The sequence below is a fragment of the Streptosporangium sp. NPDC000509 genome (genome assembly GCF_042898365.1).
GTDB lineage: Bacteria > Actinomycetota > Actinomycetes > Streptosporangiales > Streptosporangiaceae > Streptosporangium.
The window spans coordinates 1-115,343 of the sequence record NZ_JBIAYX010000010.1; the positions used below are offsets into that span (position 1 = coordinate 1).

A 115,343-nucleotide genomic window follows, 5' to 3' on the forward strand; every position below is an offset into this window, starting at 1 on the left:
CCTCTTTATGGGGCGGCCCACCCCCCCCCCCCCCCCCGGGGGGGGCCCGCCCCCCCCGCCCCCCCCGCGGCCCCCCCGGCCGGGGGGGGGGGGGGGGGGCCCGCCCCCCCCCCCCCCGCCACCGTACGGCCAGGGAGAAACTACGCGAACTCGGCCGCGACCAACTCGGCGATCTCCGCCGCGTTCAGGGCGGCGCCCTTGCGGAGGTTGTCGCCGCAGACGAACAGGTCGAGCGTGTTGGGGAAGTCGAGCGCCTGGCGGATCCGGCCCACGTAGGTCGGGTCGGTGCCGACGACCTCCGCGGGGGTCGGGAAGACGCCATTGGCCGGGTCGTCCATGACGACCACGGTCGGGGCGGCCTCAAGGATCCGGTGGGCGTCGGCGACGGTGATCTCACGCTCGAACGTCGCGTGCACGGCGAGCGAGTGGGTGGTGATCACCGGGACGCGGACGCAGGTCGCGGAGACCTTCAGGTCGTCGATCCCGAGGATCTTCCGTGACTCGTTGCGGAGCTTGATCTCCTCGGAGGCCCAGCCGCCGTCCTTGAGCGAACCCGCCCACGGCACGACGTTGAACGCCACCGGCGCCGGGAACGGCGACTCCTCGTCCCCGAGCTTGTTCTGCAGCGCCTTGCGCACGTCACCGGCGGTCTGCCCGATCGTACGGTCACCCGCGAGGGCCTCGACCTCGTCGTAGAGGCGGGCCGAACCCGCCACGCCCGCACCGGAGACCGCCTGGTAGGAGGCGACCACCAGCGCCCGCAGGCCGTACTCCTCGTGGAGGGCGCCCATCGCGGCCATCATCGACAGGGTCGTGCAGTTGGGGGTGGAGATGATCCCCAGCGGCCGCTCCCGCGCGGCCTCGGGGTTGACCTCCGGCACGACCAGCGGGACCTCGGGGTTCATCCGGAAGGTGCCCGACTTGTCGATGACGACGGCCCCGCGCTCGGCGGCGATCGGCACCCAGGTCGCGGAGACCTCGTCCGGCACGTCGAAGATCGCGATGTCGACGCCGTCGAACACCTCGGGGGCCAGCTCCTGGACGACGAGGTCCTCGTCACGGACCCGCAGGACCTTGCCGGCCGAGCGGGCGGACGCGACGAGCTTGATCTCGCCGTAGACGTCCTCGCGGCCGGAGATGATGTCACGCATGACGGTGCCGACGGCACCGGTCGCCCCGATCAGGGCGAGAGTGGGCTTGCGGCTCATCGCCCGCTACCTCCGTAGATCACGGCTTCAACCTGGTCCACATCGAGATCGAACGCGCGGTGCGCGGCGCTGACCGCCGTGTCCACCTCGTCCTGCCCGACGATCACCGAGATACGGATCTCCGAGGTGGAGATCATCTCGATGTTCACCCCCGCGTCGGCGAGGGCCGCGAAGAACGTCGCGGTGACGCCGGGATGCGAGCGCATCCCCGCCCCGATCAGCGAGATCTTGCCGATCTGGTCGTCGAAGAGCAGCGACTCGAAGCCGATGCGCTCCTGGATCTTCTTCAGCGCGGTGAGCGCGGCCGAGGCGTCACTCGTGGGCAGCGTGAAGGAGATGTCCGTCCGGCCGGTCGTCGCCGCCGACACGTTCTGCACGATCATGTCGATGTTGATCTCGGCGTCGGCGAGCGTTTTGAAGATCGTCGCAGCCTCACCGACCTTGTCGGGCACCCCGACAACCGTGATCTTGGCCTCGCTCCGGTCGTGCGCGACGCCGGAGATGATCGGCTGCTCCATCTCTGTTCCTTCGCTGTCGGGGTCGGAGACGACCCACGTGCCTTCCTTGGTGCTGAACGAACTTCTGACGTGGATCGGCAGGCTGAAGCGGCGAGCGTACTCGACACAGCGCAGGTGCAGGATCTTCGCACCGCACGCCGCCATCTCCATCATCTCGTCGTAGGAGATCTTGGGGATCTTGCGGGCGGCGGAGACGATGCGGGGGTCGGCGGTGAAGACACCGTCCACGTCGGTGTAGATCTCGCACACGTCGGCGTTCAGAGCGGCGGCGAGCGCGACCGCCGTGGTGTCGGAACCGCCCCTGCCGAGCGTGGTGATGTCCTTGGTGTCCTGCGAGACGCCCTGGAAACCGGCCACGATCGCGATCTGGCCGTTGTCGAGCGCCTCGCGGATCCGGCCGGGCGTCACGTCGATGATGCGCGCGCGACCGTGCGAGGAGTCGGTGATCACCCCGGCCTGGGACCCGGTGAACGAGCGCGCCTCCTGACCCAGGTTGGCGATCGCCATCGCCAGCAGCGCCATCGAGATGCGCTCACCCGAGGTGAGCAACATGTCGAGCTCGCGGCCCGGCGGAAGCGGCGAGACCTGCTGGGCGAGGTCGAGCAGCTCGTCCGTCGTGTCGCCCATCGCCGAAACGATCACCACGACGTCGTTGCCGGCTTTTTTCGTCGCGACGATCCGCTGCGCGACCCGCTTGATGCAGGACGCGTCGGCGACGGACGAACCACCATACTTCTGAACAACGAGCGCCACGAGATGTCTCCGAAGCAATCTAGGGCTGTGGAGCTCACAGTCTACTGGCGCCCTCGCTGAGACCCTCGGGTCAACCCAGCATGTGGACGATCACACCGTTGTGCGCTCCTCCGCGACATCGAGCCGCGTGTGGGCGACAAGCGCCTGAAGTGCTCGCATCGCCGCTCCGGCGTGGTTGCCCCAGGTGTTGAAATAGGAGTACTGCCACCACCAGAGCGCCTCAAGAGGACGCCCCGCCCTGTGATGCCGCAACCCGTGCAGGAGGTCGGCGGCCACCGCCGTCAGGTCGTCCGACAGGCGGTACGGGGTGACCACGGTGTCCTTGTAGGGGTCGAAGACCTCGGCGTAGTCGTCCACTGGCTTCAGCCTCTCGGCGAGGGCGGTACGGACGACGTCGACGTCCGGGTCCTCACCCAGATGCGGCTCCCAGTTGCCCGACAGGATCACGTCCTGGCTCGCGCCGAGCTGCGCGCCGGCCGAGCTGACCTGCGCGACCTCCACCAGCAGCAGCGGCAGGATGGCGTCGCCGCCCTCTCCGCCCGCCAGACGGGTCAGGCCGTCGATGTAGTTCTTCGCGTGCTCCGCGATCCGTTCCGCGAGAGCGCTCCACGCATCGTCAGACATCAAGGAGCCTTCTTCCTTCGAACGCGCGGCCCAAGGTGACCTCGTCCGCGTACTCAAGGTCACCGCCTACCGGCAGACCGCTGGCCAGTCGTGTCACTTTCAATCCCATCGGCTTGACCAGACGGGCGAGATAGGTCGCCGTCGCCTCCCCCTCAAGGTTGGGGTCGGTGGCGAGGATCAGCTCGGTGACCTGGCCGTCCGCCAGGCGGGCCATGAGCTCCCTGATGTTCAGATCGTCGGGGCCGACGCCGTCGATCGGGCTGATCGCCCCGCCGAGCACGTGGTAGCGACCCCGGAACTCGCGGGTCTTCTCGATGGCCACGACGTCCTTCGACTCCTCGACGACGCAGATCACGTGAAGATCGCGCCTGGTGTCGCGGCAGATCCGGCACTCCTCCTCCGCGGCCACGTTGCCGCAGACCCGGCAGAAGCGGACCCTCTCCTTGACCTCGAGCAGGGCGTGGGCGAGCCGCTTCACGTCGGCCGGCTCCGCGGCCAGCAGGTGGAACGCGATGCGCTGCGCGCTCTTGGGACCGACCCCTGGAAGCATGCCCAGCTCGTCGATCAGATTCTGGACGACCCCTTCGTACATGCCTAGAACCCGGGAAGCTGGCCGAGCCCGCCCCCGCCGCCCAGCCCCTGGGCGAGGGGACCGAGCTTCTCCTGCTGCAGGTCGGCGGCGGCGCGCACGGCGTCCCGAATGGCCGCGATGACCAGGTCGGCGATGGTGTCGGCCGTCTCCTGGGGATCGTCGGGATCCACGGCCTCAGGACTGATCTTGAGTTCGAGCAGCTCGCCCCCGCCGTTGACCGTGGCCACGACAAGTCCGCCGCCCGCGGAGCCCTCGACTTCCGCGTCGTTCAGCTCCTGCTGGGCGCTCACAAGCTGCTGCTGCATGAGCTGTGCCTGCTCCAGCAGCTGCTGCAGGTTGACATCCCCTGGGTTCACCGTCGTTGTGCTCCTCGTCCGTGACATCGGTCGTCACGAGCCTACGGGGTCCGGGCCGGGTGTTGTGTACTCGACCGAGCACGCGTTCCCCCTGGATGGGGATTAAACCCCCCGTCGGGCCTCGGTCCCCCCTCCAGACGTCCGAGACCCGACGCGACACGCGCCGGAGCGGCCGCACACGGCGTCGTGTGCTCGGAAGGTAACCCTCCGAAGGTTGCACACACGTTGCGGTCGTTCACTCACTCTTCGCACACCCTCTTTGGCCGAACGGGTTGCGAGCGCAGGCCCGACCGCCGATGCTTCGGCCATCGGCTCTATTCCGGGGGGATATGTGCGCGACGGCCACCGTGGAGCCGTCCAGACGGCCGACCTCGCCTCCTACTCGTCACGGCTGCGACGTCTGCACGAGACCTTGATCAGGGGCGAGCGGCCGACGGGCGAGGGACCCAGAAGCGTGATCTCCGCCTCATGGCGGCGATCGCTGGACGCCGGTGTCGACCCCGACACCGGGTCGGCCCCCATCGCCTTCGAGGGCGAGGACATCCACGAGGTCCGCTCGGCGCACCCGATGAGCGGGCTTCTGCCGGTCATCACCGGGACCCTTCTGGAGGCCGTCGACGCGGACGACCAGATCCTGCTCGTCACCGACGCCCTCGGCAGGGTGCTCTGGCGCGACGGCAACCGCCGGACGATGGACAGCGCCGACGAGGTGGGACTGGCCGACGGCTTCGACTGGAGCGAGGGCGCGATCGGGACCAACGGCCTGGGCACCGCGCTCGCCACCCGGAGACCCCTGCACGTCTTCTCCGCCGAGCACCTGGTCAGGGCGCTCCACTTCTGGTCGTGCTCCGCCGCGCCGATCGTCGACCCCGACAGCGGCGACCTGCTGGGCTGCGTCGACGTCAGCGGCACGACTCGCGTCATGCACCCGGCGAGCGTCGCCCTCGTCGAGGCCGCGGCGCGACTGGCCGAGAACCACCTCACCCTGCGCATGCTCGAACGCGACGAGCGGCTCAGACGCCGTCACGAGCGGCACCTGAGCACGCTGCGCGGCGAACCGGGCGCCCTGGTCACCGCGACCGGGCGGATCATCGCCGGTGACGACGCGCGCCAGTGGGGTGCCCGCGTACGCCTGCCGGAGACGGGCGACCGGGTGATCCTGCCCGACGGACGGAGCGCCTTCCTGGAGGGACTCGGCGGCGACGGCTTCCTGCTCCGCCTCTCCGGCCCGGCCAGGGGCCCCGTGCTCACCCTGTCCTTCCTCGGTGCGGAACACCCGACGGCGCACCTCGAAGGGGCCCGCCTGTCGCTCTCCCTGCGCCACGCCGAGATCCTCACGATGCTCGCCCTCAACCCCCGGGGCATGACCGCCGCCCAGCTCTCCTTCCACCTGTACGGCGACGCGGGCAACCCGGTGACCGTCCGCGCCGAGATCCACCGGCTCCGCGCCCAGCTCGGCCGTACGATCGCCGCCAAGCCGTACCGCCTCACCTGCGTGGTGGAGGCCGACTTCCTGGAGCTCAAGCGGCTGCTCGCGGCCGACGAGGCCGCCCCGGTCGCCCGCGCCTACCGCGGCCCCCTGCTGCCCCGCTCCGAGGCACCCGCCCTGCGCCTCGAACGGGAGGAGTTGGAGGGGCAGGTACGAGCCCGCCTGCTGCGGCGGGGAGGCCCCGAGGACCTGTGGGCCTACGCGGAGACCGAGCACGGCAGGAACGACATCCAGATTCTCGAACGCCTCGTCGTCGCGCTGCCCCGCCATGACCACCGCGCGGTGGCCGCCCGGATCCGTCTCGGCGGCGTCGGCCTGCCCTGAGCCCGCCGTGTCCGGTGATCCGATTAGCCCCGGAACCCGCCGGCACGGCCGATCTCGCTCCGCACAGGGTCCGGTTCCGCACAGGGGCCGGGGGCGTGATCCCGCTTCTCCGAGGGGTCGGGAGACTGACTCGCTTCCCGGCCTGAGGGCCGGAGCACTGCGGAGCGCCATGGAGCACTGCGGACAACTTCGGTGGCGACAGCGGCCGGGCAGCGGGCCGGCAGCGGACTGGCAAGGCATCGCCGGTGACGCCCCGTGCGACGGGATCCCTTCCGGTGGTGCCGGTTCCGTGGTGCCGGCGCCGTCAGGTGTGGTCGATCTCGCCGATCACCTGGCCCCCCAGCTCACGCTGGAGGAGGGCCATGCCACTGAGCGCGTCGACGTCGGCGTCCGCGTCGTTGAGCGGGTCGACCTCGTCGGCGTCGGGTGCGGTGCCGCGATCGCCTCGGGGAGGCACCGCGTCAGGCCAGGCCGCCGCCTTGGCGCCGGTCTTGGCCCTTGGGCCGGCCTGGGCCGCCGCCTTCGCCGCGGAACGGGCCGCGGCCAGACCGGGGCTCGACATGGAGTTGGGCGGGGGAGGTGAGCCGGGGTCCTCCGGCATGGGGGCGTCCGGCCAGGACTCGTCCGTCGCGGATGGGGCCTGTCCTGACGGAGCCTCTCGCGAGACCGCCGGTGACGGCCCGGAGGCGGGCGCCTGGCGTGCGGGCGCCTGCTGCGACCGTGCTGCCTGGTTCTGGGGGGCCTGGTTCTGGGAGGTCTGGTCGGCCTGGGGTGCGGGGTGCTGGGGGGCCGGGGGGTGCCTCGGGGCCGGAGGACGGCTCCCGCCGGAGGGAGGGGGCCCGTTGCCGACGACGGCCTCGACCTTCCAGGTTCCGCCCAGCACCTCCTGCAGCACCGCCGCGACGACCGCGTCCTTACCGCCACCGGTGAAGTTCTTCATCGCACCGACCTGGGCGAACCCGAGGGTGACGATCTTCCCTTCGACCCCGACGACCTGGGCGTTGGTGTTGACGTTGGCCCACACGACGATGCTGCGCCGCTTGAGCGCCGCGAGCACCTGCGGCCAGGCCTGCTGTACCGCTCCGGTTCCGGCTCCCGCCTCCGAGGCGGACGCCGTCGCCCGGTCGGCCGGCACGAAGGCGCCCGCGGCCTCGGGAGCCTGCTGGACGGGCGCCTGAGCCTGTCCCTGCCGCCCCTGCTGTCCCTGGCCCGGCGCGCCGGGCCTGGCCGCCGCGGGCCAGTCGTCGCCCTGTCCAGCGGACCCGGCGGGGGGCGCACCGGCGGGCGTCGCCGTCCGCGAAGGGGGCGCCGGGTTGACCACCGGTGCGGGATCTCGCTGCGGGAGGGCGACCGGAGCGGGAGCCGGGACGACTCCTCCCTTCTCCAGCCGCTCCAGGCGGGTGAGCAGCGCGGCCTCACCCTGGGCCGCGCCGGGGAGGAGGATTCTCGCGCACATGAGTTCGAGCAACAGTCGTGGCGAGGCCGCCCCGCGCATCTCGATCAGGCCCGCGTTGAGGATCTCCGCCGCGCGGGTCAGCTCCGCCGGCCCCATGGAGGCCGCCTGGGCCTGGAGCCGTTCCAGCTCGTCGCCCGGCCGGTCGAGCAGCCCGCTGGTGGCCGCCTCCGGCACATTCGCGAGAATCACCAGGTCCCGGAAGCGCTCCAGCAGGTCCATCGCGAACCGCCGGGGGTCGTGGCCGCCCTCGATCACCCGGTTCACCGCCTGGAACACCTGCGCGCCGTCACGACCGGCGAAGGCCGCGACCACGTCGTCGAGCAGGTCGCCGTCGGTGTAGCCGAGGAGGGAGACCGCGCGGGCGTACGTGATGCCCGCCTCGTCCGACCCGGCGAACAGCTGGTCGAGGATCGAGAGCGAGTCTCGGGCCGAGCCCGCACCGGCCCGCACCACCAGCGGGAGCGCGGCGGGCTCGAACGGAACCTTCTCCGAGGTGAGGATCTCCTCCATGAGCGCGCGCAGCGCGGCCGGCGGGATCAGCCGGAACGGGTAGTGGTGGGTCCGGGATTTGATCGTCCCGATGACCTTCTCCGGCTCGGTGGTCGCGAAGACGAACTTCAGGTGCGGGGGAGGCTCCTCGACGAGCTTGAGCAGCGCGTTGAAACCCTCGCGGGTCACCATGTGCGCCTCGTCGATGATGTAGATCTTGAAGCGCGAGGACACCGGCGCGAAGAAGGCCCGCTCGCGCAGGTCGCGGGCGTCGTCCACACCACCGTGCGAGGCGGCGTCGATCTCGATGACATCGAGGTGGCCGGGGCCGGTGGGCGCCAGCGCCACGCAGGACTCGCACTCCCCGCACGGGTCGGGGGTCGGGCCCTTCTCACAGTTCAGGGAGCGGGCCAGGATGCGCGCGCTGGACGTCTTGCCGCATCCCCTGGGCCCGCTGAACAGGTAGGCGTGGTTGATGCGCCCGCTGCGCAGTGCCTGACGCAACGGGTCGGTGACGTGCTCCTGCCCCTTGACCTCGGCGAAGGTCCCGGGCCGGTACTTGCGGTACAGCGCAAGACTCATGCGACGATCCCACCTGCGAGGGGTCTCAACGAAGAGACCCCTCGCACACCCGCCAGAGCCCGCTTATCCTTGCTGCCTTCCGGCCCTGGGGAGGTTCACAGGATGACGCCGCGCGAGGGGTCGACCCTCAGTCTAGCCTCAGATCCGAGTGGTCGGTGTCGGAAAACAGTGGTCCGCGCCACTCGGAAAGTTCGGTAAGCTTCACCACGGAGGATTCGCCTAGTTGGCCTAGGGCGCACGCTTGGAAAGCGTGTTGGGGGCAACCCCTCAGGAGTTCGAATCTCCTATCCTCCGCCATTGCTTTAAGCAGGCGATACGTTGAAGGGCCCCACCGTTCACGGTGGGGCCCTTCGGCGTTGACGGTTGCGGTTCTGGTTTCGGTTGTCCCTGTGGTGACAGCCTTTGATTCCGGAAGGGCTCGTCGCGACCTCGATGTGACCCACCCCGTACGGGGAAGACAGCAGGCACTCCGGACTCGGCGTGATGATAGTCGTCGCAGTCAGCCGTGCTGACCGGCGTGTGACGCGAGGTGCGGTGGCTTCAGTGCCGGACGCCGGTTCGGGCGGCCCGTTCCACTCGGGCGATCAGGCGGCTGTTGTGAGCGGCGTGCTGGAACCCCGGGGTGTGATGGGTTCCGTTCGTGATGTCGCGAGCCAGGCCGGCGTAGACCTCGCCCACGTTGATGGACGCGCCCGTCCAGATTTCGGCGGCGGTGGGACCGGTGCCGGTGGCGACGGGGCTGTCCGGCGCCGGGAAGTCCACGCTCGACGAGAGTGCGAGGTCGCCGACCTGGACACCGGCCGGGTGATCGCCGATCAGTTTCAGCCAGCCGTCCGATCCGCGGACCTCCAAGCTGAAGTGGGCATCGGGGGCGGGCACACCCGCCAGGATCTGTACTCCCACCGGGGCGCCGGATGAGGTCTTGACGATGGCGTCGAGATGGTCCGGGACCTCCCGGACGGATATCTCTCCGGTGTCGACCAGCTTCACCTGGGGCCAGAGGAGTTCTGTGCGGGCGTCGATCTCGGTGATGTCACCGAGAACCGCCTCGACCACATCCAGAACGTGGCCCGCGGCGATGGTGAGGAAGCCGGCTCCCGCCGCTGCCTTGTCGAAGTACTCGTACGCGCTCACCGACTCCGGACCGTTTCCGAAGGTCGTCGCGGCGACTCGCGCCGAGAGCAGCCGACCGAGCCGGCCCTGGGCGATGATTTCGGCCGCGCGGCGTACCGAGGGGTTCTGTCGGCCCTGGAGGCCGATCGCCGTGTGCAACGAACCCGCCGCGGCGGCCATCTCCTCTGTCTGCGCCAGGGTCGCGCCGAGCGGAGATTCGGAGTACACGGCCTTCTTGGCTGCGAGAGCCGCGAGCACGAGCTCACGGTGGGCCGGGACCTTGACCGCGACGGTGACGAGATCGATCGAAGAGTCGTGGATGAGTGCGAGCGGATCGGCGAACCAACGCTCCGCACCGAAGGCCTCGGCAGCGCGACGGGCGCTGTCCTCGTGCCGGGTCGCCACGGCCGCCAAGGTGAACTGCGGCTGTGCCGCCAGCGCGGGGATGTGCGATGCCCCTGCCCAGCTGGCCCGGGTGTCGGCACCGATGACACCGACGCGAATCACGCTGCTTGTCATGTTGTACTGCTCCGTTCAACGACCTGCGATCGCGGCACGACCGTTTCCGTACCGCCCAGCACAGAGTTCAGGTGGGGAATGCCCGGGTCCGCCCGAGCCGTTCTCAGCGGTCGATGGCGGCCATGTCGGCCTCGGCGTGGCGATCACCTGACGCCGGCGTCAGGTTGTTCAGCCGCGTGATCTGATCGGCGGTGAGCCGGATGGCGTCAGCGGCGCTGTTTTCCTCAAGTCGGTCGATGCGCTTGGTACCCGGAATGGGGGCGATGCCGTCCCCTTGAGCGAGCAGCCAGGCCAGGGCGACCTGCCCGGGCGTTGCCCCTGCCTCGTCGGCGATCTCGCGTACCTCGTCGACGATACGCAGGTTCCGAGTGAAGTTGTCGCCGGTGAAGCGGGGGTTGGTACGGCGCCAGTCGTCGGCGTCCAGTCCGTCGAGCGAGCGGAGGTCGCCCGTGAGGAAGCCGTGCCCGAGGGGTGAATAGGGAACAAAGCCGATCCCCAGTTCTCTCAGCGTGGGCAGGATGTGGGCCTCGGGATCCCGGGTCCACAGTGAGTACTCGCTTTGGACGGCGGCCAGCGGATGAATCGCATGAGCCCGGCGGATCGTTCCCGCGGCCGCCTCGGACAGTCCGATGTGGAGCACCTTGCCCGCGGCCACCAGCTCGCTCAGTGCTCCCACCGTCTCCTCGATCGGCGTACCGGGGTCCACCCGGTGCTGGTAGTAGAGGTCGATGCGGTCGGTTCCGAGCCGCCGCAGGGAGCCCTCGACAGCCGTGCGGATATTGGCGGGGGTGCTGTCCGGGCCCGGTCGACCGGTGTGGGAGACGAGACCGAACTTGGTGGCGAGAACAACCTCGTCCCGGCGGGTTTTGACGGCGCGACCCACCAGCTCCTCATTCGCGTAGGGTCCGTACACCTCGGCGGTGTCCAGATGTGTGACACCGAGGTCCAAGGCGCGATGGATGGTACGTACCGCTTCGCCCATGTCACGACCCGCGCCTGTGTAGAACGCCGACATTCCCATCACTCCCAGGCCGATGCGCGGCACCTCAAGCCTGCCCAGGCGCGTGATCTGCATCCTGTGGCACCTCCTTGGATCGACTACCTTCGCCGCACTCCCTCGCGAGGAACTCCGGGGAGATACGAACTTGATGCGTCAACATCGAAGCATGCCGAACTTGATGCGTCAACAAGTGACGGTAGAGTGGCCCGCATGGCCAAGACCACAGCACGGGCGACGGAACCGAATGCCGACACCGACGCCTCCGCGACGACAACGTCCGAAGCGGCGGAGTCCGCCGACCCGGCCGCCGCGACGCGCTGGCTGAGTCGCGACGAGCTGGCGGCGTGGCTGGCGAACTCCGCGATCATGATCAGCCTGCCGGCCGCCCTGGACGCACGCATGCAGCGCGAAGCGCAACTGACGTTCTTCGAGTACATGGTGCTGTCGGTGCTGTCCGAGGAGCCGGAACGCACCCTGCGGATGAGCGATCTGGCCACCCGGACGTCAGCATCGCTGTCACGGCTCTCGCACGTCGTCGGACGGCTGGAGAAGCGTGAGCTGCTTGAGCGAGCCCGGATTCCGGGCTCCGGCAGGCGTACTGTCGCGACGCTGACCGAGACCGGCTACCAGGTGGTCGTAGCGGCGGCACCAGGGCATGTCAAAGCGGTCCGCGAGTATCTGATAGACGAGCTCGAGCCCCATGACCTGGCAGCGTTGCGCCGCATCGGCACTGCGGTGGACGCGGCCATCAACCGTGCGATCCGACGGAGGTAGCGGTCCGTTGGCGCCTGGCCCTTGCGGCTTTCCCGTCCGAATTTGCTTAGTTAAAAGGGATATACGGACATATAGCGCAATAAGCCATCACCTTCCCCGCAGCCACCGGCATGTCGAGGTACTCCCAGGGCAGGGGAAGCGCCCCAAGCGGATCGAAGGGACATCGGGCGATGGATTTCAAGGATGACGCCCAGCTGGACAGCTCTCAGGTCGAGAGCCGTGGCGGCGGGGGGAGGATCCCCGGGGGTGGTATCGCGATCGGCGGCGGCGCGGCGGGAATCATCGCGCTCATCGTGGCCCTGATCTTCGGGATAAACCCCGGTGACATCACCGGTGGCTCCTCCCAACCGGCCCCGGTGGGCACGGGCTCCGACCTCACCGCCCAGTGCAGGACCGGGCAGGACGCCGACCAGAACGAGGAGTGCCGGGTGGTCGGCGTGGTCAACAGCATCCAGGACTACTGGCCGAAGGCGGTCCAGGGGTACGAGCCGGCCAAGACCGTCATGTTCTCCGGCCAGGTCGACACGGCCTGCGGCGCCGCCGACTCCTCCGTCGGCCCGTTCTACTGCCCGGCCGACCGCCAGGTCTACCTGGACCTCAGCTTCTTCAAGGAACTGGAGAGCAAGTTCGGCGCCAAGGGCGGCCCCTTCGCCCAGGCGTACGTCATCGGTCACGAGTACGGTCACCACGTCCAGAACCTCCTCGGCACCAACACCAAGGCCCAGCGGGGCCCGCAGCAGGGGCCGGAGAGCGGCTCGGTCCGGCTGGAGTTGCAGGCCGACTGCTACTCGGGCGCCTGGGCCAAGAACGCGTACGAGACCGGCCTGTTCGAGAAGCCGTTCACGAAGACGGACATCGAGGAGGCGCTCAGCGCGGCCTCGGCCGTGGGTGACGACAGCATCCAGGAGCGGACCCAGGGGCGGGTCAACCCCGAGGGCTTCACCCACGGGACATCAGCGCAGCGTGTCAAATGGTTCACCACCGGTTACGAGAGCGGCGACCCGGCCAGGTGCGACACCTTCGCCGGCAGCATCTAAAAAGGCCTGTGAGCTGCGACGATGGGAACCCGCCCGGCGGAGGGCGGGATTCTCTCCTAAACTACGTACTGTGATCTTCAAGTTGGTCGGCGACGAACGGCCCTATCCAGAACACGGCCTCTCGCATCGCGAGTGGGCGCAGATACCGCCGCGGCAGGTCCGGCTCGACACCCTGATCACCACGAAAGCGGTGCTCGACCTCCACTCCCTGCTCGCCAAGGACTCCACGTTCTACGGCGATCTGTTCCCGCACGTGGTCCAGTGGCGCGGCGACCTCTATCTGGAGGACGGCCTGCACCGGGCGCTGCGTTCCGCCCTGCACCAGCGCTCGGTCCTGCACGCCCGGGTCCTGGACCTGCCCGCCGAGAGCTGACGGGACATACGAAAAGCCCTCGGGGCGCTCACGCGCCCCGAGGGCTTTTTCTGTGGCGGTGGAGGTGGGATTTGAACCCACGGATAGGTTGCCCCATCACACGCTTTCGAGGCGTGCGCCCTCGGCCACTAGGCGACTCCACCGCGGAGCAGCTTACCGGATAACCGCTATTGCTCGCGCATCCGGCGAGCGGTGAAGAACTCGGTGAGAACCGCCGCGCATTCGTCGGCCAGAATCCCGCCGAGCACCTCCGGCCGGTGGTTCAGGCGGCGGTCCCTGAGCACGTCCCAGAGCGACCCCGCGGCGCCGCCCTTGGGGTCCGCGGCGCCGTAGACGACCCGATCGACCCGGGCGAGCACGGCGGCCCCCGCGCACATGGTGCAGGGTTCCAGGGTGACCACCAGCGTGCAGCCGCTCAGCCGCCACTGGCCGCGGGCCTTCGCCGCCTGCCGCAGGGCGAGCATCTCGGCGTGCGCGGTGGGGTCGACCGAGAACTCCCTGTCGTTTCCCGCGCGTGCCAGCACGGAGCCGTCAGGGCCGAGGACGACCGCGCCGACCGGCACGTCTCCGCGGGCTCCGGCCTCGGTCGCCTCCGCCAGCGCGAGCCTCATCTCCGGGACGTAGCCCACCGGTGTCAGGCCGGTCATCACACGTCCCCCGGCGCCGAATCGGCGCGTACGCCCACCGGCGCCCGACCGGTCGTCGCACGCCCGTGCCAGGCCGGTGTCCCCGAAGCCGTGCCCGTGAGGCGCGGATCCGCAGCGGTCACAGCGCGCTCGTCGGCACCGGGCCGGGCACGGCGCCCCGTCACCGCAGCCGGTCGAGCTCGTCGCCGAACGCCAGCCGTTCGGCGATCACCGAGAGTGTGTCCGCGGGCAGCGCGCCCTCCTCCATGCTGAGCTCGACGAGCTCCTCGGAGCTCAGCCCGAGGTCTTCCAGCAGCTCGAAGTCACCCGCGGGCCGCACGCCCAGGTCGGGGGTGTCCTTGTCCACCGCCACCCCGGCGAGCTCGGTGAAGAGCTCTCCCAAGTCGTCGGAGAGACCCGCATGAGCGTCGGACAGGAAGGTGCGCGGCTCCAGGTCGCCCTGGTATCGAACGATCGCGAACCACTCGTCCTCCACCTCCACGCACAGCAGGGCGAGCTCGTCACCGGTGAGTCCCAGGTGCTCCTGGACGGCGTCGCCGAGATCGTCGACGATCTCCGCCTCGCCGAGGTCGATCTCCGCACCGTTCCAACCGTCCGCCGTACGGACGAAGGCGGCGGAGAACACACTGCTGGATGGTCTGGAGGGCATGGCCGATCTCCCGAGGTCAGCCGAACACAGAGTCGATGGCGCGTTCGAACGGCTCGGAGAACCCCAGCCGCGCGGCGATGCTCGACAGGACGTCCTCGGGGAGGAGGTCGATATCCCCTGACAGGATGCCGAGCTCCATCTCGTCGAGGCCCAGGTCCGCGAAGATGGAGAGGTCTCCCGCGGGGAGCGCCGTCTCCTCGTCCTGGAGGATCGCGTCGAGCTCGTCCTCGTCGGGAACCGGCACGTCCAGGTATTCCAGCGCCTGCTGCGCGAGCGGGAAGTCCCAGGACGCGGCGATGTCGGAGAGGAAAACCTCGACTCTCTCACCGAACACCCGTAGCGCCACGAAGAACTCATCCCCAACGGCGACAAGGCCAATCGTGCCGTTCGTGCTCGGCTGCTGGCGCAGGGCGTGGATGAGGCCCTCAAGGTCGGAGGTGAGCGCCACCGGGAGCATCTCCGCCTCCCAGCGATCGTCCTCGCGGTAGATCACGATGGCAAAGTCCAGTGAGTCTTCGTCTGACATGGCCATCCCCACCGAATGCTTTCTCTACGGAGGTCAATGCTTTCAGAAGCGAAGCACCGACGTGGGCCTCTCCGACCAAATTGTGATCAAATCCGAAGTGAGGGGGCGATGTCCGACGAGTGGCCCGTCGTCCCCCGGCTCATCGTCGCCCGCCGGTCCAGGATACCTTTGACCACCATGGAAACCCTGGTCGTCGACCATCCCCTGGTGGCTCACAAGCTGACCGCGCTGCGGGATGTGAACACCGACTCTCCCACCTTCCGGCGTCTCGCCGACGAACTGGTGACCCTGCTGGCCTACGAGGCGACCAGGCAGGTCCGCGTCACCGAGTGGTCGGTGGAAACCCCCGTGGCCCCCGCCGAAGGTGTGCGGCTCGCGCACCCGTACCCGCTGGTGGTGCCGATCCTGCGCGCGGGGCTGGGCATGCTGGAGGGGATGACCCGGTTGCTGCCGACGGCCGAGGTGGGTTTCCTCGGGATGATCCGCAACGAGTCCACGCTGGAGGCGGAGACCTACGCCACCCGCCTGCCCGACGACCTCTCGGGCCGTCAGGTCTACGTGGTCGACCCGATGCTGGCCACCGGTGGCACCCTCGCCGCCGCGATCAAGTTCCTCTTCGACCGCGGTGCCGACGACGTGACCGCGCTGTGCCTGCTCGCCGCGCCCGAGGGGATCGCTCATCTCGACGAGGTCTTCGCCGGCACCGGCAGACCGATTCGCCTGGTGACGGCGGCTCTGGACGAGCGGCTGAACGAGCACGGCTACATCGTGCCCGGCCTGGGCGACGCGGGAGACCGTCTCTACGGCGTCGTCTGAGACACCCCGCCCGCCACTCCCCGTACGGCGCCCGCCGGAACGCTCCGGGAACCGCCCCGGCAATTCCAGCACCATCCTTTTCCCTTAAAGGATGGTTCTTCTACTCACCGGCCGTTACATAATGCGGTTGTCCGGGTACGAAGCGTGGCGAAGATATCTCTTCTGTGTCCCCGGTCCGCCGAGGCCGCGGGCGCACACCAGGGAGAACCATGAGCGAGCGAATCATCCCGGACACCGAGCCGGACCCGTACGCGGACTTCAGTGCCGCGCTCAGGGACGAGTTCTCGGAGATCCATCCGGCGGCCACGGTGACCCGCTGCATAGAGGCGGCCCACTACGGAGCGCTGGAGGTCGTCGGTCACGCCCATCCGGCGCTGGTCGAACGGATCGCCCGCAAGCACCTTGAGGTCCTCGCGCTGGTCGCGAGTGAGCGCGGGTGACGCGGGCGACAGGGGATGGCGGGTGCGTCGGACGGTAGGTGCTCCGCGAGGACCTTCGAGGGGTTCCTCGCGACGCTTACAAGACCGCATCGATCGATATCGGCCGATGCGCTTTACCTCGGCATGGCCCTGGGTAATGTATATGCGGGTGCAGTGGGTGAGCGGTAGTAGGAGGCCAAGGTGCAGGTCAAGAAGGTCCTAACGTACGGTTCCATTGGATTTGTGGCGTTTTACCTGTTCACACGACCAGGTGACGCGGCCAGTGCGGTGAAGGGTGCCATGGACACGGTTTACACGGCGGCCGATTCTCTGGCCCAATTCGTCTCACATCTGTCATGAGGCTCGTGACCCACGGGGATTCCGCCCCCTCGTCGGTCAACCGCTACTTACTCCCCCACGAACACCAGGTCATCATGGTGCGGCGCCACCCGGCCGTGCTGCTTCGCGCGGTCGCCGAGGTCTTCGGCGGCCTGATCCTCGCGGGACTGCTGAGCAAGTGGTTCGGTGACCAGGGCGGGGGCGGCGTGCTCGTCGTCGTCTGGTGGGCCTGGCTGCTGCTGCTGATCCGCTTCGTCTGGAAGGTCGCCGAGTGGTCCGTCGACTACTTCGTCGTCACCTCCAAGCGGATGCTGCTCACCACCGGGCTGATCACCCGCAAGGTCGACATGATGCCGCTCGGCAAGGTCACCGACATGAGTTTCCAGCGCTCGATTCTCGGCCGAATGCTGGGATACGGCGAGTTCGTCCTGGAATCGGCCGGTCAGGACCAGGCGCTGTCGAGAGTCAACTACATCCCCTACCCGGAGACCCTCTATCTGGAGGTCTGCCAGATGCTCTTCCCCGGAGGGAACGACTCGGACGACTGACGTCCATGTCAAGGGCGCAGGAGCCGTTGACACTTTCCGGTGAGGATTTTTCACTCGGGGTTACCTGATTCGGCAGCTTCATGCAATCATGGCGAGGAACATTGACCATCCTTCGCCCTGAGAGATCAGATGCCGAGTCAGGGAACCATCGGTGACCGCGTCCGCGGACTTCGCCTGAGCAGGCGCATGTCCCAGGCCCAGCTCGCAGGGCCGGACCTTTCCGACAGTTATGTCTCCCTCATCGAGTCCGGCAAGCGGACGCCGACCCCCGTGGTCGCCCGTCTGCTCGCCGAGCGACTGGGATGCACCACCGAGTTCCTGCTGCACGGGATCGAGCCGCGGCAACGCATCGACACCGAACTCGGCCTGCGCCACGCGGAGCTGGAGCTCCTCCACGGCGACCCATCCGTCGCGGCTGACCGCTTCGGCGAGATCGTGAAGGTCGCCGGCGAGGAGAACGTCATGCTGGCCGCGCACGCGCGGTTCGGCCGCGCACGCGCGCTGGAGGTCCAGGGCGAGATCGGCCCGGCGGTGAAGGCGTTCGAGCGGCTCCGGCACGAGGCGGCCGCCCACCCCGAGCGTCTGGCCGACCTGCCGCTGGCGGTCGCGCTGAGCCGCTGCTACTTCCTCGCCGGAGACACCCTTCGCGCCCGCGACCTCGCCGCCCACGCGCTCGGCGAGGTCAACCGGCTGCCCCTGTCGCAGGGAGAGATCGCCGTCGAGCTGGCCGTCTCCCTGATGGAGATCACCGGCACTCGAGGGGCCGACTCGCCGAGCATGTCCTACGTTCGGAACATCCTCTCGGTCAACGGTGTCCCCGCCGCGGTCAACCGCACCGCGGAGATCCACGCCCTCTGGCGGGCGAGCGTCACCGCCGCCGACGGTGAGGACTCGGCGCTCGCCGTCCGTCTCGCCGACGACGCGATCGCGACCGGACGCCCGGCGCGGATGGCCTCGCAGCTCGCCCTCGTCGCGATGGGCTGGGCGCGTCTCGCCGCCTCCACCGGTGACGAGCCGCTCGACGAGGCCCGCGAGCTCGCGACCGCCGCGAGTGAGGTCTTCGCCGTATTCCCCGAGCACGCCCAGGAACACGCCAGGAGCCTTGTCGTACGCGCCCACGTCCAGCTGGGGGTCGACGACGCCCAGGGTGCGGTCACCCTGGCCAGAACCGCTCTCGACATGCTGGACGGCCAGGCGGGTCCCATCGGGGCGACCGCGCAGCTGGTTCTCGCCCGCGCCGCGCTCTCCCGGGGGCACGACGTCGAGGCCACGATGGCCCTGGACACCGCGAAGCTGTCGCTGAGCGACGTCCGGCACGAGTTCTCCTTTACCGGCCGGGAGGCCGCCCGGGTCTGGCGTGACCTCGGAGACCTGTACGGTCAGGCCGGTGTGGTCGAAGAGCAGACCGGTGCGTATCGTAAGGCTCTTGAGGCTGCCGGAGTGCGCGATGCGATGGTGGGCGTGACGGTCGATTCGGCGCTGGTCCGTTAAGACATTCCCGCTCCTGGAGTTCCAGATTTGTTTTTGCGCCTCCGGAATAACTAGGGTCTACCAGTCATTGATTCGTAGGATGATTGGTTTCTCCGGAGGAGGCGGACGGTGAGTCTGCGTACGGCGCAGCGAGCATCCCTCGTCGACCAAGTGATCGATCAACTCAAGGAGCAGATCACTTCTAACTCCTGGCAGATGCACGCGAAGATTCCTACCGAGACCGTGCTCGCCGAGCAACTGGGGGTCGGGCGCAACACCGTGCGTGAGGCGGTGCGCGCCCTCACCCACGCCGGCCTGCTGGAGTGCCGTCAGGGCGACGGGACGTACGTCCGTGCCACCAGCGAGCTCTCCGGGGCCATGCTGCGGCGGCTGCGCACCGCCGAGCAGCTCGAAATCCTGGAGGTGCGACGCGCGCTGGAGGTGGAGGCCGCCAGACTGGCCGCCACCAGGCGCACCGACGCCGACATCGCCGCTATCGAGGCGGCGCTGGCCGAGCGGGAGCGAGCCTGGGAGCTGGGAGAGCCCGACGCGTTCGTCGAGGCCGACCTCGCCTTCCACATGGCGGTCGTCCGAGCCACCCACAACCTGGTGCTGATCGATCTCTACGAGGATTTCTCGGCGGCGCTGCGTGCCAGCATCACCGCCGCGGGAACCTCGCTGAACAGCACCCTGAACAGCACGTACATCCCGCACGAGGCGATCGCCCGCGCCATCGCCGTCGGTGACGCCGCCGCCGCCGAGCGCGCGGGCCACGCGTGCATGGAGCACATCCTGATCGCCCTGACGGAGGAGCAGGAGCTCCCTCTCTGACCCCCGTCGCTTCCTCTCATGTCGCGGGGGGGCCCCCCCCCCGGGGGGGGGGGCCCCGCCCCCCCGGGGCCGCCCCCCCCGGGGGGGGCCCCCCCCGGGGGGGGCGGGGGGCCGCCCCCCCCCCACCCCCCCCCCCCCGGCCCCCCCCCCGGCGGGGGCCCCCCCCCCCCGGGGGGGGGGCCCCCCCGCGACATGAGAGCGCCTGACATGCGAGAGGGCACCCGGCAGGAGAGGCCGGTATGGGTTCGGGACGGACGCGGAGAGCGCTCGTATCGAGCACTCGTCTCGAAACGGCGCGGCCAGCGGCAGGGTCCGATCAGGTGAGGCGCAGGGACATCACGAGGTAGCGGAAAGCGGGGTCGGCATCGCCGGGAACCTCCGTGATGAGGGCCGGTCGGCTCGGTGACTCCATGTTGAGCCTGACGAGCTCGGTCTCGACCCCGTGCAGGCCGTCGAGCAGGAACTGGGACTGGAAGGCGATCTGGATGTCGCCACCGGAGATCTCCGCGTCGACGACCTCGGTGCCCCGGCCGATGTCACCACCGCCCGCCTGGATGAGGACCTGCCCCTGGGCGAAGGAGAGCCGGACCGCGGTGTTGCGCTCGGCGACCAGCGCGACCCGTTTGATCGCGTCGATGAACGGCGTCACCGGCAGGTCGGCCCTGATCGACCAGTCGTCGGTGAGCCGCGAGCGATAGTCGATGAACTGCTCGTCGAGCAGGCGGACCGTGGTGGCCCGGCCGATGCTCTCGAAACCTGCCACGCCGTCGCCCAGCGCGACCGACACCTCGCCGCCGCGCAGCGACCTGGCCACATCGACGAGCACCCGCGCGGGCACCATCGCGGCGGCCGTGGTTCCGGCCGTCTCCGGGCGCCAGTCGAACTCCCTGGCCGCGATGCGATAGCGGTCGGTGGCGGCCATGGTCACGTCGTCACCGGAGATGTCGACCCGGATGCCGGTCAGCATGGGGAGGCTCTCGTCGCGGCTCGCCGCCGGGGCCACCTGATTGACCGCGCTCGCGAAGACCACACCGCCGACCGCGCCGATCTTCGGCGGCATCTCGGGCAGGGAGGGGAAGTCCTCGACCGGCATGGTCAGCAGGCCGAACTCCGCGCTTCCGCAGGTCAGAACCGCTTCGGAGCCGCTGGTGAGGACCTCCACCACCTCGCCGGGCAGGCTGCGGGTGATCTCCGCGAGGATCCGGCCCGGGATCAGCACCCGGCCCGGCTCCGCCACGACGGCCTCGATCGAGACGCGGGCGGAGACGTCGTAGTCGAAGGCCGACAGCACGAGGTCGCCGTCGTCGGCCTCCAGGAGCAGGCCGGACAGGACGGGGATCGCCGGTCGGTTCGGCAGCACCCGGGCCACCCAGGCCACGGCGTCGGCCAGGACATCACGGTTAACCTGGAACTTCACCTGATCATCCCTTCGTCCCGAACGGCACACCGGGCGCGGAAGCCGTACTTCAACAGCACGCTATCCGCTGAGACCGACAGAACCGGTACCCGGCCGAAGAAAAGCGGATCGTCCGCGCGGGCGCCGAGATGAGCCGGCTCGTCGGTGCGCGACGTGCTCGCCGGGAACGGGCTCGGCAGGTCGACCGCGCGGACGTCAGGGGAGATCGCGTCGAGGCGAGTCAGCCGCGGGCGGCGTTGAGGTAGGTCAGGACGGCGAGCACGCGACGGTTGTCGTCGTCGGAGGGTGCGAGGTCGAGCTTGGCGAAGATGCTGGCCGTGTGCTTGCCGACCGCGCTCTCGCTGAGGAACAGCCGCTGGGAGATCGCCGCGTTGGAGCGGCCCTCGGCCATCAGCTCCAGCACCTCGCGCTCGCGCGGGGTGAGCGCGCCGAGTGGCTGGTGCCTGGCGGTGCTCGCCAGCAGCTTCGCGATCACCTCGGGGTCCATCGCGGTGCCCCCCGCCGCCACCCGGCGGACCGCGTCGACGAACTGCTCGGCGTTGAAGACCCGGTCCTTGAGGAGATAGCCGATCGCGCCCGAGCCGTCGGCGAGGAGCTCTCGCGCGTACAGCTGCTCGACGTGCTGGGAGAGCACGAGCACCGGCAGGCCGGGGATGGCCTGGCGCGCCGCCAGCGCGGCCTGGAGGCCCTCGTCGGTGAACGTGGGCGGGAGGCGCACGTCGACCACCGCGACGTCGGGTCGCAGCCCGGTCAGCGCTCCCAGCAGCTCCGGCCCCGACTCGACGGCCGCAACCACCTCGAAGTCGTGTGCCTGGAGCAGGTGGACCAGGCCGTCCCTCAGGAGATACAGGTCTTCGGCGATGACGACTCTCAGCATCGGTCCAACCATAGGCGGGCCGGCAGGACCTCCGCCAGCCGCTGCTGGCGGGCGTGCATGACGGGGATGAGCGTGCCCGCGGTGTACATGGACAGGCCCAGGAGAATGTTGAAGACGATCAACGGCCACTGCAGGGGTTCTGGCAGGTAGAGCGCGAGAACCCAGCTGCGCTGCTCGGCATCGAAGATCTTCATGAACATCGCCACCAGCCCCTGCGGGAAGAGCGGGAGCCAGCCGAGCCCCCAGCAGATCCCGACGATGATCGCCTTGCCTCGGGGCAAAGACGACTTGCGGTCCGGCCCGCTCTCCCCCGAAAGGGCGTTGGGCAGGTCGAACGTGGCGGTGGTCGGGCCACCCTTCGGGCTGTTGACCACGAGCACCCCGTCGAAGGCCGCCAGCCTGCGCTCGATGCCGCGCAGGCCGCTGCCCAGGGACGGGTCGGCGCCCCCCGAGCCGTCGTCGGTGACCACCACCCGCAGCGCGCGGTCGTTGCTGCTGATGTCGATCCACACCCGCTCGGCGCCGCCGTGACGGGCCGCGTTGGTGAGGAGCTCGCTGATCGAGAAGTAGGCGGCCGACTCCACGGGCGAGTCGGGGCGACTTGCCAGGTCCACGGTGACGGTGACCTTCAGCGGGCTGTCCAGCGCGAGGGCCCGCACGGCATCGCCGAGGCCGCGCTCGGCCAGGACCGGAGGGTGGATGCCCTTGACGAGGTCGCGCAGCTCGACGAGCGCCGTGGAGGATGCCTCCCTGACCTTGCCGAGCAGGGCCTTGGCCGCCGCGGGGTCCTTGTCCATCAGCTCTTCGACCGCGCCGAGCGTCATGCCCATCGCGACGAGCCTCGCCTGCGCCCCGTCGTGCAGGTCGCGCTCGATCCTTCGCAGCTCGGAGGCCTGGGAGTCGACCGTCGCCAGGCGGGCCTGGTCGAGTCGCTGGACCCGCGCCGCGAGCACGGCCTTGGCCGTGGGCGACAGCAGCAGGTGGTTCCACCGCGCGTACCCCCGCAGCAAGGCGGGCGTCGTGAGCAGCGTGAGGGCCACGGCGATCGCCAGGAGCGGCGAGCCGGCCGCGGGGAGATCGGACCGGAGCGTGAGCAGGGCGTACCCGGCCAGGAGGAAGGGCAGCAGCAGGATGGTGCCGGCCAGCGGGTTGAAGAAGACCCAGAGCCCGTCCCGCCAGGTGGCCGGGTCACCGAACATCCACTTCAGGCGGTTGTTCCAGTCGGGCCACCGCGGTGTCTTGTAGAGCTGGCGCTCGTAGCGGTACCAGCCGTCGGGCTGGGGACGCACCGGCAGCGGGGGTGGCAGGTAGGGGACCGGCACCGCGGTCCCGAGCCACGTGTCGTTCAGCCTCCTCGCCACCCCCGTGCGAAACCTGAGCAGCCGGACCATCGGCGGGAAGCAGAAGATCATTCCCAGCCCGAACGTCAGCAAGGACGTGACCAGGATCACGACGACGAGGGCCGCGTCCAGCAGCGCCATCGCTCCCAGGACGAGTGCCCTGCCGACCGTCACCGCGTACGTCTTCATGGGTCAAGTGTCGGTGATACGTCCAATATGTGCCCAGTGGTGGAGGGTGCCCTGCGGGGGTGGGGGTAGCCACACCCCCCTCGGGTGCCTGGCCCGCCCCCGCCGGGGGTGTAGACGGATTCTCCGCGTGCGGCGCGGCTCGTAGCGTCGGTGAGCATGAAGGTCATCGAGGTCAGCAACCTCCGCAAGCGGTACCGCGACCAACTCGCGGTGGACGACGTCTCGTTCACCGTGGAGGAGGGCGAGATCTTTGGAGTTCTCGGCCCCAACGGCGCCGGCAAGACGACCACCGTGGAGTGCGTCGCGGGTCTGCGCGTCCCCGACTCCGGCACCGTCAACGTGCTCGGAGGTCTGCACCGCACCGAGCTCAGGGAACAGCTGGGGGTCCAGCTGCAGAGCTCCGCGCTGCCGGAGAAACTCAAGGTGTGGGAGGCGCTCGACCTGTACGCCTCCTTCTACCGGAGGCCCGCGGACTGGGTGAAGTTGATGGAGCGCGTCGGGCTCGCCGACAAGCGCGACACCCCCTACGGCAAGCTCTCCGGCGGCCAGCAGCAGCGGCTCTCGATCGCGCTTGCCCTGGTCGGCACTCCCCGCGTGGCGATCCTGGACGAGTTGACCACCGGCCTGGACCCCCAGGCCCGCCGCGACACCTGGGAGCTCATCGAGCGGATCCGCGAGGACGGCGTGACGATCCTGCTCGTCACGCACTTCATGGAGGAGGCCGAGCGGCTCTGCGACCGGCTCGCCCTGATCGACTCCGGCCGGGTGGTCGCGATGGACACCCCGTCCGGCCTCATCGCCAGGGTCGGCGGGCGGCAGACCGTCAGGTTCCGGTTGTCCGGGCCGCTCGACGACTCCAGGCTCGAAGCCCTTCCCGAGGTCACCGGGGTGAGCCGCAGCGGCGGGCAGGTCGCGGTCACCGGCACCGGCAACCTGCTCCTCGCGGTCACGACAGCCCTCGCCGCCGCGAATGTCGTACCCACCGACCTGCGCGTGGAGCAGGCCACCCTCGACGACGCCTTCCTCAGCCTCACCGGAAAGAAGATCTCCTCATGAACAAGATGCTCCTGACCGAGGCCAAGCTCTTCCTGCGGGACCCGGGCAGCCCGATCTTCGCGATGCTGCTGCCTCTCGCCCTCCTGATCGCGCTGGGACAGATCCCCGGCTTCCGGGAGGCGACCCCCGAGCTGGGCGGGGAGCGGGTCATCGACACCCAGCTGCCCGGCATGATGGTGATCCTCGCGGTGGTGACGATGGCGCTGACCGTCCTGCCGGCGACGCTGGTGAGTTACCGGGAGAGCGGCGTGCTGCGCCGGATGTCCACCACCCCTGTCCACCCGATCCGGCTGCTGGTCGCCCAGCTCGCCAACAACCTCGTGGTGGCGATCGTCGCCACCGTCCTCCTGGTCGGCGCGGGCCATCTCGTCCTGGGGTCGATCCTGCCCAGGAGCCCGCTCGCCTTCGCGGGGGTGTTCGTGCTCGGCACGGCCTCGATGCTGAGCCTGGGACTGCTGATCGCCGCCGTGGCGCCCAACGCGAAGGTGGCGCCGGGCATCGGCTCGCTGCTGATGTTCCCGCTGCTGTTCATGGCGGGAATGTGGATTCCCCGGGAGCTGATGCCCGACCTGGTGCGGCGGATCGGGGACTTCCTGCCCATGGCGCCGTTCGCCGACGCGCTCCGCGCCACGTGGGCGGGACACGCGCCGCAGCCGCTGCACCTGGTGGTGATGGTGGCGACCGTGCTGGTCATGGGCGGGCTGGCGGCGCGGTTCTTTCGCTGGGAGTAGCCGGTGCGGCCTACGGTCCGCCGGGGTCCGTCCCACGCGAGGGGCAGGGACGGACCCCGGCTTCTCCTGTTCACACCGGCTTTCCCCGCCCGGTGCGTTCCTGCTCGGCGCTCCGGATGCCCAGCGATGGGAAGCCGGATATGTCACTCTTGATTGATGCTGATCCTGGCGCACGTAAGTGACGTCCACATCGACGGTTCTCCCCGCAGCATCGACAGGACCCGATCCGTCATGCGACACCTGGAGAACCTCCCCGGTCCCCTGGACGCGGTCGTGGTGACCGGCGACATCGCCGACAACGGCCTGATCGAGGAGTACGAGATCGCGCGTGAGCTGCTGACCACGCGCCATCCGACGATCGTCTGCCCCGGTAACCACGACGCCCGTCCGGCGTTCCGCAAGGCCCTGCTCGGCCTCGACGAGGGCGGCGACGGGCCGGTCAACCAGGTCCTCAGGCTCAACGGGCTCACCGTCGCGCTGTGCGACTCCAGCGTCCCCGGGCGGCCCGAGGGCTTCCTGGAGGACGAGACGATCACCTGGTTGAACGGCGTGCTCGCCGAGGCTCCGGACACCCCCGCCCTCGTCGGCATGCACCACCCGCCGGTGTCCCTGGGCATCCCGTACGTCGACGGGATCCGGCTGCGGAACCCCGAGCGGTTGGAGGCGGTCGTGCGACGGCACCCGCAGGTGGTGTCCGTCATCACCGGCCACGCCCACACCGCGGCGAGCACCGTCTTCGCGGGCCTGCCGCTCTCGGTGGCGCCGGGGGTCGTCTCCACGCTGCGGCTCAGCCAGGAGCTCGACATCCCGATCCCCGTCGACTACGACCTGCCGCCGCAGATCGCCATTCACGTCTTCGACGGTGGCCGTCTCGTCACCCACGTCCGTCCGGTCCTGTGACATCGCCGCGGCCCGCCCTCACGGCGTGCCGCGGCCTGAGCGGCACGCTCCAGGAGACCCGGCCACTTGACGGCCGTATGTCGTGGAAGATCTGACTTTCCCATCGGGAGATCCGTCCCCCGGTGGCTCGTACGCCTCGGGAGAGCGGCCGGCACGCATGTCCTGTCGGAGAGGTGCCGCGACCGGAAATCAGCCTGCTTTCACCCCTGGTGTGAAGGTTTTTCGGCTGATAATCGGAAAACCACATGATCCGTTGAACCCGCGGGGATCCGGCGACGTACTGCCTGCCGACACCGGAAAACGTCCGGCGCCCGAACCGGGGAGGGCACAGCGTGATCATGGACGCCCTGTGGCGGCCCGTTCCAGCGAGCACAGCCGTGATCGCGGAACCGCAGCCCGGCATCCGCGACCGCGAAGCGGCGGGCGACGCCACCCCGCGCTCCGGTCACGGCCGCCCGGCGCGAACCGCGGGAAGCGCGTGGTGACCCGGCAAGGCGCCTGTACCTCCCTGTCGGCCGATTCCCCCGGAGAAGACCCCATCGTGAAAGCCTCCTCCCGGTCCGGTGACCGGCCGCGCCGCTCCCATCGCCTGCGACCGGTCGACGCCCCCGACGACGAACTGGTCGTCGCGGAGCTGTACCGGACGTACCGTCGGCCGTTGCTCTCCTTCGTCGTACGGCTCACCCGTGGCGACGTGCAGTGGGCCGAGGACGTGGTGCAGGAGACCATGGTGCGCGCGTGGCGCAGCGCGGACCGGTTCGACGCCGACGCGTCGTCCCTGATGCCTTGGCTCGCGACGGTCGCCAGACATATCGTGATCGATGACCAACGCCGTAAGGACGCGCGTCCCCACGAGGCGGGTGAGGGACCACTGGAGAGTGTGCCCATGCCCGATCAGATGGAAGATCTTTTGCGACAGGTCGTCGTGTCGGACGCGCTCAACTCGCTGTCCCCCGCCCATCGCGAGATCCTCAACGAGACCGTCCTGCGCGACCGGTCGGTGAACGACGCCGCCGAGGCGCTCGGCATCCCCGTCGGCACGGTGAAGTCGAGGGCGTACTACGCCCTCCGCGCGCTGCGCGTCGCCCTTGAGGAAAGAGGGGTGACGGCATGACCTCGCGGGTGGAGCACACCGATGTGGGCGCGTACGCCCTGGGCATCCTCGGGGAGCCCGACCGGACGGCCTTCTCCGACCACCTCGCCACCTGTCCGTCCTGCACCGCGGAGCTCCGGGAGCTGTCGGGGGTGGCGGACGCGCTCGCCGGCATCGGTCCCCTCAGGGACGACGCCGCGGGTGCCGGCGAGGGAAATCCCGCCGAGGTGGTCAACCTGCTGCGCCGCCGCAGGACGGCCGACCGGCGTGCCCGCAGGGGCACGTTCGTGATCGGCGCCGCCGCGGCCGTCACCCTCGTCGCCGGAGGGATCGCGGCGGGCACCGCGATCTCCGGCGAGAGTGGGAACGTCCCCGTCGGTCACTCCGCGCACGGTCCTGCGGAAGAGGCGTATCGGACAGGCACCCCGCTCGCCGGTAAGGGCGCCTCCGGGGTCACCGGCGGTCTGGTGCTGGAGACGAAGGGCTGGGGCACCCACGCCGTCCTGGAGCTCAAGGGCGTCAAGGGACCGCTGGAGTGCGAACTGGTCGCCGTCTCCCCGACCGGCGAGCGGCGTGTGGTCACCGGATGGGCGGTGCCCGAGCGGGGATACGGGGTTCCCGGCTCCCCGGAACCGCTCTACGTGCACGGCGGGGTCGCCTGGGGACCTGCGGGGATAGACCACTTCGAGGTGCGCACGAACGGCGGGGACACGCTGCTCACCGTCGCGGTCTGACCGGGCATTTTAGCCCTCCCGTTCTGCGGGAGGGCTTTTTCCCGGCCGTTTCCCTCTGCGTATTTTTACGTACTTGAATATTGAACCATCGTCGGACGTGGCTCCGTACAACCGGCTGAAGAACGCAGCAGCCCCTTACAGCTACGAGAGGTCCACCATGTCCAAGCGGTCCATGCGCAGCACCCTCACCGTCTCCGGCGTGGCCATCGCCGCGACCATGCTCTCGGCACTCTCCGCGACCCTCGCCCCGGTCGCGCAGGCCGGCACGACCGCGGCCACACCGTCCGGCACCGCGAGCACCGCGGACGCCTACTTCGCGGGCACCCTGCTCGGCAAGAACGAGGTGCCGACCAGCGGCGGTCCCGCCGTCGGCGACAAGGACGGCAAGGCCGTCGCCGTGGTCCGCATCCGCGGTAACGAGGTCTCCTACGCCGTACGGTGGGAAGGGACGGACACCCCCACCGCGTTCCACATCCACCAGGGCAAGGCCGGCAAGAACGGCGATGTGAAGGTCGGCTTCTTCATGGAGGCCCTGCCCGGCGGCAGCAAGGCCATCCTCGGCAGCGTCAGGATCAACGACGGCGGCCTGCTGGCGGGGATCAGGAAGAACCCGAAGAACTGGTACCTCAACCTGCACACCGCCGAGTTCCCGGGTGGCGCGGTACGCGCCCAGATGCACAGGATCAGCCCGACCAACCTGTCCAACGTGCTCGCCGCCGGCGTGCGTCCCGTCTACCACTCCAACGCCGACGGCCGCCAGGAGGTCCCGGTCCCCGGCAAGAAGGTCGGCGACCCGAACGGCCGCGCCGAATGGCTCGTCGGCATCAAGGGCTCGAAGGTCTACTACGCCACCATCTGGGAGAAGCTCGCCGCCCCCACCAACGGGCACATCCACCGGGGCAAGAAGGGCAAGAACGGCGATGTCGTGATCGACTTCTTCGCCGACTCGAACGGCCTGCCCAAGGGCGTCACCGGGATCGCGGGCACCGCGTCGGTGAAGCCCGACATCGCCCGGGGCATCAAGAAGAACCCGAAGAACTGGTACACCAACCTGCACACCACCGAGTTCGGCGGCGGCGCGGTGCGCGGTCAGCTCTACAGGTCCGGCGGCGGCTGGTGAACCGACGTCCGGGGATCGCGCCGCGGCGGTGAGTCCGGGACGCGGAGGGGATCCACGGTCGTCACAGGCCATCCGTGACCCCGGAGACGACGGCGCCCGCCACACGGAGTTCGTTCCGCGTGGCGGGCGCCGCCGCGCGTGGTGACCGGCGGCGGGCCCGGATCCCGGACGGGGACCGGGCACGCCCGGGTCCTGGACGGGCCGAGATCCGCTCGGTTCGTCCAGGGGCCGCGCACGCTCGACCCGCGGACGAACGCCGGGTCCGCTCAGCCCGTCCGGACCGGTCTGGGCTCCTCGGCCGCACGGAGGTCGTAGCGCTCGCGAGCGGTCATGATCTCGGCCACGTGCTTCTCCGACCAGCTCTTGATGCCCTCCATCAGCGCGACCACGCTGTGCCCCAGCGTGCTGAGCTCGTACTCCACCCGGGGCGGGATCGTCGGGTAGATCGTGCGGATCACCATCCCGTCGCGTTCCATGTTCCGCAGTGTCTGGGTGAGGCTCTTCTGGGTGATCCCATCGAGCCTGCGGCGAAGTATGCCGAACCGGACCGGACCGTCCCGCAGGGCGTCCACCAGCAGGCAGGTCCACTTGTTCGCGATCGCCTCCAGGACCTTCCGCGAGCCGCACTCCTTCAGGTACGCGTTGACGGCGCCGTGATCTCGCAGGTGGGAAGTGGTTTCCATAAGGTACCTATATCGCTAAAAGGTGCCTTCTTCCATATAGATACCGACTCCAGGGAGATTGATCTCGACAAACTTCCCTTCAGAGGAGATCACGATGCGTGTCATCACCCAGTCCGCCGTCGGCGCCCCTTCCGTACTCGATGTCGCCGAGGTCGACCGGCCGGAGCCGGATCACGGACAGGTCCTGATCAAGGTCGGCGCCGCCGGGGTGAACCCGGTCGACGAAGTGGTCCGCGCCGGGCTCTTCCCACTGCTCGGCCCGCCGCCCTTCACCCTCGGCTGGGACGTCGCGGGCACGGTCGAGTCCACGGGACCCGGCGTGTCCGCGTTCGCCCCCGGTGACGAGGTTCTGGGCCTGCTCGCCTTCCCCGACGCCGGCAACGCCTACGCCGACTACGTGCTCGCCTCGCCCAACGAGATCGTCCACAGGCCCGCGACCCTGCCCGTGGAGCAGGCGGGAGGACTCCCGCTCGCCGGGCTCACCGCCTGGCAGGCGCTGGTCGGCATCGCCCGCCTCGACGAGGGGCAGCGGGTGCTCGTTCACGCCGCCGCAGGAGGGGTCGGCCACCTCGCCGTCCAGATCGCCGCGTACCTCGGGGCGCACGTCACCGGCACCGCCCGTGCCGCCAAGCACGACTTCCTGCGCGGGCTCGGCGTGGACACCCCGATCGACCACACCGCCGTCGACTTCGTCACGGAGACCGAGCCGGTGGACGTGGTGTTCGATCTGGTGGGGGGCGAGTACGGAGAACGTTCCGCCGCCACGCTCAAGCCCGGTGGCCTGCTCGTCGGAGCGCTGGGACGCAACCTCGGCATCACGCGGGAACGCGCGGCCGAGCTGGGCATACGGCTCACGGTGGTGAGTGTGCGTCCCTCGGCGGCCGACCTGTCGCGGCTGACGGCGCTGACGGAGTCGGGACGGCTCAGGGTTCACGTGGATCAGACAGTGCCGCTGGCCGAGGTGGCGAAGGCGCACGAACTCCTGTCGACCCGCCGCACCACCGGGAAGATCGTCCTGATCCCCTGATCTTCCGCTCCCCTCGGATCAGGTGACGTAAGGGCGGGCGGTCCTTCCCTCACGCAGCGTCCGCGCCCACCAGGTCAGCTGGTCGAGCAGGACCTTGGCCGCACCGTCGCAGCCCTGCGGGTTGATCGGCTCCCCCTTGTCGTCGAAATTCCTCCGGGCGCCGTGGAAGCTGACGGTGTCTCGGATGGTGACCGCGTGCAGCTCCGCGAAGACCAGGCGGAGCTGCTCGACCGCTCGAAGGCCGCCGGAGATGCCGCCGTAGGAGATGAAACCAACTGGTTTGGCGTGCCACTGCCGGTCGTGCCAGTCGATGGCGTTCTTCAACGAGGCCGGAAAGCTGTGGTTGTACTCGGGCGTCACGACGACGAACGCGTCGGCTCTGGCCAGCCGTGAGGTGAGCACCCCCAGAGCCCGCGCCGCCTCCGCGGCGGGCGCGGTCCCGAAGCGGGGCATCACCATCGGCAGAGGGGTCTCGGCAAGGTCGACGACATCGACGTCCAGGCTCTCGTGCCGCCGGGCCCGGCCCGCGAACCACTCCGCGACGGTCGGGCCGAGCCGCCCTTCGCGGACACTGCCGACGATCACCGCTAACCGGATCTGCTCTTCGGGCATGACGGTCCTTTGCTGGTCACAGTGGGTCTGTCCGCGCCCTCGCGGCGCCGTACGAACAGATTCGTACCTCAACCTTGGTTCACGTCAAGCCGGAACCGCGCACCCATCGGCATCGGCGGTAGCCGGACGTCGCCCGGCAGCTCGGCCGGACGGTGCGGCGAACCGTCCCGGCGGGTCAGAGTGCGTGCCCGTTCCGGCCCGAGCAGGTCCGGAGGCCTGGAGGTCCGGAGAAGACGACCAGGCTCGCCGTCGATCGGCACCGGGTAGGCCGTCGGCTCGCGAGGCATCGCCCGCGCCCTGGACCCCAGCAGCCGCGGCACGCGACATGCCGGCGGAGACCGGTCGAACAGGCTTCCAGGGTCTCGTCATTGACAAGTTCGGCTAATCATATTAGCTTTTAGCTAACTTCATTAGCCAAACTCGGAGGATGTCATGACCGAACACCTCGCCGTCGACGGCGGCACGATCGCCTACGAGGTGACCGGATCCGGCCCGCTGATCGTTCTCGCTCACGGCATGGGCGACAGCCGCGCCGCGTACCGCGCCATGATCCCGTCGCTGGTGGCGGCGGGATACCGGGTCGCCGCGGTCGATCTGCGCGGCTGCGGCGAGTCCGGCGTCGACTGGCCGTCCTGGAGCCGCACCGCCGCCGCCGGCGACCTGCTCGCCGTGATCCGTCACCTGGGCGGTCCGGCCGTGCTCGTCGGCCACTCGTTCTCCGGCGGTGCCGCCACCATCGCCGCGGCGCAGGAGCCATCGCTGATCACCGCGGTCGTCGAGCTGGCGCCGTTCACCCGCAAGCAGTCGATCCGCGTCGGCGACCTGCGGACGAAACGCTTCCGGCAGGGCATGCTGCGGCTGCTCGGCACCGCTGTGTTCGGCAGCGTGCGGCTCTGGCGCTCGTACCTCGAGGTGGCCTACCCCGGCGCGAAGCCGGCCCACTGGGCCGAGCGGATCGGCCGCGTCGACTCCCTGATGCGCGAGCCGGGCCGGATGAAGGCCCTGCAGGCCATGGGCCGCAGCGCCCCGACCGACGCCGGCGCACAGCTCGGCAACGTCCGCTGCCCGGTCCTCGTCGTGATGGGCACGCTCGACCCCGACTGGGCCGATCCGCACGCCGAAGGTTCGGCGATCATCGAGGGCCTGCCCTCCGGCCTCGGCCACCTTGAGATGATCGAGGGCGCCGGGCACTACCCGCACGACCAGTTCCCCGACCAGGTGGTCTCGCTCACGCTCGCCTTCCTCCGCTCGGACGCCGCTCGTGCCTAGGGCCGGTCTGGACCCGGCGACCGTGGTCGCGGCCGGTGCCGCCCTCGCCGACGAGGTGGGCCTCGCCAACCTGACGATGGGGTTGCTGGCCGAACGACTGAACGTGCGCACCCCCTCCCTTTACAAGCACGTGAGCGGACAGGAAGACCTCAGCCGTCGTATCGCGGTCCTGGCGCTGAACGAGGTCGCCGACGCCATCGGCGGCGCGATCCAGGGGTACGCGGGTCGTGACGCCCTGGCGGCCGCGGCGCACGCCTTCCGCGCCTTCGTCCTGAATCACCCCGGCCGGTACGCCGCGACGATCGGCTTGAAACCGTCCGATCCGGACGATCCGCTGATCACCGCGGCTCAGCGGTCGCTCGGCACGTTCAGGGCGGTGCTGCGCGGCTACGAGATCGGAGAGGCCGACATGGATCACGCCCTGCGCATGCTTCGCAGCCTCTGCCACGGCTTCGCCACCCTGCAGGCGGCCCACGGCTTCCAGATGAGCGCGGACATCGAGGAAAGCTTCGAGTGGCTGATCGCCTTCACCGACCGTGGCCTGCGCGCCATTTGAGAATGCCGCCGTCTGGGGCGGATCCCTCCAGATTCCTCCGGCGCGAAGGGGCACGCCACGCGGAACGGTTCACCGGTCGCGGCCCCCTACGGCGAGGTCTAGTGGGGAGCCATGTCGACGAAACGGCTGTAGTGGCCCTGGAACGCCACGGTGACCGTCGCGGTGGGACCGTTACGGTGCTTGGCCACGATCAGGTCGGCCTCGCCCGCCCTGGGCGACTCGCGCTCGTAGGCGTCCTCCCGGTGCAGCAGGATGACCATGTCCGCATCCTGCTCGATGCTCCCTGACTCGCGAAGGTCGCTCACCATGGGCCTCTTGTCCGTTCGCTGCTCGGGGCCACGGTTGAGCTGGGAGATCGCGATCACCGGGACCTCCAGCTCCTTGGCGAGGAGCTTGATGGCCCTGGAGATCTCGGAGACCTCGTTCTGGCGGCTCTCGGTCTTCTTCGGCGAGGACATCAGCTGCAGGTAGTCGATGATGACGAACCGCAGGTCGTTGCGCTGCTTGAGGCGACGGCACTTGGCCCTGATCTCCATCATCGACATGTTGGGCGAGTCGTCGATGAACAGCGGCGCCTCGGCCACCTCGCCCATCCGCCGGGCCAGCTTCGCCCAGTCGTCATCGGTCATCGTGCCCGACCGCATGGCGTGCAGCGCCACCCGCGCCTCGGCCGACAACAGGCGCATCGTGATCTCGTTGCGCGACATTTCCAGCGAGAACACCACGGTGGTCATGCCGTGCTTGATGGCGGCGGATCTCGCGAAATCCAGGCCAAGGGTGCTGTTGTGCGTCGGAATGCAGGTCCTTCCGGCAAGGTACATGTGGTCGGCGTTGTCGACCTCCACGCATCTCACCGGCGTCGAGGGCACCGGCCGCACGTCGACGATGTATCGAACGAGCGTCGACGGATGGGGTGTGGTCACCTGCCGGACGGCCTTGCCGGACAGCCGGAACACCTTGTCCGCCGCCGTGAAGTCGATCATGTAGAAGGTGGAGGAGCCGACGCTTCCGCCTTGGACCGTCCGTGTCCTCGTCGTCGCCCGGTAGCCGAGACTCAGCACCAGTTCGCAGGCGTCCTCGGCCAGTCTCCTGTCGGTGACCTCGAGCTGGATCCGGCCGTCGCGGCCGACGTGTCCGCCGGTGTCGAGGAGACCGGCGAGCAGGGCACGCCGTTGCTTCTCGGAGGCTCGCAAATAGATCTGGGGAATGTGCTTGTCGCCGAGGACACCGAGGGTGCGCAGGATGGCCCGCACCGTGTCATGACCGTTCCGGCATGCCTGGCACTGCCGCACACCGCTGGACGGACCACCGCAGTCGGGACACGTGGTCGCCGGAACCGGACGGGCCCTTCCGCCGCACGAGCGACCGCACGTCCGAGCCTGGGACGTCCGGGGCACGAACAGGGCACCGCATACCGTGCAGGGCCGCTCCGTCACGTCCGTCACGGGCGACGAATGCGGCAGACCGAGTGCGTAGGGGAGGTCGGAGCTCGTACGGGTGACCCGCACCCCTTCGGCCTCCAGGTTGAGAGCGATCTCCGAGTCGACGGTGGTGAACCCGGCACCGTCGGGGTGACCGTCGCCAAGCCATACTCCGAGCGCGTAGGCGGGCAACGGCAGATCCCGCTCGGGCAGGTCGAACGCCGCCGCGACGGCGACGGCGTGGTTCGGTCGCCTGTCCGCCGAGGCGCAGCGCAGTGTGCGGGCGATCTCCTCGGTCGTCACGACGTCCTCGTGGGCGGCGGTCGCGGAGGCGCTCGTCGGCTCCGCCGTCGACGTCTCGTACGCGCTCCCGACGTGCTCGATGAATTCGGCGGGCCGGTGGCTCTCCGAGTCCTGCCGGCGACGCGCGCGCGTGGTCGTCCGCCACTGGTGCCGGGCGTCCGCGACGATCACGGTGCCGTCACTGAACTCCACCTCGTAACAAGGCCGTCCGTGCATCACCTCGGTCGCCGCGACCACCCGTGTCGGCCTGCCGTCCGCACCGATCAGGTGGTCACCCGGCTCGACCTCCCCCATGGTCGTCCAGCCGGCGGGAGTGGGCAGCGGCGTGTCGAGAGCGAGCGCCTTGCCGATGGCGGGCCGGGCCGCCACAACGATCATCTGGCCCGGGTGCAGGCCGTTGGTGAGGGAGTCGAGGTCCTGGAAACCGGTGGGGACCCCGACCATCTGGCCGCTCCGGCCGCCGATGGCCTCCAGCTCGTCGAGGGCGCCCGGCATGATGTCCGCCAGGGGGACGTAGTCCTCGGAGGTGCGGCGCTCGGTGACCTTGTAGATCTCCGCCTGGGCGCGGTCGACAAGGTCGTCGACCTCCTCGTCCTGACCGCCGTAGCCGTAGGAGACGATGCGGGTGCCGGCCTCGATCAGGCGGCGGAGGATGGCCTGCTCGCGGACGATCCTCGCGTAGTAACCGGCGTTGGCCGCGGTCGGGACGATGGCGGTCAGCGTGTGGAGGTAGGCGCCACCGCCGATTCTGGCGACCTCGCCCCGCTTCTGCAGCTCGTCGAGGATCGTGATGGCGTCGGCGGGGTCGCCGCGGCCGTAGAGGTCGGTGACGATGTCGTAGATGATCTGGTGGGCCGGGCGGTAGAAGTCGTCGGACCGCAGGATCTCGACCACGTCGGCGATGGCGTCCTTGGACAGCAGCATGCCGCCCAGGACCGACTGCTCGGCCTCGATGTTGTTCGGTGGGGTGCGCTCGAATCTCGGCTCGAAGACCGGCGGCTCCGCGACGCTCACCACACACCCCCTCTTTCGAACACAGTTACGTTATCTCTATTTGTAGCGGACCGCTGTGACAGTTTCGCGGCTCCACGCCCGGCTGGCAACGCGACCTGTCGACAGAGGTGTGGATAAGCTGTGCACTTCTTCCCCAGAGGTGTGGGCACCCTGGGGACAGTTCTGTGGATAACTCTTGTCCACAGCTGTGGATAACGCTCTGACCAGGGAAAACTTCATCCACCGCCTGTGGAGAAAAGAAAGTTGGGGCGACACGCTGAAAGTCGCCCCAGATGGCATGTCCTGAGAGGTTCATCCCACCGGAGATCCGCTGGGAGGTAAGAGGCACAATGAATAGGTGCCTCTTACCCCTCGATCCGGCCGACCCGATCGGGCCGACCAGGCCGATCGGCCCGGCGGCTCCGGTCGCGACCACGACAGGCAGATCCTGCGGCTCGCGCTGCCCGCGTTCGGCGCCCTGGTCGCCGAACCGCTCTTCCTGCTGACCGACAGCGTCGTCGTCGGCAGGCTGCCCGCCCCCGCGCTCGGCGCCCTGGGAGTGGCGAGCACGGTGCTGACCTTCCTGGTGGGGCTGTGCGTGTTCCTCGCGTACGGCACGACCGCGGCGGTGGCCAGGCAGATCGGCGCGGGCGAGACCGGCCGGGCGCTGCGGCAGGGGGTGGACGGCCTCTGGCTGGCCGCGGGGGTGGGATTGGCGATCATCGTGGTCGTCTGGCCCCTCGCGCCCTCGCTGGTCCACCTGATCGGCGCCGAGGGCGAGCTCGCCCGGCAGGCGGTGACCTACCTGCGGATCAGCCTGCTGGGCGTCCCCGCCATGCTGCTGGTGCTCGCGGGCACGGGCGTGTTGCGCGGCATGCAGGACACAACGACCCCCCTGCTGGTGTCGGTGGGAGCCTTCGGACTGAACGCGGTGCTCAACATCGTCTTCGTCCTGGGACTGGGCTGGGGGATCGCGGGCTCGGCCTGGGGCACGGTGCTGGCCCAGTCGCTCGCCGCCGCCGTCTACCTCCTCCTCATCCTCGTCCGGTACCGCGCGCCGTTCCGCCCCGACCTGGCGGGCGTACGGGCGGCGGGCTCGGCGGGGGTCGCCTTGATCATCCGCACGGCGTGCCTTCAGGTGGTGCTGGCCGTCGCGACCACCGTCGCCACCCGCATGGGGGAGCAGCAGATCGAGGCGCACACCGTCGCCATCAGGATCTGGACCCTGATGGCGTTCGCCCTGGACGCGATCGCCATCGCCGGGCAGGCGATCACCGGCCGCGCGCTGGGCGCCGGTGACGTGGCGGGAGTCCGCGGCGCGACCAGGAGGATGGTGGCCTGGGGAGTCGGCTCGGGCGTGCTGCTCGGCCTCCTCGTGGTGGTGGCCAGGCCGTTCGTGCCCTCGCTGTTCGACGCGGGCCCCGTCGTCTCCGCCGAACTGCTCGGCCTGCTCTGGGTGGTGGCCGCCCTGCAGCCCGTCGCCGGGGTGGTGTTCGTGCTGGACGGCGTGCTGATCGGTGCCGGAGACCGGCGCTACCTCGCCTGGGCGGGGGTGTGGACGACGCTCGCCTATCTGCCCGCCGCGTTCCTGGTGGATCTCCAGGGCGGCGGTCTGGTCGCGCTCTGGCTGGCGCTCGGGCTGTGGATGGCGGCCCGGCTGGTGACCCTGTCGACGCGGGCGTACGGCACGGCGTGGTTGGTGGTCGGCGGCTGAGACGTCCGAGCGCCCGAAAGTGGTTCGCCGGTGACGCACCGTGTCCGCCGAACAGGTGATCCGGGCGTGACACTGTGGTATCCACCACGTGATGGGATAGCCCTTGACCTGCGAAACTCTCCTGCGGCACTGTGAGACAAGTCCCTCGATACAGGGTTAAAAGCCCACCACGATTGGTCACGTCGTGCCCAAAGGCCCTTCCCCCTCGATCGTTCGCCGCATGCCGCCGGGCCATGCCACCGACCGGTGGACCGGTGCGCGCCACGGCCTCCCCACGGCCTATCGCGGGGCGGACCTCATCGTCCTCGGCATCGGTGTCATGATCGGCGCGGGAATCTTCGGCCTCGCCGGCCGCCAGGCGGCGAGCATGGCCGGACCCGGCGTGTTCCTCTCCTTCATGATCGCTGGAATCACCAGCCTGCTCGTGGCCTTCTGCTTCGCCGAGCTCGCCTCCGCGATGCCGACCGCGGGAAGCGCCTACACCTTCGCCTACGTCATCTTCGGTGAGGTCTGGGCCTGGGTCGTGGGCTGGGCGCTGATCCTGGAGCTCCTCCTCGCCGCGGCGGCGGTGGCCCGCGCCTGGTCGCTCTACGCCGCCCAGATGCTCGCCGACCTCGGGGTGAACCTTCCCGGGGCGGTCGCGGGCATGGTCGGCCAGAGCATGGGTTTCGACCTGTTCACGCTGTTCATTCTGGTGATCCTCACCGCCGTGGTGGCCCTGGGCGCCCGTGTCGGACTGCGCACCCTGTGGATCATCGTGATCGCCAAGCTGCTCGCCATCGGCGCGGTCATCGTGATCGGCGCCCTCCACTTCGACCGGCGCAACCTCGCGGCCATCCCGGTGCCGGCGACGCCCGGGGGGAAGGCCGAGGACGCCCTGCACTCCCCGTTGCTCGGTCTCCTCTTCGGCCAGACGGGCGCGTTCGGCTGGTTCGGCATCTTCGCCGCCTCGGCGGCCATCACCTTCGCGTACATCGGTTTCGACGTCGTGGCCACCGCCGCCGAGGAGGCCGAGGACGCCCCGCGCTCGATCCCGAAGGGAATCATCCGCGGGCTGGTGATCACCACGGTCATCTACATCGCGGTCGCGGTGGTCATGGTCGGGATGATCCCGTACGACGAGATCGACACGGACGCACCGCTCGCCAGCGCCTTCCGCGACGCGGGCGTGGGTTTCATGGTGCACGTCATCAACATCGGGGCGGTGCTCGGCCTCACCACCGTCATCCTGGTGCTGCTCGTCGGCCTGACCCGGGTGATGTTCTCCATGGCGCGCGACGGGCTCATTCCCCGCCCGCTCTCCAAGATCAACCGCAGCTATCACAGCCCGACAAGGGTCACCCTGGTCATCGGCTTCGTCGCGATCCTGCTGGCCGAGCTCGTGGACGTGCTGACGCTCGAACCACTGGTCGTGATCGGTGCCCTGTTCGTGTTCATCGTCGTGGCCGGCGGGGTGATCCGGATGCGGCAGACGATGCCGGAGCTGCCGAGAGGTTTTCGCACCCCGCTCTCTCCCGGCCTGCCGATCGCCACGATCCTCGCCTGCCTGTGGCTCATGGTGAACCTCCAGCTCATCACCTGGCTGTACTTCATCATCTGGATGGCCTTCGGTGTGCTCGTCTACCTGGTGTACGGCAGACGCAACAGCGTGCTCGCCACGATGGCGCGCCCCGTCCCCGAGGCTCCCGCCGACCCCCCTCCGGGGCGGTACGACCCTGCACAGGGCCCTCCCGGCCGGCCCGGTGGCCCCGGGCCCACGGCCGGACCTCGCGGCAGGCACCGGCGCTGAGCGGACCGTCCACCGCGCGGGCCATGAGGCCCGCCGGGCCCCCGAGACGCCCGTGGGCCTCACGACCTCGCGCGGCTTCGGGGACGCGCGGGCGAGAGGGGATCAGAGACGCCGGGCGTCGATCACGTTCTGCACGAACTCCCTGGTGCGGGGCTCACGAGGATCGGTGAAGATCTGCTCGGGGGTGCCGCGTTCCAGGAGCACGCCGCCGTCGAGGAAGCAGACGGTGTCGGCGATCTCCCGGCAGAAACCCATCTCGTGGGTGGTCAGGACCATGGTCATGCCCCCCTCCTTGAGCTCCCTGATGATCCCGAGCACCTCCTTGACCAGCGCGGGGTCCAGGGCGGAGGTGACCTCGTCCAGCAGCATCAGGCGGGGCCGCGTGGCCAGCGCCCTGATGATGGCGGCACGCTGCTGCTGGCCGCCGGAGAGCTGGTCGGGGTAGGCGTCCGCCTTGTCCCCCAGGCCGAACCTGGCCAGCAGGTCGCGGGCCTGTGCCTCGGCCTCTTTCCCGCTCACCTTGTGGACCTTGCGCGGGGCCAGCGTGATGTTGTCCAACACGCTCATGTGCGGGAACAGGTTGAACGCCTGGAAGACGATGCCGATGCGTTTGCGCACGTCGTCGGGGTCGACCCTGGCGTCGGTGATCTCCTCGCCGTCCAGGGTGATCGTGCCGTCGTCGGCGGTCTCCAGCAGGTTGACGCAGCGCAGCAGGGTGGACTTGCCCGAGCCCGAGGCGCCGATCAGGCAGACCACCTCGTGCGGCTCGACCTCCAGGTCGATCCCGCGCAGCACGTTGTGGCCGTGGTAGTTCTTCCACAGCCCCTCGATGGTGAGCAGGCTCATGCACTCTCCTCCCGTGCCGTCACCGTCTCGCCGGGCGACGGGATGCCGCCGTACGCCGGGGTACGCACGCTCACTGGCCCCGCCGTCTCTGCGAGCGAGCCGCCAGATAGTCGGTGAAGCGGGCCATCGGGATGGTGAGCAGGATGAACAGCAGCGCCGCCGCGAGGTACGGCGTGTAGTTGAAGGTGCTGGCGACGTGGATCTGCGCCTGCCGCAGCGCCTCCAGGGGGCCGATCGTCGCGACGAGCGCGGTGTCCTTCTGCAGTGAGACGAAGTCGTTGAGCAGCGGCGGCACCACCCTGCGCGCGGCCTGCGGCACCACCACGTGGCGCATGGTCTGGCCGTGGCTCAGCCCGAGGGACCGGGCGGCGGCCCGCTGGCTGGGGTGCACCGACTCGATGCCCGCACGGAAGACCTCCGCCACGTACGCGCCGTAGGAGAGGGTGAGCGCGATGATGCCCAGCGTCGCGAGGTCCGTCGGTGTTCCCTGCAGGCCGAGCGCGGGCAGGCCGAAACCGACGAGATAGATGATGAGGATCGTGGGCACGCCGCGGAAGACGTCGGTGTAGATCACCGCCAGGGCACGCAGCGGAAAGAACACCGGCGCGGTGAGGTTGCGGGCGAGCGCGACGAGCAGTCCCACGATGAGGATGAGCGGCTCGGCGATCAGAAAGATCTTGACGTTGAGCAGGAACCCGCTCAGCACGTCCGGCAGCGCCCCGGTGAACTGGTCGAGGTCGAAGAACGTCTCCCGCACCCTCGGCCAGCCGGGGGAGGCCGTGAAGAGCCAGAGCAGCAGGACGATCACGAGGATCGTCGAGACCGTCGCGACGGAGCTCGAACGGATCGACGCCCTCCTGCGGAGCCGCTCGCGCTCAAGCTGCCGTTCGCTCTTCTGCCAGTCGACGGGAACCCGCAGGCGCTCGTCGTTCTTCATCGAGCGCCGCCGTGGCGCGGACCGTACGCGCGCCGCGTCCGCGGCGAGACCCGGGCGTCCGCGTCGGCTCCGGGGCCGGGTCCGGTCGCGGGCGGTGTCGGAGGGTGTTTCAGGGTCACTTCAGCTCCGGTGCGCCCGCGGCGGAGCCGAGCCACTCGGTCTCGATCTTCGCCAGCTCACCGGAGGCGGTCAGCTTGTCGATGGCCTCGTTCACACAGCTCACCAGCGGGCTGCCCTTCTCGAAGACCGCGCCGAAGACCTCGGGCTCACCGGAGGCCGCGCCGAACTGACCGACGATCTTGGAGTTCTCGACCTGTGCGGCGGTCACGTAGAAGGCGGTGGGCAGGTCCACCACCACGGCGTCGACCTGCTTGTTCTTCAGCGCGTTGACGGCGTCGATCTGCTCGTTGTAGACATTGGGCTCGGACGAGGGCTTGATCACGTCCTTGACCGCCTGCAGCGAGGTGGTGCCGATCTGCACGCCGATCTTGGCGTCCTTCAGGCCCGCGAGGTCCGTGGTGGAGGCGATCTTGGAGCCGTCCAGCGCGACCACGGCCTGCTTGACCGTGTAGTAGCCCTTGCTGAAGTCGACGACCTTCGCCCGGTCGGGGGTCACCGAGACCTGGTTCACGTCGAAGTCGAACTGCTTGGCGCCCGGCGCGAACGCGGAGTCGAACTTCACCGTGGCCCAGGTGACGTCATCCTTGGCGAAGCCCAGCTGGTCCGCGACGGCGTAGGCGACCGCGCTCTCGAAGCCCTTGCCGTTGGTGGGGTCGTCGTCGCTGAACCACGGGTCGTAGGCGGGCTTGTCGGTGCCGATGGTCAGCTTGCCGGGGGTCTTCAGCGCGGGGCTGTCCTTGGCGCAGGCGCTGGGGGCCGCGGAGGCGTCGCCGGACGTCGAGGATGCGGGGCTCGCCGGGGTCGCCGTTTCCGAAGCCGGCGCACAGGCCACCGCGGTCGCCGCGAGGGCACCGAGCGCGAACAGCATCGAGGGACGGACCATGACAAAACCTCCAGGGCGAAGCAACGATTTCCGAATTGTATGTATTCGCAGTGACCTGGGGTAACGGGGTACCAGCATATGAACTTTTCCCGGCGGGAAAGGGGACTTTCATCGGTCCCCCAGGCTCCCCGGAGGACGGGAAGAGCGCTCCCCGGATCCGCAGGAGGACCGGGAAAGGACAAGGGCTCCTCCCCGCGAACGGAGAGGAGCCCTTGTCTCACGGGGCCTGTCAGGCCGCGACGACCTCGACATCGAGGGACGCGGAGACCTCCGGGTGCAGCTTGACGCTGACCCGGTGGGAGCCGAGGCTCTTGATCGCGGAGGCGATCTCGATGCGACGGCGGTCGAGCAGGGGGCCACCGGCGGCCTTCACGGCCTCGGCGACGTCACCCGTGGTGATGGAGCCGAAGAGGCGACCGGACTCGCCGGCCTTCGTCTTCAGGACCACCTTGAGGGCCTGCAGCTGACCGGCGACCTCCTTGGCGGTGCCAAGGTCGCGAATCTCGCGGGCGTCGCGGGCCTTCTTGATCGAGGAGATCTGCTTCTCGCCGCCGCGCGTCCAGAGGATCGCGAAGCCGCGGGGAAGCAGGTAGTTGCGGCCGTAACCGCTCTTGACCTCGACGATGTCGCCGGGGGCGCCGAGGCCGGTGACCTCACTGGTGAGAATGAGCTTCATCTGTCCGGACCTCCTTAGCGCGCGGTGCTCATGTACGGCAGGAGCGCCATCTCACGAGCGTTCTTGATAGCGGTCGCCACGTCACGCTGGTGCTGGGTGCAGTTGCCCGTCACCCGGCGGGCACGGATCTTGCCGCGGTCGGAGATGAACTTCCGAAGCAGCCCCGTGTCCTTGTAGTCGACGTAGGAGATCTTGTCGTGGCAGAACAGGCAAACCTTCTTCTTGGGCTTGCGCAGTGCCGGCTTGGCCATCGTGGTGCTCCTTTCAGAGCCCCGCCGTCAGGCGGGAATGGTCGCTGCGGATATGGACTGGGACGCCTGGCATGCCGGGCGCGGTCGTGACCGTCCCGGAGGAGCGTCCCTAGAAAGGCGGTTCGTCGCTGAAGTCGCCGCCGCCGAAGCCGCCGCCACCCTGCTGCTGCTGACCGCCGCCACCGTAGTTGTTGCCGCCGCCGCCGGAGAAGCCGCCACCTTGCGGTGCGGCCGGCGTCGCGGAGGCCCACGGGTCGTTGGCGGGACCGCCGCCGAAGCCACCGCCACCGCCCTGACGGGCGGTCTTGTTGACCTTGGCGGTCGCGTTTCTCAGGGAGGGGCCGACCTCGTCGACCTCGACCTCGTAGACGGTGCGCTTCTCGCCTTCCTTGGTCTCGTAAGACCTCTGGCGGAGCCGTCCCTGAACGATGACCCGCATGCCGCGCTGGAGGCTCTCGGCGGCGTTCTCCGCCGCCTGCCGCCACACGTTGCAGGTCAGGAACAGGCCTTCGCCGTCTTTCCACTCGTTGGTCGTCTTGTCGAGGAACCTCGGAGTGGACGCGATGCGAAACCGGGCCACCGCTTGACCCGTGGGGGTGAAGCGCAGCTCCGGATCGTCGACGAGGTTGCCGACGATGGTGATCGTGGTGTCGCCTGCTGCCATGGCTAGCGCTGCCCTTCCTGCGGCCTTCGCTGGTTATCGGCTCAGAGTACGGCTGCCGTCCGACAAAATGCCGGAGATTAGTGCACGTCCGGGCGCAGGACCTTGGTGCGCAGGATTCCCTCGTTGAGGTTCATCTGCCGGTCGAGCTCCTTGACCGTGGCGGGCTCGGCGCTCAGGTCGATGACGGCGTAGATGCCCTCGGGCTTCTTCGCGATGTCGTAGGACAGCTTGCGGCGACCCCACACGTCGACCTTCTCCACGGTGCCGCCGTCGTTGCGGACGACCGTGAGGAACTGGTCGAGGGAAGGGGCGACCGTACGCTCATCGAGCGAGGGGTCAAGAATGACCATCACTTCGTAACGGCGCATGCTGACTTCCAACCTCCTCTGGACTCTTGCGGTCACGACACCGTGCCGTGACAGGAGGACGCTGACGTGCTTCACCCCGGAACTCCCATTTCGGCGCTCGGGGTGGAGGGTGGGCCATGACACACCCATTCGACGTAGCCGTGCCAGCCTACCAGCCCGTCAAGGGTTGGGCCGTCGCCTCGCCGGGCACGTCCCCACACAGGAAACGGGTTCGTCCTCTCCAGGACACGCCCTCATGGGAAAGGGGGCGATGAAGGTGCCTCATGTGTCCGGACGGAGCCCGAGCGGGCGTTTCCGGTTCAGGCTGAACAGCGACGGGCGGCGTCATCCCCTGGAGAACGTGCTGAGCGTCTGCACGATCCTCTGCGGGCTGGTCGCCTTCGTGGCCGGGCTCATCCCCTCCGCGCATCCCGTCGCGTCGTGGCTCGGGGTGCTCGGCTTCTGCGGAGGTCTCTACTCCCAGTACGTCTCCGCCACGACACCGGAGCGCGCGCTGAACATCGTGGGCATCGTGGCCTCGTTCGTCGGTGTGGCCTTCGGCATCCGCAACGGGGGTTTCCTCCCGTAGGGTCCCGAACCTGACGAGGGCCACACCAACGAGGACCGGGCCGCGAGCGGCCCTGAAAGATCTCGAACGTGAGCGGGGAACGACCGGCCCCGTCCTCGGTACGTGCCGCCTCGCCGCGGGTCGGCGGCCGTGCCCGATCCGATGCGATCGGGGGGCGCGTACGGGACGCGGGATCAGCCGAGACGCAGATCCACGCCCAGCAGGATGAGGAACCACAGGAAGACGGCGAGCAGTGCCTCGGCGATGTCCTTCAGGAGCGCGGGGGTGATGTAGTCGTATAACCAGGCGACGTAGATGCCGATCAGGATGTAGATGAGACCGATGAGACTGATCCCTCTGCGATAGCGAGCAGCCACTTGGAACTCCTTGGGGTTGGCCCGTGGGGGCGGGCGGTGGGGCGCGACCTGCGACTGCCCCTGCCCTGGGCGTTGAAACGGCTACTCTCGGATACATGCCGCTTATCGGAGCTCACGTCGACCAGGACGACCCGTTGGCCCACGCCAGGGCACGCGACGCCCAGGTCGTGCAGTTCTTCCTCGGTGACCCGAAGGGGTGGAAGGCCCCGGTCATCGGCGAGAAGACCCGGGAGATCAAGGACTCGGACGTGGAGGTCTACGTCCACGCCCCCTACGTGATCAACGTCGCGACCGTCAACAACCGGGTGCGCATTCCCAGCCGCAAGCTGCTGAGCGCGCACCTCGCGGCGGCGGCCGAGCTGGGCGCCCGGGGTCTGATCGTCCACGGCGGGCACGTCGGCGCCGGAGACGACCCGCAGAAGGGCTTCGACAACTGGCGCAAGGTGTTCGAGCGCCTTGAGGAGCACGGGGTCCCCGTCCTCATCGAGAACACCGCGGGCGGCGGCAACGCGATGGCGCGCAAGCTCGAGCGCATCGCCCGGCTGTGGGACGCGCTCGACGGCTTCGACGTGGGCTTCTGCCTCGACACCTGCCACGCGCACGCGGGTGGTGAGGACCTGGCGGACGTGGTCGAGCGGGTCATGGCGATCACCGGCAGGATCGACCTGGTCCACTGCAACGACTCGCGCGACGCCTTCGACTCCGGCGCCGACCGGCACGCGAGCCTCGGCGCGGGTCAGATCGACCCCGAGCTCATCCTGGGCGTGTGCCGGAGCGCGAACGCGCCGATCGTGGTGGAGACCCCCTTCGACGGCCAGGCCGAGGACATCGCCTTCCTCCGGACGAAGCTCTGAGGCGAGGTTCCGGGGCCCGGGTGGCGGTGCCGCCGGACGGCGGCACCGCGGAGAACGTCTCGCCGGTGGGCGAAAGCCGATCCACAGCCTGTTGGTCCACAGCCTGTGGATAACTTCATGGGATTACTTTTTCCGGAGAGTGGGTAAGGGGGCAACCCCTACGGCTCAGCCCACCCAGGCGCCGTCGGCGAAGATCAACGCGTTGAGCGCCATCAACGGTCCCAGCACCAGGGCGTAGCCGAGGATGATCCATCGTCGCCACGGCTCAGGACCGCTGCTCGCCCTGCCGATCAGGACGAAGAGCGGCCACCACAGCAGCGCCGAGCGCGGTACCGACAGGTAGTAGGCGGAACACACCAGGGCGCCCACCTGGAGTCCCACATAGACGAACTCACTCCACCTCCGCAGGTAGAGCAGGAGAAGCACGAGCGCGACCCCGACGATCGCCCCCGCGATCTCCAGCCGGAACGCCCAGGCCATCCGCCCCTCGCCCATCGCCGCGCCCAAGGTCGTGTTCCACGACTCCCAGGGCCACACCATGTAACGTCCCCAACCGGCCTCCTGCGCGGTCTTCCAGGCCAGCCAGTCACCCGTACGGGAGTACTGGTAGGCGGAGTAGAGGGCCAGGGGCACGAACGGGAGGAGCAGCCACCCCACCTGCCGTAGCGGGTGCCTGCGGACGAGAAACTCCACGATCAGCGCGATGGCGAGGAACAGGCCGGTGATGCGCACGCAGGAGGCGCCCGCCGCCAGGGCCGCGGCGAGCGGCCAGCGGCCCTGACGCGCCGCGAGCCAGGCGGGGATGGCGAAGGCGAGGAAGAGCGCCTCGCTGTAGCCCGCGAACAGGAACACCGCCATCGGCCAGAGCAGCAGCGCGAGCACCGCGTACCGGCCCGCTCCCCGCGGCCCCTCGAACTCGGCCAGCCTGGCGAGCGCCGTCATCGCGACGGCGCCGGCCACCAGGGAGATGAGCAGCCCGGCGAGCGTCCAGTCGTCGATCACGAGATGCACCGCGCGGAGCATCAGCGGCATTCCGGGGAAGAAGGCGGGCAACCCCCTGTCGGGCTCGCTGCCCGGAGGCCCGCCGTACCCGTGTTCGGCGATGGTGATGAGCAGATTGGCGTCCCAGTTGCGCCAGCGCTCCAGGAAGGGCGCCGGTAGGGCATCCCCCTCCATGAGCGCCTGGGAGCCGATGACGACCAGGACGACGATTCCCAACCTGGAGGCCAGCCAGAGCAGCAGCCCTTCCGTCGCGACATCGCGCCCAGGAGCGGAAGGCGCGGGAGGCGCGTCTCGCGGAGGAGCGGGGGAAGTGGTCACAAAGTCGAATTGTCCCGGATCATCTGGGCGAACCGCCAGATGTGAACGCTCACCGAACAGGCCCATCCGACCCCCTGTCACCCTGGCTGTCACCCCGGCCGAGCCCCGGACGCCCCGGCCTCTCCCTCTGCCCCTGTCACCCCGAGAGAGCTCGGCTCGCCGAACGGCCCCGACGTCGGAGCACCGGTCAAGTAAAGCCCACGCGGTGTTCGGCCTTCGGCTGAACCGCAGGTCGCAACAGGTCGGCCCGGCCGCATTCGGTGTTGATCAACACTTTGTGCGGTTACCTGACCGGCTCCCTAGGAGAGCGCGAGCCGGAAACGGTCGGGTGCCTCGTCGAAGACGCCACCCGCCTGGTCGTCGGTCCCGTCCTGGCGGATCACGTCCTTGTCGGGGACGAAGATGTCCCGCACGACGAACGCCATCATGATCAGGATGGTGATCGCGCGGCCCCACACGGCGGTGAAGTAGGTGTCGCCCGCGATGCCCAGGGCCTCGTTGCCGGGCTGGATGCCCACCAGATACAGCCAGATCGCGAAGAAGTACCAGCACTCGGCGAGCTGCCAGAGCGCGATCGGCCTCCAGCCCGGCCTGGCGAGCACCGCGAAGGGGATCAGCCAGAGCACGTACTGCGGCGACCACACCTTGTTGGTCAGCATGAACGCCGCCAGGGTGAGGAAGCACAGCTGCATCAGGCGGGGACGGGTCTTCGCGGTCAGCGTGATCACGGCGATCGCGAGACAGAACGCGGCGAGCGAGACGACGCCCAGCCTGTCGAGGAGTTCGGCGTCACCCAGGATCGGCCACTGCTTCTGGTTGAAGAAGTACCAGATGGAGCCCCAGTCGGCCGGTCGCTCCTGGCTGAAGACGTAGAACCTCTTCCACCCCTCGAAGGCGAAGATCATGATCGGCACGTTGACGACGAGCCAGGCGCCCGCGGCACCGCCGATCGTCTTGAGGAACGGCACCCACTTACCGGTTCGCAGCGCGAGCAGGAACAGCGGGCCGAGGAACATCAGCGGATAGAACTTGGTGGCGATCGCGAGGCCCAGCAGGATGCCCGCGAGCCACTGCTTCCGCTTCGACCAGGCCAGCAGCGCGCCCAGCGCGAGGGCGTTGGCCGCCAGGTCCCAGTTGATGTACGCGGTGAGGATCAGCGCGGGGGCGAGGGCGTACCAGAGCGCGTCCCAGCGCCTGGCGGGACCGGCCAGCGCGGCCATCAGCAGCACGCCGACGACCAGGCAGAGCGCCATGAGGATGACGGTGAGGTCGTAGAACGCCGTCCCCGGATCGCTCATGGGGGTGACGATCCGGCGGAAGAACTCCATGATCCCGCCGATGCCGACGGGGTATTCGACCGGATAGTCGAAGTAGGGGACCATCCCCTCGTTGAGCTTCTCGTTCCACCACAGGGGATAGATGTCGGTGTAACAGAAGTTCGTGAACTGCAGGGTCCCGTCGTTCCACGCCCCGTCGACGCGGCACGGCCACTTCCAGAACCAGGCCAGAACCGCCCCCAGCCCTGCGAACAGGGCGAGGGGCGTGTACGGAATGGCCCGGTTGCCGAACTCGGACAGCGACTCCCGCTGCGGCAGAAGATTCTTCATCAGGGACGTCGTCCGCTCGCTGTGGGTGTCGGCACGAGGGCCCCGGCAGGTGTTCCCGGTGCGCCGACCACGCCTGGCGCGCCGTTCTGCTCGATCACGCCGTTCGGCGGCCCGTCGCCACCCCAGCCGCCGTCATCGCCGGCGTCACACGAGGGGTCCCCGGGAAGGCACTCGTTGCCGCCGAAATCGCCACCGTCGTCGGGGTTCTCGTTCGGCCAGCCGTCGTCGCCGTTCTCGTCGGGGAAGGGGTTGGTGTCCTCCATCGTCGGCGTCGGCGAGGGCGTCGGCTTGGGCGTGGCCAGGTTGTGCAGCGATCCGGTGTTGGCCCTCGGCGGGAACTGCACGACCTCGTCCTTCGCGGTCACGGTCTGCATGAAGTCGTGCCAGATCTGGGTCGGGGTGCCGCCACCGCCGATGAAGGAGGGCATGGGCTCCTCCTTCCAGACGATGTTCTCGTCCTTGATCTTCCTGCTCGGCAGGCCGTACTTGTCGACCTTGAGCTTGCGCGTCCCGGCCTTGTTGTAGGGCACGTCCTTGGACATGCCGACCGCGGTGACGATCTGCGGGGTGAAACCGACGAACCAGGCGTCCTTGTAGTCGTTGTTCGTGCCGGTCTTGCCGGCCACCGGCCGGGTGCCGATGTTGGCCGCGCCACCGGTGCCGCTCTTGACGACGGCCTGGAGCGCGACGGTCGCGTCGGCCGCGGACTCGGGGGTGATGACCTGCCGCTCGTCGGCCAGTTCCTTGAGCACGACGGTGCCGTCGTGCTTGGTCACCTTGACGACGGTGTGCCAGTCGACGTGCTTGCCCTCGTTGGCGAAGATCGAATAACCGGCGGCCTGTTCGACCGTGGTCACCGAGGCCACACCGATGGTGGTCAGGTAGTTCTGGTGCTCGACCGCCCAGTCGACCGCGTTCTTGTCGCCGTAGGCCGGGTTCTGCTTCGCCGTCTCGCCGACCCCCGCCTCCCTCGCGATCCTCGCCACCTCTTCGAGGGTGACCTCCTTGCCCATCTGGGCGAAGACGGTGTTGACCGAGCTGGCCATGGCCTTGACCATGTTGATCGGCCCGAACGGCTGGTTCCCGGAGTTTTTGATCGGGGTGGTGTTCGGCATCTTGATCGACGCCATGCCTTCGACATAGCTGTCGAGCGACTTGCCGCTCTCCAGCCAGGCGGCGAGCACGTAGGGCTTGAACGCCGACGCCGCCTGCTTGGTGGAGTCGAACGCCCGGTTGTTGAAGTCGTTGACGAAGTCGTCGCCGCTGTAGAAGGCGAGCACCCGGCCGTTCTTCGGGTTCACCGAGGCCAGCCTGGCGTGGATGGTCGGGTCCAGGCCCGCGGTCCTGGCCTTCACCGCGTCCCTGGCGGCCTTCATCATGTTCTTGTTGAACGTGGTGTAGACCTTGAAACCGCCGGTCTCCAGGTCCTTGCGGGTGATACCCCGGCCGTTGAGCTCACGGAAGACGATGTTGAGCATGTAGCCCTTGAGCCCCTTGAAGATCTCCGTGACCTTGACGTCCTCGAACTTCAGGTCCTCGAAGGAGCTGTTCGCATACTTGCCGTACTCGGCGGGGTTCATGTCCGCCATGTTCCTGAGGGCCGCCTGGAAGCGTTCCTTGGTCGCGGCGTAGTTCTTCTTCTCCGTCTCCTGGATGTCGAAGACGGTGGGGTTCTGGATCCGGCCGGCGAGGTAGGCGCCCTCGGGCACGGTCAGATCGCCGACGTTCTTACCGAAGAACGCCTTCGCCGCGGCCTGGATGCCGTACGCGCCGCGCCCGAAGTAGACGAGGTTGAAGTACTCCTCAAGGATCTCGTCCTTCTCCAGCGTCTTACTGATCTTGACCGCGACGAAGATCTCCTTGATCTTGCGCTGGATCGAGACCTCCTGGCTGAGACCTTCGTAGTAACCGCGGGCCATCTGCTGGGTGATGGTCGAGGCGCCCTGGAGCTGGGCGCCGCTCACGGTGCTCCAGACCGAGCGGGCCATGCCCGCGACGTCGATGCCGCTGTCGGTGCGGAAGGTCTTGTTCTCCAGGGCGATCACCGCGTCCTGGACGTGGACGGGGATCTGCTTGAGCTTCACCGGGGTCCGCTTGGTGCCGTAGCGGGCCATCACGGTCTTGCCGTCGCCGTAGTAGATGACGCTGCCCCGGTCGTCGACGCCGGCCTGCCGGGACGAGGGGACAGGCGTGTTGGCGTAGGCGACCGCGATCATGCCGAAGACGCCCGCGGTGAGGACCACGAAGCTGGCCATCACGATCTTCCAGTTGGGCAGGAAGCGCGTCCACCTCTTCGGGGGGTCGTCGTCGCCGTCGAAACCGTCTCCGCCGGGGCCCTCGGGGCCTTCCGGGCCTCCTGGTCCCTCCGCGGCGAGAGCGCTCGCACCGCGTCCTCGGCGCCTGCGGCCGCCGTCGCCCGGCCTCGAACCCGCGGAACGCCCGCCGCCCGACTGGGCTGCGAGCATCGCCTGGGTGTCCTCGAAGGCGGCCTCGGCGCGGCGGCCTGTCGGGTCGGTGTCACGGCGGCGTGTCTCGCCGGGAGCGCCTGGACCCGCGGGGCCGCGCGGGGGCACGCCGCCGGGAGCGCCCGCGTCGCGCCGGGGTGGTCCACCGGGCTGCTGGGACGTGCCGCCGGAGTAGGGCATGCCGCCGTGCTGGGGCATCATCGCGGTCCGGGGATCGGCTCCCGCCTGCGGTGCTTGTCGAGGAGAATCCCACCCCGCACCGGTTTGAACGTTTTGCGGAGGGGGGACTGCACGGGAAGCGGCTCCTGGGCTTGAGCGACGGCGCCGCCCCTGGCGAGCCGACTCGTCGGCGCCCTGACGGCGCCCGTCCGGCTCCGGGTCATTGCTGTTGCTGTAACTCACGCGTCCTCGTTCGGTCATCGGGGTCTACGACGGCGTGCAGGCGGGCGAGACTACCTCCTGATCACCGGAGATCTCGTCGCCTTGGCTCACTGGTGGCCGGCCCATTCGGGTGGATCTCCATTCCCGGGGACGAACGAGATCGTCAGGTGGTTCCGGCAACAACCTTGGCAGACCTCTCCCACATTGAGGTGGGATTCCCGGTATTGAAAAGCGGCCCACGCCACGTGGGGGCCATCTCCCACCACCGTCTGCTGTGACCACATAGGCGCCAGACTACGGCTTTTTGGCGTTTGCTCCCAACCTCTTGGGAAAGTCGCTGATTGCAGCCTTATGTTGAATGGACGTATCCTGTCGATGTATCGGTTCGATACATCGACGCGAGAGGTGGTGGTTTCCAGTGGCCGGCGGACGTGGCGGCGTGCTGGAGCTGGCCGTGCTCGGGTCGTTGCACGAGACCCCTCTACACGGCTATGAGCTGCGCAAACGGCTCAACGCCCTGCTCGGTATGTTCCGGGCGTTCTCCTACGGCTCGCTCTACCCGTGCCTCCGCCAGTTGCTCACCGACGGACTGATCGTCGAAGACGGCGACGCCGCCGCGGCCACCACGGCCGCCGACAGCGCCATCGTGCTCCCCGGCCGCCGTTCGAAGATCGTCTACAAGCTGACCGCGGAGGGCAAGGAGCGCCTGCAGGAGCTCCTCACCCAGGCGGGCCCTTCCGCCTGGGAGGACGAGAGCTTCGGCGTGCACTTCGCCTTCTTCAGGCACACCGAGGCCGAGGTGCGCCTGCGCATTCTCGAGGGTCGCCGCAGCCGGCTTGAGGAACGTCTGGACAGCGTGCGCACGGCACTCGCCCGTACGCGCGAGCGGCTGGACAGCTACACCCTTGAGCTTCAGCGTCACGGCCTGGAGTCGGTCGAACGCGAAGTGCGCTGGTTGAATGAGCTGATCGCCACCGAACGGCAGGCATCGCCGCCGGAGGGGGAGCGGCGACCCGCGCGAGAGGAGACGTCCAGGGCGCCCGCGCCAGGGACGGGCACGACGGGGCGGCACGCCACCCCGGAAGAAAACTGACCATTGAGAGAACAAAAAGGGGAGCGAGTGCCATGGGTTCGGTGCGCGTAGCCATTGTCGGTGTAGGCAACTGCGCCACGTCGCTCATTCAGGGCGTGCACTACTACCGGGACGCCGACCCCGGTATGCGGGTGCCGGGCCTGATGCACGTCAAGTTCGGCGATTATCACATCGGTGACGTGGAGTTCGTCGCGGCGTTCGACGTGGACGCCAAGAAGGTCGGGCGTGACCTGTCCGAGGCGATCGTCGCCTCGGAGAACAACACGATCAAGATCTGCGACGTGCCGCCGCTCGGCATCACGGTGCAGCGTGGCCCCACCCTCGACGGCCTTGGCGAGTACTACCGGGAGATGGTCGAGGAGTCCGACGAGGCTCCGGTCGACGTCGTGCAGGTCCTCAAGGACAGCAAGGTGGACGTCCTCGTCTCCTACCTGCCGGTGGGCTCGGAGGAGGCCGACCGCTTCTACGCGCAGTGCGCCCTCGACGCGAAGGTCGCGTTCGTCAACGCGCTGCCGGTGTTCATCGCCTCCGACCCCACGTGGGCGCAGAAGTTCGTCGACGCGGGTGTCCCGATCGTCGGCGACGACATCAAGTCCCAGGTCGGCGCGACCATCACGCACCGCGTGATGGCGAAGCTGTTCGAGGACCGCGGCGTCGAGTTGCTCCGCACCTATCAGCTGAACTTCGGCGGCAACATGGACTTCATGAACATGCTGGAGCGCAAGCGCCTGCAGTCCAAGAAGATCTCCAAGACCCAGGCGGTCACCTCGCAGATCCCGCACGAGATGCAGAAGGCCGACGTGCACATCGGCCCTTCCGACCACGTGCCGTGGCTCGACGACCGCAAGTGGGCGTACGTGCGCCTGGAGGGCAGGTCCTTCGGCGACACTCCCCTCAACCTGGAGTACAAGCTGGAGGTATGGGACTCCCCCAACTCCGCCGGCATCATCATCGACGCGGTGCGCGCCGCCAAGATCGCTCTTGACCGGGGCATCGCCGGGCCGATCCTGTCCGCCTCCTCCTACTTCATGAAGTCGCCGCCGGAGCAGTACTCCGACGACGAGGCACGCGAGTACGTGGAGAAGTTCATCCGCGGTGAGGTCGAGCGCTGACCTTCCCGAGCCTTCCGGCATCGAACGGCGAGAGCCCTCGGCCCATGTGGGCCGAGGGCTCTCGCCGTTGAACGACCGCCGGTGTGAGAGGCACCCACACCGGCGGAACGGAAGGTCTCGGTGGGAGGCGGGTGGGAGGCCGGCGCGTCAGCGGGCGGCGGGCGGGAGGTCGGCGGGGTCCGCGGCCCCCCAGGCGAGCGGGTCGGCGCCGAGCTCGACCAGCTGGGGAACCTGTTCGCGGCACCAGGGGGAGATCGCCAGGCGGTCGCCGAGCACCCCGTCGGTGAACTCCTTCCACGGCATCCAGCGGACGTCGTCGACCTCGTCGGGGTTCGGCGCGGCCTCCGCGGTCACGAGCACCCGGTAGACCGGGCACAGCTCCCGCTCGACGATGCCGTTGTCCATGACCGCCCGGTAGGAGAAGCGCGGCAGGAGGAGGTCGACCCGGTCGGCCGCGAGGCCGAGCTCGTGGGAGAGCCTGCGGGTCACCGCCTCGGCGAGCGGCTCCCCGGGGAGGGGGTGGCCGCAGCAGCTGTTGGTCCACACCCCCGGCCAGGTCGTCTTGTGCAGGGCGCGGCGGGAGAGCAGGACCCGCCCCTGCTCGTCGAACACGTAACTGGAGAAGGCCAGATGGAGGGGAGTGTCGAGACCGTGCACCGTGGCCTTCGCCGCCGTGCCGATCGCGTTTCCCTCTGTGTCGACGAGCACAACGTGTTCATCAGGTGTCACTCGAACGAGGGTACGTGATCATGTTGGTTTACCGCGCCCCCTAAGTGATACGTAGGCAAAGGTGGTAAATGCCCGTTAACACAATCAGGGAGGTTCCCGATGCCCGTCCAGGCCGCCCACGCATAGGCTGAGCGCGTGTCATTTGCATCCGATCTACGCGTGGTCCTGGAAGGTCGGGACTTCCGGAGGCTGTACGCGACCCGCCTGGTCTCGCAGTTCTCCGACGGGATCTTCCAGTTCGCCGTGGCCGGATTCGCGTTCTTCAGCCCGGAGAAGAGCACGAGCGCGGTGGAGATCGCCGCGGGGCTCGCCGTGCTGCTGCTGCCGTACTCGATCCTGGGACCCTTCGTCGGGGTGTTCATCGACCGCTGGTCGCGGCGGCAGATCCTCGTCATCGCGCCGATGGTCCGCGGGGCGCTGCTGCTCGTGGCGGCGGCACTCGTCGCCGCGAACGCCCCCGACGGCATCTTCTACGTCGCCGCGCTCGGCGTCCTCGGGGTGAACCGCTTCTTCCTCGCCGCGCTGGGGGCCTCACTCCCGCACGTCGTGCCCGCCGACCGGCTGATGGTGGCCAACGCGGTCACCCCGACCTCGGGCACCGTGCTCACCTTCGTGGGCATAGGCGCCGGATACCTGCTCCGGGCGGTCTTCGGCTCCGGCCACCCGGGTACGGCCGTGCTGCTCGTCGTCTCCGGTCTCGTCTTCGGGCTCAGCGCGCTCATCGCCATGACCATGGGAAGGCGTCTGCTCGGTCCCGCCGACGACCCCGACCGGCCGCAGGCCCGCGAGGCCGTACGCCACGTGCTGACCGGCCTGGCCGACGGCGCGAGGCACCTCGTCCGGCACCGGGCCGCCGCGGCGGCGATGGGCGCGATGGCCACCCACCGGTTCATGTACGGCATGTGCACCGCGATGCTCGTGCTGCTGTCGCGCTACTACTTCGCGGAGAACGCCGAGGACGCGCTGAACGCGGTCTCCGTCGTGGTCGCCACCTCGGGGGTCGGCTACTTCCTGGCCATCCTGGTCACGCCGTGGGCCACCGAGCGCTTCACCATCGAACGATGGGTCCCGGCCATGCTGATCACCTCCGGGGTGCTGACGCTCGCGTTCTGCGCGGCGTTCCAGCAGTGGGGGTTCGCGGCCGCGGGCTTCGTCCTCGGCATCGCCGGGCAGAGCATCAAGATCTGCGCCGACACCGCCGTCCAGCGGGATCTCCAGGACGCCTACCTCGGCCGGGCCTTCTCCATCTACGACATGCTCTTCAACGGCAGCTACGTGCTGGCCGCGGCACTGGCGGCGGCACTGCTGCCGCCGGACGGCAGGTCGCTGCTCGTGCTGGTGCTCATCGCCGCCGGATACGTCGCGGGCGCGGTGATCTACTGGGTCGTCACACCGGCCCGGGTGGCCGAACCGCTGCCGTCGCAGCCCTCGCAGTGAGCGGGCGTCGTCGCCCCCGTGCCCTTCACGACGACCGCACCACCGCCACCGTCGCCGTCGGGTCCCTCACGACGACCGGGCGGCCGCCGTCGCCCTCACACCGGTCACAGTGAGCGGGCCGCCGCCGTCATCGCCGTCGTGACCCTCTCCAGGTCGTCGTCGCCGATCGAGTAGGGCGGCATGGCGTAGATCAGCCGTCCGAACGGGCGGAGCCAGACGCCGTGCCGCATGACGAGGTCCTGGACGGCGGGGACGTCGACGGGCTCACGGGCCTCGATCACCCCGATCGCGCCGAGGACCCGCACGTCCCTCACCCCGGCCGCCCCCGAGGCCCCCTTCAGGCCCGCGAGGAGACCGGTCTCGATCCGGCCGACCTCCTCGCGCCACGGGCGCTCCCGCAGGAGCTCCAGGGAGGCGCTCGCGACGGCCGCGGCCAGCGGGTTGCCCATGAAGGTCGGCCCGTGCATCAGCACCCCGACGCCCCTCGCCACCCGTTCGGTGCACAGCGTCGCGGCCAGCGACATGTAGCCGCCGGTCAGGGCCTTGCCCAGGCACATGATGTCGGGCCTGATCCCGGCGTGGTCGCAGCCGAACAGCTCCCCGGTCCTGCCGAACCCGGTGGCGATCTCGTCGGCGATCAGCAGGACGCCGTGCTCGTCGGCGAGCTCGCGGAGCAGCCGCAGGTAGGCCGGGTGGTAGAAGTGCATGCCGCCCGCCCCCTGGACGACCGGCTCCACGATGATCGCGGCCAGCTCGTGGGCGTGCCGGGCGACCAGGTCCGACAGTCGTGCCGCGTAACCCTCGTCGTACTCGCGCGGCGGCCGGTCGGCGAACACGTGCTCGGTCAGCACACCGGAGAACAGGTGGTGCATGCCGTTGACCGGGTCGCAGACCGACATCGCCCCGAAGGTGTCACCGTGGTAGCCGCCCCTCACCGTGAGCAGCCGTCCCCTGCCGGTGAACTGGAACGCCATCTTGATCGCGACCTCGACGGCGACCGACCCGGAATCGGCGAGGAACACCCTCGGCAGCCCGGTCATGGAGGCGAGCGTGGCGGCCAGCCGTACGGCGGGCTCGTGGGTGAGCCCGCCGAACATGACGTGCGCCATGTCCTCCAGCTGGTCCTTCAGCGCCCGGTTGAGCCGGGGGTGGTTGTAGCCGTGGATCGCCGCCCACCAGGACGACATGCCGTCGACCAGCTCGCGCCCGTCGGCGAGGGTGATCCGCACCCCGTCCGCGCGGGAGACCACGTGCGGCGCCACCGGCTGGGGCGCGGCCGCGTAGGGGTGCCACACGTGCTCACGGTCGAGCAGGACGATCCCGGCCTCGTCGAGACCGTCAAGGGCGTCACCACCGGGACGGGAGCCGGGGGTGACGTGATCGTCCGGCTCAGAGGCGCCGTTCAGAGCCCACCTCGCTCACCCCTCCCGCGTCACCGGCCTCGTCGGCCCTCGCCCACTCCCGGAGGGCGTCCGCGGCGGCCTCCTTGCCGATGACCCCCCTGTCGAGGCGCATCTCCAGCAGGAACCTGTAGGCGCGGCCCACGACAGGCCCCGGCGGAACGCCGAGGAGCTCCTGGATCTCGTTGCCGTCGAGCTCGGGGCGGATCTTGCCGAGCTCCTCCTCCTCGGCCAGCCGGGCGATGCGCTCCTCCAGCTGGTCGTAGGTCTGCGACAGGGCCAGCGCCTTGCGCCGGTTGCGGGTGGTGCAGTCGGCGCGGGTCAGCCTGTGCAGGCGCTCCAGCAGGTGTCCGGCGTCGCGGACGTAGCGGCGCACGGCCGAGTCGGTCCACTCGCCCGTGCCGTACCCGTGGAAACGCAGGTGCAGCTCCACCAGGCGGGAGACGTCGGCCACCACGTCCTTGGGGAACTTCAGCTCCGTCATGCGCTTCCTGGCGAGCTGGGCCCCGACCACCTCGTGGTGGTGGAAGGAGACCCTGCCGCCGGGCTCGTGGCGGCGGGTCTTCGGCTTGCCCACGTCGTGCAGGAGCGCGGCCCAGCGGAGGATCTGGTCGGGGCCGTTCTCCTCAAGGTCGATCGCCTGCTCCAGCACGATCAGCGAGTGCTCGTAGACGTCCTTGTGCCGATGGTGCTCGTCGATCTCCAGGCGGAGCTTCGGCAGCTCGGGCAGCACGTGGGCGGCGAGCCCCGACTCGACGAGGAGCCGCAGGCCCTCGCGGGGGTGGTCACCGCCGATGAGCTTGTCCAGCTCGTCGCGGATGCGCTCGGCGGAGACGATGTCGATCCTGTCGGCCATCGCGCCCATCGCGGCGAGCGCCGCCGGATCGACGGAGAAGCCGAGCTGGCTGGCGAACCTCGCGGCGCGGAGCATCCGCAGCGGGTCGTCGCCGAAGGAGCGCTCGGGAGGGCCCGGGGTGCGCAGCACCTTGGCGTGCAGATCGTCGAGGCCCCCGTGCGGGTCGACGAACTCGCGGGACGGCAGGCGCAGCGCCATCGCGTTGACCGCGAAGTCGCGCCGGGCCAGGTCGCCCTCCAGCGTGTCGCCGTAGGCCACGTCGGGCTTGCGCGACTTGGGGTCGTACGACTCGCTGCGATAGGTCGTGATCTCCAGCAGCCACCCGCCCTTGCGGACGCCGACGGTGCCGAAGTCGATGCCGATCGTCCAGATGGAGTCGGCCCAGTCGCGGACGAGCTCCAGGATGGTCTCCGGCCTCGCGTCCGTGGTCAGGTCGAGGTCGTTGCCGATCCTCGCGAGGAAGACATCGCGGACGGAGCCGCCGACGAGGGCGATCTGGTAGCCCCTGGCCGCGAAAAGCTCGCCGAGCTCGTCCGCCACGGGTGCGATCTTCCGGAACAGCTCGCTCATGCCGTGGCGCTGGCTCTGGGTCAGATTTGAAAGGGACAAGCCGGGTAGGTCCTTCGGTTACGGAACATGTTCCCTGCGGGGATACACCTGAAGCGATCACCAGGTTACGGTCGGTCAGGAAACCTCGGGGACTGTGCGTCGAGGCAAGGAGCACACATGAAGGATGCGCTCGCGATCCACCGCTGGCTCCTCGCACACCAGGTCCATCATGAGATCGTACGCCTTCCGCGCGCGATGACATGTTCGGACGAACTCCCCGAGGTGCTGTCGGTGAGCCCTGAGATATGCGTGGGGGTCACGGTTTTCGAGGTCACGACACGACTCGGCCGCGATCCCGTGGCGGTCGTCACCTCCGTCGGCTCCCCGCCGCGTCCCGGCGTGATCGGCGGCATCCTGGGGGCGAGAAGGGTGCGAGTGGCTCCGGCCTTCACCGTCAACTCCGCCACCGACTACGCCTCGGGGCTGGTCTGCCCGCTGCTGTTGCCCGACACGCTCACCGTGCTGGTGGACGAGCGACTCACCCACGGCGCCACACTCGTTTACGTGCCCACCGGGGAGCGCAGGACGGCACTCCAGATCCGTGCGGACCACCTGCTCACACTGGTGTCAGGAAAGATCGTCGACCTGACCCGGCAGGGCTCCCGCGGGGAGCCGACGATCTTTCCGCTCGCCGGTTAGGCGCCGGTTAGGCCATAGCATTACCGGCGTGCGCCGTACTCGACCCCTGGCCGGCACGTGATCCGCAAAGCCGCGCTGCTCGCCCTGTTCGTCACCACGCTGCTCGTTCCCGCGGCCGTGGTCGTTCCGGGTATGGCGAGCGCCCGGACGACCTCGGCGAGCCGGGCGGGCCTTCAGGTCGTGATGGAGGCGATCGGTCCCGACGCCCCCCGTGACCCGACCACCGAGATCAAACTGTCGGGCTCCCTGGTCAACTCGGGCGCCGAACCCATGAGCGGGCTGCGCATCCGGATGCACTTCTCGCCGCAGCCGTTCGCCAGGCGCGCCGACATGGAGGCGTACCTGGCCGGGCAGACCCTCCCGAGTTCGTGGTGCTGCGAGAGTTTCGTCCAGGCGTCGATCGCGCCCTCGGGCAAGCTGCCGTGGCAGTTCGCCTTCACGCCGCAGGAGCTGAAGTTCTCCGGCTTCGGCGTCTATCCGATCATGGTCGAGGTGCGCGACGCCTTCGGGCAGCAGGTCTCCACCCTGCGGACCATGGTGACCTACATGCCCAGGGAGACCAGGGTGCCCCGCACCCGGCTCGCCATGGTGCTGCCCATCGTCGACCAGCCGCGCCGGTCGGAGGACTCCACCTTCGCCGACGGGAACCTGCCCGCGGCGATGGCCCCCGGCAAGCGCCTGGGCGACCTTCTCAAGATCGCCCAGGACACCTCGTCCGCCAAGGGCCTCACCTGGATCGTCGATCCCGCCCTGCTCGACGACGCGCGGGCGATGGGCAAGCCGCACACGGTCAGGGTCAAGGACCGCGGCCAGCGGCGCCCCGCGGCCCCCGAGGCCGCCCGGTGGCTGAGCGACTTCCGTGAGGCCGTCGCCGACCAACCGGTGGTCGCCACCCCCTACGCCGACCCCGACGTCGTGGCGCTCGCCCACAACGGTTTCGACGACGCCACCCGGACCGGGATCTCGGCGGCCGGAATCGTCGCCAGGGAGACCCTCGGCCGCGACGTGATCACCAACGTGAACTGGCCGGTGGGCGGCCTGATCGACTACGACGGGCTTGACCTGCTCGCCACCGGCGGCGTCGACACCGTGTTGCTGAACGTGCTGAACCTGCCGCCGACGACGCCCCCGGTCACCACCCCCGACGCCTCGGCGACCCTGGAGAGCGTGAACGGCCCGCTCACCGCCCTCGTCGCCGACGCGACGCTGAGCGAGACCGTCGGCGCCGACACCTCCACCCCCGGCGCGGCGCTGACGAACCGCCAGCGGTTCATCGCGGAGACGGCGATGATCAGCTCGGAGCCCGTCACCACCGCCAGAACGGTGATCGCCGTCCCGCACCGCCGCTGGGACCCCGATCCCGCCTACGTCACCGACCTGGTCGAGACGGCCGCCGCCCTGCCCTGGCTGGCACCCGTCACGCTCGACACGATCAAGCGCGGCAAGGGCGCCCCGGTTCCCAGGTCCGGCCTGACCTACACCGACGCCGACCGCAAGCTGGAGCTTCCCAAGCAGTACATGACGGGCGTCAGGAAGGTCGGCGCCCGCGCCGACCTGACCTCCGCGATCACCACCGCCCAGGACCTCGACGTCTTCGACCTGGCGCTGCTGCGCCTGACCTCCTCGGCGTGGCGGGGCAGGACGGGCAACGCGACCCCGTACGTCCAGCAGGTCGCGGGGGCGATCGACGGCCGGATCGCCATGGTCAACATCACCGGCAGCGAGCAGTCGCGGCTGCGCACCCTGGCCGGCAGCAACGGCGACGTGCCGATCAGCGTGCGCAACGATCTGAGCGGCGAGGCCAGCCGGATCGCGGTCCGGCTCAGGGTGACCTCCGACCAGCCGGATCTGCTCAAGATCGAGCCGTACGAGGACAAACTGGAGATCCTCGGCGGCCAGAACCAGACCATCCGGATCCCGATGACCTCGACCTCCACGGCCAGCGGCCAGACGACCGTGACGGTCCAGCTCACCACCGACGACGGCCGCAAGTACGGCAAGCCGGTCGAGCTGACCGTGCGGACCACCGGCTACACCGGGGTCGCCCTGGTGATCGTCGGAGCCGCCCTCGTGGTGATGCTTGCCGCCGTCGTCCTGCGCGTCCTGCGCCGCAGGGGAGGCCGCCGCCCCGCGGCCGCTCCCCCGCCCGAGCGCCTGCACGAGCCCGCCGGCACCGAGTCCTGAGCGCCTGGCGCTCCCAGCACGTAGCGGAGGAAAGCGCATGAGCAGGGTTCTGCGCGCGAGCGCGATCATGGCGGCGGGGACGATGGTCTCCCGCGTCACCGGCTTCGTCCGGACGGCGGTGCTCGCGGCGGCCATCGGCACCTTCGCGCTGGGCGACGCCTACAACGTCGCCTACACGATTCCGCTCATCCTGTTCGACCTGCTCATCGGCGGGATCCTGAGCAGCGTCGTGGTTCCGATGATCATCAGGCGGCAGAAGTCCGACCCCGACGGCGGCCGGGCCTACGAGCAGCGTCTGATGACCCTTGGGGTGATCACGCTCACCCTGCTGGCGTTGGTCGCGGTGATCCTCGCCGGACCGCTGATCAGCCTCTACAGCACCGACTGGGGGCCCAGGCAGACCGAGGTCGCGGTCAGGCTGGCGCAGTTCATCCTGCCGCAGATCGCCTTCTTCGGGATCGGCGCGATCGCCGGCGCGATCCTCAACACCCGCGACAGATTCGCCGCGCCGATGTGGGCACCGGTGCTGAACAACATCGTGATGATCGGCGTCGCGATCGTCTACTACGTGAAGCTGGGCGGAGCGGGCACCGACGTCGACACGATCGCCGACGCCGACCTGGCGCTGCTCGGGCTCGGCACCACGGCCGGCATCGTGGCGCAGTGCGCGGTGCTGGTCATCGCGCTGCACCGGGTGGGATTCCGCTTCCGGCCCAGGTTCGACCTGCGCAACGCCGGGCTCGGCGAGATGAGCAGGACCGCGGTCTGGACCTTCGCCTACGTGGGGATCAGCCAGCTGGGCTTCCTGATCACCACCAAGCTGGCGACCGGCGCGGGACAGCGTGCCCCCGGTGCGGGAAACGCCGCCTACTCCTACGCCTACCAGTTCTTCCAGCTCCCCTACGGGATCATCGCGGTCTCGGTGATCACCGCGATGCTGCCCAGGATGAGCCGGGGGGTGGCCGACGGCCAGCTCGACACGGTCCGCGAGGAGTTCGCATCCGGGGTGCGGCTGGTGTCGGTGCTGCTGGTGCCCGCCGGGCTGCTGCTGATGGTGCTCGGCCCCGCGGTGACCGTGCTGATCTTCTCGTGGGGCAACATGACCGTCGGCTCGGCGGTCTACATCGGCAACGTGCTGCAGGTCTTCGGGCTCGCGCTGGTGCCGTTCTCGATCTTCCAGCTCCTGCTGCGCGTCTTCTACTCCTTCGGCGACACCCGCACCCCGGCGTTCCTCGCCCTCGGCAACGTGGCGGTGAACGCCACGCTCAGCCTCGTGGCCTACTACACCCTGCCCGCCAGGTACATCGTGATGGGCCTCGCGCTCGCGTTCACCGTCGCCTACGTGGCCGGTGCCGCGATCGCCTGGACGATGGCCTCGCGCCGCGTGGGGGGCCTGGCGGGACGCACGGTGGCCGCCGGACTGTCCCGGATGTATCTGGCCGCCCTCCCGGCGGCCGCGTTCGCGCTCGGCGTGCTGTGGCTCACGCAGGAACTCACCGCGTTGGACGCGCTGAGTGCGGCCGTCATGCTGGCGGCGGGCGGCGGACTCGGTATGGTTCTTTACTTGGCGATCGCCCACCGGATGCGCATCCCCGAGGTGAGTTCGATCGTTGGAATGGTCGCAGGACGGGTAGGCCGGTAAGCCAAAGACTTGTCTCAAACGTCTGACAAGACGAACACGGGCGGAACCGGTGCGGGACTACCATGGTGCGACGCGTGTGGTGACATGCGGCTAATGGAAGCAGGAGGGCGTGGGCGGATCCACCCAGCATCATGTGATGTGTCTTGATGTGCTGACCGGGCATGGTGTTGTCGTGTTCTCAGGTACGGGGTCCTCGTGAGTTCCCCCGCCGTAGAGCCCGGCACCAAGCTGGCCGAGCGTTTCCGGCTCGAAGACCGCGTCCACGAGTCGGGCGGGGCCACCCTGTGGAAGGCCATCGACGAGGTGCTCGCCAGGCCCGTCGCCGTCCACACCTTCGATCCCGACTTTCCCCGCCTGAACGAGGTCGTCACGGCCGCCAGGGTGGCGAGCCGGCTCACCGACCCCCGTCTCACCCAGGTCTTCGACGCGACCGAGGACGACGGCCACTCCTATGTCGTCAGCGAGTGGGTGAGCGGCGAGTCCTTCGGCGACATGATCGCGGGCGGGCCCCTCGACCCCGAGCGGGCCGCCGCGATGGTCGCCGAGGCCGCGGAGGCCCTGGCGCACGCGCACGAGGCGAACCTCGCCCATCTCTGCCTCACCCCCGAGCACCTGGTCTGGACGGCGGGCAGCACGGTCAAACTGCTCGGCCTGGGAGTCGACGCCGTCCTGGACGACGTGATGAGCGACGACCCCGCCCGCGAGGACGCCGAGGGCCTCGGCCGCCTGCTGTACGCCGGGCTGACCGGCCACTGGCCGGGCGACGAGCGAAGCAGCGGCGGCCTGCCCGTCGCGCCCGTGACCGACGGGCACTTCTGCACGCCGCGCCAGGTCACCGCGGGCGTTCCCGGCTACCTGGACGCCATCGTCTGCCGGGCGATACTGCCGGAGACCAGGCGCGGGCTCGAACCGCTGACCACGCCCGCCGAGGTCGCCGAGGCCCTGGCCTCGGTGTCGCGGCCCAGTCCCCTGCCGATGCCGACGCCGATGCCCATGACGGCGCTGCCGGTGGCGGCCTCGCGCTCCGAGGGGGTCGACACCGCGGCTCCCCAGCGCCACACACCGCCTTCGCAGCATCAGACCCAGCACCAGCACCGCCCGATGCCCCGGCAGGGGGGCGGCATGGTCAACAAGGTCGCCATGACCGTCGTCGTGCTGCTGGTGATGGTCGCCGTCGGTCTGGGCGCCTGGACCCTCGGCCGCAGCATCGGCAACGCCGGCACCCCGGTGCCCGGCGAGGAGAGCACCACGCCCACGCCGACCGCGGCCGTCGAGATCCGCGAGGTGAAGCCCTCCTCGGCCATCGGCTTCGACCCGCTGGGCGACAGGGAGGAGCGCGGCGAGCTCGCCGGCTTCGCGATCGACGGTAAGGATTCCACCGACTGGCACTCCGAGTCGTACGACTCCGCCGACTTCGGCCGGCTCAAGACGGGTGTGGGCCTCCTGCTGGACATGGGTGAGAGCGTCCCGGTGAAGCAGGTGACGGTCGACTTCGGCGGCACCTCGGGAGGCACCGCCGAACTCAGGGTTGGCGACTCCCCGCAACTGGAGTCCCTCTCGGTCCTCCAGAAGGTCAACGGAGTCTCCGGCAAGAAGACGTTCACCGCGGAGGCCCCGAAGAAGGGCCGCTACGTGCTCGTCTGGTTCACCAAGATGCCCACCTACCAGGGGAAGTTCCGCGGGCAGGTGCAGGAGATCAAGGTCTTCGCGACCAAGTGACACTGCTCCGATTTGATCTGTTTTGCATGGCTTCTTGCAGATCATCGGAGAATTCGTGGCACCATCTATCCCGTAGAGGTGTTCTCCCCGGATCGGTATAGCAGGACTCTCCTTGTGAATTCCCCACCCGAGACCCCGCCAGCGGCGGACGAGCAGACGGCGAAGGCCCACGTGTCCGACGCCGACCTGCTCACCCGGCACATCGCCGGGGATCCGCACGCCTTCAGTGAAATAGTCAAGCGACATCGAGACCGCATGTGGGCGGTCGCCCTGCGTACGCTGGGCGACCCCGACGAGGCGGCCGACGCCGTTCAGGACGCCTTCGTCTCGGCCTATCGCAAGGCCGGGAGCTTTCGCGGCGAGGCGGCCGTGACCACGTGGCTGCACCGCATCGTGGTCAACGCCTGCCTCGACCGCATGCGCAGGAAATCGGTGCGCCCGGTGGCCGACGACGAGCTCGTCGAGGCCGCGGAGCGTGATACCCCGGTGCTCGACCAGACGGCCGAGCGCGAAGTGTCCATGGAGGTTTCCGCGGCACTGAAGCTGCTGCCCTCCGACCAGCGCGCCGCGCTGGTGCTCGTGGACATGATGGGCTACTCGATCGAAGACGCGGCCCAGGTGCTGGAGGTGCCGAGCGGCACGGTGAAGAGCCGGTGCGCGCGCGGAAGGGCGAAACTCGCCCCGATTCTTTCCCATTTACGGAACCGATCAGACCTGTCTCGCGTCTCATCCGCGAAGGGAGCAGAACTTCGTGACGGGTGATACGCACTACGACCTGGAGATCTTGGCCGAACTGGCCGAGGGGCTCCTCGACGCCGCCACCGCCATGCGGGTACGCGAGCATCTCGCGATCTGCGACCCCTGTGGCGAAAGCCTCGCCGATCTCGCAGCGGTCCGTGAGGTCCTGGCGGCGACCCCCACACCGGCGATGCCGATGGGAGTCGCGCTGAGGATCGACCGCGCACTGGCCGCCGAGGCGGAAAGCTTCCGTGGAGGTGGAGTGGGCCTGGTGGAAGCACCGGCCTGGGACGACATAATGCGCGACGCGCCGTGGGAGACGTCCTCTCCCGCACAACCGGCGCCATGGGAGACGACCCCTCACCGGGACCCGATCCCCGAAAAGGAGCCAGAGCTCGAACCAGCCGTGCGGCTGGGGGTCGTCGACGACGACGGCACCGTGGTCCCGGTGGTCCCCACCAGACGTCGCGGCGCGAACCGACGGCGCCGGTGGGCGATGCCCGCCACCGCCGCGGCGGGCGTGGCGGCGGCGGTGATCGGCGCGACCGCGCTGGCGACCGGGACGCTGACGGCGTCCGGCCCGGACCGCCTGCCGGTGATCGCCCAGCCCACGCCGGCGACGGACACGATCCAGTACACGCTGACCGACAGCAACTACAACTACACCGACGCCGAGCTCCGCGGCTCGCTGCTCGACTACATCGGCCCCGGGACCATCGTCGGAACGACCGACAACTCCGGGATCGACAAATGCGTCCGGCAGATCTCGGCGCGGGTCGGCACGTCGCCCTTCGCCGTGGACCAGGGGTTCTACAACGGGCAGGAGGCCAACATCCTGCTCTTCTGGCAGAACAAGGCCAAGAACACGGTGCGCGTCCACGTCGTGGGTCCGCAGTGTGACGACGTGCGCAAGCCAGGTCTCGCGAGTTGGTGACCGGGAGGAGGCGGCCCCGGGGGACCTCGGCAGGCCGCGCGGAACGATCGGTGGGGAGATACACGGGGTGATCGGCGGCGGGTAATCCGCTCCCAAAGCCCTCGCACCTTCTCCGTACCCTTCGTCTGCGCCCGGCATGGATTCGTCCGTGCCGGGCTTTCCCGTTCCACCGGCGGATCCGTCACCGCGCCCGGTGGGAATCAGCGGCGCCTAGGATCTGTTGACGCCGGTGGCAACGACAGAGGAGAGGCGCGAGCACTGATGGACGTCCGGAATGTGATCATCATCGGATCGGGTCCCGCCGGTTACACGGCCGCCGTGTACTCCGCGCGTGCCGACCTCAACCCGCTGGTCTTCGAGGGCTCGGTCACCGCCGGTGGCGCCCTGATGAACACCACCGAGGTGGAGAACTTCCCCGGCTTCCCCGGTGGCATCATGGGCCCGGACCTGATGGACGGGATGCGCAAGCAGGCCGAGCGGTTCGGCGCCGAGCTGGTCGCCGACGACGTGATCGAGGTCGACCTGACCGTCACCCCGAAGGTCGTCAAGACCGCCACCGACACCTACTACGCCAAGTCCGTCATCCTCACGACGGGCTCGGGTTACCGCGAGCTGGGTGTGCCCAACGAGAAGCGCCTCTCCGGCCACGGCGTGTCGTGGTGTGCCACCTGTGACGGGTTCTTCTTCCGCGGCCAGGACATCGTGGTCGTCGGCGGCGGCGACACCGCGATGGAGGAGGCGATCTTCCTGACCCGGTTCGCCGCCTCGGTGACGGTGGTGCACCGTCGCGACGAGCTCCGCGCCAGCAAGATCATGCAGGACCGGGCGTTCGCGAACGAGAAGATCCGCTTCCTGTGGGACAGCGAGGTCGTCGACGTGCTGGGCGAGTCCAAGGTGAGCGGGGTGCGGGTGCGCAACCTCAAGACCGGCGCGGAGGCGGAGCTCGCCGCCACCGGCCTGTTCGTCGCGATCGGGCACGACCCGCGCGTCGAGCTGGTCAAGGGTCAGGTGGACCTGGACGACGAGGGTTACATCAAGGTCGACTCGCCCTCGACCCGCACCAACCTGGACGGTGTGTTCGCCGCGGGCGACGTGGTCGACCACATCTACCGGCAGGCGATCACCGCCGCCGGCACCGGCGCCGCCGCCTCGCTCGACTCCGAGCGCTGGCTGGCCGAGCACGAGAACGCGTAACCCCCGGGCGAATGACGGCGGAAGAGAGCGACGGGCGGTGCCCGCACCGCCCGTCGCCCCGTCCGTCAGGGCGGGCCTCAGGCGCCGTGAGCATCGTCACGGGTCGGCCGGGCTCTCGCCCCGCCGGGCACACGTCGCGCACCGTCGAACGGCGCGTCGGGCGTGCGCCGGTCGCCATGCCGGTGATCCCATCGGTATCGTCCTCGCCGCCGGGTCGGCGGAGAGGTGAAACGCGTGTCGGGCCGTGCGAGACCCCGGGGAGGGTTCTCCTCGGCGGGTGACCGGCGACGAAGCGGGAACACCCTCGCGGGCGACCGTGGGAACCCCCCTCGTTCACGAGGGGGGAAAGTCAACAGCAGCAGTCCTCAGGCAAGAGCAAGAGGGAGAGCAGGAACCTTGGGCACCATCAAGCACGTGACCGACGCCAGCTTCGAGGCCGACGTTCTCAAGAGCGACAAGCCCGTGATCGTCGATTTCTGGGCCGAGTGGTGCGGCCCGTGCCGCCAGGTCGCGCCCATTCTGGAGGAGATCGCCGGCGAGAACGCCGAGAAGCTGACCGTCGTCAAGCTGAACGTCGACGAAAATCCGGCAACGGCCACAAACTACGGCGTACTCCAGATTCCTACCCTGAACGTCTATAAGAACGGAGAGGTTGTGAAGCAGATCATCGGCGCCAAGCCGAAGGCCATGCTGCTTCGCGAGCTTGAGGGCATCATCTAGGCCCCCTGCGGTCGGCCGTCCCCCACGGCGTCCGGCCGTATCACCCGCTTCCGAGCGGCACACCCACCCGCTGAAGGCCCCCCGTCTCACCACGGGGGGCCTTCACATGAGCGGGCACATGCGCGGGGCCTTCCCACCGTGCCGGGACGGGCCGACGGATCCGGGGACGGGTTCGGCCGGGGAGAAGAGATGTTCGACCGACGCGTTCGACCTCGGAAGTCCGGCCCCCGCGGGAAGGGCCGGTGCGGCTCCGGAGGGCCTCGGAAGGGTGCGTTCGGCCCCAGAGCGTGCCGTACGGGCTCCAGAAGGTCTCAGACGGGCCGTAGCGCCCTCTCGGGACTCATCGACCCGAGGAGCCTCTCCAGTGCCACCTCGACGTCCTCACGCCACGAGACGGCGTTCTTGAGCTCCAGGCGGAGGCGGGGGAAGCGAAGATGCGGGCGCACCGTCTTGAACCCCACGGAGAGCAGGTAGTCGGCGGGCATCAGGCACGCGCCCGGCTGCTCCCACTTCAGATCGCCGAACGCCTCGATCGCACGCACCCCGCGCCGGGTCAGATCCTTGGCCACGCCCTGGACCAGCATCCGGCCCAGACCGCCCCCGGAGAACTCCGGGATGATGTGCGCGGTCATCAGCAACACCGCGTCCGCGCTCACCGGCGAGGTCGGGAAGGCCACCGAGCGCGGCACGTAGTGCGGCGGCGCGTAGAGGACGAATCCGGCGGCCACCCCGTCCACGTAGACGATCTTTCCGCAGCTTCCCCACTCCAGCAGGGTCGAGGAGATCCAGGCCTCTTTCTCCAGTCCCGGGTCGCCGGCCTTCATCGCCCGGTCCGCGTTGACGGGATCGAGCTCCCAGAAGACGCACCGGCGACAGCGGCGCGGCAGGTCGTCGAGATTGTCGAGGGTGACGTTTGCCAGCCGACGCGACACCTGTTGGCCCCAATCCTGGCGAGACGAGTGCAAGCCATGGCGAAAAACGCGCGAAAACGGCGTCTCCAGCTGGCATCGTAGCCCAGTGCGGGTCCTGCTTTCAGGAGGTCCTCTCCCTACACGCAGACGAACTGCGACCCCTGACGTACGCTGGTTTCTCTGGTATGAGCGCTTTGTGTGCTCCACACAACCTAGGAGGTGGACCGTGCCCCAGAACCATGATCACGGTCAGGCCGTCACCCCGGCCCACGGTTCGCGCATCGACGCCTACGTCGACCGTTACGCGGCACGGGCAACCGGGATGGTCGCCTCCGAGGTACGAGCTCTCTTCTCCGTCGCGTCGAGGCCCGAGGTGGTCTCGCTCGCCGGCGGCATGCCGTACGTCACCGCCCTCCCGCTGGACGTGGTGGGGGAGCTGGTCGCCGACCTGATCGCCAAGCGCGGCCCCGTCGCGCTCCAGTACGGCTCGGGGCAGGGCGACCCGCATCTGCGCGAGCAGATCTGTGACGTCATGCGGCTGGAGGGGATCGAGGCCAACTCCAACGACGTCGTCGTGACCGTCGGCTCCCAGCAGGCCCTCGACCTCATCACCCGGATCTTCATCGACCCGGGTGACGTCGTGCTCGCCGAGGGACCCTCCTACGTCGGAGCCCTGGGCACGTTCTCCGCCTACCAGGCCAATGTCATCCACATCGCGATGGACAACGAGGGGATCATCCCCGAGTCGCTCGCCCAGACCGTCTACGCCCTGAAGAGCGCGGGCAATCGGATCAAGTTCCTCTACACGATCCCCACCTTCCAGAACCCGGCGGGCGTGACGCTCAGCGCCGAGCGCAGGCAGCGGGTTTTGGAGATCTGCCAGCGGGCCGACGTGCTGATCGTCGAGGACAACCCGTACGGCCTGCTCCGCTTCGACGGCGACCCCGTCCGGACGCTACGCGCCGACAATCCCGAGGGCGTCGTCTACCTCGGCTCGTTCTCCAAGACCCTCGCCCCCGGTTTCCGGGTCGGCTGGGCCCTCGCCCCGCACGCCATCCGCGAGAAGCTGGTGCTGGCGATGGAGTCCGCGGTCCTGTCGCACTCCTCCTTCACCCAGCTCGCCGTCGGCCAGTATCTGGCCACCCAGCCCTGGCGCGAGCAGATCAAGACGTTCGGGGAGCTCTACCGCGAGCGCCGCGACACCATGCTCTCCTCGCTGGAGGCCCTGATGCCCGACGGCGTCACCTGGACCCGCCCCGACGGCGGGTTCTTCGTCTGGGCCACCCTTCCCCAGGGACTCGACTCCAAGGCGCTCCTGCCCCGCGCGGTCGCGGAGCGGGTGGCCTTCGTGCCGGGCACCGGCTTCTTCGCCGACGGCGGCGGCGCGCGGCACATGCGGCTCTCCTACTGCTATCCCGAGCCCGACCGCATCCGCGAGGGCGTCCGCCGCCTGGCAGGGGTGATCGGGCAGGAGCTCCGTCTCCGCGACACCTTCGGGACCGGCTCGCCCACCGAACGCGTCGGCATCGACACCCCGGGACCCGACCTCGCGTAACCTCGCCCCCGTAAGGTGCCCCATGCCACGGGGCACCTCCGGCATGAGTTCCTCCCCCTCGGTGCCGTACGGTGACTTCCTGCGCCGGTGCGCGGTGATCGATCCCGATCCGTCGGGACGACCGCGCACGCGGGACGAAGCGACAGGACAGGCTCGGAGCGGGCCATGACGAGAGGTATGTCGGATGAGTGACCTGGGCCATGTGCTCGTCCTGGCGGGCGGGCTCTCCTACGAGCGGGAGGTCTCGCTGCGATCGGGCCGACGGGTGAGCGAGGTGCTGCGGGGAGCGGGCGTCTCCGTGGAGACCCGCGACACCGACGCGTCCCTGGTTCCCGCCGTGCTCGCGGACCCGCCGGACGCGGTCTTCGTCACCCTGCACGGCGGAGCGGGCGAGGACGGAGCCATCCGCTCGGTCCTCGAACTCCTCTCCGTCCCGTACGTCGGCGCCGGCCCCGACGCCTGCCGGGTCGCCTACGACAAGCCCACCGCCAAGACCGTCGTCCGCTCCGTCGGGCTGCGCACCCCCGACTCGGTGACGCTGCCCAAGGAGACCTTCCACGACCTCGGCGCCTCCGCGGTGCTGGCCCGCATCGTGGACCATCTCGGCCTTCCCCTGTTCGTCAAGCCGTCCCGCGGCGGTTCGGCGCTCGGCGCGTCGATCGTCCGCAGCGCGGAGGATTTCCCCGCCGCCATGGTCGGCTGCTTCGCCTACGGTGACACCGCACTGATCGAGCGCTGCATCGAGGGGGTCGAGGTCGCCGTCTCCGTGGTCGACCTCGGGGACGGGCCCGTGGCACTGCCCCCCGTGGAGATCGTCGCCGACGAGGGCGTGTACGACTACGCGGCCCGCTACACCGCCGGGCACACCGAGTTCTTCGCCCCGGCACGCCTCACGCCCGAGGTGTCGGCCGCATGTGCCGAGATGGCCGTGACCGCGCACACCGCCCTCGGTCTCCGGGACATCTCACGCACCGACCTGATCGTCGACGCGAACGGCCTGCCCTACTTCCTTGAGGTGAACGTCGCCCCGGGGATGACCGAGACGTCGCTCCTCCCCATGGCCGCCGAGGCCGCGGGGGAAGATCTCGGCACCCTCTGCCGGACCCTCCTGGAACAGGCCGTCATCCGCGGATCCTGACCTTCACGGGCTCCTTCGCGGAAGGCAGCCGGGGAAGGTCCTCTCCACCTCGACGGCGATGGGAATGACCGAGACGTCGCTCCTCCCCATGGCGGGGGAAGACCTCGGCACCCTCCTGGAACAACCGCCGTCGCTCGCGGAGTTCCCTCCCGCGAAGGTCTTGCACAGGTGAGGGCCACACGGTGAAATCAGGATTTCCCAGACGAAAGTCGAGCCGACGAGCGGGGCGAGCCCGGTAACGGACCGGGTTTGCCCATACGCTGACCGTGTGCTGACCTCCACCCCATTCCCCAAGAGATTCCCCAAGAGCTTCGCGAGCGACAACCATGCGGGCGTGCACCCTGCGGTTCTCACCGCCATCCTCAAAGCGAACACCGGAGACGCCCTCCCCTATGGGGGGGACGTCTGGACCACCGCTATGGAGGACGCCTTCCGCGCCGAGTTCGGCGCCCGCGCGACCGCATATCCCATGTTCAACGGCACCGGCGCCAACGTCGTAGGGCTCGGACTCGTACTCCGGGCGTACGACGCGGTGCTCTGCCCCACCACCGCCCACATCAACACCAACGAGTGCGGCGCCGCCGAACGCATGCTGGGCGCCAAGCTGGTCACCCTCCCCACGGACGACGGCAAGCTCTCCGTGAACGACATCCGTGGCCAACTGTCCGTGCTCGGGAACGAGCACCACTCCCAGCCCAGGGTCGTCTCCATCTCCCAGGTGACCGAGTGCGGCACCTGTTACACCGTCGACGAGATCGCGGAGCTCGCGGAGTTCGTCCACGAGCACGACCTCTTCCTGCACATGGACGGCGCCCGGCTCGCCAACGCGGCGGCCGAGCTCGGCTGCTCGCTCCGTTCCCTCACCACGGACGCGGGCGTGGACCTGCTCAGCTTCGGGGGTACCAAGAACGGCGCGATGGGGGCCGAGGCACTCGTGGTCCTCCGCCCGGAGCTGGACCCCGCCGCACTGTTCCTCCGCAAACAGGGGATGCAGCTCGCTTCCAAGATGCGCTTCGTCTCCGCCCAGCTGACCGCCCTCCTCACCGAGGAGCTCTGGCGCGAGAACGCCGCTCACGCCAACGCGATGGCCCACCGCCTCGCCAACGGCATCGCCGGCCTTCCGGAGGTCTCGCTCCGCTACCCCGTGCAGTCCAACGCCGTCTTCCCCGTACTCCCCGAGAAGGCCATCGCGGAACTGCAGCAGCGCTATCTCTTCCATGTCTGGGACGCGGCGGAGAACGTGGTCCGCTGGGTCACGGCCTTCGACACCGCTCCCGAGCACGTCGACACCTTCGTCGCCGATATCCGTCTCGCCGTCCAAGAAGCCGTTGGCTTCTGAGGGGCGTTTGTTTCACGTGAAACAGCCTTCTCCCGGAAGGGGTGGCTGTTTCACGTGAAACACCGGTCGCCGCCCTGGTGGGCCGTCGTCCACCCGCCACGGGTAAGGGCGTCTCGGACCTGGTCTCGTGCGCGATGCGCGTCCTGGTGGGCCGTCGTCCATACGCCACGGGTAAGGGCGTCTCGGACCTGGTCTCGTGCGCGATGCGCGTCCTGGTGGGCCGCCCACACGCCACGGGTAGCCCTGCCATTGACGGCGAGAGTCCGGCTCTCGGCGACAAGCCCGACCTCCGGGGGACGAGAGTCCGACTCTCGCTCCTCGTCGCCACTCCCGCCCTTCTCGGCGAGGCCCGTCGTCCCGTCTCCGAGCTCAGTCCACATGGTCGCCCCTCTGTGTTTCACGTGAAACGATGCCGTCTCATCACAGAGGTGGCCGGTGCCGCTCCGGTCGAGCCGTCGCGGCGAGTCGGCCTTCGCAGGCCGCTCTCACCTCCCGGGGAAGCACCCCGAGAAAGTCGAGGCTGTCGAGGGCATCCAGACTCCGGAATGGTGTCGGGGTGGATTCACCGACTCGCCGAGTGCACTGCGCGGGACCGCTTCCCCACCTTCGCGGTGGGCGTACCTTCCCGGACTCACCGCAACCGGTTCGCCCTCACCGGCTCACCGTCCCGGAGCCACTGCCATCGGTTCGCTTTCCCAGGTCTCCGGGATCGGCGAGATCACCCTTCCATCGCCTGCAGCGACCCCGGAGCCATCGTGCCGATGATGCGCTCCAGATCGTCGATGGTCGCGAACTCCACCACGATGCGTCCCTTGCGGCGGCCGAAATCGACCTTCACGCGGGTCTCGAAGCGGTCGGAGAGACGGTCGGCCAGATGCCGGAGGGCCGGCTCCTCGTCGGGCTTCGCCCGAGGAGCTCGCGGAGCGGGTGCCGGGGCCGCCTTGGCATCGCCCACGGCGACGATCTCCTCGACCGCGCGGACCGACAGCAGTTCGGCCGAGATCCGGTTGGCGAGATGTTCCTGGGCGGCGGGATCGTCCAGGCGGAGCAGGGCTCGGGCATGGCCCGCGCTGATCGTTCCGGCCGCCACCTTGCGCTGCACCCCGGGCGGGAGCTTCAGCAGGCGCACCGTGTTGGTCACGTGCGAGCGGGAACGGCCGATGCGGGCGGCGAGCTGCTCGTGGGTGGCGCCGAAGTCGTCGAGCAGCTGCTGGTAGGCCGCCGCCTCCTCCAGGGCGTTGAGCTGCTCGCGCTGGAGGTTCTCGATGAGCGCGTCGAGCAGGAGCTTGTCCTCCTGGGTCTCCCGCACGATCGCGGGGATCTCGGAGAGCCCGGCGAGCTTGGAAGCGCGCCAGCGGCGCTCACCCATGATCAGCTCGTAGTGTCCCTCGCCCGTGGCGCGCACCACGATCGGCTGGAGCAGGCCGACCTCGCCGATCGAAGTCGCCAGATCCTTCAGGGCGTCCTCGTCGAAGATGTCTCGCGGCTGACGTGGGTTGGGCGCGATGTCGTCGACGGGGATCTCAAGGAAGTAGGCGCCCTCGACCGGGGCGGGCCCCGGCCGCTCCGGTGTCACCGGCTCCGGGGCGACCATGGTCGCGGTCATCGACGCGGGTGGCTCCGCGACGACGGCCGGGCCCGTCGGGATGAGCGCCCCCAGCCCTCTGCCCAGCCCTCTTGGCTGCTTGCTCACTTGCCCCTCCCGAGACTCAAGGTGTCGCACTCACTGACAGGCCCGTGACCGCGGCCACGAGATTCCCGGCGCTCATACGGCCGCACCGCGATAAGCGATCTCGCGGGCGGCGTCCATGTAGGCCATCGCACCGCTGGAGCCCGGGTCGTACGTCATGACCGACTGACCGTAACTCGGCGCCTCGGAGACGCGCACGCTTCGGGGGATGAGGGTGCTCAACACCGTCGCGCCGAAGTGGGAGCGAACCTCCTCGGCGACCTGGGAGGCGAGGCGGGTGCGTCCGTCGTACATCGTCATGAGGATGGTGGAGAGGTCGAGTGTGGGGTTCAGGTGCGCGCGGACCAGATCCACGTTTCTCAGCAACTGGCCAAGGCCTTCCAGCGCGTAGTACTCGCACTGGATGGGGATCAGCAGTTCGTTCGCGGCCATCAGCGCGTTGACCGTGAGCAGGCCGAGCGAGGGAGGGCAGTCAATGAGGATGTAGTCGAACTCGACGGCGTCGTACGCGGTCAGCGCGCGCTGCAGGCGTGCCTCACGGGCGACCATGGAGACCAGCTCGATCTCGGCTCCGGCGAGGTCGATGGTGGCGGGGGCACAGTAGAGGCCCGGCATGTCCGGAACCGCCTTCACGACCTCCGCGAGCGGCAGATCCTCCACGAGCACCTTGTACATGTCCGGTACGTCGCCACGGTGCTCGACCGCGAGAGCCGTCGAGGCGTTGCCCTGGGGGTCGAGGTCGACCACGAGCACCCGCTGGCCGTGCATGGACAGCGCCGCCGCCAGATTGACCGACGTGGTGGTCTTGCCGACGCCGCCCTTCTGGTTCGCGACGGTGAAAATCCGGGTTTTGGCAGGACGCGGCCAGTCCCCATCCCGGACCCCGGTGGAGCCTCCGGGAGCGGTGGCGGTCTTCTGGGCCGATGTTTCACGTGAAACCACTGAGCTGAGTGCCTCTCGTACCAGCGGCGAGTCGCCGGGATTAAGGGGGGTCTGGGTCACGGTCGTCTTCCTTTCAACCGGCCTGACTACGGCACCGGGAGCCGGTGCCGGCCAGCCCAGACCGGAAAGCCGTCCATGGGGCAAAACGGCAGGAACCTCGGGCCAGCCGAGACCGCTCCTCGCGCTGGCGATCGCACTCGAATGGTCTTCCACTGGCCTCGTACTCGCTTTGCTCGGTCTATCTGGGGGCCTCGCGCTACCTGCCGCGCGAGGCACGATCCTTCCGGCGAGAGGTCTTCCGCGCTCCCTCGGGAGCTCGACCGGCGACCACTCGGATGAGAGTTGCGGGCGGCTCGACCTTACCGCGCCCAACCGATGCGAGCTCGGCGGTTTGCACCCCACTCGACCGTAATTGCGCCTCTGCGTCCGCCAACTCCTCAGCGGCACGCTCGCCCTTCATGGCCAGTAGCTCACCGCCCTCGCGCAGGAGGGGCAGTGACCATTTCAGTAGGCGGTCGAGCGGCGCCACCGCGCGGGCGGAGGCGACGTCGAACTCCCGCCTGCCCGCGAACTCCTCGGCCCGGCCGCGCAACACCTCGACGTTGCCGAGTTTCAGCGACTCCACGCACTCCTCCAGGAAGACCGTCCGGCGAAGGAGCGGCTCCAGGAGGGTGACGGTGATGTCGGGCCGCACGATCGCGAGGACCAGACCCGGCAGACCGGCACCGGAACCGATGTCGACCAGGCGTACGTCGGCGGGCACGACCTCGGCGATCACCGCACAGTTGAGCAGGTGGCGGTCCCAGATGCGCGGTACCTCCCGTGGGCCGAGCAGCCCGCGCACCACCCCGGGACCGGCCAACAGCTCCGCGAAGGCCTCCGCTCTCGCCCAGGCGTCGCCGATGAACACCTCGCGCGCGACCTCGGGCGGTTCGGGGATCTGGTCACTCACTCGACGCTCACTCTTCCCTCGGAAAAATCGGGCTCAGGCCGGTCTCAAGGCTAATGGCCCGCCTCGGCATCGGGTGACGTCGCCACCGTGGGTTGGGGTGTGGGGCTACGAGAACGGACGTCGGCACCGCGATGGATCGAGGCGTGGGGTTACCAGAACGAGTGACATCGCCACCGTGGGTCGGAATGTGACGTCACGAGAACGGGTGACGGCACCGCGGTGGATCGGAAGGCGGTGTCACGAGAACGAGTGACATCGCCGCCGTAGGTCAGGGTGTGACGTCACCAGAACGAATGACATCGCCGCTGTGGATCGGGAGGCGGCGTCACGAAAACAGGTGACGTCGCCCTCCTGGCGCAGGGTGCGGAATCACGAGAAAGGCCGCCGCCCCCAGAAAAAACGGGGGCAGCGGCCTTTTGTCAGCGCGTAGCTTCGCGCCAAGGGGTGCTAGGCGGGAAGGACCACCACGAAACGACGGGGCTCCTCGCCCTCGGACTCGCTGCGCAGGCCCGCCGCGGCGACGGCGTCATGCACGATCTTCCGCTCGAACGGGGTCATCGGCTGCAGCGACTTGGGCTCGCCGTTCCGCTTGACGTCCGCTGCGATCTTGGTGCCGAGCTCGCTCAGCTCGCTCCTGCGGCGGTCGCGGTAGCCGCCGATGTCGAGCATCAGGCGTGAGCGCTCACCCGTCTGGCGGTGGACCGCGAGGCGGGTCAGCTCCTGGATGGCCTCCAGCACCTCACCGTTGGGGCCGACCAGGTCGCCGCCCTTGATATCGACGACCGACACCACGGCGCGATCGCCTTCGACATCCATGTCGATGTCACCGTCGATGTCGGCGATGTCGAGCAGACCCTCGACATAGTCCGCCGCGATCTCGCCTTCCTGCTCCAGGGCGGCGAGATCGGGAACCGCCTTCGCGGGCTCCTTCTCGGCCTCGGCCTCGGTCACGTCCGGCCACTCCTTCGTGCTGTCGGGATGAGACGTCAGGACTTCTTGCTGCCGGTCCGCTTACTGCGGGGCTGGCGGGTGGGCTGCTGCCGGATCACCTTGGTCTCCGGTACCGCAGGCGCCTCGGGCTCGGGAGCGGTCTTCTTGACCTTGCTCAGCAGGCTCGGCTTGGGCTCGGGAGTGGTGACGTTGCCCTTGGCGTCGACCACCGGGGAGGGGTTGCGGCTGTAGAACCAGTGCTGCTGGCCGAGGGTCCAGACGTTGGTGGTGACCCAGTAGAGGATCAGGCCGAGGGGGAAGTTCAGCGAGAAGATCGCGAACAGCGGCGAGACGTACATCAGGATCTTCTGCTGCTGCGCCATCGGGTTGTCCGGCATCTGGGCGATCGAGCGGGTCACGCTCTGCCGGACGGTGAGGAAGGTCGTCAGCGAGCTGACCGCCACGAAGATCGCGAGCACGACCTTGGTGATGATCGGGTCGGCGTCCAGCTGGACGATGTCGGCAGAGCTCGTGAAGAACGTCGCGGGGATGGGGGCGCCGAAGATGTGCGCGGCCCGGGCGCTGTCGACGAGGGTCTGCGTCATGCCGAACTTGGCGTGCCCGCCGGCCATGGCCTGCAGCACGGTGAACATCGAGATGAAGATCGGGAACTGCGCCAGGATCGGCAGACAGCCACCCAGCGGGTTGGCGCCCTGCCCCTGGTACAGCGCCATGACCTCCTGGTTCATGCGCTGCTTGTCGTTCTTGTACCGCTTGCGGATCTCCTGGACCTTGGGGGCCAGCTCCTGCATCTTCTTCGAGGAGCGCATCTGCTTGAGGAAGAGCGGGAAGATCAACAGTCGCATCAGCACGGTGAGCGTGATGATGGTCAGCGCCCAGTTGAGCCCGCTGTTCCTCGGAATGAAGGTGCTGTAGCCCTCGTGAATCCAGGTGATTACTTGGGCGACGGCTGTGTACAGCCAGTTCAGCCAGGACAGCTCCACCGAGCTAGCTCCCTTGCGTTTCGTCGGACCGGCCCGGGCGCGGGGGCACCGGGTCAAGGCCTCCGGGATGGAATGGGTGGCAACGCCCGATTCTCCGGATCGTCAACCATGTGCCGCGCAGCGCGCCGTGAACGGCCACGGCTTCGAGGCCGTAGGCACTGCACGAGGGGTGGAAGCGGCAACGGGGACCCAGCAGAGGGCTCACGAAGGCCCGGTAGAACCGGATCGGAGCCATCAGGATCCTGGCAGCCGGAGAAATTCCAGCGGTCTGCTGCGCCGTCATCATCGCCCATCCATGCGAGCCCCTGAGGGCTCCAGCCGCCTGAGTAAACGATCCAGCGCGACATCGAGTTCGGCGGCGATGCGCTCGCTTCGCGCGGACGCGGCCGGTGGATTGGCGCGTACCACCAGCAGGCTACCTCTCGGAAGCCGGTCGAGACGGTCTCGCATGAGGTGTCTCAACTGACGTTTGACGCGATTCCTGATGACCGCGCCTCCCACGGCACGGCTCACCACGAATCCCACCAGGGGGGGAGCATCCCTGTCAGAGCGCATGCCGAGGTGCGCGACCAGGGTGGGGCGGCCTACTCGGCTTCCCCTTCTGATCGCGCCGGCGAACTCGTCGCCCCGGCGCATGCGGGACCCTGACGGCAGCACGAGAGATCTTGTTCACCCTGGGCAGGTACGCCTGTCGCCCACCGGCAGCGATGCCGGTGGGCGACAGACGCTACTGCCTCGGCCCGGCGAACGGGCGCAACGGATGCGTCAGGCGGAGATCTCGGCGCGGCCCTTGCGACGGCGAGCGGCAAGGATGGCGCGGCCGGCGCGGGTGCGCATGCGGAGCCGGAAGCCGTGGGTCTTCGCACGACGGCGGTTGTTCGGCTGGAAAGTACGCTTGCTCACGAGTGGGCTCCAGGCTCAAGACGCATCCCCAGCACATGGGGACGCTCGACAATGGCTGACCTGCCGGATGCGGGGCATGCGAAATAGCCGCCGCGTGACAAGCCGACCGTCGTACGTTACGGGTCAGGCGTGTCCCAGGTCAAACCAGAGGCTGTTTCCCAAGCACGCCGACACAGGTTATCCACGTTTCCACAGGCACGTTATCCACCGGCGCCTCGCCGTCCACAGGATGTGCGCTCCGTCCCCCTCGTACGCCACTAGGCTGTGGACAACGTCTTGTACACAGCTGTGGACAGGGCTACTGTCGGCCCTTCCAGACCCTCTCTCCGCTGCGAGGACGCGTCGGACCGCAGGTAACGGGCTGTGCACAGCCTGTGGATTCGATGTGGATTTCGTATGGCGCCCACGAAGGGGCCACGGGACTCCCGGCATGTGGACAACGACGAGATCCGGTGCGCCCGGCGGCCACCGTTGTGGATAAACAGATCGCGGTAGGCCAGCGGGGGCCGCGTCGGGAGGAGGGGAGCCGGACCATGGACGAAACGGACCTCAGCGCTGTCTGGGCGAGGGCTCTTGAGAACTCCCTGAACGAGAACGTCCCGTCCCAGCAGCGGGTCTGGCTCAACATGACCCGGCCCTTCGGCCTCATGAACGACACCGTGGTCCTCGCCGCCCCCACGGATTTCGCCAGAGATGTCCTGGAAAACAAGCTTCGTCCGCTCATCAGCCAGGCGCTCTCCCAGGAGTTCGGCCGCCCGATGCGGGTGGCGGTCATGGTCGACCCCAGCGCGGCGGGCCCCGAGCCAGGGCTCACCCCCCGCCAGGACACTTATCCCCAGGCCCAGCCGCAGGGTTATACACAGCTTGGCGGGGCCCAGCAAGGTTATGCACAACCCTCTCAGGGCCAGCACCACGGGGGTTCCGGGCCGCAGCACCCCTATCCGGGGGGCAACCAGGCCTCGCAGTCGTCCACCGACTATCCACAGGCACAGGCGTTCTCCTATCCGTACCAGCAGGGCGAGGAGCCGCCCCAGCCGTACCTCCCCGCGGAGCCCTCGCAGAGCTCCTCGCAGGGGGAGCAGAGTCCCGGATACGGCCGTGGTTACAACCCCCAGCCGTCCCCGCCCCGGCCCGAGCCCGACTCCTTCGACCGCGGCGCGCCACCCGTGCCCGGCGCGGGCGGCGCCGGAGGGGTTCAGAACAGATGGGACGGGCGCGGGAGCAGGACGCAGGGCGAGCCGGCCCGGCTGAACCCGAAGTACACCTTCGAGACCTTCGTGATCGGCTCCAGCAACCGGTTCGCGCACGCGGCGGCGGTCGCGGTGGCCGAGGCGCCGGCCAAGGCGTACAACCCCCTGTTCATCTACGGTGACTCGGGCCTGGGCAAGACCCACCTGCTGCACGCGATCGGCCACTACGCCCAGAGCCTCTACGACGGCGCGCGGGTGAGATACGTGAGCTCGGAGGAGTTCACCAACGACTTCATCAACTCCATCCGCGACCACAAGGCCGACAACTTCCGTGGCCGCTACCGGGCGGTGGACATCCTGCTGGTGGACGACATCCAGTTCCTGGAGGGCAAGGAGCAGACGCAGGAGGAGTTCTTCCACACCTTCAACACCCTGCACAACTCCAACAAGCAGATCGTCATCTCCAGCGACCGGGCGCCGAAACAGCTGGTCACGCTGGAAGACCGGCTGCGTAACCGGTTCGAGTGGGGTCTGATCACCGACGTCCAGCCGCCCGAGTTGGAGACCCGGATCGCGATCCTGCGCAAGAAGGCGATCCAGGAAGGGCTGGCCGCGCCGCCCGAGGTGCTGGAGTACATCGCGAGCCGCATCTCCACCAACATCCGCGAGCTGGAGGGCGCCCTGATCAGGGTGACCGCGTTCGCGAGCCTGAACCGGCAGTCGGTGGACCTGCAGCTCACCGAGGTCGTGCTCAAGGACCTGATCACCGAGGACGCGGGCTCCGAGATAACGGTCGCCACGATCATGGCCTCCACCGCCGCCTACTTCGGCCTGTCGATCGACGACCTGTGCGGCGGGTCGCGCTCGCGGGTCCTGGTCACCGCCCGCCAGATCGCCATGTATCTGTGCAGGGAGCTCACCGACATGTCGCTGCCGAAGATCGGCCAGCAGTTCGGCGGCCGCGACCACACCACGGTCATGCACGCCGACCGGAAGATCCGCTCCCTGATGGCCGAGCGACGCTCGATCTACAACCAGGTCAACGAGCTGACGACCCGGATCAAGCAGCAGTCCCGCAATGGATGATGAGGTTTTTCACCCCGTGATGCACAGGCTGTGGAAAACCTTGTGGATCAACGGTTCGCGCGGACCTCGGGAGCTCGGGGGCGCCGAACCATGATCATCCGGAAACCCGCTGGTCCGAACGCTGTTCGGCGTCTGTGGACAACTCTGGGGAGAACCTGGGGACAACCTGGGGACAACTCGTGGATAACCTGGGGACGCCCTGTGGGGAGAGTTTTCCACAAGGACAAAACGACCTCCTACCCCGTGGATAACCTGGGGAAACCTCGTGGAAAACTTGGGGACAGAGGGCACCGAATCTGGGGACGGCCTGTGTGTACTCCGGAGTTCTCCCCAGCCCCAAGAGTTGTCCACAGCGGCCACCCACAACCCCGGTGGATGAAAAAACAGCACTTGACCTGCGGAAACAACGGCTTTCCACAGTATCCACAGCCCCTAATACGAAGGCCACTTGTATCTCTAACTAGGAAACCCAAGAGCCATAAGAGGGGTTCCGAGGGAGCGCGGGTGCGCGAGAGTGAACACTTCAACCCCAGGCACCGAGCGGATGGCGCTCGACACACAGGAGGCGGATCCACGTGATGTTCCGGGTCGACCGAGACGTGCTCGCTGAGGCGGTCGCATGGACGGCGCGCAGCCTGCCCGCGCGTCCCTCCGTGCCGGTGCTGGCCGGCATGCGTCTTGAGGTCACGGAGGACGGGCAGCTCAAGCTCTCGGGCTTCGACTACGAGGTCTCCGCGGAGGTGACCCTCGAACTGCAGACGGGCGAGGCGGGCGTGGTGCTCGTGTCGGGAAGGCTCCTGGCCGAGATCACCAGGGCGCTTCCCGCACAGCCTGTGGATTTCGTGGTGGAGGGCGCCAAGGCCGTCGTCACCTGTGGCAGCGCCCGCTTCACCCTGCTCACCATGCCTGTGGAGGACTACCCCTCCCTGCCCACCATGCCCCCCGCCGCGGGACGGATCGGCAGCGACGTGTTCGCCTCGGCCGTCGGCCAGGTCGCCGTGGCCGCGGGCAAGGACGACACCCTGCCGATGCTCACCGGCGTACGTGTGGAGATCGAGGGCGACACGGTCACCCTCGCGGCGACCGACCGCTACCGCCTCGCCGTACGCGAGCTGAAGTGGCAGCCGGGCCAGCCCGACTTCTCGGCCATCGCGATGATCCCCGGCAGGACCCTCGCCGACACGGCCAAGGCCCTGGGCGGCACCGGGGCCGAGGTCGAGATCGCGCTGAGCTCGGCCGGCGGCACCGGCGAGGGCATGATCGGCTTCTCCAGCGCGGGACGCCGCACCACCACCCGGCTGCTCGACCCCGAGTTCCCCAAGTACCGCTCGCTGCTGCCGACGGAGTTCTCCGCCCGCGCCGAGCTGCCGACGGCCGCCTTCGTCGAGGCCGTCAAGCGCGTGGCCCTGGTCGCCGAGCGCAACACGCCCGTACGGCTGGCCTTCCGCGGCGACGAGGTCGTCCTGGAGGCGGGCAGCGGCGACGAGGCACAGGCGGTCGAGGTGCTCCCCGTCGACTTCGAGGGCGACGACATCAACATCGCCTTCAACCACCAGTTCCTGCTCGAAGGGCTCGGCGCGATCGACTCCGACGTGGCCCGCCTGCAGATGACCACGTCCACCAAGCCCGCCATCCTCACCGGGGGCAAACCCACGGACGACGGGAGTGCTCCCGACTACCGCTACCTGATCATGCCCATCCGCCTGTCGAGCTGATGCCCGCCCACCCGACGGGGGCCCGCGAAGGCCGGGCGCGGCGGATCCCTCCACAGGCCATGGGACGGACCGGGAAAAGGATCTCGCGGCGGCACCGGAGACCGGCGGGGAACGCGACCCCGGGGTGGACACGGTGACGGGTGGGGACTCGGGACCGTCCGGCGGGGCCGGAGGGGGAGCGACATGGCTCAAGGCGTGCCTGAACGGCGCCAGGAGGCCCGGCGAGCACCCGGCCCTCCCTCTGAGCCCTCTGGAGCTCGCTGAGGCGGCCCGTGAGGCTCGTGGGGCGGGTGCGGACGCCGTTCACATACATCCGCGCGACGAGGCGGGCAGCGAGTCGCTCAGCGCCGCGCACATCGGGGCGGCCGTGCGCGCCGTACGCGAGGCGTGCCCCGGTCTCCCCGTCGGGGTGAGCACAGGGCTGTGGATAACCGGCTGGGATGTGGACGCGCGGCGCGAGGCCGTGCGCGGCTGGGCCGGGCTCGCCCCGGGCGAGTTGCCGGACTTCGCGTCGGCGAACCTCTCCGAGCCCGGATTCGAGGCCCTGTGGCACGACCTGCGGCGGCTCGGCGTCGACGTGGAGGCGGGGGTCTGGTCGGTGGAGGACGCCGACGCCCTCGCCGCGACCGGCCTGGAGTGCGCACGGGTGCTCGTCGAGATCATCGGAGGCCCCGCGGACACCGCCCTCCCGCGGGCGCGTGCCATCCTGGTTCGTCTCGCCGAACTCGGCGTCCCCGGCCCGAGGCTGCTCCACGGGGAGGGGGACCCGACCTGGATTCTCCTGGACGAAGCAGGGCAGGCTGGACTCGCCACGCGCATCGGCCTGGAGGACGTTATCCACAGCCCTGTGGGTGGCCCTGTCGGCGGGAACGCCGAGCTGGTAAGACTTGCGCGGGCACGCTTGGCGTAGGTGAACACGAAACCCTGAAGGGGGTGCTCGTATGCAGATCGGCATGGTCGGGCTGGGCAAGATGGGCGGCAACATGGCTGAGCGCCTGCGCCGAGGAGGTCACGACGTCGTCGGATACGACCGTGATCCCGCGGTCAGCGACGTCGCCGACCTGGAGGAGCTCGTGGAGCGGCTCCAGGCGCCGCGCACCGTGTGGGTCATGGTGCCCTCCGGTGAGCCGACCAGGGCGACGGTCAGGGCACTCGGCGACCTGTTGTCACCCGGCGACACCCTCGTCGACGGCGGCAACTCGCACTACGTCGACGACCAGAAGCACGGCGCCGAGCTCTCGGCCAAGGGCATCGGTTTCGTCGACTGCGGCGTGAGCGGTGGCGTCTGGGGATTGCAGAACGGCTACGCGCTCATGGTCGGCGGCGACAAGGCCGAGGTGGAGCGGGTCATGCCGATCTTCGAGACCCTCAAGCCCGAGGGCGACGACGGTTTCGTCCACGCGGGCACGGTCGGCGCCGGCCACTTCGCCAAGATGGTCCACAACGGCATCGAGTACGGCATGATGCAGGCGTTCGCCGAGGGCTGGGAGCTGCTTCAGGCCTCCGACATCGTGACCGACGCGGCCGGCTCGTTCAAGAGCTGGCGGCAGGGCACTGTCATCCGCTCCTGGCTGCTGGACCTGATGGTCCGCGCGCTGGAGGAGGACCCGACCCTGGCTGAGCTGGAGGGCTACGCGCAGGACTCGGGCGAGGGCCGCTGGGCGGTGCAGGCCGCCGTGGAGCTGGCGGTCCCGCTGCCGGTCATCACCGCCGCCCTGTACGCCAGGTTCGCCTCCCGCCAGGACGACTCGCCGGCGATGAAGGTCGTCGCGGCCCTGCGCAACCAGTTCGGCGGCCACGCGGTCACCTCCAAGGCGGGCGCGACCGAGAAGGGCGCAGACTCCCCCGGCGCCGACGTCACGCCCCCGGTCGAGACGGCCGGATAGCCAGGCCGGCCCAGCATCGGCCCACTGCGGGCCCACTGCGGGCCCACTGCGGGACCATCCTCGGTCCACCGTCTCCGGCGGCTCGCGCCACGACCTTTTTCACAGGGTGCGAGCCGTACGGGCACGGGAGGCCGCGGTGACGGACGAGGCCGACTAATCTTCCTGGGGTGCATGTCGCCCATCTCTCCCTCACCGACTTCCGGTCCTACGAGAACGTCGACCTCGGCATGGAGCCGGGGGTCACGGCCTTCGTCGGACCCAACGGCATGGGGAAGACCAACCTCGTCGAGGCGCTGGGTTACGTGGCGACGCAGGCCAGCCATCGGGTCGCCAACGACGGGCCGCTGATCAGGCAGGGCGCGGCGCGGGCGGTCGTCCGCTCGTCGGTGGTACGCGACGACCGGCGCGCGCTGATCGAGCTGGAGATCAACCCGGGCAGGGCCAACCGGGCCAGGCTGAACCGTTCCCCGGTCCCCCGTCCCCGCGAGGTCGTCGGCCTGTTGCGCACGGTCCTGTTCGCCCCCGAGGACCTCGCCATGGTCAAGGGCGATCCCTCGGAGCGGCGCCGGTTCCTCGACGACCTCCTGGTGGCCAGGACGCCCAGGTTCGCGGGGGTGCGCGCCGACTACGACCGGGTGCTCAAGCAGCGCGGTGCCCTGCTGCGCACCGCCGCGCAGGCCAGGAGGGGCCGGGGCAGGAGCACGCGGCGGGCGGAGAGCGACGCGGCGTTCGCCGAGGCGGGGGCGGGAGACCCGCTGAGCACCCTGGAGGTCTGGGACGCCCACCTGGCCACGCACGGCGCCGAGCTGCTCGCGGCCAGGCTGGAGCTGGTCGAGACGCTACGCCCGCTCGTCGCCGCCTCGTACGCCTCCCTCGCGCCGGACTCCGCGGCCGCCGCGCTGGAATACCGGGGCACCCTGGCCGCGGACGCCGGGACCGATCGCACCGAGCTGGCCAAACGGCTGCGCGCCGGCCTGCTGGAGGTCCGGGCCTCGGAGCTGGAACGCGGTGTCACCCTCGTCGGCCCGCACCGCGACGACCTGTTCCTCGGCCTGGGTGAGCTGCCCGCGCGCGGCTACGCCAGCCACGGCGAGTCGTGGTCGTTCGCGCTGGCGCTCAGACTGGCCGCCTACGACCTGCTCAGGGCCGACGGCGGCGATCCGGTGCTCATCCTCGACGACGTCTTCGCCGAGCTGGACAGCAGGCGCAGGCGCCGCCTGGCCGAGATGGTCGCCCCCGCCGAGCAGGTTCTGATCACCGCGGCGGTGTCCGACGACGTGCCCGCCGAGCTGGCCGGAGGCCGTTTCGACGTGACCGAGGGAGGCGTGGCCCGTGTCCGATGACGCAGGGGGGCGCGCGAGCGGCCCGGTGCCCGTGCCGCGGGCCCCGGAGCCGAGGGGGCGCGCGGCGGCGGGGGAAGGCCGGGAGCGGGGAGGCGGGAGCCGGGCGGCCGGGCCCGCCCCGGGTTCGCGAGGCCCGGCGGACCCGGTCGGTAAGGGCCCGGCGGGCTCGGCCGGTAACGGTAAAGGCTCGGCGGACCCGGCGGGCACGGGTGCGGACGGGGCGGCCGCCGGTTCCGCGAGGAGCGCGGCGGCCAAGGGGGCCGCGCTGGCGAGGGAGAAGCTCGCCCAGGCCAAGTCGGACGCCGCCAGACGGGGGCAGCTGCCCCGCCGAGAGCCGCGGCGCAGGGCGTCGGGGGCGCGCAGGGACGCCGGCGACCCCCAGCTCCTCGGCAGGGCGATCGCGGACCTGCTGTCGGACCGAGGCTGGGAGCAGCCCGCCGCGATCGGCGGCGTCTTCGGCCGCTGGCCCGAGATCGTCGGCGCCGACATGGCGGCCCACACCAAGCCGGAGACCTTCGCCGACGGCGAGGTCGTGGTGGTCGCCGACTCCACCGCATGGGCCACCCAGGTCCGTCTCCTGGCGAGGACGCTCGTCCGGAGGTTGAACGAGGAACTCGGGGACGGAACGGTACAAAAGGTAAAGGTTCGCGGCCCGCAGAACGGTCCCCGCTCCAGCGGCGGTCTGCGTGTCACCGGGAGCCGCGGTCCGGGCGACACGTACGGCTGACACGGGCCTGAAAAACGGATCAGCGGCTCTTCTGGCGCGACGAACCCCCTCCGCGTAGGGGGATGTCCAAGACGATGATCGTCGCGCGACAGGCCATTCCAGCGGCTGTCAATGCCACATGATGTGTTCTGAGCCGCTAGAATGAAATCGAATTCCGGACACGTCCGTTTGCGTGCCACCCCCCCGGCGAGCATGTCGGCTCCCCTGGGTGAGCGCATCGGGGCATTCACGACGGTGACGGGCACGGCGGGGCTACATCTTGTCTCCCTGCCGCGTGTCCGCGGCAGGAGGATTTCGCACTTGTCCTACGACGCTAGCTCAATCACCGTTCTCGAAGGGCTTGAGGCGGTCCGTAAGCGCCCCGGTATGTACATCGGCTCGACCGGCGAGCGCGGTCTGCACCACCTCGTCTACGAGGTCGTCGACAACTCCGTCGACGAGGCCCTGGCCGGGCACGCCGACCGGATCGAGGTCACCCTGCTCGCCGACAACGGCGTTCGGGTCGTCGACAACGGCCGTGGCATCCCCGTCGGCATCGTCCCCGGTGAGAACCGTCCCGCGGTCGAGGTCGTCCTCACCGTGCTGCACGCGGGGGGCAAGTTCGACGACAAGTCGTACGCGGTCTCCGGCGGACTGCACGGCGTGGGTGTCTCCGTCGTCAACGCCCTTTCCAGCAAGCTCGATGTGGAGATCCGCACCGACGGGCACTACTGGCGGCAGAGTTATGTCGAGAGCAGGCCCACCGCGCCCCTGGCGAAGGGGGAGAAGACCGACTCGACCGGCACCTCGATCACCTTCTGGGCCGACGGGAGCATCTTCGAGACCACGACCTGGCACTTCGAGACCCTCGCGCGTCGCTTCCAGGAGATGGCCTTCCTCAACAAGGGCCTGACGATCTCGATCAGGGACGAGCGCCCCGATTTCGTCGACGGAGAGGAGGGGGAGCCCCGGGAGGTCACCTACCACTACGAGGGCGGCCTGTCCGACTTCGTCAAGCACCTCAACTCCAAGAAGGAGCCGGCCCACCTCTCGGTGATCGACTTCGAGGCGCAGGGCGAGGGCATCGCCGTCGAGATCGCGATGCAGTGGAACAACTCCTACAGCGAGTCGGTCTACACCTTCGCCAACACGATCAACACCGCCGAGGGCGGCACCCACGAGGAGGGCTTCCGCGCGGCGCTGACGTCCATCGTCAACCGCTACGCGCGCGAGCAGAAGTTCCTCAAGGAGGGCAAGGACGACAACCTCGCGGGAGAGGACATCCGCGAGGGGCTCACCGCGATCATCTCGGTGAAGCTGACAGACCCCCAGTTCGAGGGACAGACCAAGACGAAGCTGGGCAACACCGAGGCGAAGTCGTTCGTCCAGAAGGCCTGCAACGACCACCTGCGCGACTGGTTCGAGCGCAACCCCGGCGAGGCGAAGGACATCATCACGAAGTCCCTGCAGGCCTCCCGCGCCCGCCTCGCGGCCCGTCAGGCCCGCGACCTGACCCGGCGCAAGTCGCTGCTGGAGTCGGGCTCGGGGCTGCCCGGCAAGCTGGCCGACTGCCAGTGGAGCGATCCGGAGAAGTGCGAGCTGTACATCGTCGAGGGAGACTCGGCGGGCGGCTCGGCCAAGGGCGGCCGCGACTCCAAGTTCCAGGCGATCCTCCCGATCCGCGGCAAGATCCTCAACGTCGAGAAGGCCCGGATCGACAAGGTCCTGCAGAACAACGAGGTCCAGGCGCTGATCACCGCCATGGGCACGGGTGTGCACGACGAGTTCGACATCACCAAGCTCCGCTACCACAAGCTCATCCTGATGGCGGACGCCGACGTCGACGGCCAGCACATCACGACGCTGCTGCTCACCCTGCTGTTCCGCTTCATGCGGCCCCTGATCGAGGCCGGGCACGTCTACCTCTCCCAGCCGCCCCTCTACAAGATCAAGTGGGACCGGAAGGGCGAGGACGCCTCCTACGCCTACTCCGACCGCGAGCGTGACGCGGTCATCCAGGCCGGTATCGACGCGGGCAAGCCCGACCCCCGGCCGCGCGACAACGTGCAGCGCTTCAAGGGACTGGGCGAGATGAACGCGGGCCAGCTCTGGGAGACGACCATGAACCCCGACACCCGCCTTCTCCTCCAGGTCACCCTCGACGACGCGGCCCAGGCCGACGAGCTGTTCAGCGTGCTCATGGGTGAGGACGTCGAAGCCCGTCGTTCCTTCATCATTAGGAACGCCCGGGATGTCCGTTTCCTCGACGTGTAGCGGTAGCCGTACCAGAAAAGGATCCTGACCTGTGACGGAAGTCAACACTCCGCCCGGCCCTCCGACCGACCGCGTCGAGCCGGTCGACATCCAGTCCGAGATGCAGCGCAGCTACATGGACTACGCGATGTCGGTCATCGTCTCGCGTGCGCTGCCGGACGTCCGCGACGGCCTCAAGCCGGTGCACCGCCGCGTGCTGTACGCCATGTACGACGGCGGTTACCGGCCCGACCGCGGCTACTTCAAGTGCTCCCGCGTCGTCGGTGACGTCATGGGCTCCTACCACCCGCACGGCGACACGTCGATCTACGCGACCGTGGTGCGGATGGCGCAGCCCTGGTCGCTGCGCTACACGCTGGTCGACGGGCAGGGCAACTTCGGTTCCCCTGGCAACGACCCGCCGGCGGCGATGCGCTACACCGAGTGCAAGCTCGCGCCCATCGCGATGGAGATGCTGCGCGACATCGACAAGGACACCGTCGACGTCGTCCCCAACTACGACGGGCGCTCCCAGGAGCCCCTCGTCCTGCCCTCGCGCTTCCCCAACCTGCTGGTCAACGGGGCGGCGGGCATCGCGGTCGGCATGGCCACCAACATCCCGCCGCACAACCTGCGGGAGGTGGCGAACGGTGTCATCTGGTGCCTGCAGAATCCCGACGCCGACGACGAGGAGCTCCTCGAGGCGCTGATCGCCCGCGTCAAGGGGCCCGACTTCCCCACCGGCGCGCTGATCGTGGGCAGGCGCGGCATCGACGACGCGTACCGCACCGGTCGCGGCTCGATCACCATGCGGGCGATCGTCGAGGTCGAGGAGGACGCCAAGGGCCGCCAGTGCCTCGTCGTCACCGAGCTTCCGTACCAGGTCAACCCGGACAACCTCGCGCTGACCATCGCCGAGGCGGTGAAGGACGGCAGGATCAGCGGCATCGCCGACGTCCGCGACGAGAGCTCCTCGCGGGTGGGCCAGCGTCTGGTGATCGTGCTCAAGCGCGACGCGGTCGCCAAGGTCGTGCTGAACAACCTCTTCAAGCACACCCAGCTGCAGACCACCTTCGGCGCCAACATGCTGGCCCTGGTCGACGGCGTGCCGCGCACGCTCAGGCTCGACCAGTTCGTCCGCCACTACGTGGCGCACCAGATCGACGTCGTGGTCCGCAGGACCCGATACCTTCTGCGCAAGGCCGAGGAGCGGGCACACATCCTGCGCGCGCTGCTCAAGGCCCTGGAGCGGATGGACGAGGTCATCGCCCTGATCCGCCGGTCGCCCTCGGCGTCCGCGGCGCAGGGGGGCCTGATGGCGCTGCTGGAGATCGACGAGATCCAGGCGCAGGCCATCCTCGACATGCAGCTGCGCAAGCTGGCCGCCCTGGAGCGCCAGCAGATCACCGACGAGTACGACGCGCTGATGGCGCAGATCACCGAGTATCAGGCGATCCTCGCCTCGCCCGAGCGGCAGCGCTCAATCGTCCAGGAGGAGCTCACCGAGCTCACCGGACGGTACGGCGACGACCGCAAGACCGAGATCATCGCCTACGAGGGCGACATGTCGATCGAGGACCTCCTGGCCGAGGAGGACATGGTCGTCACGATCACCCGCGGCGGCTACGCCAAGCGAACCAACACAGACCTTTACCGGGCGCAGAAGCGCGGCGGCAAGGGCGTGCGGGGCGCGCAGCTGCGCCAGGACGACATCGTCGACCACTTCTTCGTCACCACGACGCACCACTGGCTGCTGTTCTTCACCAACAAGGGCCGTGTTTACCGGGTCAAGGCGTACGAACTGCCCGACTCCGGCCGCGACGCGCGCGGGCAGCACCTGGCGAACCTGCTGGCCATGCAGCCGGACGAGGTCGTGATGGAGGTCCTCGACCTGCGAGACTACGAGGTCGCCCCGTACCTCGTGCTCGCCACCCGCAGCGGCCTGGTGAAGAAGACGCGCCTTTCCGAGTACGACTCGCCGCGCACGGGTGGTCTCATCGCGATCAATTTGCGCGAAGATGACGAAGTGATCGCTGCCAGACTGGTGTCGGAGGACGACGATCTTCTCCTCGTCTCACGCGGCGCCCAGTCCATCCGCTTCACGGCGTCCGACGAGGCCATGCGCCCGATGGGCAGGGCGACGAGCGGCGTGATCGGCATGCGATTCCTCGACGGGGACGAGCTCCTCGCGATGAACCGGATCGCCGACGGCGACAACGTTCTGGTCGCGACCGAGGGCGGATACGCCAAGCGCACCCCCGTGGATCAGTACCCTCTTCAGGGAAGGGGCGGAAAGGGAGTCCTGACCGCCAAGATCGTAAGCGCCCGTGGCAAGCTGGTTGGCGCGGTCATGGTCAGACCCGAGGACGAGGTTTTCGCCATCACGTCCGCCGGAGGGGTTATCCGGACGAGTGCCGGGGAGATCAAGCAGTCTGGCCGCCAGACGATGGGGGTTCGGCTGATGAATCTGGCGGAGGGGGACAGCGTCGTGGCGCTGGCCCGCAATGCGGAGGCGCTGGAGACCGGGGAGAACCCGGTGACCGGGGAAAGCGCCGAGACGCAGGTGGAGACCGGTGAGAACGGGGAAGGGGAGAATCCGTGAATGCTCAGGGCAAGCCGGGATCGCGCCCCGCCTCCTCGTCGACACGCGATCAGGCGACGGAGAAGATGGACAAGATCGCTGGAACGAAGGACGTCGAGGCGGCCTCGTCACCGGTTAACGGTAGCGTGCCCGCGCCGGAAACCGATGGATCGGTATCCGACAATCGCAAGGGCAGGCAAAAAGTGACGACGACAGAGGACGGCAAGCAAGCCGACACCACGGTGCGGATCCGTCCAAGCGGATCTCCACCACCATCCGCGCCACCGCAGTCCTCACACCCGCAGGGAGGGCAGCAGGGGCGTTCCTCGTCCGCGTCCTCGCCGGGGGGACAGCAGGGCCGTTCCCCGTCCGCCTCGCCCGGGCCGTCCGCCCCGCCGCCGGGACAGCAGAGCCGGCCGTCGGCCGGGCAGCAGAACAACCGTGCCTCGTGGTCGCCCGGCAGCCTGTCGTCGCCCCAGGCTCCGGCCGACGCGGCCGACAGGAAGGCCGCGGACGTCGGCGGCCCGAGGTCGCCCCGCAAGGCGCACCTGGTGCTGCGCAGGGTCGAGCCGTGGTCGGCGATGAAGTTCAGCTTCGTCGTGTCGCTGGTCTGCTTCGTGGTGCTGTTCATCGCGGTCGCGGCCCTCTACATGGTGCTGTCCAGCCTCGGGGTGTTCGAGAACATCATCCAGACGGTCACCCAGCTCACGACGGCCGACGGCAACGCGACCAACGGCGTGGACATCGCCTCCTGGTTCGAGCCGGTCCGCATCCTGGGCTACACCGCCCTGATCGGCGCGGTGAACGTCGTGCTGATCACCGCTCTCGCCACCCTCGGCGCCGTGATCTACAACATCGCCTCCGACCTGGTCGGTGGCGTGGAGGTCACCTTCAGCGAGGCCGAGTAGTCGTCCCGCCGAGTGTCCCCGCCCTCTTTCCGGGGCGGGGACATGGCGCGAGCAGGTGCCGAAACAGGGTAAGCTTTTCCCTGTTCGAGCGAACGGGTTCGTCTCCGCCAAACGGATACGGGACCGTTCGTCTGTGTGATGAGGGGCTATAGCTCAGACGGTTAGAGCGCTTCCCTGATAAGGAAGAGGTCCCAGGTTCAAGTCCTGGTAGCCCCACCCAGCTCAGAGGCCATTTCCCAGCAGGGAAGTGGCCTTTTTTGATCTTCCGAGTGACTAAGTGAGTGACTACGCTCCCCTGGTCTCACCGGGAAAGATCAGGTTCATTGCCTCAGCCCCTTCGAGCAGTACCGGCCGGAGTTGCTTGCGGTAGACCTTCTCCGTCACCACGGTCCCCTTGTGGCCGACCAGGCGGGAGATGTTCTCCAGGGCCATGCCGGAGTCCGACAGCAGCGAGACGAAGCTGTGCCGCATCTCCCGAGGAGTCCACTCGTCGGGGTCCAGGTCGGTCCTCTTGAGGATCACCCGGAAGGCCCTGCGGACGTTGGCCGCGTCCAGTTCGGTTCCGTACTTGCTCGCGAAGACGAGATCGTTCTCCTGCCACAGGTCCCCCGCCTTCTCCCGTGCGAGCGCCTGCCGCTCACGGTGCCCGCGCAGCGCGTCCACGCACAGCCTGGCTTCGAGCCGAAGATCGTGCGCAAGCGCCAGCGGCGGCTGTCGGGTGTTGATGAGATGGTCATCTCCCTGTCGGCCAAGGGGTTGAGCACCGGGGAGATCTCCGCGCACTTGGCTGAGGTCTACGGCGCGGAGGTCTCCAAGCAGACCATCTCCACCATCACCGACAAGGTGCTGGAGGGCATGGCCGAGTGGCAGAACCGGCCACTGGATCCGGTCTATCCAGTGATCTTCATCGATGCCATTCATGTCAAGATCCGCGATGGTCAGGTCGCCAACCGGCCCATCTACGTGGCGTTGGCGGTCACCGTCGACGGCGAGCGCGACATCCTCGGCCTATGGGCTGGCGAGGGCGGCGAGGGCGCGAAGTTCTGGCTGCACGTGCTGACAGAGATCAAGAACCGAGGCGTGGCCGATGCGCTGATGGTGGTCTGCGACGGACTCAAGGGGCTGCCGCAGGCGATCGAGACCGTCTGGCCGCAGGCCATCGTGCAGACCTGCGTGGTGCACCTGCTGCGCGCCTCGTTCCGTTATGCCGCTCGTCAGCACTGGGACGCCATCGCCAAAGCACTGCGGCCGATCTACACCGCGCCGACCGAGGCCGCCGCACTGGAGCGGTTCTATGAATTCGCCGAGGCTTGGGGCGGCAAATACCCGGCCATCGTGAAGTTGTGGGAAGACGCCTGGGCCGAGTTCGTGCCCTTCCTCAACTTCGACGCCGAGATCCGCCGGGTCATCTGCTCCACCAACGCGATCGAGTCGGTCAACGCCCGCATTCGCCGGGCGGTCAAGGCTCGTGGCCACTTCCCGAACGAGCAGGCCGCGCTCAAGTGCGTCTACATGGCCATCATGAGCCTGGACCCCACCGGCAAGGGCCGCAAACGCTGTCACCCGGTGGAAGGCCGCACTGAACGCCTTCGCGATCACCTTCGAAGGTCGTCTGACCTCGCCCTCCCGATAGAACCAATCAAAATCGAGATACACCGTTAACTAGACAGACCCCACTAGGTCTAGAGGTACGGGGCTCTAGAGAGTTTGAGGACAGGACGAAAGTCGGCGGCTAGGGTCATAGTCCATGACAGACCCTGAGAAATTGCTGCAAACCTCTGACTGGTACGACCATGAGGGGCCGCATTCCCCCTTCGGAGTCACGCGTGGGGCGAGCATCGGGTATTGGTTCGGGCAGCCCACTTGGCGACAAGAACAGAAGCGAAGGCGGTGGGATTCGGTGCCCGCGTACGAGACCTACAGTTGGCGAACTATCAACGACTGCTGCCTGACGTACGGGTTCCGTAAGGGATACCGATTCCGGGCGGGCGATTTCAGCGATCGACAGAGTGACGAGGAGATCCGGAGATTCGCGGAGAAGGCGAAGACCGGACCCCATTGGCACAACGCCCTTGCAGTGGCGCGGGGCACGGCGATCGGGTTCGCCGCTGGGAGAGCAAATGGAATAGGACCGCGCCGCGTGCCTGCCGACATGATCAAGACCTGCTGTGCTGCCTATGGCTTCTGGGAAGGTTGCCGAGTCGGATGCACTGTGTTCTTCGACAACGCGACCAGCGACGAGAGGGCCCGTTACGACCTTGAGTGGCGCATCCGACGGAACGAAGACGGTTGGGGATGAACGGCGATGCCACTCACCCACCCCCTTTGGTGTACAGCCGGGGAGTACAGCAGCAGGAGTAGTGAAGCGGTCCGGGTCTGATGGAGGCTCTGGTCTGCCCCAGATCCGGTGGTGAGGCGATGAGTACACCGCTGCCCCGGTTAGTGAAGTCGATCTCGTCCAGGGGGCTGCATGGTGACCCTGGTAAGCGTGGCGACATCGTCAACGCGCACGGCTTCGGCATGAACGCCTATGGCGCACCGGTCTACCACTTGCGCCGCATGCGCGAGGAAGGGCTGTTAGACGCCTACGCCACCAGCTTCGAAGCCGTGTGGAAACAGTCCCGACTGCCCGGCGAGGAGCGGTAAGTGGCCCGCACCGAGTACTACGACGATCCCGACGCTCCCGAGCCGAACAGCCTGGTCGTGGGGGTGTCCGCCGTGGTCGTCGACGACGAGGGACGCATTCTCATGCAGAGGCGCACCGACAACGGGCTGTGGGCACTGCCCGGAGGCGGGATGGACCTCACCGAGTCGGTGCCGCAGGCGGCCGTACGGGAGGTGAAGGAGGAGACCGGCTACGACGTCGAGGTGACCGGGATGGTGGGCCTCTACACCGACGCCCGGCACATCATCGCGTACAGCGATGGGGAGGTACGCCGCCAGTTCAACGTCTGCCTGACAGCCCGCGTCGTTGGCGGAACGCTCGCGGTCAGCGACGAGTCGACCGACGTCCGCTGGATCAGCCCCGATGAGTTCGAGGAACTGTCGATGCACGACACGCAGCGCCTCCGGATAGAGCACTTCCGTCAAGGGATGCCGACGCCCTACATCGGATGAAGCGAGCCCTCTGAGATTCGTTGCCACGTTCCTGCCTGATCGTGATCACCTGCTGTTGATCACGGCACCTAGGAGCCGCGTGTCGAGCATGTCTTGAGAGAAGGGGAAACCAGTGATCTTTCTTGCCAGGGCGAAAGCACGCGGGAATTCTCCGGGGTCAGAGTCCTCTAGGTCTTCGTCCAGATCTAGGTCGGAATCCAGATCGGGGTCCAGTCCGACTTCGCGCATCATGTCGACAAATCGATCGGGATCGCTGCCTGCGCGCGCGTCGGGACCCAGCAGGTCAAACCAAGTGACCATTTCGCCATCGGCCGCGTAGACGAAAAAGTCCGTGGCGTGGAGGTTGCGATTGATCGACACGACCTCGGTCGCTTGGGAAAGCCGTTTCAGCAGAGGACGGTCGACCGCGATCGATGCCGCCCAGAACTGGATGAGCACTGTCCAGCCGTCTGTCTCCAGTGCGCCTACGTAACCGGTGCGCATCTTGTCGTCCGAGTCGATGCATTTCATCGTTCGTTCCTGCAGTTCTTCGAAGGTGGCCTCTTCGATCCCGTCGGTCTCCGCTCCGAGACGGGTCAGCGCCTCGACAGGGGAGAGGGATCGAACGAAGGACACGCAGGAGACGTCGTGGAACGGCCCGAACTCCGAAAGCCAGCCGAATTCCTCGTGCAGGTCTGTCACTGTGACTCCCATGATCAGTTGCGCGTCATGATGTCACTCGTCACCGACAAGGGTGGTGCCGCTGCTCATGGGGGTACTGGCAGCGCCTCAGAAGATGCGGCGGTGAGTGACCAACCGAGTGACAACGACCACGGACGAGGCCGGACGTCGGTGGATCACCATGGACCGTATGCGCAGGTGAAGACGGGTATAGCCCATGGTTCCGCACCCTACCGGCTTGCCTGATGAGGAAGAGGTCCCAGGTTCAAGTCCTGGTAGCCCCACCCAGCTCAGAGGCCATTTCCCGATAAGGGGAGTGGCCTTTTTGATCTTCCGGGTGATCAGGTGAGTGACCACGTTGCCCCGGCGTCATCCTCGTCGCGAGAACGTGCCGGTGGTCGTCGTGTCACATGCTCTGGCGAGGCGGAGGGTGAAGTGGGAAGGCGTTCTTTGGCTCGGCCGGGCCGACGACCTTGATGTCGGAGTCGAACCTGCCGATGGCGGAGGACAGAGCGATCCACGTTCGTGACCTCGGCTGATCATGGGTGCGGGCGCCACGAGGTGTTCGCGGGTGGTGCGTGGCTTTTCGCAGGTAGGGGATGGCGAGGGCGAGTGGCGGTTGGACGTTTGCCCACGAGGGAGCGGGTAAAGACCTGGCCTCACGTGGAAAGAAGCGCCGCTCATGGAGTGCGGAGTCGCCGGGTAGGGCACACGTCCGAACGAACGATGTCCGTACCCCGTGTCGCGGAGCCGGTCAAGAACGGGGATTCCGGGTCGTGAGCAGCGGGATCCCATAACCGTGATCAGGTCATGTGTCGAAGCCGGAGGCATCGCGTAGCGCCGCCGGCTCTCGACGGTCCGACCGCGCCTTGGGCGCGTCGGACCCCGAGGACCGGACGTGATCTCACACGGTGCCGCCACACCTTGAGGGGGAACGATGGAGAAGTCTCATCCGATGAAGGAAACGGTCGACAAGGTCGTCGACAAGGTGGTCGACGCCGTGTCGGGCGATGGATCTTCGGGCGTGGTCCCCGGCCGGCCGAGCAGCGGGACACCGTTGCTGGATGAGCCGACCGAGCCTCGGGCGCCTCTGCCGCCCAAGCCCGACCAGAGCGGCCCCGATCCCTTCACCCCGACCGGGCAACCCACTGATGTGCCGCCGGCGGCGCGGGCGCAGGGCGGCGAGTACCTGACGACGGCGCAGGGCCTGCGGCTGGCGGACACCGACCACTCGCTCAAGGCCGGTCCCCGCGGACCGGTGCTGCTGCAGGACCATCACCTGCGCGAGAAGATCATGCATTTCGATCACGAGCGCATTCCCGAGCGCGTCGTGCACGCCCGCGGCGCCGCCGCGCACGGCGTCTTCCGCGCCTACGGCAACGCCTCGACGGTGACGAAGGCGGCGTTTCTCGCCGAGGGCGTCGAGACGCCGGTCTTCGTGCGTTTCTCGACCGTCCTCGGGTCACGGGGATCGGCGGACACGGTGCGTGACACGCGGGGATTCGCCACGAAGTTCTACACCGGCGAGGGTGTCTTCGACCTGGTGGGCAACAACATCCCGGTGTTCTTCATCCAGGACGCGATCAAGTTTCCCGACGTCATCCACGCGGCCAAGCCGCATCCCGACCGGGAGATCCCCCAGGCCCAGAGCGCGCACGACACGTTCTGGGACTTCGTGTCCCTGCACACCGAGGCCACCCACCACACCATCTGGAACATGTCCGACCGGGCCATCCCCCGCTCCTTCCGGACGATGGAGGGTTTCGGCGTCCACACCTTCCGGCTCGTCAACGCCGAAGGGGCGACGACGCTGGTGAAGTTCCACTGGAAGCCCAAGGCCGGGGTGCACTCGCTGGTGTGGGAGGAAGCCCAGATCATCAACGGCATGGACCCGGACTTCCACCGGCGCGATCTGGCCGACGCGATCGAGGCGGGCGCCCACCCGCAGTGGGAGCTGGGCATCCAGGCATTCCCCGACACCCCCGAGCAGACCTTCGAGGGCATCGACCTGCTGGATCCGACGAAGATCGTTCCCGAGGAGCTGGCGCCGGTCCAGCCGATCGGCCTGCTCACCCTCAACGCCAACCCGACCAACTTCTTCGCCGAGACCGAGCAGGTCGCCTTCCACCCGGGTCACCTGGTACCCGGTATCGACATCACCGACGACCCGCTGCTCGCGGGGCGCCTGTTCTCGTACCTGGACACCCAGATCAGCCGGTTGGGCGGCCCCAACTTCGCGCAGATCCCGATCAACCGCCCGCACGCCCCGGTGAACGACATGCTGCGTGACGGCCTGCACCAGACGGCGGTGCACGCGGGCGTCGCCCCCTACAAGCCCAACTCCCTCGACGGCGGCTGCCCCTTCTTCGCGGGGCAGCAGGAGGGCGGGTACGTGGAGAGGCCGGTGCAGGTCGAGGGCCGGAAGGTGCGCGAGGCTCCGGCGTCGTTCGCCGACCACTTCAGCCAGCCCCGCCGGTTCTGGCTGAGCCTCACCCCGGTCGAGCGCGAGCACGTCATCTCCGCGTACACCTTCGAGCTCGGCAAGGTCTACGAGCAGCCGATCAAGGAGCGCACCCTGCGGGTGCTCGCCGAGATCGACTCGTACCTGTGCGCGCAGGTGGCCGCGGGACTGGGTCTCCCCGTGCCGGAGCCGACGGGGCCGCCGGCTCCGGTCGAGCCCAGCCCCGCGCTCTCCCAGCTCGGCCGGACCTGGCCCACCACCGGGCGGATCGTCGGCATCGTCGTCGGTGAGAACAGCGGCCTGGAGACGGTGCGCGCCGTTCGCCAGGCGATCCTGGACGGCGGCATGGTGCCGCTGGTCGTCGCCCCGGCGGGTGGCGCGCTCGGAGCGGACGGAGCCGATCCCGTCACCGTGCAGCGCACCTTCGCCACCGCCCGGTCGGTGGAGTTCGACGCCCTGCTGCTGGCCGGTGCGCCCGCACCGGGCAAGGACGCCTACGGTGCCCGGGACGCCAAGGCGGGCACCGGCACGCTCGCCGCGGGAATCGACCCGCGGGTGCTGCTGATGCTCGGCGAGGCGTTCCGCCATGCCAAGCCGCTCGGTGGCTGGGGAGATGCCGAGCGGGCGCTCACCGCCGCGGGGATCGACACCGCGGCACCCGGCGTGCTCGTCGGCGAGAGCGGCGACGGCGTGCTCGGGGAGGTCGTGCGGCTGCTGGGGCAGCACCGGGTCTGGGAACGCTTCCCCACCGCGATCGACATCGCCTGACGGGAACGCTCGGGGCGAGGCGGTGGCCTCGTGGGCCGACGGGCGCGTACTCCGGCTCGTCGGCCCACGGACGGCCACCGCCTCGCCCCGAACGCCGGTGACGCCGGTCAACCTCGACATCAACGCGCGCGATCACGGCGGCCTCTCCCCGCGCGCCGGTGACGCCGTATCTCCGGGCGCGCCGCCTCAGGGGAGCGCGTCGACCACGAGAACATTAATCCTTTTAGCGTGTTATGTCGTTTTTGTCAGGGTAAATCGACTCTGCACGATGGGAGTCGAGCCATGACAACACCAGATGGACGACGCGTCGTAGTGATCACCGGAGCCAGCGCGGGCATCGGCCGGGCCACCGCCCGCCGTTTCGCCGCCCGGGGCGATGCGGTGGCGCTGATCGCCCGAGGTGCCGACGGCCTGGAGGGGGCCGCGCGTGAGGTGCGTGAGGCGGGCGGAAAGGCGCTGGTCATCGAGGCCGACACCGCCGATCATGATCAGATCGACGCCGCCGCGGAGCGGACAGAGGACGAACTCGGTCCCATCGACGTGTGGGTGAACGTCGCCTTCGCGTCGGTGTTCGCCCCCTTCACGCAGATCACACCCGAGGAGTTCCGCCGCGCGACCGAGGTCACCTATCTCGGCTTCGTCAACGGCACACGCGCCGCGCTGAAGCGGATGCTTCCCCGCGATCACGGTGTGGTCGTCCAGGTCGGCTCGGCACTGGCATACCGCGGGATTCCGCTGCAGAGCGTGTACTGCGGAGCCAAGCACGCCATCCAGGGATTCAACGAGTCGCTGCGCTGCGAGTTGCTGCACGACAAAAGCGGTGTACGGGTCACCATGGTGCAGATGCCGGCGGTCAACACGCCGCAGTTCGACTGGGTGCTGTCGCGCCTGCCCGGCCATCCCCAGCCCGTTCCCCCGATCTACGAGCCCGAGATCCCGGCCGACGCCATCCTTTACGCGGCGGAGCACCCGCGGCGGCGCGAATACTGGGTGGGAGTCTCGACCGCGGCGACGCTCCTCGCCAACGCGGTGATCCCCGGCCTCCTGGACCGATACCTGGCCTGGACGGGCTACGCCTCCCAGCAGACCACCGAGGTGACCCACCGGACCCCTCCCAACCTGTGGCGTCCGGCCGACGAAGAACCCGGTACCGACGAGGGGGCGCACGGCTCCTTCGACGACAAGGCGATAACGCGCAGTCCTCAGCTCTGGGCCTCCCAGCATCACGGACTGCTCGCGGGGGCCTCGGCCCTGACGGCCGGGCTGGGCGCTCTGGCGTGGGCGCACCGGCGCACGGCGAAGGGAACGAGGTGGCGCGGACCGTTCGAGGAACGGTCGATGCCACCGGTGCGGGCGATCGAGGTCACGCGCGCGGTATGGGGCCTGGCGCTGCTGCTGGCGCCCTCGCAGGTGCTCCGCGTCCTCGGGGGGAGAAGGAGTCGCGGGGCGAAGGTCGTCGCCCGCCTGCTGGGTGCCAGGCAGCTGGGCCAGGCGGCCTGGTCGGGCCTTCGCCCCAGCCGGTCGGTGCTCGCCGGTGGCGCCGTGATCGACCTGGTGCACGCCGGCACCGCCGTGGCGCTCGGGGTGGTCGACGGCCGCTGGCGCCATGTCGCGCTCTCCGACGCGGGGGTCGCCCTCGCCTGGAGCCTGGCCGGACTGCGCGACAGCGGCAGGTCGTGACGCCGGCCGCGTCACAGGAGGGTACGCGCACCGCTTCGCCCGGCTCCTCGCGCCGAGAGTGTCACCGCCGACTCCAGCAGCAGTGCGTGCACGAACGCCTGGGGCAGGTTGCCACGCGACTGCCGCTGGCCGATGTCGTACTCCTCGGTGTACAGGCCCGGTGAGCCGCACGCGGCACGGTTGCGCTCGAACCAGCGGACCGCCTCGACCTCGTCTCCGCTCTGGTAGGCGGCGAGCGCGGCCATCAGCCCGCACATCACGAAGGCGCCCTCCGCCTCGCCGAGAGGCCGCTCGTCCTGCCGGAAGCGGTAGAGGTAACCGTCACGTTCGAGGTCGGTGTGTACGGCCGTACGCGTGGCGACGGTCCGCGGATCATCCGGCGCGAGGGCGCCGCGGATGGCCGGGATGAGCAGGGCCGCGTCCACCCGTCGATCGTCGAAAGCGCGCTGCCAGCGGCCGGACGGGTGGAGTCCGTGTCGTGAGGTGTGGGCCAGGACGGTATCGGCGAGGGCGCTCCAGCGAGCGGCCTGCCTGGCCGGGGCGACGTCGGCCGCCGCCTTCAACCCGGCGACGCAGATCAGCTTGGAGTGCACCCACTGCCGCGGGGGCAACTCCCAGATTCCCGAGTCCGGCTCCCGCCACCGTCGTGCGATGGTGTCGAGCGCGCTCTCCAGGGCGTTCCAGGAGTCGATGTCCAGCCGATCCCGGCGCGCGGCGGTGGCGAGGAGCAGCAGCGCCTCGCCGAACGCGTCCAGCTGGAACTGCCCGGTCACCCAGTTGCCCACTTTGACCGACGACCCCGGGTAGCCGGGCAGGAAAGGCAGCGGGCGCTCCTCGGGCACACGGTCGCCGCCGGTGGTGTAGGCGGGTGCCAGATGAGGGCCGTCGGCGAGCAGCCGTGCGGTGACGAACGCGACCGCCGCGTCCAGCAGATCGTCGAGACCGGCGACCGCCGCCGCGCGGCCCGCGTAACACTGATCGCGGACCCAGGTGTAGCGGTAGTCGTAGTCGCGGCCTGCCTCGGCGCGCTCGGGCAACGAGGTGGTGGCCGCGGCGACCATGCCGCCGCCCGGTGTCGTCATGCCCCGCAGCAGCGTGTGGGCGTGTACGGCGTCGCGGTGGGCGATGCACCCCCGCAGGGAGGGCGCAGTGACGAGCCACGACTGTTCGGTGGTGCGCCATGCCGTCACCGGATCGACGGGTGCCACGTCGAACGGCCGGCAGGCCAACTCCAGCACGAGGTCGTGATGCCCTCCCTCGGGCACCCGCAGATCGGCGCGTAGCTCTCCCCCGGTTCCCTGGTGGGCGTGCTCGGCACCCGTCCAGCGCAGGTGGAGGTCGCCGGTGCGCCCGCTCCAGACTCCCGCCTCGCGGTGCGGTTCGCGCAGGGACCGCCTGCCGAAACCCGCCCGCGGATCGAGGATCACCGCCACCCGGGCGGGGCCGTCCACAGCCTGTATCCGGCGCAGCAGCACGGCACGTTCCGGATCGGCGGGGAAGGCGAGGGCCTCGCGGCACTCGACGATGCCGTGCGAGGTCACCCACCGGCTGTTCCAGATCAGCGAGCCGTTCTCGTAGAACCCGCCCCACACGAACCGCGCACCGATGGGCGTGATGGCGTACACGCCACGACCGCCGAGCAGGTTCGTGAACACGGCGTCGGAATCCCAACACGGCACGCACAGCCAGCAGATGTCCCCCATCGGGCCGATCAGGGCACCGCGATACCCGTCGGCGAGAAAGGCGTACTGCCGCAGCACATGCGGAACGAAGCCCACGGCGTCCTCGCTCGTCATGGAGCCGGCCTCCCTTCTCGGCGTGTCAGGGCCGCATGGAGCCGGCCTCCCCTGTCGGGGTGTCAAGGCCGCTACAGCCCGCTTTCTCGGCCGGGTGCGCGAGGGGCCGGGTCGGCGCGAGACGGTTCAGCGGACGCCCGAGCGCACCCGTTCCTGCTGCCGGTGCGCGGGGGCCGGTGGCGACCGCAACAGCACCTCGGCGAGGAGCTCGGCCAGATGAACCGGTTTCGCGTGGGTGCCTGACTCGATCTGGGTACGGCAGGAGAAGCCGTCGGCGAGAATCCTGGTCCCCTCGTCCGCCGCCCGCACGGCGGGCCACAGTCCCAGCTCGGCCACCCCGGTCGAGATCTCGTGGTGGCCGCGCTCGAAGCCGAAGTTGCCCGCGAGTCCGCAGCAGCCCACGTCCAGCACCTCGACCTGGATCCCGACGCGCTCCAACAGCCTGGTGTCGGCCTCGAAGCCCCAGATGGCGTGCTGGTGGCAGTGCGGCTGAGCGAGCGCGCGCACTCCCGTACCCGGCGGCGGGGCGACCGGTACCCGGTCGAGCAGCATCTCCGACAGCGACCTGATCCGGCGGCCGAGCAGCTCCACATCGGGGTCGGCGGACAGCAGTTCGGGCGCGTCGGAGCGCAGGACGGCGGCGCAACTCGGCTCCAGCCCGACGACCCGCACCCCCCGCCGCAGCCGGGGGGCGAGCGCCGCCGCGGTCCGGCGCAGCACGCGCCTGGCGGTGGCGAGCTGGCCGGTGGAGATCCAGGTGAGCCCGCAGCACAGTGGCACCGGCGGCACCTCGACCCGGTAGCCGTACGCCTCCAGCAGGTGCGTCGCCGCCATGGCGGCGCCGGGACGGAAGTTGTCGGTGAAGGTGTCCGGCCACAGCACGACCGGCTCGCCCCCGTCGAGATCTCGTGGCGGCCGGTCGCGGAACCAGTCGGTGAAGCGCTCGGTGGCGAAGCGCGGCAGTTCGCGACGCCGATCGACACCCCCGGCCAGCCGGATCAGCCCGCTCAGGCCGGGCGCGTGGGTGAGCGCGTTGACCGCTCCGGGCGCGAGGGCGGCGATTTTGGCCCACAGGGGCAGCCAGCCCATCGAGTAGTGCGCGACCGGCCGTGGCCGTCCCCGGTAGTGATGGGAGAGGAACTCGGCCTTGTAGGTGGCCATGTCCACGTGCACCGGGCACTCACCTCGGCAGCCCTTGCAGGACAGACACAGGTCGAGCGCGTCGTGCACCGCCCTGGAGCGCCAGCCGCCGGTGACCGTCTCGCCGCGCATCATCTCCATCAGGATGCGGGCCCGGCCCCGGGTGCTGTGCCGCTCCTCCCGGGTGACCCGGTAGCTGGGGCACATCACCCCGCCGGTGTCGGAGCGGCACTTGCCGACGCCGACGCAGCGGGCGGCGGCGTGGGTGAACCGGTGGTGGTCGTCCGGGTAGTCGAAGTACGTCTTCGGCTCGGCCGGGTGATAGTCCAAGTGGTCGAGGTTCTCGTCCAGCCGGTACGGATCGACGATCTTGCCGGGGTTCATCCGCCCTTCGGGGTCCCAGATCCGCTTGAAGACACCGAACAGTTCGACGACCTCGGGGCCGAACATGATCGGCAGCAGCTCGCCCCGTGACTGCCCGTCGCCGTGCTCGCCGGACAGCGACCCGCCGTAGGAGGCGACGAGGCGCGCGGCGTCCTGGACGAATCCGCGGTACTTCGCCACTCCCTCGGGGGCGTCCAGGTCGAACGGTATCCGGGTGTGCACACACCCTTGCCCGAAATGCCCGTAGAGAGAGGAGTTGCGGTAGTCAAAGCGATTCAGCAGCGTCTGGAAGTCGCGCAGGTAGTCGCCGAGCCGCTCCGGCGGGACGGCCGCGTCCTCCCAGCCCTCGTGGGTGTCGGGATTGTCCGGCGGGTAGGCGGTCACGCCCAGCCCGGCCTCGCGAACCTTCCACACCCGCTCCTCTTCCGCGGGGTCGTCCAGATAGGTGGTGTGCGCGCCCGTGGTCTTGTCGAGCAGCCTCCTGGCCCGCTCGTCGGCCTCCTCGCGGGTGTCGCCGCCGAACCGCACCATCAGCCACCCCGCGCCTTCGGGCAGCCTGTCCAGTACCTCCTGCCCGGCGGCGTGTTCGAGCCTGGCCAGGTCCATCAGTTCGTGGTCGAGCCCTTCCAGCGCCAGCGGCCGGTGCTCCACGATCTTCGGCACCATGTCGCCCGCCGTGGCGATGTCGGGGTAGCCCAGCACCGCCAGCGACTGGAACCGGGGCACCGGGAAGAGGCTGATCTCCGCGTGCAGCACCGTGATCAGCGTCGACTCGCTGCCCACCAGCGCGCGGGCCACGTTGAAGCCGTTCTCCGGCAGCAGCGAGTCCAGGTTGTAGCCCGAGACGCGGCGCGGGATCTTCGGGTAGCGGGTCCGGATCAGCGCGAGGTTCTCGTCGCGCAGCCTTCGCATCGCCCGGTAGATCTCCGCCCGGCGCCCGCCCAGCGCGAGGATGCGCTCGTACTCCTCCTCGGAGGTCTCCCCCACCCACATCCGCAGGCCGTCGTAGGTGAGCACCTCCAGCCGGATCACCGAGTCGGCCATCTTCCCGTACGCCTGCGCCGAGGCGCCGCACGAGTTGTTGCCGATCATTCCGCCGATGGTGCAGGTGTCGTGGGTGGCGGGCTTGGGACCGACCATCAGGTGCCGGCCGGCGAGTTCGGCGTTGAGATCGTCCAGGCAGATGCCGGGCTCGACCAGTGCCCGCTCGCCGTCCACCGACAGCAGGCGCGTGCAGTACTTCGACCAGTCGATCACCACGCCCTCGTTGCAGCACTGTCCGGCCAGGCTGGTTCCCCCGCCCCGGGAGTGCACCGGAGCCCGGTGCTCGTGGCAGACGCGCACGGCCTCGGCCCCGGCCTCCACGGTGCGGGGCACCACGACCACGGACGGGGTCTGCCGGTAGTTCGAGGAATCGTGGGCATAGGCGGCCAGCGACCCCTCGTCGCGTCGCACCTCCCCGTCCACCCGGGCACTGAGGTTGCGATAAAGAGACACGAATCGCTACATACCCGACCTAATTCACATTAGGGTGAAAAAAGGTAATTTTCCAGCGTGGAGTTCTTTCGTTTCCGCCGGGATCGGGGCGTGCCCTCGGACCTTACCGCCGCTGAAAGCCATACCTGGTCGGCCACCGGGCGGCACGCCGTCAGCCGACCCGGTACGGTTCGGCATCGGCGTCGCGCAGGCTCAGCCCGTGTCCCGGCGCGTCCCGGCGAAGCCGCAACAGCCCGTCGTCCGGGTCGAGGGCGCCGTCGAAGAACATCGTCTCGATCCGCGCGTGGTCGTGGAACCACTCCAGGTGGCGCAGGTTGGGAACGGCCGCGGCGGCGTGCGCGTGCAGGTGCGGCGCGCAGTGTCCGGACAGCTGCAGGCCGTACGAGGCGGCGACGGCGGCGACCCGCAGCCACTCGCTGATCCCGCCGCAGCGCGACACGTCGGCCTGCAGGCAGTCCACCGCCCCCGCCTGGCACATCCGCCGGAAATAGGTGAGGTCACCGCCGTACTCCCCGGCGGTGACCTCGGACGGCACGGCGGCGCGGACCTCGCGCAGCCCGTCGAGGTCGTCGGAGGAGACGGGCTCCTCCAGCCAGCGCACATCCAGCCCGGCCGCCTCCCCCATCACCCGGACGGCCTGCTTGACGGTGTAGCCGCCGTTGGCGTCCACGAACAGCTCGACGTCCGCACCCACGATCCTCCTGGACAGGCGCATCCGCTCCAGGTCGCGACCCGGGTTCGCGCCCCAGGACTCCCCGATCTTGATCTTCACGCGGGGGATCCGCCGCTCCTGGGTCCAGTGGGCGAGCTGGCGGGTGAGCGCGCGGTCGTCGTAGGTGGTGAAGCCGCCGCTGCCGTAGACCGGGACCTCCTCGCGGGCCGCGCCGATGAGCCGGTGCAGTGGCAGGTCCAGCAGGCGGGCCTTGAGGTCCCACAGTGCCACGTCCACGGCGGAGAGCGCGTACCCGGCCACCCCCTGCCTGCCGTCGTTGCGCACCGCGCGGACCATGGCCTGCCAGGCGCCGGTGATGTCCAGCGCCGCGCGGCCCCGCACCACCGGGGCGAGCCGGTCGCCGATCACGACGGCGCAGGCGGCCGGCCCGTACGTCCAGCCAAGTCCGGTGCCGCCACCGGCCCGCACCCGCGCCAGCACGATCGTGGTCGTGTCCCAGGCCAGCGTCCCGTCGGCCTCGGGCGCGTCCGTCGGGACGGTGTAGGCGCTCGCCTCGACCGCCTCGACGGGTGGGCCGGTCACGGGCCGCTCACCCGCCGCCGTCGCGGTGCGGCAGGAACTCCTGCATCTTGGTCCTGATCCCCTCCCGCAGGACGCCCCAACGGTTCTCGTCACCCCGCAGAAGCGCCTCGGCGGAGTCCTTCATCTGCTCGAAGGTCGCGTGCGGCGGGATCGGAGGCACGTCAGGATCGACGTACACGTCCAGGAGGACGGGCCGGTCGGCACCCAGCGCACGTTCCCAGGCCGGCGCGACCTGTTCGGGGCTGTCGACGGTGAACGCCCCCATGCCCAGGCTCGCGGCGAAGGCGGCGTAGTCCACGTCCGGCAGGGTCTGCGACTGGGGGAACTTGGGCGAGCCCTGCATGGCGCGCATCTCCCAGGTGACCTGGTTGAGGTCGTTGTTGTGCAGCACCGCGACGATCAGCCGCGGGTCGGACCAGTCGCGCCAGTAGTGCTTGACGGTGATCAGCTCGGCCAGGCCGTTCATCTGCATCGCCCCGTCACCGGCGAACACGATCACCGGGCGGTCCGGGTGGGCGAACTTGGCGCCGATCCCGTACGGCACGCCCGGCCCCATGGTGGCCAGCGTGCCCGACAGCGAGCCACGCACGCCGTCACGGAAGCGCAGGTTGCGGGCGTACCAGTTGGCGGCCGAGCCGGAGTCGGCGGTGACGATCGCGTCGGCGGGCAGCAGCGGGGACAGTTCGTGGAACAGGCGCATCGGGTTGACCGGCTTGGCCTCGACCATCGCCTCCATCCGCATGGTCTCCCACCACCGCTCGACGCCGGCCTCGATGCTCTCGCGCCAGGAGCGGTCCTGCCTGGGTTTCAGCAGCGGGATGAGGGCCCGCAGGGTGGTCGCGGCGTCGCCGACCAGGTTCACCTCGTAGGGGTAGCGCATGCCGATCAGCTTGGGGTCGATGTCGATCTGCACCGCCCGCGCCTGGTCCAGGTCGGGCAGGAACTGGGTGTAGGGGAAGCTGGAGCCGACGGTGAGCAGCGTGTCGCAGCCCTTCATCATCTCGTAGCTCGGCCGGGTGCCCAGCAGGCCGATGGAGCCGGTCACGTACGGCAGCTCGTCCGAGAGCACGTCCTTGCCCAGCAGTGCCTTGGCCACGCCCGCCCCCAGCAGTTCGGCGACCTCCATGAGCTCCGCACGGGCACTTCGAGCGCCGGAACCGGCCAGGATCGCGACTCTCTCACCGGCGTTGAGCAGGTCGGCGGCGTAGTGGAGCGCCGCGTCGTCAGGAAAGATCTTCGGCCAGTCGATGCCCAGGCTGGAGGGCACCATCTTGAACTCGTGGCCCGGCGGGGTGTACTCGAGTTCCTGTACGTCGGCGGGCAGGATGATCGCGGTCGGGGTCCGCTCGGCCAGTGCCACGCGGATCGCCCGGTCCAGCACGTTCGGCAGTTGCTCGGGCACGGTGACCATCTGCACGTACTCGCCGGCCACGTCCTTGTAGAGCGAGAGGAGATCGACCTCCTGCTGGTAGGAGCCGCCCATCGCGCTGCGGTTGGTCTGGCCGACGATCGCGAGCACCGGGACGTGGTCGAGCTTGGCGTCGTAGAGGCCGTTGAGCAGGTGGATCGCGCCCGGTCCCGAGGTCGCCGCGCAGACTCCGAGGCGCTTGCCGAACTTGGCATAGCCGACCGCCTCGAACGCGCTCATCTCCTCGTGCCGCGCCTGGACGAACACCGGCCGGTCCCCGGCCCGTCCCCACGCGGCGAGCAGGCCGTTGATGCCGTCGCCCGGATAGCCGAAAATCCTCTGGACCCCCCACTCGCGCAGGCGTTCCAGCACATAGTCGGCAACGGTCGTCGAAGTCATCGGTCATTCCCCCTCGGTTGGGATACAGGCGGCCGAACGACCGCTCTCACCTCGCTTTCGCCCACCCCGTCGGTCTGCTCCAAGTCGGCCGGCCATCCCGGGGTTCCCGCGAGATCCGTGCCCTCCTGCCGGCCGCCGCCCGTCGGGGCTCAGCGGGGCCGAGGTCCGGACCTGGTGGGGCCGCCCCTGCGCAGGGTCGCCAGCCACTCCCCGGTGACCAGCGCGTAGGCGGCGGCCAGCGCGGTCAGCGCGATGCCCGCCAGGAAGAGCGGCCACCTCTGGGAGATCCCGGCCCCGAGGGTGAGCGCCAGCAAGACGATGAAAGCGATGCAGGAGACGATCAGCCGGGCGTTCAGCGGTTTCCTCATGACCCTCCTCCCGGCCAGTGGTGCCGTCGGTCACCTTTCCTGCTCCCTTACCCCGACTAGCGCCAAACCACCACAAAGCCTGACATATAACCCAATGGGCTTCTTTTGTGGATATCTGCTTCGTGATTCGGGGTTCCGGCGGCGTATGGGCCGGTCGGTGGAAACAGCCCGGCTGCTCGCGCCTGGAAGGTTCGTCACCCACAGCGGTGGTGGTGGGCCGAATTCGGCCGGTGTCCGCATGTCCGGGAGGCGTTGGGGCACGGACCGAACAAGGGCACGAACGACGAAAGGACCAAGGAAAGGGGATCGTCATGCCTCGGGGATCGAGTCCCAAGCGGGAACGACAGTACAAGCACATCAAGGAGAGCGCACGCGAGCGCGGCGAGAGCGAGAAGCGGGCGACCGAGATCGCGGCCCGCACGGTGAACAAGGAGCGGGCGAGAGCCGGTGAGTCGCGGACCGCGAGCCGTACCTCGACCCAGGACATCTCCTCCTCCCGGCGCGGCGGGCTGCGCTCGCACTCGGGTGCGGGCGGCCGGACGCGGGACCAGCTGTACGCCGAGGCCAAGCGCCGCGGTGTCAAGGGGCGTTCGAAGATGACGAAGGCCCAGTTGGAGAAGGCGATCGGCTAACGATCGGGGCGGCTCCGTCAGGGCGCGGAACCGGTGTTTTCTCCGGGGCGCGGTGGGCACAGGGGCGATATGCGCTCAAAAATGGATGATTCGGTCACAGTGACCTCCTGTGAGGACGGGCCGCTGCTGATCCGAGGGCCGTTCACCCTGCTCACTCAGGACGGGGCCGTCATCGATCCCGGCCGGGCGACGGTGGCGCTGTGCCGTTGTGGGCTGTCCGCTTCCAAGCCGTTCTGCGACGGCTCGCACAAGCGGGCCGGTTTCCGGGCCGCGAGCGAGCCGGACGCGGCGGCCTGAGCAGACGTCTGAGTCTGGGTAGACGTCTGAGCACGCGTCCGAGCGCGCTTTCTGAGCAGGCGGGACGGGTGGGCGGCGGCCGGTATCCGGTGTCCGGCGTAGAAGACGCCGCCGCGCAGAAATCGGGTCGCGAGGGCGAGCCAGCTGCAGACGGCCCGTTCCAGCAGCCATACCGGGGCGAACAGCGCGGCGGTGAAGGGAAAGACCTGTGGCCCGCCCGCGCGGCGACGACCGATCTCGGCCAGGCCCACCGCCAGCCCGGCCCCGGCCAGGGCCGGTCCGGGGCGTCGTCGTAGCAGCGCGACGGCGAGAGTGGGTGCGATGGCGAGAAAGAAGGCCATCCGGGCCGGTTGCGCGAGGTCGTCATAGGCCTGGCGAACCCGCTGGGACCAGAAATGGCGCGGATCGGGCGGCAGGCGGCGAACGTAGAGATCAAGCGGGCGATCCTCCCGACCTCCGTGGGCGCGGACGGTGCGGATCAGCTCAAGGTTTTCGAACAGGACGTCCCCGTCGTAGCCGCCCATCGCGAGGAAGGTCGAGCGGCGCACCCCGAACGTGCCGGGATAGTCGGCGCCGAAACCGCGGTTGAGCAGGGTGCGGGCGGTGTCCCAGCGGGCGTGCCAGGGCATCGGGTCGAAGTGGTTCTGCGGGCGTACCAGGTCGGCGTTCCTCAGCAGGGCGTCGATCCTGGTCAGTTCGCCCTCGCCGTAGCGGACGTCGTCGTCGGCGATGACCACGTGTTCCGCGCGGGCCAGGCGCAGTCCGGTGATCACCCCGTTGACCTTGCCGTTGGCGAAGTCGAGGTCACCGTCGGGCCGTACGTGCAGCGCGAGGCCCTCCCAGCGGACGGCGTGCCGGGCGAACAGCGCGGCGGGTGAGCCGTCGACGACGATGACGCGGACGAGCGGGCGCAGCCGGCGCAGGTAGGCGGTGAGCTCCTCAAGACCGGCGTCGTCACTCCAGCGCAGCGGCAGCACGTAGTCCACGCCGGGGTTCATATCGGGGTCCATGTCGGGGTCCGTCTCCGTGTCGGGGTTCGTCAGCGACTCTCCGCCATCACGTTCGTCTCGCGCAGTGAGGAGGCACCGCACCGCCAGTGATCCATGACGTGCTCGGCGAAGAGCCGATCGAGGGTGAGGGCGCAGGCCGCTCCGTACAGGACGTCGCCGGCCCGCGAGGGGTGCTCGCGGACGAAGCCGCCGCACATGTCGTGCGCGGCGATCTGCTCGTGGACGGCGTCCGCCTGCACGTGCTCGTCGTAGAAGCGCCTCGCGGCCTCGTCGCCGCCCAGCCTGCGCAGTCCGGTGGAGTAGCGGCGGTTGGGGGCCGAGGAGGTCATCTCGAACGCCGCCAGGTGGCCGAGCAGCGCCCCGAGGTGGCGCCGGTGAAGACCGAAGAGCGACATGGTGTTGGAGATCGCCAGCGTGATCGCCGGGACTCGGTCCAGGTAGGCGCCATAGGAGTCGTCCAGGCCCAGCCCGCGCATGGTGGCCCGGAACAGCTCGGAATGCATCTTCTCGACGCGCCCGCCGCCGTACTCGTCCGCCTGGATCTCCACCAGCGCCGCCTTGGGGCGGCCGTCCAGCCGGGGGATCGCCCAGGTGTGCGGATCGGCCTCCCTGAGGTGGTAGATCGACCGGTGCGCGACGAACTCGCGGAACTGCTCCAGATCGGCTCGCCTGGCGAGGAAGGCCGACAGGGAGGGGCCGTCGTCGGCGGCCACCAGTTCGGCCAGGGCGCGTCGCACGGGCACGTCCGGCGGGCACTGCGGACGGGGTACGGCTCGCGCGAGACCGTTCTCCAACCGTCGCTCCAGCACCTTCCTCATCGCCAGCAGCGACGGTTCCCACTCCCACTCCTCGTCCACCTCCTCGAAGCCCCGGTAGTGCAGCTCGTAGCAGGTGAAGAGCGCCAGCTGGAGATCCTCGTCGGCGATGGCGGGAGTTTCGGCCGGTGCCGGTGCCAGTGGTGGGGCGAAGGGATGGGGTGGACGCCTCAGCCGTTCGAAGAGCGCGGCGGTAAGGGGACCCCGAGGCGTGGGAAGCTGCATCACGATCTCCCGTGTCGGCGAAAGGCTGCGGGTGGAAGGGCGGGTGATGGATCGGTGGAGCTTCAGGTTCCCGAGGGGGCTCTCCCCGCGAGGCCGCGCGGCGGGCTCTCCGGCCCGGTGGATGAATGGGTCCCGATGTGCATGCGACCGCCTGTAGGTATGTGGGCGTATATCGACTTATCGAACACCCGTACCATATGTTCCTGATGCCCTCATCTTTACCGAGCTAACCTCCCGGCGGTGCAAGCCGTGAGGAGAGTCGCGGCCGAGGGGAGGAGCGATCAGGGTGAACACCGTCATCCCAGGTGACAGCGGTCAGCGGGCGCCGGAGCCGGTGCGGGGTGCGTCGAGCCGGAGGTCATCCCAGACAGCGTTCGGCGGGAAGGAGTTCGGCGCGCATGTTGCGCTCCATCATCCGCAGTGACGCGTCGGCGAGGTCGGGATGGATGTGGGCCACGCAGTCGGAGGCCACCCGGACGGAGAAGTCGCGCACGTAGGCGTCCAGGGCGCTGTAGAGCACACACTGCTCGGTCACCTGGCCGGCCAGCACGACGGTCTCGACCTCCTCGCGGCGCAGCAGATACTCCAGCGGCGTGCCGAAGAACGCGCTGTGGCGCACCTTGGGCATGAAGGCGCAGTCGGTCGGTGGAAGCACCGGCTCGACCAGGTCGGGGCGTCGTCCTTCCAGGGCACGACGCCGCAGGTCCTCGGCCGTGGCGGCGAAGTCGCCGTGGTTGTCGTTGACCACTATCAGCCGGGCGTCCCGATGCCGGTGGGCACGCCTCATCAACTCCGCCAGAGGCTCCACGATCTGCTCGACGCTCTTCTGCAGTGCTTCGGCGTCCTCGTGGTCATAAGGGTTCAGCATGTCCACCACGACCACCGCGACAGCACTCATGTTTCCGTCCTCCGTGATCCGGGCCGAGGGTGATCACGGCTCTCGCGGGGCAAAGCCATGATCACCCTTCGGCCTCAGCCCTGTCCGGTCTCTTCCTTGCCGTATCCGAGTGCCTGAGCCACGTCCGCCAGGGTGTCGAAGGTCTGTTCCGGCAGTGACCGCACCGCCCCGAGCACCGCGTCGGGCGCGCCCTGCTCCTCGGCTCGCGCCAGCAGGGTGGCGCGGTCGGCGGGAAAGGCGTCGGCGCCGCTGATCCACCGGGCCAGCTCGCTGCGGGCCTGTACGCCCTGCGGGGTGATGCCCTGCGGGGTGCCGGGTTCGTGGCCGGGCGCTCGCGATGTCGGTGTCATATCGTTCTCCCTCGATGTGACCATGAAGCTCGTCCCCTCTCGGGACGGACTCTGGCGTCAGGTGAGCGTCTCGTACGGGTGTCGGACCTCATGGCTGGCATTTCCAGTCCATGGCGCTTTTGTCCCAAATTGGCCCTTACCCGCTCCCTATGGGGCAAACATCCATGTGGAAGGGCGATCACCGGCCGACGCCGCGGGCCCGGCTCGCCGGTACATACCCGGATAGGGACGTCACCGGAGCGGAATCGACGTCGACGTCCAGCATGAGGCGGCCACCGGGTTGAGGGCTCAGACGGAGCCGATCCCCCGTCGGCTCTACAAGGAGATCGGGCTGACCAAGGAGGAGCACGTCACTACGAGTCGCTGGTGAACCCGGGCGAGACGCCGTCCTGCGCGCCGACCGGTGTAGTCCTGGATGCCGGATGCCGGGGAGGGGGCTCCGGCATCCGGCACCCAGGGGTGAGATCTCGCTCCACGCGTGCGGCCCGCGTTCCCCGATCGGGGAACGCGGGCCGGGTCGACGACCCGTTCAGCCTTGTTTGCCCATGGCCTGGCGGATCACGTCACGGGCCC

General features: G+C 69.1%; 103 protein-coding genes, 3 tRNA genes, 1 other RNA gene and 2 pseudogenes (1 of these 109 running past the window's edge). 55 read left to right on the forward strand and 54 right to left on the reverse strand.

The window, feature by feature from the left end:
• Positions 1–140: 140 nt before the first annotated feature.
• From ACFY3D_RS19020 to ACFY3D_RS19040, 5 genes are all read right to left on the reverse strand, one after another.
• Entirely contained in the window at positions 141–1,208 is a 1,068-nt protein-coding gene (locus ACFY3D_RS19020) for an aspartate-semialdehyde dehydrogenase (RefSeq protein ID WP_362907535.1), read from the reverse strand.
• On the reverse strand, positions 1,205–2,479 hold the full coding sequence (locus tag ACFY3D_RS19025; RefSeq protein WP_350941786.1) for an aspartate kinase: 1,275 nt from the start codon (positions 2,477–2,479) through the stop codon (positions 1,205–1,207). Before ACFY3D_RS19025 ends, ACFY3D_RS19020 begins: the two co-directional genes overlap by 4 nt.
• A 90-nt stretch (positions 2,480–2,569) precedes the next feature.
• On the reverse strand, positions 2,570–3,103 hold the full coding sequence (locus ACFY3D_RS19030; protein ID WP_350941788.1) for a DUF5063 domain-containing protein: 534 nt from the start codon (positions 3,101–3,103) through the stop codon (positions 2,570–2,572).
• Positions 3,096–3,695 carry a recombination mediator RecR gene (gene recR / locus ACFY3D_RS19035; protein WP_350941789.1) on the reverse strand — a complete coding sequence of 200 codons (600 nt, stop codon included), beginning with the start codon at positions 3,693–3,695 and terminating at the stop codon, positions 3,096–3,098. Before recR ends, ACFY3D_RS19030 begins: the two co-directional genes overlap by 8 nt.
• A 2-nt stretch (positions 3,696–3,697) precedes the next feature.
• Entirely contained in the window at positions 3,698–4,051 is a 354-nt protein-coding gene (locus ACFY3D_RS19040; RefSeq protein ID WP_362907532.1) for a YbaB/EbfC family nucleoid-associated protein, read from the reverse strand.
• A 331-nt stretch (positions 4,052–4,382) separates the two neighbouring features.
• Here ACFY3D_RS19040 and ACFY3D_RS19045 point away from each other — a divergent pair, with 331 nt between their 5' ends.
• Positions 4,383–5,864 carry a GAF domain-containing protein gene (locus ACFY3D_RS19045; protein ID WP_350941791.1) on the forward strand — a complete coding sequence of 494 codons (1,482 nt, stop codon included), beginning with the start codon at positions 4,383–4,385 and terminating at the stop codon, positions 5,862–5,864.
• Positions 5,865–6,168: 304 nt separating this feature from the next.
• On the opposite strand, the gene ACFY3D_RS19050 is transcribed toward ACFY3D_RS19045, so the two are convergent.
• Positions 6,169–8,391 carry a DNA polymerase III subunit gamma and tau gene (locus ACFY3D_RS19050; RefSeq protein WP_389980981.1) on the reverse strand — a complete coding sequence of 741 codons (2,223 nt, stop codon included), beginning with the start codon at positions 8,389–8,391 and terminating at the stop codon, positions 6,169–6,171.
• Between the two features lie 29 nt (positions 8,392–8,420).
• Positions 8,421–8,516, reverse strand: an RNA gene (ffs, locus tag ACFY3D_RS19055) — signal recognition particle sRNA small type.
• An 83-nt stretch (positions 8,517–8,599) separates the two neighbouring features.
• Here ffs and ACFY3D_RS19060 point away from each other — a divergent pair.
• Positions 8,600–8,688 (forward strand) — tRNA-Ser (locus ACFY3D_RS19060).
• A 243-nt stretch (positions 8,689–8,931) separates the two neighbouring features.
• Here the strand turns inward: ACFY3D_RS19060 and ACFY3D_RS19065 are convergent.
• Positions 8,932–10,023, reverse strand: a complete 1,092-nt coding sequence (locus ACFY3D_RS19065) for a Gfo/Idh/MocA family protein (protein ID WP_389775924.1) — start codon at positions 10,021–10,023, stop codon at positions 8,932–8,934.
• A gap of 103 nt (positions 10,024–10,126) precedes the next feature.
• Positions 10,127–11,098: an aldo/keto reductase gene (locus ACFY3D_RS19070; RefSeq protein ID WP_389980984.1), complete on the reverse strand. Its 972-nt coding sequence runs from the start codon at positions 11,096–11,098 to the stop codon at positions 10,127–10,129.
• A 135-nt stretch (positions 11,099–11,233) separates the two neighbouring features.
• On the opposite strand from ACFY3D_RS19070, the gene ACFY3D_RS19075 reads away from it, so the two are divergent.
• The 3 genes from ACFY3D_RS19075 to ACFY3D_RS19085 all read left to right on the forward strand — a co-directional run bounded on the left by ACFY3D_RS19075 (position 11,234) and on the right by ACFY3D_RS19085 (position 13,207).
• The gene (locus ACFY3D_RS19075; protein ID WP_389980986.1) at positions 11,234–11,797 is read left to right on the forward strand and encodes a MarR family winged helix-turn-helix transcriptional regulator; all 564 of its coding nucleotides are present in this window, start codon (positions 11,234–11,236) and stop codon (positions 11,795–11,797) included.
• 170 nt (positions 11,798–11,967) lie between these two features.
• Entirely contained in the window at positions 11,968–12,834 is an 867-nt protein-coding gene (locus ACFY3D_RS19080; protein ID WP_389980988.1) for a neutral zinc metallopeptidase, read from the forward strand.
• Between the two features lie 70 nt (positions 12,835–12,904).
• Positions 12,905–13,207: a type II toxin-antitoxin system VapB family antitoxin gene (locus ACFY3D_RS19085; RefSeq protein ID WP_329087971.1), complete on the forward strand. Its 303-nt coding sequence runs from the start codon at positions 12,905–12,907 to the stop codon at positions 13,205–13,207.
• 53 nt (positions 13,208–13,260) lie between these two features.
• Here ACFY3D_RS19085 and ACFY3D_RS19090 read toward each other — a convergent pair.
• From ACFY3D_RS19090 to ACFY3D_RS19105, 4 genes are all read right to left on the reverse strand, one after another.
• A tRNA-Ser gene (locus ACFY3D_RS19090) sits at positions 13,261–13,350 on the reverse strand.
• A gap of 24 nt (positions 13,351–13,374) precedes the next feature.
• A complete protein-coding gene (gene tadA, locus ACFY3D_RS19095) occupies positions 13,375–13,854 on the reverse strand; it encodes a tRNA adenosine(34) deaminase TadA (protein ID WP_350941796.1) in 480 nt (159 codons plus the stop codon).
• A gap of 160 nt (positions 13,855–14,014) precedes the next feature.
• Complete coding sequence (locus tag ACFY3D_RS19100; RefSeq protein WP_350941798.1) at positions 14,015–14,503, reverse strand: tRNA adenosine deaminase-associated protein; 489 nt, start codon at positions 14,501–14,503, stop codon at positions 14,015–14,017.
• 16 nt (positions 14,504–14,519) lie between these two features.
• Positions 14,520–15,029 (reverse strand): tRNA adenosine deaminase-associated protein, encoded by a 510-nt coding sequence (locus ACFY3D_RS19105; RefSeq protein WP_362517691.1) that lies wholly within the window; start codon positions 15,027–15,029, stop codon positions 14,520–14,522.
• A gap of 177 nt (positions 15,030–15,206) precedes the next feature.
• Between ACFY3D_RS19105 and upp the strand changes: the two genes are divergently transcribed.
• The 5 genes from upp to ACFY3D_RS19130 all read left to right on the forward strand — a co-directional run bounded on the left by upp (position 15,207) and on the right by ACFY3D_RS19130 (position 19,452).
• The gene (upp, locus tag ACFY3D_RS19110) at positions 15,207–15,845 is read left to right on the forward strand and encodes a uracil phosphoribosyltransferase (protein WP_350943520.1); all 639 of its coding nucleotides are present in this window, start codon (positions 15,207–15,209) and stop codon (positions 15,843–15,845) included.
• A gap of 209 nt (positions 15,846–16,054) precedes the next feature.
• Positions 16,055–16,285: a hypothetical protein gene (locus ACFY3D_RS19115; protein ID WP_350941801.1), complete on the forward strand. Its 231-nt coding sequence runs from the start codon at positions 16,055–16,057 to the stop codon at positions 16,283–16,285.
• Between the two features lie 335 nt (positions 16,286–16,620).
• Positions 16,621–17,151, forward strand: a complete 531-nt coding sequence (locus ACFY3D_RS19120) for a PH domain-containing protein (RefSeq protein ID WP_344742919.1) — start codon at positions 16,621–16,623, stop codon at positions 17,149–17,151.
• A 129-nt stretch (positions 17,152–17,280) separates the two neighbouring features.
• Positions 17,281–18,642, forward strand: a complete 1,362-nt coding sequence (locus ACFY3D_RS19125) for a helix-turn-helix domain-containing protein (RefSeq protein WP_389980990.1) — start codon at positions 17,281–17,283, stop codon at positions 18,640–18,642.
• 108 nt (positions 18,643–18,750) lie between these two features.
• Positions 18,751–19,452 carry an FCD domain-containing protein gene (locus ACFY3D_RS19130; RefSeq protein WP_350941803.1) on the forward strand — a complete coding sequence of 234 codons (702 nt, stop codon included), beginning with the start codon at positions 18,751–18,753 and terminating at the stop codon, positions 19,450–19,452.
• A gap of 316 nt (positions 19,453–19,768) precedes the next feature.
• Here the strand turns inward: ACFY3D_RS19130 and dnaN (ACFY3D_RS19135) are convergent, their stop codons facing one another.
• From dnaN (ACFY3D_RS19135) to ACFY3D_RS19145, 3 genes are all read right to left on the reverse strand, one after another.
• Entirely contained in the window at positions 19,769–20,869 is a 1,101-nt protein-coding gene (gene dnaN, locus ACFY3D_RS19135; protein ID WP_350941805.1) for a DNA polymerase III subunit beta, read from the reverse strand.
• A 220-nt stretch (positions 20,870–21,089) separates the two neighbouring features.
• Positions 21,090–21,743 (reverse strand): LuxR C-terminal-related transcriptional regulator, encoded by a 654-nt coding sequence (locus tag ACFY3D_RS19140; protein WP_389981428.1) that lies wholly within the window; start codon positions 21,741–21,743, stop codon positions 21,090–21,092.
• Complete coding sequence (locus ACFY3D_RS19145; protein WP_389980992.1) at positions 21,740–23,275, reverse strand: sensor histidine kinase; 1,536 nt, start codon at positions 23,273–23,275, stop codon at positions 21,740–21,742. Before ACFY3D_RS19145 ends, ACFY3D_RS19140 begins: the two co-directional genes overlap by 4 nt.
• Before the next feature lie 156 nt (positions 23,276–23,431).
• Here ACFY3D_RS19145 and ACFY3D_RS19150 point away from each other — a divergent pair, with 156 nt between their 5' ends.
• The 7 genes from ACFY3D_RS19150 to ACFY3D_RS19180 all read left to right on the forward strand — a co-directional run bounded on the left by ACFY3D_RS19150 (position 23,432) and on the right by ACFY3D_RS19180 (position 28,909).
• The gene (locus tag ACFY3D_RS19150; protein ID WP_389980994.1) at positions 23,432–24,331 is read left to right on the forward strand and encodes an ABC transporter ATP-binding protein; all 900 of its coding nucleotides are present in this window, start codon (positions 23,432–23,434) and stop codon (positions 24,329–24,331) included.
• A complete protein-coding gene (locus tag ACFY3D_RS19155; RefSeq protein WP_362901879.1) occupies positions 24,328–25,062 on the forward strand; it encodes an ABC transporter permease in 735 nt (244 codons plus the stop codon). Before ACFY3D_RS19150 ends, ACFY3D_RS19155 begins: the two co-directional genes overlap by 4 nt.
• A 156-nt stretch (positions 25,063–25,218) precedes the next feature.
• The gene (locus ACFY3D_RS19160; protein WP_350941813.1) at positions 25,219–25,962 is read left to right on the forward strand and encodes a phosphodiesterase; all 744 of its coding nucleotides are present in this window, start codon (positions 25,219–25,221) and stop codon (positions 25,960–25,962) included.
• A gap of 332 nt (positions 25,963–26,294) precedes the next feature.
• Positions 26,295–26,447: a hypothetical protein gene (locus ACFY3D_RS19165; protein ID WP_389775943.1), complete on the forward strand. Its 153-nt coding sequence runs from the start codon at positions 26,295–26,297 to the stop codon at positions 26,445–26,447.
• 104 nt (positions 26,448–26,551) lie between these two features.
• Positions 26,552–27,076 carry a sigma-70 family RNA polymerase sigma factor gene (locus tag ACFY3D_RS19170; protein ID WP_386198990.1) on the forward strand — a complete coding sequence of 175 codons (525 nt, stop codon included), beginning with the start codon at positions 26,552–26,554 and terminating at the stop codon, positions 27,074–27,076.
• Positions 27,073–27,789 (forward strand): anti-sigma factor family protein, encoded by a 717-nt coding sequence (locus ACFY3D_RS19175; protein WP_389980996.1) that lies wholly within the window; start codon positions 27,073–27,075, stop codon positions 27,787–27,789. Before ACFY3D_RS19170 ends, ACFY3D_RS19175 begins: the two co-directional genes overlap by 4 nt.
• Positions 27,790–27,886: 97 nt before the next feature.
• Positions 27,887–28,909, forward strand: a complete 1,023-nt coding sequence (locus ACFY3D_RS19180) for a CHRD domain-containing protein (RefSeq protein WP_389980998.1) — start codon at positions 27,887–27,889, stop codon at positions 28,907–28,909.
• A 266-nt stretch (positions 28,910–29,175) separates the two neighbouring features.
• Here ACFY3D_RS19180 and ACFY3D_RS19185 read toward each other — a convergent pair whose 3' ends face one another.
• Entirely contained in the window at positions 29,176–29,592 is a 417-nt protein-coding gene (locus ACFY3D_RS19185; protein ID WP_389981000.1) for a winged helix-turn-helix transcriptional regulator, read from the reverse strand.
• 94 nt (positions 29,593–29,686) lie between these two features.
• Here ACFY3D_RS19185 and ACFY3D_RS19190 point away from each other — a divergent pair, with 94 nt between their 5' ends.
• The gene (locus ACFY3D_RS19190; protein ID WP_389981002.1) at positions 29,687–30,619 is read left to right on the forward strand and encodes an NADP-dependent oxidoreductase; all 933 of its coding nucleotides are present in this window, start codon (positions 29,687–29,689) and stop codon (positions 30,617–30,619) included.
• A gap of 18 nt (positions 30,620–30,637) precedes the next feature.
• Here the strand turns inward: ACFY3D_RS19190 and ACFY3D_RS19195 are convergent, their stop codons facing one another.
• The gene (locus tag ACFY3D_RS19195; RefSeq protein ID WP_389981004.1) at positions 30,638–31,231 is read right to left on the reverse strand and encodes an NADPH-dependent FMN reductase; all 594 of its coding nucleotides are present in this window, start codon (positions 31,229–31,231) and stop codon (positions 30,638–30,640) included.
• Positions 31,232–31,663: 432 nt separating this feature from the next.
• On the opposite strand from ACFY3D_RS19195, the gene ACFY3D_RS19200 reads away from it, so the two are divergent.
• Together ACFY3D_RS19200 and ACFY3D_RS19205 are read left to right on the forward strand one after the other, a co-directional pair.
• Complete coding sequence (locus ACFY3D_RS19200; RefSeq protein ID WP_389981006.1) at positions 31,664–32,500, forward strand: alpha/beta fold hydrolase; 837 nt, start codon at positions 31,664–31,666, stop codon at positions 32,498–32,500.
• Positions 32,493–33,056 (forward strand): TetR/AcrR family transcriptional regulator, encoded by a 564-nt coding sequence (locus ACFY3D_RS19205; RefSeq protein ID WP_362901905.1) that lies wholly within the window; start codon positions 32,493–32,495, stop codon positions 33,054–33,056. The genes ACFY3D_RS19200 and ACFY3D_RS19205 overlap by 8 nt, the downstream gene beginning before the upstream one ends.
• A 98-nt stretch (positions 33,057–33,154) precedes the next feature.
• Here the strand turns inward: ACFY3D_RS19205 and dnaB are convergent, their stop codons facing one another.
• A complete protein-coding gene (dnaB, locus tag ACFY3D_RS19210) occupies positions 33,155–35,794 on the reverse strand; it encodes a replicative DNA helicase (RefSeq protein ID WP_389981008.1) in 2,640 nt (879 codons plus the stop codon).
• A gap of 337 nt (positions 35,795–36,131) precedes the next feature.
• Here dnaB and ACFY3D_RS19215 point away from each other — a divergent pair, with 337 nt between their 5' ends.
• Together ACFY3D_RS19215 and ACFY3D_RS19220 are read left to right on the forward strand one after the other, a co-directional pair.
• The gene (locus tag ACFY3D_RS19215) at positions 36,132–37,487 is read left to right on the forward strand and encodes an MATE family efflux transporter (protein ID WP_389981010.1); all 1,356 of its coding nucleotides are present in this window, start codon (positions 36,132–36,134) and stop codon (positions 37,485–37,487) included.
• Positions 37,488–37,707: 220 nt separating this feature from the next.
• Entirely contained in the window at positions 37,708–39,276 is a 1,569-nt protein-coding gene (locus ACFY3D_RS19220) for an APC family permease (protein WP_389981012.1), read from the forward strand.
• 102 nt (positions 39,277–39,378) lie between these two features.
• Here the strand turns inward: ACFY3D_RS19220 and ACFY3D_RS19225 are convergent, their stop codons facing one another.
• The 7 genes from ACFY3D_RS19225 to rpsF all read right to left on the reverse strand — a co-directional run bounded on the left by ACFY3D_RS19225 (position 39,379) and on the right by rpsF (position 44,021).
• Positions 39,379–40,122 (reverse strand): amino acid ABC transporter ATP-binding protein, encoded by a 744-nt coding sequence (locus ACFY3D_RS19225; protein ID WP_389981014.1) that lies wholly within the window; start codon positions 40,120–40,122, stop codon positions 39,379–39,381.
• Between the two features lie 70 nt (positions 40,123–40,192).
• Complete coding sequence (locus ACFY3D_RS19230) at positions 40,193–41,059, reverse strand: amino acid ABC transporter permease (RefSeq protein WP_350941830.1); 867 nt, start codon at positions 41,057–41,059, stop codon at positions 40,193–40,195.
• A 115-nt stretch (positions 41,060–41,174) separates the two neighbouring features.
• The gene (locus ACFY3D_RS19235; protein WP_350941831.1) at positions 41,175–42,062 is read right to left on the reverse strand and encodes an ABC transporter substrate-binding protein; all 888 of its coding nucleotides are present in this window, start codon (positions 42,060–42,062) and stop codon (positions 41,175–41,177) included.
• Between the two features lie 229 nt (positions 42,063–42,291).
• Positions 42,292–42,738: a 50S ribosomal protein L9 gene (rplI, locus tag ACFY3D_RS19240; protein WP_344744211.1), complete on the reverse strand. Its 447-nt coding sequence runs from the start codon at positions 42,736–42,738 to the stop codon at positions 42,292–42,294.
• A gap of 14 nt (positions 42,739–42,752) precedes the next feature.
• On the reverse strand, positions 42,753–42,989 hold the full coding sequence (rpsR, locus tag ACFY3D_RS19245) for a 30S ribosomal protein S18 (RefSeq protein ID WP_344892480.1): 237 nt from the start codon (positions 42,987–42,989) through the stop codon (positions 42,753–42,755).
• A gap of 109 nt (positions 42,990–43,098) precedes the next feature.
• Positions 43,099–43,653: a single-stranded DNA-binding protein gene (locus ACFY3D_RS19250; RefSeq protein ID WP_389981016.1), complete on the reverse strand. Its 555-nt coding sequence runs from the start codon at positions 43,651–43,653 to the stop codon at positions 43,099–43,101.
• Between the two features lie 77 nt (positions 43,654–43,730).
• On the reverse strand, positions 43,731–44,021 hold the full coding sequence (rpsF, locus tag ACFY3D_RS19255) for a 30S ribosomal protein S6 (protein ID WP_350941833.1): 291 nt from the start codon (positions 44,019–44,021) through the stop codon (positions 43,731–43,733).
• A 265-nt stretch (positions 44,022–44,286) separates the two neighbouring features.
• Between rpsF and ACFY3D_RS19260 the strand changes: the two genes are divergently transcribed.
• Complete coding sequence (locus ACFY3D_RS19260) at positions 44,287–44,589, forward strand: hypothetical protein (protein WP_389981018.1); 303 nt, start codon at positions 44,287–44,289, stop codon at positions 44,587–44,589.
• A 173-nt stretch (positions 44,590–44,762) separates the two neighbouring features.
• Here the strand turns inward: ACFY3D_RS19260 and ACFY3D_RS19265 are convergent, their stop codons facing one another.
• Positions 44,763–44,945, reverse strand: a complete 183-nt coding sequence (locus tag ACFY3D_RS19265) for a hypothetical protein (RefSeq protein ID WP_350941835.1) — start codon at positions 44,943–44,945, stop codon at positions 44,763–44,765.
• 95 nt (positions 44,946–45,040) lie between these two features.
• Between ACFY3D_RS19265 and ACFY3D_RS19270 the strand changes: the two genes are divergently transcribed.
• Complete coding sequence (locus tag ACFY3D_RS19270; RefSeq protein ID WP_350941836.1) at positions 45,041–45,799, forward strand: deoxyribonuclease IV; 759 nt, start codon at positions 45,041–45,043, stop codon at positions 45,797–45,799.
• A gap of 165 nt (positions 45,800–45,964) precedes the next feature.
• Here ACFY3D_RS19270 and ACFY3D_RS19275 read toward each other — a convergent pair whose 3' ends face one another.
• From ACFY3D_RS19275 to ACFY3D_RS19285, 3 genes are all read right to left on the reverse strand, one after another.
• Positions 45,965–47,119, reverse strand: a complete 1,155-nt coding sequence (locus ACFY3D_RS19275) for a hypothetical protein (protein WP_389981020.1) — start codon at positions 47,117–47,119, stop codon at positions 45,965–45,967.
• A 299-nt stretch (positions 47,120–47,418) separates the two neighbouring features.
• On the reverse strand, positions 47,419–48,726 hold the full coding sequence (locus ACFY3D_RS19280) for a glycosyltransferase 87 family protein (RefSeq protein ID WP_350941838.1): 1,308 nt from the start codon (positions 48,724–48,726) through the stop codon (positions 47,419–47,421).
• Complete coding sequence (locus ACFY3D_RS19285) at positions 48,726–51,392, reverse strand: transglycosylase domain-containing protein (protein ID WP_389981022.1); 2,667 nt, start codon at positions 51,390–51,392, stop codon at positions 48,726–48,728. Before ACFY3D_RS19285 ends, ACFY3D_RS19280 begins: the two co-directional genes overlap by 1 nt.
• A 598-nt stretch (positions 51,393–51,990) precedes the next feature.
• Between ACFY3D_RS19285 and ACFY3D_RS19290 the strand changes: the two genes are divergently transcribed.
• Together ACFY3D_RS19290 and ACFY3D_RS19295 are read left to right on the forward strand one after the other, a co-directional pair.
• Entirely contained in the window at positions 51,991–52,665 is a 675-nt protein-coding gene (locus ACFY3D_RS19290) for a helix-turn-helix transcriptional regulator (RefSeq protein WP_389981024.1), read from the forward strand.
• Positions 52,666–52,697: 32 nt separating this feature from the next.
• Positions 52,698–53,777, forward strand: a complete 1,080-nt coding sequence (locus ACFY3D_RS19295) for an inositol-3-phosphate synthase (protein WP_350941841.1) — start codon at positions 52,698–52,700, stop codon at positions 53,775–53,777.
• Positions 53,778–53,924: 147 nt separating this feature from the next.
• On the opposite strand, the gene idi is transcribed toward ACFY3D_RS19295, so the two are convergent.
• Positions 53,925–54,506 carry an isopentenyl-diphosphate Delta-isomerase gene (idi, locus tag ACFY3D_RS19300; protein ID WP_362926053.1) on the reverse strand — a complete coding sequence of 194 codons (582 nt, stop codon included), beginning with the start codon at positions 54,504–54,506 and terminating at the stop codon, positions 53,925–53,927.
• Between the two features lie 135 nt (positions 54,507–54,641).
• Between idi and ACFY3D_RS19305 the strand changes: the two genes are divergently transcribed.
• Complete coding sequence (locus ACFY3D_RS19305) at positions 54,642–55,943, forward strand: MFS transporter (protein WP_389981026.1); 1,302 nt, start codon at positions 54,642–54,644, stop codon at positions 55,941–55,943.
• A 104-nt stretch (positions 55,944–56,047) separates the two neighbouring features.
• On the opposite strand, the gene ACFY3D_RS19310 is transcribed toward ACFY3D_RS19305, so the two are convergent.
• Together ACFY3D_RS19310 and ACFY3D_RS19315 are read right to left on the reverse strand one after the other, a co-directional pair.
• Positions 56,048–57,262 (reverse strand): adenosylmethionine--8-amino-7-oxononanoate transaminase, encoded by a 1,215-nt coding sequence (locus ACFY3D_RS19310; protein ID WP_389981430.1) that lies wholly within the window; start codon positions 57,260–57,262, stop codon positions 56,048–56,050.
• Between the two features lie 70 nt (positions 57,263–57,332).
• On the reverse strand, positions 57,333–58,769 hold the full coding sequence (locus ACFY3D_RS19315) for a CCA tRNA nucleotidyltransferase (RefSeq protein WP_389981028.1): 1,437 nt from the start codon (positions 58,767–58,769) through the stop codon (positions 57,333–57,335).
• Between the two features lie 156 nt (positions 58,770–58,925).
• On the opposite strand from ACFY3D_RS19315, the gene ACFY3D_RS19320 reads away from it, so the two are divergent.
• From ACFY3D_RS19320 to trxA, 8 genes are all read left to right on the forward strand, one after another.
• A complete protein-coding gene (locus tag ACFY3D_RS19320) occupies positions 58,926–59,447 on the forward strand; it encodes an aminoacyl-tRNA deacylase (protein WP_389981030.1) in 522 nt (173 codons plus the stop codon).
• Positions 59,448–59,504: 57 nt separating this feature from the next.
• On the forward strand, positions 59,505–61,631 hold the full coding sequence (locus tag ACFY3D_RS19325) for a DUF6049 family protein (protein WP_389981032.1): 2,127 nt from the start codon (positions 59,505–59,507) through the stop codon (positions 61,629–61,631).
• A 37-nt stretch (positions 61,632–61,668) separates the two neighbouring features.
• A complete protein-coding gene (gene murJ / locus ACFY3D_RS19330; protein WP_350941848.1) occupies positions 61,669–63,273 on the forward strand; it encodes a murein biosynthesis integral membrane protein MurJ in 1,605 nt (534 codons plus the stop codon).
• 195 nt (positions 63,274–63,468) lie between these two features.
• On the forward strand, positions 63,469–64,992 hold the full coding sequence (locus ACFY3D_RS19335; protein WP_389981035.1) for a serine/threonine protein kinase: 1,524 nt from the start codon (positions 63,469–63,471) through the stop codon (positions 64,990–64,992).
• Between the two features lie 114 nt (positions 64,993–65,106).
• Positions 65,107–65,754, forward strand: coding sequence for an RNA polymerase sigma factor SigM (gene sigM, locus ACFY3D_RS19340; RefSeq protein ID WP_350941851.1), 648 nt, complete (start codon positions 65,107–65,109; stop codon positions 65,752–65,754).
• A complete protein-coding gene (locus ACFY3D_RS19345) occupies positions 65,744–66,664 on the forward strand; it encodes a zf-HC2 domain-containing protein (protein ID WP_389981038.1) in 921 nt (306 codons plus the stop codon). Before sigM ends, ACFY3D_RS19345 begins: the two co-directional genes overlap by 11 nt.
• A gap of 258 nt (positions 66,665–66,922) precedes the next feature.
• Positions 66,923–67,858, forward strand: coding sequence for a thioredoxin-disulfide reductase (gene trxB, locus ACFY3D_RS19350; protein ID WP_389981432.1), 936 nt, complete (start codon positions 66,923–66,925; stop codon positions 67,856–67,858).
• Between the two features lie 396 nt (positions 67,859–68,254).
• Positions 68,255–68,578 carry a thioredoxin gene (gene trxA, locus ACFY3D_RS19355; protein ID WP_329088095.1) on the forward strand — a complete coding sequence of 108 codons (324 nt, stop codon included), beginning with the start codon at positions 68,255–68,257 and terminating at the stop codon, positions 68,576–68,578.
• A gap of 311 nt (positions 68,579–68,889) precedes the next feature.
• Here the strand turns inward: trxA and ACFY3D_RS19360 are convergent, their stop codons facing one another.
• The gene (locus tag ACFY3D_RS19360; RefSeq protein WP_030919650.1) at positions 68,890–69,510 is read right to left on the reverse strand and encodes a hypothetical protein; all 621 of its coding nucleotides are present in this window, start codon (positions 69,508–69,510) and stop codon (positions 68,890–68,892) included.
• Between the two features lie 301 nt (positions 69,511–69,811).
• On the opposite strand from ACFY3D_RS19360, the gene ACFY3D_RS19365 reads away from it, so the two are divergent.
• The 3 genes from ACFY3D_RS19365 to ACFY3D_RS19375 all read left to right on the forward strand — a co-directional run bounded on the left by ACFY3D_RS19365 (position 69,812) and on the right by ACFY3D_RS19375 (position 73,521).
• Positions 69,812–71,044 carry a PLP-dependent aminotransferase family protein gene (locus ACFY3D_RS19365; protein ID WP_350943528.1) on the forward strand — a complete coding sequence of 411 codons (1,233 nt, stop codon included), beginning with the start codon at positions 69,812–69,814 and terminating at the stop codon, positions 71,042–71,044.
• Positions 71,045–71,228: 184 nt separating this feature from the next.
• Entirely contained in the window at positions 71,229–72,182 is a 954-nt protein-coding gene (locus tag ACFY3D_RS19370) for a D-alanine--D-alanine ligase (protein ID WP_362901933.1), read from the forward strand.
• A gap of 268 nt (positions 72,183–72,450) precedes the next feature.
• Entirely contained in the window at positions 72,451–73,521 is a 1,071-nt protein-coding gene (locus tag ACFY3D_RS19375; protein ID WP_389981040.1) for a threonine aldolase family protein, read from the forward strand.
• A 718-nt stretch (positions 73,522–74,239) separates the two neighbouring features.
• Here the strand turns inward: ACFY3D_RS19375 and ACFY3D_RS19380 are convergent.
• From ACFY3D_RS19380 to rpmH, 8 genes are all read right to left on the reverse strand, one after another.
• A complete protein-coding gene (locus ACFY3D_RS19380) occupies positions 74,240–75,214 on the reverse strand; it encodes a ParB/RepB/Spo0J family partition protein (RefSeq protein WP_350941857.1) in 975 nt (324 codons plus the stop codon).
• 72 nt (positions 75,215–75,286) lie between these two features.
• The gene (locus ACFY3D_RS19385; RefSeq protein WP_350941859.1) at positions 75,287–76,213 is read right to left on the reverse strand and encodes a ParA family protein; all 927 of its coding nucleotides are present in this window, start codon (positions 76,211–76,213) and stop codon (positions 75,287–75,289) included.
• A gap of 196 nt (positions 76,214–76,409) precedes the next feature.
• Positions 76,410–77,105, reverse strand: coding sequence for a 16S rRNA (guanine(527)-N(7))-methyltransferase RsmG (rsmG, locus tag ACFY3D_RS19390; protein ID WP_362513169.1), 696 nt, complete (start codon positions 77,103–77,105; stop codon positions 76,410–76,412).
• 447 nt (positions 77,106–77,552) lie between these two features.
• Entirely contained in the window at positions 77,553–78,056 is a 504-nt protein-coding gene (locus ACFY3D_RS19395) for a R3H domain-containing nucleic acid-binding protein (RefSeq protein ID WP_350941863.1), read from the reverse strand.
• Between the two features lie 35 nt (positions 78,057–78,091).
• Entirely contained in the window at positions 78,092–79,039 is a 948-nt protein-coding gene (gene yidC / locus ACFY3D_RS19400; protein ID WP_350941864.1) for a membrane protein insertase YidC, read from the reverse strand.
• Positions 79,040–79,043: 4 nt separating this feature from the next.
• A complete protein-coding gene (yidD, locus tag ACFY3D_RS19405) occupies positions 79,044–79,322 on the reverse strand; it encodes a membrane protein insertion efficiency factor YidD (RefSeq protein WP_362513746.1) in 279 nt (92 codons plus the stop codon).
• On the reverse strand, positions 79,322–79,696 hold the full coding sequence (gene rnpA, locus ACFY3D_RS19410; protein WP_350941866.1) for a ribonuclease P protein component: 375 nt from the start codon (positions 79,694–79,696) through the stop codon (positions 79,322–79,324). The genes yidD and rnpA overlap by 1 nt, the downstream gene beginning before the upstream one ends.
• Positions 79,697–79,804: 108 nt before the next feature.
• On the reverse strand, positions 79,805–79,942 hold the full coding sequence (gene rpmH, locus ACFY3D_RS19415; protein WP_329088117.1) for a 50S ribosomal protein L34: 138 nt from the start codon (positions 79,940–79,942) through the stop codon (positions 79,805–79,807).
• 533 nt (positions 79,943–80,475) lie between these two features.
• Between rpmH and dnaA the strand changes: the two genes are divergently transcribed.
• The 10 genes from dnaA to ACFY3D_RS19465 all read left to right on the forward strand — a co-directional run bounded on the left by dnaA (position 80,476) and on the right by ACFY3D_RS19465 (position 93,826).
• Positions 80,476–82,218 (forward strand): chromosomal replication initiator protein DnaA, encoded by a 1,743-nt coding sequence (gene dnaA, locus ACFY3D_RS19420; protein WP_389981043.1) that lies wholly within the window; start codon positions 80,476–80,478, stop codon positions 82,216–82,218.
• Positions 82,219–82,793: 575 nt separating this feature from the next.
• Positions 82,794–83,933 (forward strand): DNA polymerase III subunit beta, encoded by a 1,140-nt coding sequence (gene dnaN / locus ACFY3D_RS19425; RefSeq protein WP_362513183.1) that lies wholly within the window; start codon positions 82,794–82,796, stop codon positions 83,931–83,933.
• Positions 83,934–84,066: 133 nt separating this feature from the next.
• On the forward strand, positions 84,067–84,843 hold the full coding sequence (locus tag ACFY3D_RS19430; protein WP_389981045.1) for a 3-keto-5-aminohexanoate cleavage protein: 777 nt from the start codon (positions 84,067–84,069) through the stop codon (positions 84,841–84,843).
• Positions 84,844–84,874: 31 nt separating this feature from the next.
• A complete protein-coding gene (gnd, locus tag ACFY3D_RS19435; protein ID WP_389981047.1) occupies positions 84,875–85,819 on the forward strand; it encodes a phosphogluconate dehydrogenase (NAD(+)-dependent, decarboxylating) in 945 nt (314 codons plus the stop codon).
• Between the two features lie 167 nt (positions 85,820–85,986).
• Positions 85,987–87,162, forward strand: a complete 1,176-nt coding sequence (gene recF, locus ACFY3D_RS19440) for a DNA replication/repair protein RecF (RefSeq protein WP_389981049.1) — start codon at positions 85,987–85,989, stop codon at positions 87,160–87,162.
• Complete coding sequence (locus ACFY3D_RS19445) at positions 87,152–87,889, forward strand: DUF721 domain-containing protein (RefSeq protein WP_389981051.1); 738 nt, start codon at positions 87,152–87,154, stop codon at positions 87,887–87,889. Before recF ends, ACFY3D_RS19445 begins: the two co-directional genes overlap by 11 nt.
• A gap of 300 nt (positions 87,890–88,189) precedes the next feature.
• Complete coding sequence (gyrB, locus tag ACFY3D_RS19450; RefSeq protein ID WP_350941877.1) at positions 88,190–90,142, forward strand: DNA topoisomerase (ATP-hydrolyzing) subunit B; 1,953 nt, start codon at positions 88,190–88,192, stop codon at positions 90,140–90,142.
• 31 nt (positions 90,143–90,173) lie between these two features.
• Positions 90,174–92,723 (forward strand): DNA gyrase subunit A, encoded by a 2,550-nt coding sequence (gene gyrA, locus ACFY3D_RS19455; RefSeq protein WP_389981053.1) that lies wholly within the window; start codon positions 90,174–90,176, stop codon positions 92,721–92,723.
• Positions 92,724–92,905: 182 nt separating this feature from the next.
• Complete coding sequence (locus tag ACFY3D_RS19460; RefSeq protein WP_389981055.1) at positions 92,906–93,610, forward strand: DUF3566 domain-containing protein; 705 nt, start codon at positions 92,906–92,908, stop codon at positions 93,608–93,610.
• Positions 93,611–93,752: 142 nt separating this feature from the next.
• Positions 93,753–93,826, forward strand: a tRNA-Ile gene (locus tag ACFY3D_RS19465).
• A gap of 69 nt (positions 93,827–93,895) precedes the next feature.
• Here ACFY3D_RS19465 and ACFY3D_RS19470 read toward each other — a convergent pair.
• A complete protein-coding gene (locus ACFY3D_RS19470; protein ID WP_389981057.1) occupies positions 93,896–94,273 on the reverse strand; it encodes a tyrosine-type recombinase/integrase in 378 nt (125 codons plus the stop codon).
• Between the two features lie 12 nt (positions 94,274–94,285).
• On the opposite strand from ACFY3D_RS19470, the pseudogene ACFY3D_RS19475 reads away from it, so the two are divergent.
• The 3 genes and pseudogenes from ACFY3D_RS19475 to ACFY3D_RS19485 all read left to right on the forward strand — a co-directional run.
• A pseudogene (locus ACFY3D_RS19475) lies at positions 94,286–95,243 on the forward strand (IS256 family transposase); the annotation flags it as partial.
• A gap of 785 nt (positions 95,244–96,028) precedes the next feature.
• Positions 96,029–96,256 (forward strand): hypothetical protein, encoded by a 228-nt coding sequence (locus ACFY3D_RS19480; protein WP_389981059.1) that lies wholly within the window; start codon positions 96,029–96,031, stop codon positions 96,254–96,256.
• Positions 96,257–96,727: an NUDIX hydrolase gene (locus tag ACFY3D_RS19485; protein WP_389981061.1), complete on the forward strand. Its 471-nt coding sequence runs from the start codon at positions 96,257–96,259 to the stop codon at positions 96,725–96,727.
• A gap of 45 nt (positions 96,728–96,772) precedes the next feature.
• Here the strand turns inward: ACFY3D_RS19485 and ACFY3D_RS19490 are convergent, their stop codons facing one another.
• Entirely contained in the window at positions 96,773–97,408 is a 636-nt protein-coding gene (locus ACFY3D_RS19490) for a DUF6461 domain-containing protein (protein WP_389981063.1), read from the reverse strand.
• 934 nt (positions 97,409–98,342) lie between these two features.
• Here ACFY3D_RS19490 and ACFY3D_RS19495 point away from each other — a divergent pair.
• Positions 98,343–100,616 carry a catalase gene (locus ACFY3D_RS19495; RefSeq protein ID WP_389981064.1) on the forward strand — a complete coding sequence of 758 codons (2,274 nt, stop codon included), beginning with the start codon at positions 98,343–98,345 and terminating at the stop codon, positions 100,614–100,616.
• 282 nt (positions 100,617–100,898) lie between these two features.
• Positions 100,899–102,296 carry an SDR family oxidoreductase gene (locus ACFY3D_RS19500; RefSeq protein ID WP_389981066.1) on the forward strand — a complete coding sequence of 466 codons (1,398 nt, stop codon included), beginning with the start codon at positions 100,899–100,901 and terminating at the stop codon, positions 102,294–102,296.
• Between the two features lie 11 nt (positions 102,297–102,307).
• Here ACFY3D_RS19500 and ACFY3D_RS19505 read toward each other — a convergent pair whose 3' ends face one another.
• The 5 genes from ACFY3D_RS19505 to ACFY3D_RS19525 all read right to left on the reverse strand — a co-directional run bounded on the left by ACFY3D_RS19505 (position 102,308) and on the right by ACFY3D_RS19525 (position 110,543).
• Positions 102,308–104,092: a glycoside hydrolase family 15 protein gene (locus ACFY3D_RS19505; protein WP_389981068.1), complete on the reverse strand. Its 1,785-nt coding sequence runs from the start codon at positions 104,090–104,092 to the stop codon at positions 102,308–102,310.
• Between the two features lie 126 nt (positions 104,093–104,218).
• Positions 104,219–107,113 (reverse strand): FAD-binding and (Fe-S)-binding domain-containing protein, encoded by a 2,895-nt coding sequence (locus ACFY3D_RS19510; protein WP_389981070.1) that lies wholly within the window; start codon positions 107,111–107,113, stop codon positions 104,219–104,221.
• Positions 107,114–107,264: 151 nt separating this feature from the next.
• On the reverse strand, positions 107,265–108,368 hold the full coding sequence (locus ACFY3D_RS19515; protein ID WP_389981072.1) for an enolase C-terminal domain-like protein: 1,104 nt from the start codon (positions 108,366–108,368) through the stop codon (positions 107,265–107,267).
• Between the two features lie 7 nt (positions 108,369–108,375).
• A complete protein-coding gene (locus ACFY3D_RS19520) occupies positions 108,376–110,175 on the reverse strand; it encodes a thiamine pyrophosphate-requiring protein (RefSeq protein WP_389981074.1) in 1,800 nt (599 codons plus the stop codon).
• A 149-nt stretch (positions 110,176–110,324) separates the two neighbouring features.
• Positions 110,325–110,543: a hypothetical protein gene (locus ACFY3D_RS19525; RefSeq protein ID WP_389981076.1), complete on the reverse strand. Its 219-nt coding sequence runs from the start codon at positions 110,541–110,543 to the stop codon at positions 110,325–110,327.
• Between the two features lie 311 nt (positions 110,544–110,854).
• Between ACFY3D_RS19525 and ACFY3D_RS19530 the strand changes: the two genes are divergently transcribed.
• Together ACFY3D_RS19530 and ACFY3D_RS19535 are read left to right on the forward strand one after the other, a co-directional pair.
• Positions 110,855–111,175: a plasmid stabilization protein gene (locus tag ACFY3D_RS19530; protein ID WP_362513235.1), complete on the forward strand. Its 321-nt coding sequence runs from the start codon at positions 110,855–110,857 to the stop codon at positions 111,173–111,175.
• Positions 111,176–111,256: 81 nt separating this feature from the next.
• Positions 111,257–111,367 (forward strand): annotated as a pseudogene (locus tag ACFY3D_RS19535) (hypothetical protein); the annotation flags it as partial.
• Here the strand turns inward: ACFY3D_RS19535 and ACFY3D_RS19540 are convergent.
• The 5 genes from ACFY3D_RS19540 to ACFY3D_RS19560 all read right to left on the reverse strand — a co-directional run.
• A complete protein-coding gene (locus ACFY3D_RS19540; RefSeq protein ID WP_389981078.1) occupies positions 111,331–112,482 on the reverse strand; it encodes a glycosyltransferase in 1,152 nt (383 codons plus the stop codon). The pseudogene ACFY3D_RS19535 and the gene ACFY3D_RS19540 overlap by 37 nt on opposite strands.
• A gap of 29 nt (positions 112,483–112,511) precedes the next feature.
• The gene (locus ACFY3D_RS19545) at positions 112,512–113,522 is read right to left on the reverse strand and encodes an iron-containing redox enzyme family protein (RefSeq protein ID WP_389981080.1); all 1,011 of its coding nucleotides are present in this window, start codon (positions 113,520–113,522) and stop codon (positions 112,512–112,514) included.
• Between the two features lie 358 nt (positions 113,523–113,880).
• Positions 113,881–114,420 carry a cysteine hydrolase family protein gene (locus ACFY3D_RS19550; RefSeq protein WP_389981082.1) on the reverse strand — a complete coding sequence of 180 codons (540 nt, stop codon included), beginning with the start codon at positions 114,418–114,420 and terminating at the stop codon, positions 113,881–113,883.
• A 74-nt stretch (positions 114,421–114,494) separates the two neighbouring features.
• A complete protein-coding gene (locus ACFY3D_RS19555) occupies positions 114,495–114,770 on the reverse strand; it encodes a DUF2795 domain-containing protein (RefSeq protein ID WP_389981084.1) in 276 nt (91 codons plus the stop codon).
• Positions 114,771–115,299: 529 nt separating this feature from the next.
• Positions 115,300–115,343 carry the final stretch of a hemerythrin domain-containing protein gene (locus ACFY3D_RS19560; RefSeq protein WP_389981085.1) on the reverse strand. The gene runs 541 nt beyond the window's last position, so 44 of the gene's 585 nt are visible here — the last part of the coding sequence; the start codon falls outside the window, past its right edge; its stop codon occupies positions 115,300–115,302.

Coding starts and splice junctions, on each gene's coding strand:
- ACFY3D_RS19080 (WP_389980988.1), top strand. CDS start 11,968: ATGGATTTCAAGGATGACGCCCAGCTGGACAGCTCTCAGGTCGAGAGC.
- ACFY3D_RS19200 (WP_389981006.1), top strand. CDS start 31,664: ATGACCGAACACCTCGCCGTCGACGGCGGCACGATCGCCTACGAGGTG.
- ACFY3D_RS19150 (WP_389980994.1), top strand. CDS start 23,432: ATGAAGGTCATCGAGGTCAGCAACCTCCGCAAGCGGTACCGCGACCAA.
- yidD (WP_362513746.1), bottom strand. CDS start 79,322: ATGACGGCGCAGCAGACCGCTGGAATTTCTCCGGCTGCCAGGATCCTG.
- ACFY3D_RS19175 (WP_389980996.1), top strand. CDS start 27,073: ATGACCTCGCGGGTGGAGCACACCGATGTGGGCGCGTACGCCCTGGGC.
- ACFY3D_RS19065 (WP_389775924.1), bottom strand. CDS start 10,023: ATGACAAGCAGCGTGATTCGCGTCGGTGTCATCGGTGCCGACACCCGG.
- ACFY3D_RS19555 (WP_389981084.1), bottom strand. CDS start 114,770: ATGACACCGACATCGCGAGCGCCCGGCCACGAACCCGGCACCCCGCAG.
- ACFY3D_RS19365 (WP_350943528.1), top strand. CDS start 69,812: ATGGTCGCCTCCGAGGTACGAGCTCTCTTCTCCGTCGCGTCGAGGCCC.
- upp (WP_350943520.1), top strand. CDS start 15,207: ATGGAAACCCTGGTCGTCGACCATCCCCTGGTGGCTCACAAGCTGACC.
- ACFY3D_RS19320 (WP_389981030.1), top strand. CDS start 58,926: ATGAAGGATGCGCTCGCGATCCACCGCTGGCTCCTCGCACACCAGGTC.
- ACFY3D_RS19540 (WP_389981078.1), bottom strand. CDS start 112,482: ATGGACCCCGATATGAACCCCGGCGTGGACTACGTGCTGCCGCTGCGC.
- ACFY3D_RS19230 (WP_350941830.1), bottom strand. CDS start 41,059: ATGAAGAACGACGAGCGCCTGCGGGTTCCCGTCGACTGGCAGAAGAGC.
- ACFY3D_RS19100 (WP_350941798.1), bottom strand. CDS start 14,503: ATGCCCTCCAGACCATCCAGCAGTGTGTTCTCCGCCGCCTTCGTCCGT.
- rpsR (WP_344892480.1), bottom strand. CDS start 42,989: ATGGCCAAGCCGGCACTGCGCAAGCCCAAGAAGAAGGTTTGCCTGTTC.
- ACFY3D_RS19500 (WP_389981066.1), top strand. CDS start 100,899: ATGACAACACCAGATGGACGACGCGTCGTAGTGATCACCGGAGCCAGC.
- ACFY3D_RS19530 (WP_362513235.1), top strand. CDS start 110,855: ATGCCTCGGGGATCGAGTCCCAAGCGGGAACGACAGTACAAGCACATC.
- ACFY3D_RS19550 (WP_389981082.1), bottom strand. CDS start 114,420: ATGAGTGCTGTCGCGGTGGTCGTGGTGGACATGCTGAACCCTTATGAC.
- gnd (WP_389981047.1), top strand. CDS start 84,875: ATGCAGATCGGCATGGTCGGGCTGGGCAAGATGGGCGGCAACATGGCT.
- ACFY3D_RS19285 (WP_389981022.1), bottom strand. CDS start 51,392: ATGATGCCCCAGCACGGCGGCATGCCCTACTCCGGCGGCACGTCCCAG.
- ACFY3D_RS19235 (WP_350941831.1), bottom strand. CDS start 42,062: ATGGTCCGTCCCTCGATGCTGTTCGCGCTCGGTGCCCTCGCGGCGACC.
- ACFY3D_RS19505 (WP_389981068.1), bottom strand. CDS start 104,092: ATGACGAGCGAGGACGCCGTGGGCTTCGTTCCGCATGTGCTGCGGCAG.
- ACFY3D_RS19050 (WP_389980981.1), bottom strand. CDS start 8,391: ATGAGTCTTGCGCTGTACCGCAAGTACCGGCCCGGGACCTTCGCCGAG.
- dnaA (WP_389981043.1), top strand. CDS start 80,476: ATGGACGAAACGGACCTCAGCGCTGTCTGGGCGAGGGCTCTTGAGAAC.
- ACFY3D_RS19185 (WP_389981000.1), bottom strand. CDS start 29,592: ATGGAAACCACTTCCCACCTGCGAGATCACGGCGCCGTCAACGCGTAC.
- ACFY3D_RS19160 (WP_350941813.1), top strand. CDS start 25,219: ATGCTGATCCTGGCGCACGTAAGTGACGTCCACATCGACGGTTCTCCC.
- ACFY3D_RS19525 (WP_389981076.1), bottom strand. CDS start 110,543: ATGAGGAAACCGCTGAACGCCCGGCTGATCGTCTCCTGCATCGCTTTC.
- ACFY3D_RS19115 (WP_350941801.1), top strand. CDS start 16,055: ATGAGCGAGCGAATCATCCCGGACACCGAGCCGGACCCGTACGCGGAC.
- tadA (WP_350941796.1), bottom strand. CDS start 13,854: ATGACCGGCCTGACACCGGTGGGCTACGTCCCGGAGATGAGGCTCGCG.
- ACFY3D_RS19315 (WP_389981028.1), bottom strand. CDS start 58,769: ATGAGCGAGCTGTTCCGGAAGATCGCACCCGTGGCGGACGAGCTCGGC.
- ACFY3D_RS19030 (WP_350941788.1), bottom strand. CDS start 3,103: ATGTCTGACGATGCGTGGAGCGCTCTCGCGGAACGGATCGCGGAGCAC.
- ACFY3D_RS19280 (WP_350941838.1), bottom strand. CDS start 48,726: ATGAAGAATCTTCTGCCGCAGCGGGAGTCGCTGTCCGAGTTCGGCAAC.
- recR (WP_350941789.1), bottom strand. CDS start 3,695: ATGTACGAAGGGGTCGTCCAGAATCTGATCGACGAGCTGGGCATGCTT.
- ACFY3D_RS19250 (WP_389981016.1), bottom strand. CDS start 43,653: ATGGCAGCAGGCGACACCACGATCACCATCGTCGGCAACCTCGTCGAC.
- ACFY3D_RS19145 (WP_389980992.1), bottom strand. CDS start 23,275: ATGAAGACGTACGCGGTGACGGTCGGCAGGGCACTCGTCCTGGGAGCG.
- ACFY3D_RS19295 (WP_350941841.1), top strand. CDS start 52,698: ATGGGTTCGGTGCGCGTAGCCATTGTCGGTGTAGGCAACTGCGCCACG.
- ACFY3D_RS19125 (WP_389980990.1), top strand. CDS start 17,281: ATGCCGAGTCAGGGAACCATCGGTGACCGCGTCCGCGGACTTCGCCTG.
- ACFY3D_RS19520 (WP_389981074.1), bottom strand. CDS start 110,175: ATGACTTCGACGACCGTTGCCGACTATGTGCTGGAACGCCTGCGCGAG.
- ACFY3D_RS19020 (WP_362907535.1), bottom strand. CDS start 1,208: ATGAGCCGCAAGCCCACTCTCGCCCTGATCGGGGCGACCGGTGCCGTC.
- ACFY3D_RS19070 (WP_389980984.1), bottom strand. CDS start 11,098: ATGCAGATCACGCGCCTGGGCAGGCTTGAGGTGCCGCGCATCGGCCTG.
- ACFY3D_RS19225 (WP_389981014.1), bottom strand. CDS start 40,122: ATGAGCCTGCTCACCATCGAGGGGCTGTGGAAGAACTACCACGGCCAC.
- ACFY3D_RS19190 (WP_389981002.1), top strand. CDS start 29,687: ATGCGTGTCATCACCCAGTCCGCCGTCGGCGCCCCTTCCGTACTCGAT.
- ACFY3D_RS19270 (WP_350941836.1), top strand. CDS start 45,041: ATGCCGCTTATCGGAGCTCACGTCGACCAGGACGACCCGTTGGCCCAC.
- ACFY3D_RS19545 (WP_389981080.1), bottom strand. CDS start 113,522: ATGCAGCTTCCCACGCCTCGGGGTCCCCTTACCGCCGCGCTCTTCGAA.
- ACFY3D_RS19120 (WP_344742919.1), top strand. CDS start 16,621: ATGAGGCTCGTGACCCACGGGGATTCCGCCCCCTCGTCGGTCAACCGC.
- rpsF (WP_350941833.1), bottom strand. CDS start 44,021: ATGCGCCGTTACGAAGTGATGGTCATTCTTGACCCCTCGCTCGATGAG.
- ACFY3D_RS19195 (WP_389981004.1), bottom strand. CDS start 31,231: ATGCCCGAAGAGCAGATCCGGTTAGCGGTGATCGTCGGCAGTGTCCGC.
- ACFY3D_RS19105 (WP_362517691.1), bottom strand. CDS start 15,029: ATGTCAGACGAAGACTCACTGGACTTTGCCATCGTGATCTACCGCGAG.
- ACFY3D_RS19495 (WP_389981064.1), top strand. CDS start 98,343: ATGAAGGAAACGGTCGACAAGGTCGTCGACAAGGTGGTCGACGCCGTG.
- ACFY3D_RS19075 (WP_389980986.1), top strand. CDS start 11,234: ATGGCCAAGACCACAGCACGGGCGACGGAACCGAATGCCGACACCGAC.
- ACFY3D_RS19155 (WP_362901879.1), top strand. CDS start 24,328: ATGAACAAGATGCTCCTGACCGAGGCCAAGCTCTTCCTGCGGGACCCG.
- rplI (WP_344744211.1), bottom strand. CDS start 42,738: ATGAAGCTCATTCTCACCAGTGAGGTCACCGGCCTCGGCGCCCCCGGC.
- murJ (WP_350941848.1), top strand. CDS start 61,669: ATGAGCAGGGTTCTGCGCGCGAGCGCGATCATGGCGGCGGGGACGATG.
- ACFY3D_RS19220 (WP_389981012.1), top strand. CDS start 37,708: ATGCCGCCGGGCCATGCCACCGACCGGTGGACCGGTGCGCGCCACGGC.
- ACFY3D_RS19370 (WP_362901933.1), top strand. CDS start 71,229: ATGAGTGACCTGGGCCATGTGCTCGTCCTGGCGGGCGGGCTCTCCTAC.
- ACFY3D_RS19480 (WP_389981059.1), top strand. CDS start 96,029: ATGAGTACACCGCTGCCCCGGTTAGTGAAGTCGATCTCGTCCAGGGGG.